The organism is Streptomyces sp. NPDC102283, assembly GCF_044766265.1.
In the GTDB taxonomy this organism is placed as follows: Bacteria; Actinomycetota; Actinomycetes; order Streptomycetales; family Streptomycetaceae; genus Streptomyces.
In genome coordinates, this window is the sequence record NZ_JBIWLQ010000004.1 from 227,239 (window position 1) to 339,721 (window position 112,483).

At 71.1% G+C, this 112,483-nt stretch carries 105 protein-coding genes and 4 pseudogenes (1 of these 109 cut by a window edge); 34 read left to right on the forward strand and 75 right to left on the reverse strand.

All coding sequences use genetic code 11. The annotated features are described in order from the left end of the window. Nucleotides 1-125: 125 nt before the first annotated feature. Nucleotides 126-662, forward strand: a complete 537-nt coding sequence (locus ACIRJT_RS10260) for a pyridoxamine 5'-phosphate oxidase family protein (RefSeq protein WP_403907006.1) — start codon at nt 126-128, stop codon at nt 660-662. Between the two features lie 132 nt (nt 663-794). On the opposite strand, the gene ACIRJT_RS10265 is transcribed toward ACIRJT_RS10260, so the two are convergent. Beyond that, the gene (locus ACIRJT_RS10265) at nt 795-1,139 is read right to left on the reverse strand and encodes a hypothetical protein (RefSeq protein ID WP_403907009.1); all 345 of its coding nucleotides are present in this window, start codon (nt 1,137-1,139) and stop codon (nt 795-797) included. A gap of 580 nt (nt 1,140-1,719) precedes the next feature. Between ACIRJT_RS10265 and ACIRJT_RS10270 the strand changes: the two genes are divergently transcribed. After that, nucleotides 1,720-1,983: a hypothetical protein gene (locus ACIRJT_RS10270; protein WP_403907012.1), complete on the forward strand. Its 264-nt coding sequence runs from the start codon at nt 1,720-1,722 to the stop codon at nt 1,981-1,983. 230 nt (nt 1,984-2,213) lie between these two features. Here ACIRJT_RS10270 and ACIRJT_RS10275 read toward each other — a convergent pair. Continuing rightward, nucleotides 2,214-2,408: pseudogene (locus ACIRJT_RS10275) on the reverse strand (deoxyxylulose-5-phosphate synthase); the annotation flags it as partial. A 177-nt stretch (nt 2,409-2,585) separates the two neighbouring features. On the opposite strand from ACIRJT_RS10275, the gene ACIRJT_RS10280 reads away from it, so the two are divergent. From ACIRJT_RS10280 to ACIRJT_RS10290, 3 genes are all read left to right on the forward strand, one after another. Further along, nucleotides 2,586-3,194: a GPP34 family phosphoprotein gene (locus tag ACIRJT_RS10280; protein ID WP_403907014.1), complete on the forward strand. Its 609-nt coding sequence runs from the start codon at nt 2,586-2,588 to the stop codon at nt 3,192-3,194. An 84-nt stretch (nt 3,195-3,278) separates the two neighbouring features. After that, on the forward strand, nt 3,279-3,986 hold the full coding sequence (locus ACIRJT_RS10285) for a HEAT repeat domain-containing protein (protein ID WP_403907501.1): 708 nt from the start codon (nt 3,279-3,281) through the stop codon (nt 3,984-3,986). 3 nt (nt 3,987-3,989) lie between these two features. After that, on the forward strand, nt 3,990-4,988 hold the full coding sequence (locus tag ACIRJT_RS10290) for a MerR family transcriptional regulator (RefSeq protein ID WP_403907016.1): 999 nt from the start codon (nt 3,990-3,992) through the stop codon (nt 4,986-4,988). Here ACIRJT_RS10290 and ACIRJT_RS10295 read toward each other — a convergent pair. Both ACIRJT_RS10295 and ACIRJT_RS10300 read right to left on the reverse strand, forming a co-directional pair. Continuing rightward, the gene (locus ACIRJT_RS10295; protein ID WP_403907503.1) at nt 4,967-6,325 is read right to left on the reverse strand and encodes a glycosyltransferase family 87 protein; all 1,359 of its coding nucleotides are present in this window, start codon (nt 6,323-6,325) and stop codon (nt 4,967-4,969) included. The genes ACIRJT_RS10290 and ACIRJT_RS10295 overlap by 22 nt on opposite strands. A 219-nt stretch (nt 6,326-6,544) precedes the next feature. Continuing rightward, nucleotides 6,545-7,351 (reverse strand): LysR family transcriptional regulator substrate-binding protein, encoded by an 807-nt coding sequence (locus tag ACIRJT_RS10300; RefSeq protein ID WP_403907018.1) that lies wholly within the window; start codon nt 7,349-7,351, stop codon nt 6,545-6,547. Between the two features lie 58 nt (nt 7,352-7,409). Here ACIRJT_RS10300 and ACIRJT_RS10305 point away from each other — a divergent pair, with 58 nt between their 5' ends. Continuing rightward, nucleotides 7,410-7,808: a DUF5997 family protein gene (locus ACIRJT_RS10305; RefSeq protein WP_371622502.1), complete on the forward strand. Its 399-nt coding sequence runs from the start codon at nt 7,410-7,412 to the stop codon at nt 7,806-7,808. A 273-nt stretch (nt 7,809-8,081) separates the two neighbouring features. Here the strand turns inward: ACIRJT_RS10305 and ACIRJT_RS10310 are convergent, their stop codons facing one another. The 4 genes and pseudogenes from ACIRJT_RS10310 to ACIRJT_RS10325 form a co-directional block, all read right to left on the reverse strand. Continuing rightward, the gene (locus tag ACIRJT_RS10310) at nt 8,082-8,228 is read right to left on the reverse strand and encodes a hypothetical protein (RefSeq protein ID WP_403907020.1); all 147 of its coding nucleotides are present in this window, start codon (nt 8,226-8,228) and stop codon (nt 8,082-8,084) included. 638 nt (nt 8,229-8,866) lie between these two features. Continuing rightward, nucleotides 8,867-9,364, reverse strand: coding sequence for a peptidylprolyl isomerase (locus ACIRJT_RS10315; RefSeq protein WP_403907022.1), 498 nt, complete (start codon nt 9,362-9,364; stop codon nt 8,867-8,869). 97 nt (nt 9,365-9,461) lie between these two features. Further along, a pseudogene (locus ACIRJT_RS10320) lies at nt 9,462-9,701 on the reverse strand (EstA family serine hydrolase); the annotation flags it as partial. A 34-nt stretch (nt 9,702-9,735) separates the two neighbouring features. Beyond that, nucleotides 9,736-10,311 carry a histidine phosphatase family protein gene (locus ACIRJT_RS10325; RefSeq protein ID WP_365541456.1) on the reverse strand — a complete coding sequence of 192 codons (576 nt, stop codon included), beginning with the start codon at nt 10,309-10,311 and terminating at the stop codon, nt 9,736-9,738. Nucleotides 10,312-10,753: 442 nt separating this feature from the next. Here ACIRJT_RS10325 and ACIRJT_RS10330 point away from each other — a divergent pair. Further along, nucleotides 10,754-11,419 (forward strand): annotated as a pseudogene (locus ACIRJT_RS10330) (lantibiotic dehydratase); the annotation flags it as partial. Between the two features lie 82 nt (nt 11,420-11,501). On the opposite strand, the gene ACIRJT_RS10335 reads toward ACIRJT_RS10330, so the two are convergent. Beyond that, the gene (locus tag ACIRJT_RS10335; RefSeq protein WP_403907024.1) at nt 11,502-12,956 is read right to left on the reverse strand and encodes a PLP-dependent aminotransferase family protein; all 1,455 of its coding nucleotides are present in this window, start codon (nt 12,954-12,956) and stop codon (nt 11,502-11,504) included. On the opposite strand from ACIRJT_RS10335, the gene ACIRJT_RS10340 reads away from it, so the two are divergent. Both ACIRJT_RS10340 and ACIRJT_RS10345 read left to right on the forward strand, forming a co-directional pair. After that, nucleotides 12,955-14,001 (forward strand): DMT family transporter, encoded by a 1,047-nt coding sequence (locus tag ACIRJT_RS10340; RefSeq protein WP_403907026.1) that lies wholly within the window; start codon nt 12,955-12,957, stop codon nt 13,999-14,001. The genes ACIRJT_RS10335 and ACIRJT_RS10340 overlap by 2 nt on opposite strands. 47 nt (nt 14,002-14,048) lie before the next feature. After that, entirely contained in the window at nt 14,049-14,252 is a 204-nt protein-coding gene (locus ACIRJT_RS10345) for a DUF1918 domain-containing protein (protein ID WP_403907029.1), read from the forward strand. Nucleotides 14,253-14,309: 57 nt separating this feature from the next. Here the strand turns inward: ACIRJT_RS10345 and ACIRJT_RS10350 are convergent, their stop codons facing one another. Further along, nucleotides 14,310-15,596, reverse strand: a complete 1,287-nt coding sequence (locus ACIRJT_RS10350) for a glycoside hydrolase family 10 protein (protein ID WP_403907031.1) — start codon at nt 15,594-15,596, stop codon at nt 14,310-14,312. Nucleotides 15,597-15,797: 201 nt separating this feature from the next. On the opposite strand from ACIRJT_RS10350, the gene ACIRJT_RS10355 reads away from it, so the two are divergent. Then, a complete protein-coding gene (locus ACIRJT_RS10355) occupies nt 15,798-16,655 on the forward strand; it encodes a 3-hydroxybutyryl-CoA dehydrogenase (protein ID WP_069755867.1) in 858 nt (285 codons plus the stop codon). Nucleotides 16,656-16,793: 138 nt separating this feature from the next. On the opposite strand, the gene asnB is transcribed toward ACIRJT_RS10355, so the two are convergent. Beyond that, complete coding sequence (gene asnB / locus ACIRJT_RS10360; protein WP_403907505.1) at nt 16,794-18,665, reverse strand: asparagine synthase (glutamine-hydrolyzing); 1,872 nt, start codon at nt 18,663-18,665, stop codon at nt 16,794-16,796. A 73-nt stretch (nt 18,666-18,738) separates the two neighbouring features. After that, nucleotides 18,739-20,004, reverse strand: coding sequence for an MFS transporter (locus tag ACIRJT_RS10365; protein ID WP_403907034.1), 1,266 nt, complete (start codon nt 20,002-20,004; stop codon nt 18,739-18,741). An 88-nt stretch (nt 20,005-20,092) separates the two neighbouring features. Between ACIRJT_RS10365 and ACIRJT_RS10370 the strand changes: the two genes are divergently transcribed. Next, a complete protein-coding gene (locus tag ACIRJT_RS10370) occupies nt 20,093-20,632 on the forward strand; it encodes a TetR/AcrR family transcriptional regulator (protein WP_403907037.1) in 540 nt (179 codons plus the stop codon). 221 nt (nt 20,633-20,853) lie between these two features. Here the strand turns inward: ACIRJT_RS10370 and ACIRJT_RS10375 are convergent, their stop codons facing one another. Then, a complete protein-coding gene (locus ACIRJT_RS10375) occupies nt 20,854-21,477 on the reverse strand; it encodes a pyridoxamine 5'-phosphate oxidase family protein (RefSeq protein ID WP_403907039.1) in 624 nt (207 codons plus the stop codon). A gap of 1,063 nt (nt 21,478-22,540) precedes the next feature. Here ACIRJT_RS10375 and ACIRJT_RS10380 point away from each other — a divergent pair. Together ACIRJT_RS10380 and ACIRJT_RS10385 are read left to right on the forward strand one after the other, a co-directional pair. After that, nucleotides 22,541-23,305, forward strand: a complete 765-nt coding sequence (locus tag ACIRJT_RS10380; RefSeq protein WP_403907041.1) for a thioesterase II family protein — start codon at nt 22,541-22,543, stop codon at nt 23,303-23,305. A 127-nt stretch (nt 23,306-23,432) separates the two neighbouring features. Then, on the forward strand, nt 23,433-24,461 hold the full coding sequence (locus ACIRJT_RS10385; protein WP_403907043.1) for a LuxR C-terminal-related transcriptional regulator: 1,029 nt from the start codon (nt 23,433-23,435) through the stop codon (nt 24,459-24,461). A 118-nt stretch (nt 24,462-24,579) separates the two neighbouring features. On the opposite strand, the gene ACIRJT_RS10390 is transcribed toward ACIRJT_RS10385, so the two are convergent. The 21 genes from ACIRJT_RS10390 to infC all read right to left on the reverse strand — a co-directional run bounded on the left by ACIRJT_RS10390 (nt 24,580) and on the right by infC (nt 45,077). Next, nucleotides 24,580-24,975 (reverse strand): holo-ACP synthase, encoded by a 396-nt coding sequence (locus ACIRJT_RS10390; protein ID WP_403907046.1) that lies wholly within the window; start codon nt 24,973-24,975, stop codon nt 24,580-24,582. A gap of 45 nt (nt 24,976-25,020) precedes the next feature. Then, nucleotides 25,021-26,190 carry an acyl-CoA dehydrogenase family protein gene (locus tag ACIRJT_RS10395; protein ID WP_403907048.1) on the reverse strand — a complete coding sequence of 390 codons (1,170 nt, stop codon included), beginning with the start codon at nt 26,188-26,190 and terminating at the stop codon, nt 25,021-25,023. Next, nucleotides 26,177-26,788 (reverse strand): hypothetical protein, encoded by a 612-nt coding sequence (locus ACIRJT_RS10400; protein ID WP_403907051.1) that lies wholly within the window; start codon nt 26,786-26,788, stop codon nt 26,177-26,179. The genes ACIRJT_RS10395 and ACIRJT_RS10400 overlap by 14 nt, the downstream gene beginning before the upstream one ends. Continuing rightward, nucleotides 26,785-27,636: a hypothetical protein gene (locus tag ACIRJT_RS10405; protein ID WP_403907053.1), complete on the reverse strand. Its 852-nt coding sequence runs from the start codon at nt 27,634-27,636 to the stop codon at nt 26,785-26,787. The genes ACIRJT_RS10400 and ACIRJT_RS10405 overlap by 4 nt, the downstream gene beginning before the upstream one ends. An 11-nt stretch (nt 27,637-27,647) precedes the next feature. Beyond that, complete coding sequence (locus ACIRJT_RS10410; protein WP_403907055.1) at nt 27,648-27,905, reverse strand: acyl carrier protein; 258 nt, start codon at nt 27,903-27,905, stop codon at nt 27,648-27,650. An 18-nt stretch (nt 27,906-27,923) separates the two neighbouring features. Further along, on the reverse strand, nt 27,924-29,198 hold the full coding sequence (locus ACIRJT_RS10415) for a diaminopimelate decarboxylase (protein ID WP_403907057.1): 1,275 nt from the start codon (nt 29,196-29,198) through the stop codon (nt 27,924-27,926). Then, nucleotides 29,195-30,565, reverse strand: coding sequence for a hypothetical protein (locus ACIRJT_RS10420; RefSeq protein WP_403907060.1), 1,371 nt, complete (start codon nt 30,563-30,565; stop codon nt 29,195-29,197). Before ACIRJT_RS10420 ends, ACIRJT_RS10415 begins: the two co-directional genes overlap by 4 nt. 5 nt (nt 30,566-30,570) lie before the next feature. Further along, nucleotides 30,571-31,524 (reverse strand): 3-oxoacyl-[acyl-carrier-protein] synthase III C-terminal domain-containing protein, encoded by a 954-nt coding sequence (locus ACIRJT_RS10425; protein WP_403907062.1) that lies wholly within the window; start codon nt 31,522-31,524, stop codon nt 30,571-30,573. An 11-nt stretch (nt 31,525-31,535) separates the two neighbouring features. Next, a complete protein-coding gene (locus ACIRJT_RS10430) occupies nt 31,536-32,363 on the reverse strand; it encodes a class I SAM-dependent methyltransferase (protein WP_403907064.1) in 828 nt (275 codons plus the stop codon). A gap of 29 nt (nt 32,364-32,392) precedes the next feature. Then, nucleotides 32,393-33,067, reverse strand: a complete 675-nt coding sequence (locus tag ACIRJT_RS10435; RefSeq protein WP_403907067.1) for a holo-ACP synthase — start codon at nt 33,065-33,067, stop codon at nt 32,393-32,395. Between the two features lies 1 nt (nt 33,068). Next, the gene (locus tag ACIRJT_RS10440; RefSeq protein WP_403907070.1) at nt 33,069-33,914 is read right to left on the reverse strand and encodes a hypothetical protein; all 846 of its coding nucleotides are present in this window, start codon (nt 33,912-33,914) and stop codon (nt 33,069-33,071) included. Further along, complete coding sequence (locus ACIRJT_RS10445) at nt 33,914-34,780, reverse strand: diiron oxygenase (protein WP_403907073.1); 867 nt, start codon at nt 34,778-34,780, stop codon at nt 33,914-33,916. Before ACIRJT_RS10445 ends, ACIRJT_RS10440 begins: the two co-directional genes overlap by 1 nt. Nucleotides 34,781-35,072: 292 nt before the next feature. After that, nucleotides 35,073-35,603, reverse strand: coding sequence for an NUDIX hydrolase (locus ACIRJT_RS10450; protein WP_403907075.1), 531 nt, complete (start codon nt 35,601-35,603; stop codon nt 35,073-35,075). Between the two features lie 86 nt (nt 35,604-35,689). Further along, nucleotides 35,690-37,039, reverse strand: a complete 1,350-nt coding sequence (locus tag ACIRJT_RS10455) for a transcriptional regulator (RefSeq protein WP_403907078.1) — start codon at nt 37,037-37,039, stop codon at nt 35,690-35,692. A 420-nt stretch (nt 37,040-37,459) separates the two neighbouring features. Further along, nucleotides 37,460-39,973 (reverse strand): phenylalanine--tRNA ligase subunit beta, encoded by a 2,514-nt coding sequence (gene pheT, locus ACIRJT_RS10460; RefSeq protein ID WP_403907080.1) that lies wholly within the window; start codon nt 39,971-39,973, stop codon nt 37,460-37,462. Continuing rightward, a complete protein-coding gene (gene pheS / locus ACIRJT_RS10465; RefSeq protein ID WP_403907083.1) occupies nt 39,973-41,112 on the reverse strand; it encodes a phenylalanine--tRNA ligase subunit alpha in 1,140 nt (379 codons plus the stop codon). The genes pheT and pheS overlap by 1 nt, the downstream gene beginning before the upstream one ends. A gap of 115 nt (nt 41,113-41,227) precedes the next feature. After that, nucleotides 41,228-42,394, reverse strand: coding sequence for an ATP-binding protein (locus ACIRJT_RS10470; protein WP_403907086.1), 1,167 nt, complete (start codon nt 42,392-42,394; stop codon nt 41,228-41,230). Nucleotides 42,395-42,566: 172 nt separating this feature from the next. Next, entirely contained in the window at nt 42,567-43,412 is an 846-nt protein-coding gene (locus ACIRJT_RS10475) for an RNA methyltransferase (protein WP_217230050.1), read from the reverse strand. Between the two features lie 141 nt (nt 43,413-43,553). Then, the gene (gene rplT / locus ACIRJT_RS10480) at nt 43,554-43,937 is read right to left on the reverse strand and encodes a 50S ribosomal protein L20 (protein ID WP_007457565.1); all 384 of its coding nucleotides are present in this window, start codon (nt 43,935-43,937) and stop codon (nt 43,554-43,556) included. 108 nt (nt 43,938-44,045) lie between these two features. Beyond that, on the reverse strand, nt 44,046-44,240 hold the full coding sequence (gene rpmI, locus ACIRJT_RS10485) for a 50S ribosomal protein L35 (protein WP_003970213.1): 195 nt from the start codon (nt 44,238-44,240) through the stop codon (nt 44,046-44,048). Nucleotides 44,241-44,360: 120 nt separating this feature from the next. After that, nucleotides 44,361-45,077, reverse strand: a complete 717-nt coding sequence (gene infC, locus ACIRJT_RS10490; protein ID WP_382159413.1) for a translation initiation factor IF-3 — start codon at nt 45,075-45,077, stop codon at nt 44,361-44,363. A 390-nt stretch (nt 45,078-45,467) separates the two neighbouring features. On the opposite strand from infC, the gene ACIRJT_RS10495 reads away from it, so the two are divergent. After that, a complete protein-coding gene (locus tag ACIRJT_RS10495) occupies nt 45,468-45,830 on the forward strand; it encodes a DUF1844 domain-containing protein (RefSeq protein ID WP_010057174.1) in 363 nt (120 codons plus the stop codon). 87 nt (nt 45,831-45,917) lie between these two features. On the opposite strand, the gene ACIRJT_RS10500 is transcribed toward ACIRJT_RS10495, so the two are convergent. The 3 genes from ACIRJT_RS10500 to ACIRJT_RS10510 form a co-directional block, all read right to left on the reverse strand. Next, nucleotides 45,918-46,631 carry an MIP family channel protein gene (locus tag ACIRJT_RS10500; RefSeq protein WP_403907090.1) on the reverse strand — a complete coding sequence of 238 codons (714 nt, stop codon included), beginning with the start codon at nt 46,629-46,631 and terminating at the stop codon, nt 45,918-45,920. Nucleotides 46,632-46,738: 107 nt separating this feature from the next. Further along, the gene (locus ACIRJT_RS10505) at nt 46,739-47,467 is read right to left on the reverse strand and encodes an SseB family protein (RefSeq protein WP_403907092.1); all 729 of its coding nucleotides are present in this window, start codon (nt 47,465-47,467) and stop codon (nt 46,739-46,741) included. A gap of 82 nt (nt 47,468-47,549) precedes the next feature. Then, nucleotides 47,550-48,155 carry a TetR/AcrR family transcriptional regulator gene (locus ACIRJT_RS10510; protein WP_403907095.1) on the reverse strand — a complete coding sequence of 202 codons (606 nt, stop codon included), beginning with the start codon at nt 48,153-48,155 and terminating at the stop codon, nt 47,550-47,552. 67 nt (nt 48,156-48,222) lie between these two features. Here ACIRJT_RS10510 and ACIRJT_RS10515 point away from each other — a divergent pair, with 67 nt between their 5' ends. Next, on the forward strand, nt 48,223-49,173 hold the full coding sequence (locus ACIRJT_RS10515; RefSeq protein ID WP_403907097.1) for a DMT family transporter: 951 nt from the start codon (nt 48,223-48,225) through the stop codon (nt 49,171-49,173). A 61-nt stretch (nt 49,174-49,234) separates the two neighbouring features. Here ACIRJT_RS10515 and mycP read toward each other — a convergent pair whose 3' ends face one another. Then, the gene (gene mycP / locus ACIRJT_RS10520) at nt 49,235-50,416 is read right to left on the reverse strand and encodes a type VII secretion-associated serine protease mycosin (protein ID WP_403907100.1); all 1,182 of its coding nucleotides are present in this window, start codon (nt 50,414-50,416) and stop codon (nt 49,235-49,237) included. After that, complete coding sequence (locus tag ACIRJT_RS10525) at nt 50,413-51,285, reverse strand: hypothetical protein (protein WP_403907507.1); 873 nt, start codon at nt 51,283-51,285, stop codon at nt 50,413-50,415. Before ACIRJT_RS10525 ends, mycP begins: the two co-directional genes overlap by 4 nt. A gap of 1,043 nt (nt 51,286-52,328) precedes the next feature. Here ACIRJT_RS10525 and ACIRJT_RS10530 point away from each other — a divergent pair. Continuing rightward, the gene (locus tag ACIRJT_RS10530; protein ID WP_403907102.1) at nt 52,329-53,531 is read left to right on the forward strand and encodes an amino acid deaminase/aldolase; all 1,203 of its coding nucleotides are present in this window, start codon (nt 52,329-52,331) and stop codon (nt 53,529-53,531) included. A gap of 28 nt (nt 53,532-53,559) precedes the next feature. Here ACIRJT_RS10530 and ACIRJT_RS10535 read toward each other — a convergent pair whose 3' ends face one another. Further along, nucleotides 53,560-54,522 (reverse strand): DUF2510 domain-containing protein, encoded by a 963-nt coding sequence (locus ACIRJT_RS10535; protein WP_403907104.1) that lies wholly within the window; start codon nt 54,520-54,522, stop codon nt 53,560-53,562. Between the two features lie 58 nt (nt 54,523-54,580). Further along, complete coding sequence (locus ACIRJT_RS10540) at nt 54,581-55,516, reverse strand: LysR family transcriptional regulator (protein WP_403907107.1); 936 nt, start codon at nt 55,514-55,516, stop codon at nt 54,581-54,583. A 70-nt stretch (nt 55,517-55,586) separates the two neighbouring features. On the opposite strand from ACIRJT_RS10540, the gene ACIRJT_RS10545 reads away from it, so the two are divergent. After that, nucleotides 55,587-56,774 (forward strand): TDT family transporter, encoded by a 1,188-nt coding sequence (locus ACIRJT_RS10545; protein ID WP_403907110.1) that lies wholly within the window; start codon nt 55,587-55,589, stop codon nt 56,772-56,774. Here ACIRJT_RS10545 and ACIRJT_RS10550 read toward each other — a convergent pair. From ACIRJT_RS10550 to ACIRJT_RS10565, 4 genes are all read right to left on the reverse strand, one after another. After that, nucleotides 56,713-57,423, reverse strand: coding sequence for a helical backbone metal receptor (locus ACIRJT_RS10550; protein WP_403907112.1), 711 nt, complete (start codon nt 57,421-57,423; stop codon nt 56,713-56,715). The two genes, ACIRJT_RS10545 and ACIRJT_RS10550, sit on opposite strands and share 62 nt — an antisense overlap. A 111-nt stretch (nt 57,424-57,534) precedes the next feature. Further along, entirely contained in the window at nt 57,535-58,080 is a 546-nt protein-coding gene (locus ACIRJT_RS10555; RefSeq protein ID WP_403907115.1) for a helix-turn-helix domain-containing protein, read from the reverse strand. A 164-nt stretch (nt 58,081-58,244) separates the two neighbouring features. Beyond that, a complete protein-coding gene (locus ACIRJT_RS10560) occupies nt 58,245-60,866 on the reverse strand; it encodes an ABC transporter permease/substrate binding protein (RefSeq protein ID WP_403907117.1) in 2,622 nt (873 codons plus the stop codon). After that, entirely contained in the window at nt 60,859-61,995 is a 1,137-nt protein-coding gene (locus ACIRJT_RS10565) for a glycine betaine/L-proline ABC transporter ATP-binding protein (RefSeq protein ID WP_403907120.1), read from the reverse strand. Before ACIRJT_RS10565 ends, ACIRJT_RS10560 begins: the two co-directional genes overlap by 8 nt. Before the next feature lie 260 nt (nt 61,996-62,255). Here ACIRJT_RS10565 and ACIRJT_RS10570 point away from each other — a divergent pair, with 260 nt between their 5' ends. Together ACIRJT_RS10570 and ACIRJT_RS10575 are read left to right on the forward strand one after the other, a co-directional pair. Next, on the forward strand, nt 62,256-63,164 hold the full coding sequence (locus ACIRJT_RS10570; protein ID WP_403907509.1) for a 5'-3' exonuclease H3TH domain-containing protein: 909 nt from the start codon (nt 62,256-62,258) through the stop codon (nt 63,162-63,164). A gap of 52 nt (nt 63,165-63,216) precedes the next feature. Continuing rightward, entirely contained in the window at nt 63,217-64,068 is an 852-nt protein-coding gene (locus ACIRJT_RS10575; RefSeq protein WP_403907124.1) for a siderophore-interacting protein, read from the forward strand. Between the two features lie 359 nt (nt 64,069-64,427). Here ACIRJT_RS10575 and ACIRJT_RS10580 read toward each other — a convergent pair whose 3' ends face one another. Then, nucleotides 64,428-65,141 carry a MerR family transcriptional regulator gene (locus tag ACIRJT_RS10580; protein ID WP_403907127.1) on the reverse strand — a complete coding sequence of 238 codons (714 nt, stop codon included), beginning with the start codon at nt 65,139-65,141 and terminating at the stop codon, nt 64,428-64,430. A 283-nt stretch (nt 65,142-65,424) separates the two neighbouring features. Here ACIRJT_RS10580 and ACIRJT_RS10585 point away from each other — a divergent pair, with 283 nt between their 5' ends. The 5 genes from ACIRJT_RS10585 to ACIRJT_RS10605 all read left to right on the forward strand — a co-directional run bounded on the left by ACIRJT_RS10585 (nt 65,425) and on the right by ACIRJT_RS10605 (nt 69,626). Continuing rightward, entirely contained in the window at nt 65,425-66,339 is a 915-nt protein-coding gene (locus ACIRJT_RS10585; protein WP_403907129.1) for a hypothetical protein, read from the forward strand. Beyond that, nucleotides 66,336-66,773, forward strand: coding sequence for an ABA4-like family protein (locus ACIRJT_RS10590; protein ID WP_403907132.1), 438 nt, complete (start codon nt 66,336-66,338; stop codon nt 66,771-66,773). The genes ACIRJT_RS10585 and ACIRJT_RS10590 overlap by 4 nt, the downstream gene beginning before the upstream one ends. 113 nt (nt 66,774-66,886) lie before the next feature. After that, nucleotides 66,887-67,471, forward strand: coding sequence for a sigma-70 family RNA polymerase sigma factor (locus tag ACIRJT_RS10595; protein ID WP_403907135.1), 585 nt, complete (start codon nt 66,887-66,889; stop codon nt 67,469-67,471). Continuing rightward, a complete protein-coding gene (locus tag ACIRJT_RS10600; RefSeq protein ID WP_403907138.1) occupies nt 67,468-68,220 on the forward strand; it encodes an anti-sigma factor domain-containing protein in 753 nt (250 codons plus the stop codon). The genes ACIRJT_RS10595 and ACIRJT_RS10600 overlap by 4 nt, the downstream gene beginning before the upstream one ends. 38 nt (nt 68,221-68,258) lie before the next feature. Then, complete coding sequence (locus ACIRJT_RS10605) at nt 68,259-69,626, forward strand: cryptochrome/photolyase family protein (protein WP_403907141.1); 1,368 nt, start codon at nt 68,259-68,261, stop codon at nt 69,624-69,626. A 69-nt stretch (nt 69,627-69,695) separates the two neighbouring features. Here ACIRJT_RS10605 and ACIRJT_RS10610 read toward each other — a convergent pair whose 3' ends face one another. The 5 genes from ACIRJT_RS10610 to ACIRJT_RS10630 are packed head-to-tail and all read right to left on the reverse strand — an operon-like array spanning nt 69,696 to nt 75,100. After that, complete coding sequence (locus ACIRJT_RS10610) at nt 69,696-70,499, reverse strand: DUF1295 domain-containing protein (RefSeq protein ID WP_403907143.1); 804 nt, start codon at nt 70,497-70,499, stop codon at nt 69,696-69,698. Beyond that, on the reverse strand, nt 70,496-71,848 hold the full coding sequence (locus ACIRJT_RS10615) for a class I SAM-dependent methyltransferase (RefSeq protein WP_403907146.1): 1,353 nt from the start codon (nt 71,846-71,848) through the stop codon (nt 70,496-70,498). The genes ACIRJT_RS10610 and ACIRJT_RS10615 overlap by 4 nt, the downstream gene beginning before the upstream one ends. After that, nucleotides 71,845-73,110 (reverse strand): class I SAM-dependent methyltransferase, encoded by a 1,266-nt coding sequence (locus ACIRJT_RS10620; protein ID WP_403907149.1) that lies wholly within the window; start codon nt 73,108-73,110, stop codon nt 71,845-71,847. The genes ACIRJT_RS10615 and ACIRJT_RS10620 overlap by 4 nt, the downstream gene beginning before the upstream one ends. Beyond that, nucleotides 73,107-73,832, reverse strand: a complete 726-nt coding sequence (locus tag ACIRJT_RS10625; RefSeq protein WP_403907152.1) for a DUF1365 domain-containing protein — start codon at nt 73,830-73,832, stop codon at nt 73,107-73,109. Before ACIRJT_RS10625 ends, ACIRJT_RS10620 begins: the two co-directional genes overlap by 4 nt. Next, complete coding sequence (locus tag ACIRJT_RS10630; RefSeq protein WP_403907155.1) at nt 73,826-75,100, reverse strand: NAD(P)/FAD-dependent oxidoreductase; 1,275 nt, start codon at nt 75,098-75,100, stop codon at nt 73,826-73,828. The genes ACIRJT_RS10625 and ACIRJT_RS10630 overlap by 7 nt, the downstream gene beginning before the upstream one ends. A gap of 306 nt (nt 75,101-75,406) precedes the next feature. On the opposite strand from ACIRJT_RS10630, the gene ACIRJT_RS10635 reads away from it, so the two are divergent. Together ACIRJT_RS10635 and ACIRJT_RS10640 are read left to right on the forward strand one after the other, a co-directional pair. Continuing rightward, a complete protein-coding gene (locus tag ACIRJT_RS10635; RefSeq protein WP_371622560.1) occupies nt 75,407-76,054 on the forward strand; it encodes a fasciclin domain-containing protein in 648 nt (215 codons plus the stop codon). A 219-nt stretch (nt 76,055-76,273) separates the two neighbouring features. Then, nucleotides 76,274-76,711, forward strand: a complete 438-nt coding sequence (locus ACIRJT_RS10640; RefSeq protein ID WP_403907158.1) for an SPW repeat protein — start codon at nt 76,274-76,276, stop codon at nt 76,709-76,711. A gap of 244 nt (nt 76,712-76,955) precedes the next feature. On the opposite strand, the gene ACIRJT_RS10645 is transcribed toward ACIRJT_RS10640, so the two are convergent. From ACIRJT_RS10645 to ACIRJT_RS10700, 12 genes are all read right to left on the reverse strand, one after another. After that, complete coding sequence (locus tag ACIRJT_RS10645) at nt 76,956-79,796, reverse strand: DEAD/DEAH box helicase (RefSeq protein ID WP_403907161.1); 2,841 nt, start codon at nt 79,794-79,796, stop codon at nt 76,956-76,958. 94 nt (nt 79,797-79,890) lie between these two features. Continuing rightward, complete coding sequence (locus tag ACIRJT_RS10650) at nt 79,891-80,784, reverse strand: diacylglycerol kinase (protein WP_403907165.1); 894 nt, start codon at nt 80,782-80,784, stop codon at nt 79,891-79,893. 19 nt (nt 80,785-80,803) lie between these two features. Next, the gene (tatC, locus tag ACIRJT_RS10655; RefSeq protein WP_403907167.1) at nt 80,804-81,769 is read right to left on the reverse strand and encodes a twin-arginine translocase subunit TatC; all 966 of its coding nucleotides are present in this window, start codon (nt 81,767-81,769) and stop codon (nt 80,804-80,806) included. Nucleotides 81,770-81,818: 49 nt separating this feature from the next. Continuing rightward, nucleotides 81,819-82,115 (reverse strand): Sec-independent protein translocase subunit TatA, encoded by a 297-nt coding sequence (gene tatA, locus ACIRJT_RS10660; protein WP_215102847.1) that lies wholly within the window; start codon nt 82,113-82,115, stop codon nt 81,819-81,821. Nucleotides 82,116-82,332: 217 nt separating this feature from the next. Then, nucleotides 82,333-82,530 carry a hypothetical protein gene (locus ACIRJT_RS10665; RefSeq protein WP_403907170.1) on the reverse strand — a complete coding sequence of 66 codons (198 nt, stop codon included), beginning with the start codon at nt 82,528-82,530 and terminating at the stop codon, nt 82,333-82,335. A gap of 64 nt (nt 82,531-82,594) precedes the next feature. After that, the gene (locus tag ACIRJT_RS10670) at nt 82,595-82,906 is read right to left on the reverse strand and encodes a hypothetical protein (protein ID WP_403907172.1); all 312 of its coding nucleotides are present in this window, start codon (nt 82,904-82,906) and stop codon (nt 82,595-82,597) included. Nucleotides 82,907-82,928: 22 nt separating this feature from the next. Continuing rightward, entirely contained in the window at nt 82,929-83,885 is a 957-nt protein-coding gene (locus tag ACIRJT_RS10675) for a helix-turn-helix transcriptional regulator (protein ID WP_403907174.1), read from the reverse strand. Nucleotides 83,886-83,898: 13 nt separating this feature from the next. After that, nucleotides 83,899-84,852, reverse strand: a complete 954-nt coding sequence (locus tag ACIRJT_RS10680) for a helix-turn-helix transcriptional regulator (protein ID WP_403907176.1) — start codon at nt 84,850-84,852, stop codon at nt 83,899-83,901. A 162-nt stretch (nt 84,853-85,014) separates the two neighbouring features. Further along, the gene (locus ACIRJT_RS10685) at nt 85,015-85,386 is read right to left on the reverse strand and encodes an FKBP-type peptidyl-prolyl cis-trans isomerase (RefSeq protein ID WP_371622569.1); all 372 of its coding nucleotides are present in this window, start codon (nt 85,384-85,386) and stop codon (nt 85,015-85,017) included. Between the two features lie 43 nt (nt 85,387-85,429). Then, nucleotides 85,430-86,368, reverse strand: a complete 939-nt coding sequence (locus tag ACIRJT_RS10690; RefSeq protein ID WP_397922755.1) for an FKBP-type peptidyl-prolyl cis-trans isomerase — start codon at nt 86,366-86,368, stop codon at nt 85,430-85,432. 149 nt (nt 86,369-86,517) lie between these two features. After that, nucleotides 86,518-87,879: a Pup--protein ligase gene (gene pafA, locus ACIRJT_RS10695; RefSeq protein ID WP_398359648.1), complete on the reverse strand. Its 1,362-nt coding sequence runs from the start codon at nt 87,877-87,879 to the stop codon at nt 86,518-86,520. A 9-nt stretch (nt 87,880-87,888) separates the two neighbouring features. Continuing rightward, nucleotides 87,889-89,148 (reverse strand): MFS transporter, encoded by a 1,260-nt coding sequence (locus tag ACIRJT_RS10700; RefSeq protein ID WP_403907180.1) that lies wholly within the window; start codon nt 89,146-89,148, stop codon nt 87,889-87,891. Nucleotides 89,149-89,282: 134 nt separating this feature from the next. On the opposite strand from ACIRJT_RS10700, the gene ACIRJT_RS10705 reads away from it, so the two are divergent. Beyond that, complete coding sequence (locus ACIRJT_RS10705) at nt 89,283-90,317, forward strand: LacI family DNA-binding transcriptional regulator (protein ID WP_403907182.1); 1,035 nt, start codon at nt 89,283-89,285, stop codon at nt 90,315-90,317. 54 nt (nt 90,318-90,371) lie between these two features. On the opposite strand, the gene prcA is transcribed toward ACIRJT_RS10705, so the two are convergent. The 6 genes and pseudogenes from prcA to arc all read right to left on the reverse strand — a co-directional run bounded on the left by prcA (nt 90,372) and on the right by arc (nt 96,238). Beyond that, nucleotides 90,372-91,175, reverse strand: coding sequence for a proteasome subunit alpha (prcA, locus tag ACIRJT_RS10710; protein WP_403907185.1), 804 nt, complete (start codon nt 91,173-91,175; stop codon nt 90,372-90,374). A gap of 49 nt (nt 91,176-91,224) precedes the next feature. Further along, a complete protein-coding gene (gene prcB, locus ACIRJT_RS10715) occupies nt 91,225-92,070 on the reverse strand; it encodes a proteasome subunit beta (RefSeq protein WP_265602519.1) in 846 nt (281 codons plus the stop codon). Beyond that, nucleotides 92,022-92,214 (reverse strand): annotated as a pseudogene (locus tag ACIRJT_RS10720) (endonuclease domain-containing protein); the annotation flags it as partial. The gene prcB and the pseudogene ACIRJT_RS10720, both read right to left, overlap by 49 nt. 161 nt (nt 92,215-92,375) lie before the next feature. Then, nucleotides 92,376-92,594: a ubiquitin-like protein Pup gene (locus ACIRJT_RS10725; protein WP_403907188.1), complete on the reverse strand. Its 219-nt coding sequence runs from the start codon at nt 92,592-92,594 to the stop codon at nt 92,376-92,378. 130 nt (nt 92,595-92,724) lie between these two features. Then, a complete protein-coding gene (dop, locus tag ACIRJT_RS10730) occupies nt 92,725-94,236 on the reverse strand; it encodes a depupylase/deamidase Dop (protein ID WP_403907191.1) in 1,512 nt (503 codons plus the stop codon). A gap of 235 nt (nt 94,237-94,471) precedes the next feature. Next, entirely contained in the window at nt 94,472-96,238 is a 1,767-nt protein-coding gene (arc, locus tag ACIRJT_RS10735; protein WP_403907194.1) for a proteasome ATPase, read from the reverse strand. A 240-nt stretch (nt 96,239-96,478) separates the two neighbouring features. On the opposite strand from arc, the gene ACIRJT_RS10740 reads away from it, so the two are divergent. Then, the gene (locus ACIRJT_RS10740; RefSeq protein WP_403907197.1) at nt 96,479-96,790 is read left to right on the forward strand and encodes a ferredoxin; all 312 of its coding nucleotides are present in this window, start codon (nt 96,479-96,481) and stop codon (nt 96,788-96,790) included. A gap of 51 nt (nt 96,791-96,841) precedes the next feature. On the opposite strand, the gene ACIRJT_RS10745 is transcribed toward ACIRJT_RS10740, so the two are convergent. The 3 genes from ACIRJT_RS10745 to ACIRJT_RS10755 form a co-directional block, all read right to left on the reverse strand. Further along, complete coding sequence (locus tag ACIRJT_RS10745; protein WP_403907200.1) at nt 96,842-97,423, reverse strand: hypothetical protein; 582 nt, start codon at nt 97,421-97,423, stop codon at nt 96,842-96,844. Nucleotides 97,424-97,604: 181 nt separating this feature from the next. Next, nucleotides 97,605-98,522: a tRNA (adenine-N1)-methyltransferase gene (locus ACIRJT_RS10750; RefSeq protein ID WP_265602514.1), complete on the reverse strand. Its 918-nt coding sequence runs from the start codon at nt 98,520-98,522 to the stop codon at nt 97,605-97,607. Between the two features lie 72 nt (nt 98,523-98,594). Continuing rightward, entirely contained in the window at nt 98,595-99,845 is a 1,251-nt protein-coding gene (locus ACIRJT_RS10755) for a site-2 protease family protein (protein WP_403907203.1), read from the reverse strand. Between the two features lie 177 nt (nt 99,846-100,022). Here ACIRJT_RS10755 and ACIRJT_RS10760 point away from each other — a divergent pair, with 177 nt between their 5' ends. After that, nucleotides 100,023-100,868 carry a RecB family exonuclease gene (locus tag ACIRJT_RS10760; RefSeq protein WP_403907205.1) on the forward strand — a complete coding sequence of 282 codons (846 nt, stop codon included), beginning with the start codon at nt 100,023-100,025 and terminating at the stop codon, nt 100,866-100,868. Nucleotides 100,869-100,877: 9 nt separating this feature from the next. Then, entirely contained in the window at nt 100,878-101,549 is a 672-nt protein-coding gene (locus ACIRJT_RS10765; protein ID WP_003970158.1) for a response regulator transcription factor, read from the forward strand. Nucleotides 101,550-101,638: 89 nt separating this feature from the next. Here the strand turns inward: ACIRJT_RS10765 and ACIRJT_RS10770 are convergent, their stop codons facing one another. From ACIRJT_RS10770 to metH, 3 genes are all read right to left on the reverse strand, one after another. Then, entirely contained in the window at nt 101,639-103,237 is a 1,599-nt protein-coding gene (locus ACIRJT_RS10770) for an ABC transporter substrate-binding protein (RefSeq protein ID WP_403907209.1), read from the reverse strand. 322 nt (nt 103,238-103,559) lie between these two features. After that, the gene (locus tag ACIRJT_RS10775; RefSeq protein ID WP_403907212.1) at nt 103,560-104,270 is read right to left on the reverse strand and encodes an HAD family hydrolase; all 711 of its coding nucleotides are present in this window, start codon (nt 104,268-104,270) and stop codon (nt 103,560-103,562) included. Nucleotides 104,271-104,414: 144 nt separating this feature from the next. After that, nucleotides 104,415-107,933, reverse strand: coding sequence for a methionine synthase (gene metH / locus ACIRJT_RS10780; protein WP_403907214.1), 3,519 nt, complete (start codon nt 107,931-107,933; stop codon nt 104,415-104,417). Between the two features lie 239 nt (nt 107,934-108,172). Here metH and ACIRJT_RS10785 point away from each other — a divergent pair, with 239 nt between their 5' ends. The 4 genes from ACIRJT_RS10785 to ACIRJT_RS10800 all read left to right on the forward strand — a co-directional run. Continuing rightward, nucleotides 108,173-108,937: an IclR family transcriptional regulator gene (locus ACIRJT_RS10785; protein ID WP_403907217.1), complete on the forward strand. Its 765-nt coding sequence runs from the start codon at nt 108,173-108,175 to the stop codon at nt 108,935-108,937. A 341-nt stretch (nt 108,938-109,278) separates the two neighbouring features. After that, nucleotides 109,279-110,070 (forward strand): MIP/aquaporin family protein, encoded by a 792-nt coding sequence (locus ACIRJT_RS10790; protein WP_403907219.1) that lies wholly within the window; start codon nt 109,279-109,281, stop codon nt 110,068-110,070. Between the two features lie 53 nt (nt 110,071-110,123). Continuing rightward, nucleotides 110,124-111,668 carry a glycerol kinase GlpK gene (gene glpK, locus ACIRJT_RS10795; RefSeq protein WP_403907221.1) on the forward strand — a complete coding sequence of 515 codons (1,545 nt, stop codon included), beginning with the start codon at nt 110,124-110,126 and terminating at the stop codon, nt 111,666-111,668. Between the two features lie 14 nt (nt 111,669-111,682). Further along, nucleotides 111,683-112,483, forward strand: partial view of an FAD-dependent oxidoreductase gene (locus ACIRJT_RS10800; protein ID WP_403907224.1) — the start only. 810 nt of this gene lie beyond the right edge of the window; only the first 801 of its 1,611 coding nucleotides appear in the window; it begins with the start codon at nt 111,683-111,685; its stop codon lies beyond the right edge, outside the window.

Sequence of the window (112,483 nt, forward strand, 5' to 3'; positions counted from 1 at the left end):
CCGCGTTCTTCATGACCGTCCTGGACGGCACCGCCGCAGGGTCTTCCTGGCCGGAATGAGGAGACCGCGGTGCCTCCCGCGGACCTGGCCGTCCGCATTCCGACCCGACCCCTTGAGGAGCCTCCATGTCCGACCGTGAACCGGTGACCGAGCTCGGCCCGTTCAGCGACTCCGACGCCGACGCGACCCCCTGGCCGACCGCGCTGCGCGAGCTCCGGCGGGCGCGACTGTTCTGGCTGTCCACCGTCCGCCCCGACGGCCGGCCCCACGTGACACCGTTGCTGGCCGTCTGGACCGGCGGCGCCCTGTACTTCGCCACCGGCGACCAGGAACGCAAGGCGCGCAACCTCCACGCCAACGGCCACTGCACCATGACGACCGGCACGAACGTCCTGGAGGGCATCGACATCACCGTCGAAGGACGTGCCGAGCCGGTGCTCGACCCGGCCGAACGCAGCACCACCGCCGACGCCTACGAGAGCAAGTACGGCGACCTCCTGACAAGCCCGGAGGGCACCTGGTACGGCCTCGGTGACACCATCCGCTCCGGCAAGGTCCTGCTGTACCGGATCGACCCGGAAGCCGGATTCGCCTTCGGAAAGGGCACGGCGTACAGCCAGACCCGCTACCGCTTCCAGCACCGGCCTTCTGGACAGCGGTGACGCCCTGACGCCGACTCGACATCGAGGCGAGCGCTCGGTCGGTCGGTCGGTCGGTCGGTGCATGCGTCGCGGCCCGTGGCCCCGCACAAGGCCACGGGCCGCGACGCATGCGGCAGTGTGTGAAGCGGTGTGTCAGTGGAAGACGACCGAACGCACCTTCAGCCGCTCCGAGGCCCCGCCGGTGTGCGGGCGAAGCGGGAAGGAAGCACCCTCGCAGTCCACGTCCGTGAAGACCTCCGCCCAGGCGTCCGTGCGGTTCTTCGGGGAGTGCCCGGGCTCGGGGTTCTCCAGGCCGACACCCGGGAGGTTCACGCACTCACCGCTGGGCGGGCTGTTCAGGAAGCCGGTCGCCCCGTACCCCTCGACGGTCACGTAGTCGTAGCGGAACTGCCCCTCGGCGGCCGACGCGGAAGAGGGAACGGCGGCGAGCAGCAGAGCGGCACCGAGAACGGCGGGAAGGGTGGAGCGGAAGCGCATGGGTGAAATCCTTCTGGACGATGGGGTGTTGCGATGACTACCGCGCCCCTCCCCCGGCAGGCGGGCAGACAGGTCCGGTTCCGGGTGGGGCCACGCGCAGGGAATGCGCACAGGCGCACTGACGCACGGATCACCGAGGCGACGGCTCCGTGACCCTGCGTAGACATGGTGACACACAAAGCGACCGACCATGATCCGGAGCCGCCTCCGGGATCCGGATCGGGATCGGGATCGGCGGGCGATACCTCGTGGCCTCCGGCCGTGACGTCGGGGCGGGGCACGTGGAAGACCCGCGGCGGTTCGCCCGACGTCCTTCCCAGGGACTGGACCGGACTGATCCGGTACGGAACCCAACGGCACGTACAGAAGGCTCACCCCATGCCCGCACCGCACGACCATCCGGCGCCACCGGTGAGCCAGAGCCCTCAACAGGCCCTCGTCGCAGCGACGTTCGCCGTCCTGCGGCGGCAGCGGAGCGTGCTGGCGGGTGCGACGGTCCGCGTCGTCGGCCTCTGCGGACTCGCCGGGCCGCTGGTGACGGACGCGATATTCGCGCTCGCCCAGCCGGGTCTTCACCCGTATGCGGAACCAACGCGTCTGGTACCACCACGCCGAAGACCCCTACCTGCACGACCCCACCGACCTGGTGTTGGTCGCCCTCTGCACGCTCCCGCTCTTCCTGCTCCTCCTCGGCACCGGCAGCGCGGCCCTGCAGGTGGTGTGTTCGCGGGCGGTCGCGGCGGAATCCGCGCAATCCGCCCGGGAAAGCCCCTCATGGGGTCCGGCGCCCGGACGGCTGCGACCGGTGCTCGCCGTGTACACGCTGCGCGGGCTGATCGTCTGAGCCCCGGCCCTGCTCGTCACCGTCGTGGCGGACCGCCTCACCGGCTACCACCTCGACACCCCCGAGCCCCTGGAAAGCGGCTCGTGGCCGCACACGCTCGTCGAGGCCTCCCCCGCGGTCGCCGTGTTCGTCGCGGTGCTGCTGCGCCTCGCCCTCACCCTCGCCCCGGCCGCCGCGGCCGATGGTCTCGGCCCGCGCGCCGCCTCGCGGCGTTCCTGGTCGCTGACGTGGAGGCCCGCGTTCAGCAGCACCGCGAGGGCCCGCCATGCCGCGATGTCCCGCCGCCGCGGTGCCGCGAACGCCGACCCCACGTGGGTCATCGGCTCCGCGCAGCGCGGACAGTGCCGCTGCCTCGCCCGGTCGTGGGGCTGCTTGAAGGAGGCCCGGCAGGGGAGGCAGACGTACGAGGTCTTCGCATGGCTCACCTGCCCAGCCCAGAGATCGCGCCGAAGAACGGCCATCGACTTCTTCGGACCCGATCAGGGCCGGACGGCACGGGCGGAGGCGATACTGGTCGTAGCGGTCGCCCCGCCGCCGAACCGGCTCCTGGCCGGGGCGGCCGGTGGGGCCCGCCTTGCCGATGCCTTCGAGGGGAGCCGTTCATGACCACGGCGAAAGACCTGTTCATCATCGCCATGGACCCGGTGCCGGAACCCGCCGTGGGGCAGGGCGACCTGTCGCTCGCACTCGCGGGAGCCGAACTGCTCGACCTCATCGGCGCGGGAGCCGTCACCGTGGAGGGCGACCTCATCGTGCCGGGCGGGTCGCCGGCGCCCGACGACCGCCTTCTCGGGGAGGCCGCCGCGCGGATCACCGGGGAACCGCCCTACGAGCGGATCGAGGACTGGCTGTGGCGCCGCGGCCGGGACCTCGCGGCCACCTACCAGGACGCACTGGAGAAGGACGGCGAGCTCACACAGAAGAGAAGCGGCCGGCTGCCCTTCGGCCCCAGGCGGGTGGAGCTGGTCGACACACCCGGCCGTCACCGGGCCGTCGCCCGCCAGGACGAGGGAGAACCCGTCCTGGCCGCCCTCGCATCGGCCGTGGGCATCGACGGCGGACGGTCCGGTGACGACGAGCCCCGCCTCGACGACGAGACGGCGACGGCCGTGGTCGCCACCGTCCATGAAGCGGTGATGGAGCTGGAGGCCGTACGCCAGAGGCGGACCATCGAGAACACGGCCTTCGCCAACGTATGGCGCGGGCCGTGAGCCGGATCCCTCGGCCCGGCACACGGCAGGGTTGACCTTGACACGGTGACAAGCTCTTCACTGCTTGCCGAGGAGGTGGTCTCGATGACGGTCACGGGACACGACACGGACAGGGTACGAGCGCTGCGTGGGCTGGAGGACGACCGCGCCTCGGTGCGGCTGCGAGCCGCTCTGGCGGTCGGCTCGCAGCCGGATCCGCGCTTCGTCGGCGCGCTCGTCGAGCGGTGCGCGGTCGAGCCGGAGTTCTTCGTACGCGACATGCTGACCTGGGCGCTCACCCGTCACCCGGTGTCCGTCACGCTTCCCCCGCTGCTCCGCGAGGTCCGCTCCGAGCGGACGCGGGCGCGGAGCCAGGCACTGCACACGCTGTCCAAGATCGGGGACCGGCGGGCGTGGCCGGCGATCACCGGGGCGCTCCTGACCGATGCCGACGACGAGGTGGCGCGGAGTGCCTGGCGGGCGGCGGTCGTACTGGTACCGGAAGCCGAGCAGGTCGCGTTGGCCGCAGTGCTGGCGACGCAGCTCGGGCGCGGCGGGCGGGAGACGCGGCTGAGTCTCAGCCAGGCGCTGGTCGCGCTGGGGGACGCGATGGAGTCGGCGCTGGCCGCCGCGGCGAGGAACCCCGACCCGCTCGTCCGCGCGCACGCGCTCGCCACCCAGCGGCTGCTGCGCGACCCGGACGCCGGATTCACGCTCGCCGTGGAGGAGGCGAAGCGCGTCGTGGCACTCGGCGGCCATGACACCTCCGAAGGCTCCGGCGACCCCAGTGGCTCTGGTGAGGAAGGTCCGTAGGGCGTGTTGATCGGTGAAGTCGCGCGGCGGTCCGGGGTCAGTGCCCGCATGCTCCGGCACTACGAGTCGCTCGGTCTGGTGCGGCCCTCGGGTCGCACCGGGTCCGGCTACCGGGAATACTCCGGGGCGGACATCCAGCGGATCTTCCATGTCGAGAGCCTGCGGGCGGTGGGACTGTCACTGCGGGAGATCGGGCGTGCCCTCGACGATCCCGGCTTCACGCCCTCGGCACTCGTCGACGACCTGATCCGTCGGACGCGCGAACGCATCGCGGTGGAGACCGAGTTGCTCACCCGGCTGCATCGGGTCCACGCCACGGACCCGGCCGGCTGGGAGGACGTCCTCCAAGTCGTCACACTCCTGGGGGCGTTGGGGTCCAAGAGCCCCGCCGCCCGCCAGCGCGCCGCCCTCGCCTCGGTCGACGAGGTTCCGGTGGAGGCCCTGGTCGAGGCGGCGCTCGACGAGGGCGACCCGCATGTGGCCGGGGCTCTTCGCTGGGCACTGGCGCGATCGGGCGGCGGCGGCCCGGCGCTGCTGGCCGAGGGACTCGGCTCACCGGTGGCCGCGGTGCGGGAACGCGCCGTACGGTCCCTCGCCGAGATGCCCGGCGATGAGGCCACCGCGCTGCTGCGGGACGCCCTGACGAGCCCCGATGCCGTGGTCCGCGGCTACGCCGCTCCGGCCCTCGGGGCACGGGGCGAGGCAGCTGCGGTCCCGGCGCTCGTCGACCTGGTCGTGGCGGGGACGAACGACACCGACGCGGCCGACGCGCTGAGTCTGCTGGCCGACGACGACGCGGCGGCCGACCGGATCGCGGCCGTGCTCGCCGAGCGCCTCGCCCGCGACACCACCGGCACGTCGGCGCGCGGGCGGCTGGTCCAGGCGCTGGGTGGCGTCCCGGGGGCGGGTTCCTCACGCGCCCTCCGGGAGCTGCTGCACGACGAGGACCGTGCCGTCGCGCTGACCGCGGCGTACCTGGTTCAGCTGCGCGACGTGGAGTGACGGGCCTCTCCCGGGGCATCGCCCACGGGGGCCGGCGCGACCTGTGCCGTCGTGCCGGCCGACTGCTCCGTCCGCGCCGGGGCGCGTGACGCGTCGTGGGACGTGTCGTGAGGCGGTGACGCGTCGTGGGACGTGTCGTGAGGCGCGGAGACGGTCGGCGGTCGGTCCAGGAGCAGCGGGATCGCCAGGGCGGGCAGCAGCCAGACGAACACGATGAGGCGGTAGCCGAGCAGCTGATCCGGATTCGGGTGGCCTGCCTGGTTGAGGAGGCCCGCCGCCCCTGCCGCGAGGGCGACGGGCAGCACCACGGAGCGCCGTCTCAGCAGCGCCCAGGCCGAGAGCGCGAGCAGGACGGGCAGGACCGGGTACGTGGCCTGGCGCCGGAGCCACGCCGACCAGAAGACCCGCTCCTGGACGAAGAACTCGGGCCAGGGGTCGGGCAGATCGGGGCGCTGGTAGTGGTGGGTCAGCAGGTCCTGGGCGCTGTCCTGGCCCATCGGCCAGGACAGGAGATGCGCCCCGGCGTAGACGAGTGCCGCCAGCGCGCCGCACAGTCCGGCCGCCCGGAGTACAGGGGCGGGATCCCGCCGCTTCAGCCGCAGCCACCCTGCCCGGGCCAGGAAGACGCCCGCGAGAGCGGCCGCCAGCAGCAGGGCCTGCGAGTAGCGGACGAGGAACATCAGGACGAGGCCGCCCGCGACGAGCGCCGCGCCCGTACGGGGCCGGTCCCGCAGCAGCAGGACGCAGCCTAGGACGACCGCCGTGCCGAGCGCCAGTGAGAGCCCGTCGCTCAGGGGGTTCATGGCGACGGTGCCGGTGGGCAGGGCGAGGTACAGGGCCTGCCCGGCCAGACCGGCGCGTCGGGAAGCCCCCGCGGCCCGGAGGGTGAGCAGGACGCAGACGCTCCCGGCCAGCGCGACGACGAGCCCGGCGAGCCAGAGGCCCCAGGTGGTTCCGAAGGCGGCCACGAAGGGGACCAGGAACAGCGGATAGCCGGGCCTGGCCTCGAAGATGGCCATGAAGCGGTGGTTGGCGAACGGCGCGGTCATCCCCGACGTGTTGCCGTGGCCCGACCAGTACGCGACCGAGTCGTTCAGTCGGCGCACGCAACTCTCCCGCGACTCGCCCGCGGCCTTCCTGCTGGTCCAGGGGATGAAGTCCAGGGGCGCTTGCTGCCCGCTGGCACAGGAGTGGTCGATGGCCAGCCGGCCCGCCTCCTGCCGGTCCTCACCGCTGAGGCTCAGGGCGTAGGAGAGGTAGTTCTTCGTGTCGGGCGAGGCACGTCCGGTGACCGCTGTCAGCTGGAGCCCGACGAAGGCCACGGCGATGAGCAGCATCCCGGCGAGGCCGAGGCGGCGGCTTCGGCGGGTGCTCGCCGACGCCCCGCGGGGCCTCGGCGACAGCCCTCGGATGTTCGGCATCGGTATGCGGATGTTCGGCATCGGACGACCCCTCCCCTGCATACGGCGGTTGCTCCACCAACGAGCCAACCGACGCGGGGTGGCGTTCGTGGAGCTAATCCGGATGCGACGGTCGCGGGCCGACGCCTCGGTGCGCTACCGGCCCCGCGGCTTTCCGCGCTTGCCGCTCTGGCCGCCGGCCCGGCCGCCCGACTGGGGCTTCCTGCCCCCCGCGGGCTTGTTCCGGGCGCTGCCCGACCCGCCGCCCGCGCCACCGGCCCGCTTGGTCTTGTCCTTGGCCTTCGCCTTGTCCTTGGCTTTGTCCTTCGCCGGGCGCGGCGGGGTGGCCGCGCGGCCGCGGGTGCTGTTGACGGTGCGCCCCCGGACGATCCCGATGAACTCCTCCACCAGGTCGGGGGTGATCTCCGCCTCGGGCCAGGACAGGGCGACGCGAGACTCGGGGGCTTCCGGGACCGGACGGTAGGTGAGGTCCTTGCGGTGGTGGAGGCGGGCCAGGGACTGCGGGACGAGGAGGACGCCCACGCCAGCCGCCACCAGCTCGATCGCGTCCGCCGTGGTCGCCGGGCGTTCGACGGCGGGGCGGCCGGGCAGTGCCTCCCAGTCGAGGAGGTCGTCCAGTGGATGCAACACGATCTCGTCGGACAGCTCGGCGAGCGACACCTCCTCCGCGGCGGTCGCGGCGTGGTCCTTGGGGATCACGACGACGGTCGTCTCGGTGTAGAGGGGGATCGCGCTCAGGACGCTCCGGTCGACCGGGAGCCGTACGAGACCGGCGTCGGCGCCGCCGCCCGCCAGTAGGCCCTGCGCCTCGGCGGCGGTGGCCTGGACGAGGTCGAGAGAGGTGTGGGGCAGCCGCTCGCGCCAGACCCTCACCCACTTGGTGGGCGTCACGCCGGGGACGTACGCGAGCCTGAAGGATGAGGGGAGGTCCGAGCCTGTCACGGAACCAGGCTACCGGCAGGTGGTCGGAGGTATGTCCCATGGTCGATACCCTGGACCCATGACGTCGCACAAGACCGCCCAGACCATGAAGCCCGCCACGGCGGCGAAGAAGCTGGGTGTGTACCTCCAGGCCACCCCCGCCGAGTTCCAGGAGGGTGCCGTCTCCCGCACCGAGCTCAACGCCCTCCAGACCGACCCGCCCGCCTGGCTGGTGGAGCTGCGCCGCACCGGCCCGCACCCCCGCCCGGTCGTCGCCGCGAAGCTCGGCATCTCCATCGCGGGGCTCGCCCGCGGCGGGGTCACCGAGGCGCTCACCACCGAGCAGATCGACGCGCTGAAGGACGAGACGCCCGAGTGGCTCCAGAAGGAGCGCGCCACGCAGGCCGAGGTGCGCAAGGAGACCGCCCGGATCAAGGAGCGCAACGCCGAGCGGGCCGCGCAGTCCGGCGACCAGTAGTGGGGGGGGCCCCGGGGCCCCCCCCCGGGCGGGGCCGCCCCCGCCCCCCCCCCCCCCCCCCCCCCCCGCCCCCCCCCCCGCCCCCCCCCCCCGCCCCCCCCCCCGCCGGCGGGCGGGGCCCCCCCGCCCCCCCGGCCCCCGGGCCCGCCCCCGGGGGGGGGGCCCCCCCGGCGCCCCCCCCCGCGGCCCCCCCCCCGGGCCCCCCCCACTACTGGATGACCGGCAGTCGAACGGCCGGCGCGCACTCCCGGGTGCCGCACGCCGGTCCGCGCCTCAGGGCGGACGGCCCCGGCCCTGGGGGAGCTGGCCCAGGCTGACCGCACGGTGAATCGTCGCGGCCAGTTCCCGCGCGTCCTCGGGGAACGTGTCGACCCGGATCTTCTCCGCGCTCCGCAGTTCGACGGCGAAACCGAAGCCCATCCCCCGGGCCCCGGGCCCCGGCCATCGGGCGTCCGTCCTCGACCGAGGCGGCCGCGACGCGCACGATGTCCGTCCAGGGGATCAGGGTGGCGGTGCCCGCGATCCGGTGGGTCAGCCCCCGCTCGTGGACGTCGAAGCACTGTTCCCGCGTGCGGATCGCCTGCGTCAGGCGCCACACCCCGAGGCCCAGTCCGACGAGCCCCACCCCGAGCAGCAGGCCCGCCAGCTCGGGCGCTCCGTCGGTGGTGCCGACGGAGGCGATGGCCACCGGCACCCCCAGAGCTGCGCCGACAACACCCGTGACCAGCAGGGCGCCGGCCTGTCGCAGGCGTCTGCTGCCGTCGGGGCGGTGCTCGCGGACGAATCCGCCGAGCTCTCGCGCGGCTTCCGTGCGTCGCATGGCGTCCCCCCGTCGTGGACACCTCAAATTCTGCCCGACTGCGGGGGGCGGCGCCAGGAGAGCTGCCGGATACACGTCACGTCCGGACACACACGCCACGTCCGGAAACGCACGGGCTCGGGCTCCGGCACCGGCACCGGCACCGGAGACACGCCACGGGCCCGCGGCGGGGTCCGCCCCGCCGACGCGTACGTCGGCGGAACGGCCCTGCCACGGGCCCGTCGGGTTACCGGACCGGTCAGAGAACGCCGGACTTGTCGATGGTGACCTTGGCGCGGGTCTTGCCGCTGGAGGAGCCGAGCGCCTCGATCTTGCGGACCAGGGCCATGCTGTCGTCGTCGGCGACCTCGCCGAAGACGACGTGCTTGCCGTCCAGCCACGGGGTGAGCACCGTGGTGATGAAGAACTGCGAACCGTTGGTGTTCTTTCCGGCGTTGGCCATCGAGAGCAGGCCCACACGGTCGTGCTTGAGCGTGAAGTTCTCGTCGGCGAACTTCTCGCCGTAGATGCTCTTGCCGCCGGTGCCGTCACCGCGGGTGAAGTCGCCGCCCTGGAGCATGAAGTCCGTGATGACGCGGTGGAAGGACGAGCCGGCGTAGCCGAAGCCCTTCTCGCCGGTGGCGAGCGCGCGGAAGTTCTCCGCCGTCTTGGGGACGACGTCGTCGAACAGGTTGAACGTGATCCGCCCTGCGGGCGCGCCGTCGATGGTGATGTCGAAGTAGACCTTGGTTGTCATGGTGACATCCTCACATTCCTGGCAACCGCAGGTGAAACCCGGGTTGGGTCACCACGTCGGATGTCCTGTTCCGCTCACCTCCCGGTGGCCTTCCCGGGGCCGCGTGGACGGCGCCCACCAGGGCCGTCCCGCGCGGGCCGTCCGCGAGCCGGGAGCCCATCCGGTCCATGACATACCCGAGGGCGATTCCGTCATCCGGGCCGGCCGGGCCGCAGGAGCCGCCCGCTCCGTCGCGGCCGAACGCCCGCGGACCGGGACCGCGGGAGCGGTTCGCACCGCTCGGCCATGGGCCGAGGGCGATCTCCGTCTCGTGTACGAAGCCGTCGCCGAGGGTGAGGCCGAGGCCCTGGACTCCCCCGGTCCCGCACCGGTCAGCGGATGCCCGCCTCCAGGCTCAGGCTCCAGCGGCCCGGCAGGCCGGTCAGCGTGATGGTGGACAGCGGACGGACGTCGACGTTCCAGTACGCGGAGGGCGGGGCGTTCAGGGCGTAGACGAGGGCAGCCCGGATCACGGCGGGTTCGGCGACCGCGACGACGAGGCCGTCGTCGGCGGGGCGGGTGTCCAGCCAGCCGCCGACCCGCCCGATGAAGCCGAGCATCGACTCGCCGCCGTGCGGCGCACTGCGCGGGTCCGCGAGCCAGTGGTCCACGGCGGCCGGCTCCCGGGCGGTGACCTCGCCCAGCGTCAGCCCACGCCAGCGGCCCATGTCCCAGTCGCGCAGGGCCGGTTGCGCCATCGGCGCGAAGCCGAGGGCGTCCCCGGTGGCGCGACTGCGCGGGGTGGGCGAGCAGTAGCGCAGCTCGGCGGCGCCGAGCGGGACGAGCGTGTGGGCGACGAGCTGTACCTCGTGCCAGCCGGCCTGATCGAGCGGCCGGTCGTCGTCGAAGCGTTCGGCCAGCCGGGAGGAGCTGCGCGCCGCTGCGACCAGGGAGACCCGAAGCGTCATGGCGGGATCGTGAGGCCGAACGCCTGTTTGGTCAAGAGGGCGTGCGAGTCCGGCATGATCGGAACAAGGGGCCCCAGGACATCGACCGGTCGCTCCCACCCCCCTGCCGCGCTGGAGAACCAGGCTCTCCCGCTCGGCGAGGCCGGGGTACCCGGCTGCGCCCTCAGGGCCCCGGGCGCGGCCCGCGGCCCGCGTCACCGGCGACGCCGTCCACGAACGCGTCGCGCTGCGGCAGCCCTTGGCCCATAGGGTCAAGAGCGGACCGGGAGCATGCGCCGAAGGTCGCAGACAGGACTCCTCTGGCCGCCGGCCCCCTGGTCGCCGAAGCTCTGGCCCTTTCGAGCCCTTCCTTGGCCGACCGTGTGGACGGTCTGCTGGACGGCCCGCCACACTGCCTCAACTGCGCCGTTGCTTCCGGGCGGTGCTGCGCTACCGGATCCGGATGGGGGGCCGCTCGACCCCTTTCGGGCTGATGGCAGGGGTGACGCACCTGCGGTTCACCGACACCCTCTCGCTGCGGTTCGCCGCCGCGCACCGCAAAGCCGTACAGCCGGATGCGGCCTGGCTGGCGGAGGCGGCCTCGCGGTGGGAGCGCCGGCCCGCGATCCTGGCGCACCTGCGGCTGTCGGCCAACGGCCTGTGCGTGCGGCGCGGCGAGCGTCTGGTGCTGCCGCACGTCACCGCTGCCGACATCGGCCGGGCGGACGGGCGGCCTGCCGACGAGGTGTCCGTGCGGTGCACCGAAGCGGTCCGTGCGGCGCTGGTCGGCGCGCGCACACCCACCACCCACGCGGAGCTGGCGGCCCGGATGCGCGACAGCCTGCCCGAGCCGCCGGCCGGGGCGGTCGAGGGCGTCATCGCCGAGCTGGTCGCCCATTCCTTCCTGCTCACCGACCTGCCGCCCGCCCCGGACCCACCGGACCCGCTGCGCCACCTGACCGACCGGCTCGCCACCATTCCCGCCGCCGCCGAAGAGACGGCGCGGCCGCGCGAGGTGACCGCCGATCTGGCCGACTACAGCGCCCGCCCTCCGGGGCGTGGGCTGCCCGAGCTTCGCCGGGCCGTGCGCCGGATGCGTGCCCTGCAACCGTGCGAGCGCCCGGTCACGGCGGACCTGGCGCTGGACGCGGACATCGAGCTGCCCCTCGCGGTGGCGCGGGAAGCCGCTGTGCGCCCCAACCGGAGAGGTTCTAGCCGCCCAGGAGCCCGTCGAAGGCGGTACGGAGACGGCGGACGCCCTCCGCGATCTCGCCCTCTCCGGAGACCGCGGCGAAGCTCAGCCGGACGTGTCCGGCCGGGGGTTCGGCGCAGAAGTAGGGGCGTCCGGGGGCGATGGCGACCGAGGCGCGCAGGGCGGCCGCGACGACGGCCGCCTCGTCGGTGGCCGTCCCCGCGCCGCTGCCCGGGAGCCGGAGCCAGAGGCTGCCGCCGCCCGCCGGGAGGTGCGGCAGAGCGAGTTCCGGCAGCTCGTCGGCCAGGGCGGCCGCCATGGCCGTACGGCGGTGTCTCAGCTCGGTGGCGACAGCGGCGAGGTGGCGGCCCCAGGACGGGGAGCCGACGAGTTCCAGCGCGGCCTCCTGGAGCGGCCGGGGTACGAAGAAGCTGTCGACGACCTGGATGGCCCGCAGGCGCTCCAGCACCGGCCCGCGGGCGGCCAGGGCCCCGACCCGCAGACTGGGCGAGGTGACTTTGGTCAGCGAGCAGACGTGGACGACGACGCCGTCGGGATCGTCGGCGGCCAGCGGTGCCGGCAGCGGTCCGGCGTCGTCGTGGACGAGCCGGCGGGCGAAGTCGTCCTCGACCACGAACGCCCCGGCCGCGCGGGCGATGGCCAGGATCTCGGGACGGCGGGCGGGCGCGAGGGTGACCCCTGTGGGGTTCTGGAAGAGCGGCTGGGTGACGAAGACCCGGGCGCCGGTGGCCCGGAACGCGTCGGCGAGCAGCTCGGGGCGCGCCCCGTCGGCGTCCATCGGCACGGGGACGGGGCGCAGCCCGGTGGCGCGCGCGACGGCGAGCATCCCGGGGTAGGTGGGCGACTCCACGAGGACCGGAGCCCCGGGCGGGGCGAGCGCGCGCAGCGCGGTGGCCAGGGCGCTCTGGCCACCCGCGGTGATCAGGACGTCGGTGCCGGAGACGGCGGGGCCGATCTCGCGGGCGAACCAGGACCGCAGTTCGGGCAGTCCGTCCGTCGGTGGGCGGCCCCAGGCGCCGGGCCTGCGGCCCGCGCGGGCCAGGGCCGCGGAGAGCGCCCGCTCGGGCTGGAGGGAGGAGTGGAGGTAGCCGCCGTTGAACTCGATGACGCCCGGCGGTGGTGCGGTGAGGGTGACGAGCACCCCGGAGGCGTCCACGGTGCGCGGCACCACTTCGGGCCCGCCGTCGCCGCTCAGCGACACCTCCTGCCAGGACGTGTCGCCCGGCGCGGACAGTGCGACGCGGGGGTGCGCGCGGAAGGCGCCGGAGCCGGGACGAGTGACGACGAGCCCCTCGGCGGCGAGCTGGGCGATGGCGCGGGAGACCGTGACGGGGCTGACCCGGAACCGTTCGACGAGCGCGCGACTGGACGGCAGCTTTCCACCAGGCGAGTAGCGGTTGAGCTCGGCCAGCAGGGAAGTGACCAGTTCGGCAACGCTGCTACGCTCTTGCATGAGAGCAGACAATAGCGCTACCCCGCCTTCATCGATAGCGGTTGCCCCGCCGGTCGACACCTCGCGGGCCGCCCCGGCCCCGATCGTCGCGACAGCGCCGGCAACGGCCGGGGCCGCGGACGGGCCGGGAAGCCGGCCCGCGCCCGGGCCCTCGACCGGCCGGAGCGGCACCGTGCTCGCCGGGCTCGGCGTGGTGGCGTTCTCGCTCACCTTTCCGGCCACGGCCTGGGGCCTGGAGAGCTTCGGTCCCTGGTCCCTGGTCGCTCTGCGCAGCGTGCTCGCCGCCCTGATCGCGGGCAGCGTGCTGCTGGCCGCGCGCGTCCCGCCGCCCGAACGCAGGCACTGGGCCGGGCTCGCGGTCGTCGGGGGCGGAGTGGTGGTGGGCTTCCCGCTGCTGACGACGCTGGCCCTGCAGACCTCCACCACCTCGCACGCGGCCGTGGTCGTGGGCCTGCTGCCGCTGACGACGGCGGTGCTGGGGTCCTGGCGCACCGGCGAGCGGCCGTCGCGCACGTTCTGGATCGCGGCCCTCGCCGGGGCGGCCGTGGTGATCACCTTCACCGTGCAGCAGAGCGGCGGCGCCCTCGCCTCCGGCGACCTGTATCTGTTCGGCGCGCTGCTCGTGTGCGCGGCCGGATACACCGAGGGCGGCCGGCTGGCCCGGTCGATGCCGGGCTGGCACGTGATCGGCTGGGCCCTGGTCCTGTGCCTGCCGCTCGCGGTGGCGGGCAGCCTGGTGGCCCTGCCGCTCGAACCCGTACGCCTGACCACCCACGGCGTCCTCGGCCTGGTCTGGGTCGCCGCCGGATCGACCTTCCTCGGGCTGTACGTCTGGTACCGGGGCATGGCGGCGATCGGTGTCGCCCGGGCCAGTCAGCTCCAGCTCGCACAGCCGCTGCTGACGCTCGTGTGGTCCTTTCTCCTCCTCGGCGAGGAGATGTCCGCCGCGGCCCCGGTCGCGGCGGTGGCCGTGCTCGTCTGCATCGCCGCCACCCAGCGGGCCGGCCGCGGCGCAGCGGGGGAATCCCGGCGCGTACGGTCATAGACTTGTCGACACGGACACCGTCTCCCCCTGTGAGGAGGTCGCTCCCGATGGAGGCACACACGGGCGACCGGCTGCTGATGCACGGCAGGACCGTGGGACAGCACGACCGGGTCGCCGAGATCATCGAGGTACTCGGCGACGGGGGCGCTCCCCCGTACCGGCTCCGCTTCGAGGACGGCCACGAACACCTGATGTCACCGGGCCCCGACAGCGTCGTCCAGCACAGGGAGGCGCCGAGGGGCGGGCGGTAGCGACCTGGGGCGCGGGTCCGGGGCCCGTACACCCGGGCCCCGGCCACCGGGCGCCCCTCAGCCAGGGCCGCCCCGGCCCCGGTCCGGGTGGAGCCGGACCCGGTCCGTGTAGTGGTCGGCCACCACGCGTCGCATCGCGCCGATCCGGTCCGCCAGCACACTCTTCCCGGAGAAGAAGACGTGGCCGCCCACCTCGGTGTGGTCCCGGGCGAGGGTGAGGTGGCGGGACAGCTCGGCGGGGTCCTGCCAGGCGTCGGCCTGAGCCGGGTCACCCGCCTTGTACAGTGCCTCACCCACGTACAGCTCGACGCCTGTGCCCCGGACGGTCCCGCTCCACCAGGCGAGAACCTTCGCGTAGTCGGCGGCGGGCTGGCCGACATACCAGTAGATCTGCGGGCAGATGTAGTCGATCCACCCTTCCTTGACCCACTTACGGGTGTCGGCGTACAGGTCGTCGTACGTCTCCACGCCGGCCCGGGTGTCCGAGCCGAGCGGATCGGTCGCCGCGTTGCGCCAGACGGCGAAGGGGCTGATGCCGAAGCGGACGTGGGGCTTGATCTGCCGGATCCGCTCCCTCGTCTCGCGTACGAGCCGGTCGATGTTGTCGCGCCGCCAGGCCGCCCGGTCGGCGAAGCCGCCGCCGTACCGCTCGAACTCCGCGTCGTCGTCGAAGGTCTGACCGGCCACCGGATACGGGTAGAAGTAGTCGTCCCAGTGCACCGCGTCGATGTCGTAGCGCCGCACGGCGTCCAGCATCGCGTCCTGGACGAAGCGGCGGACCTCCGGCAGCCCGGGGTTGTAGTAGAGCTTCCCGCCGTACGGCACGACCCAGCTCGGGTGCTGCCGGGCCGGATGGGAGGCGATGAGGCGGGTGGGGTCGGTGTGGTTCGCCACCCGGTAGGGGTTGAACCAGGCGTGCAGCTCCAGGCTCCGGTCGTGCGCAGCGCGCACCGCCGTGCCGAGCGGGTCCCAGCCCGGGTCCTTTCCCTGGGTCCCGGTGAGGCAGGCGGCCCACGGCTCGTGGGGCGAGGGCCACAGGGCGTCGGCGGTCGGCCGGACCTGGAACACCACCGTGTTGAGCCGCAGCTCGACCGCCCGGTCCAGATAGGCGAACAGCTCGGCTTCCTGTCGCGCCGCCGTGAGCCCCGGCTTGGACGGCCAGTCGATGTTGGCGACCGTCGCGATCCACATGCCGCGCACCTGACCGGGCGCGGCCCCGGGCCGCCCGCCGCCCTTCCGCCTCCCCGCCGGGGAGGCGACCGCGTCACCGGCCGACGTCATCGCCGCCAGCAGTCCGGCCGCGCCCAGCACGAACGCTCTTCTCGCCATTCCCGTTCGCCGCATCCCGGCCCGCCTCTCTCCGCCACGTCCCGCATCCGACTCCACTAGCTCTACGTAACCGCATCATGCCCATCCGTGGCCGCCGCGACCCGCGGGACGCCCCCGTCGGCATTCGGAGTAACGTCGTGGGGTCGAGGCGGGCACCGGAACCACACGGGACCCTGCGATACGGAGAACGGCGAAAGGCACGAGGTGACGGACTCTATGGCCGACATTGCACGCGTCGGAGTGGTGGGCTGTGGCCAGATGGGCGCAGGTATCGCGGAGGTGTGCGCGCGCAGCGGCCTCGAAGTGAAGGTCGCCGAGACCACGGGCGAAGCGCTGGAGATCGGCCGCACCCGGCTGCACAACTCCCTCTCGAAGGCCGCCGAGCGCGGCAAGATCAGCGCGGAGGAACGGGACGAGACCCTCGGCCGCCTGAGCTTCACGACCGACCTCGGGGAGTTCGCCGACCGCGATCTCGTCATCGAGGCCGTCGTGGAGAACGAGCAGGTCAAGACCGAGATCTTCCAGGTGCTCGACCAGGTGGTGACCCGGCAGGACGCGATTTTGGCCTCCAACACCTCCTCGATCCCGCTGGTGAAGCTGGCCGTCGCCACCTCGCGCCCGGACCGGGTCATCGGCATCCACTTCTTCAACCCGGCCCCGGTGCAGAAGCTCGTCGAGCTGATCCCGGCGCTGACCACCTCGGACGAGACGATCGCCCGCGCCGAGGCCGTCGTGCAGGACGTGCTCGGCAAGCACCCGATCCGCGCCCAGGACCGGTCCGGTTTCGTCGTGAACGCGCTGCTGATCCCGTATCTGCTCTCCGCGATCCGGATGTTCGAGTCGGGCATCGCCAGCCGCGAGGACATCGACAACGGCATGGAGATGGGCTGCGCCCACCCGATGGGTCCGCTCAAACTGGCCGACCTGATCGGCCTGGACACCGTGGCCTCGGTCGCGGACTCGATGTACGCCGAGTACAAGGAGCCGCTGTACGCCGCTCCCCCGCTGCTCCAGCGCATGGTCGACGCGGGCCGCCTCGGCCGCAAGACGGGGTCGGGCTTCTACGCCTACTGAGTGTCCTACCGGCGGGCCCGGCGCTGACACCGCCGGGCCCGCCGGGCCCGCGATCCGGGCCCACCGCGCGCCGAGCCGGAACGCCGGACATGCGGCGCCACTGGATGTCGTGGCGCCGCATGTCATCGAGGTGTTCGATCAGAACTGGACGCCGTCGAGCTTGACGTCGTGGAGTGTCAGCCAGGCGTTGAGCCGTACCGGGGTCTCGCTGTACACGGACCGCTGCATCATCGTGAAGGGGGCGGAGAGCGGCGAGGAGAGGTGGGAGCGGACCGCGTCCAGGTCGAGCAGGGGCAGGACCGGCGACCGCTTGTCGGCGACGATCCCGGTCAGCTCCCGGTTGATCGCCTGGTCGTAACCGAGGTCCTGGGTCGACGGGTACGGAGCCTTGCGCCGTTGCAGGATCGACTCCGGCAGCAAGTCCTTGGTCGCGTGGCGCAGCAGGCTCTTCTCCCGTCCGTCGAATGTCTTCATCGCCCAGGGCGCGTTGTAGACGTACTCGACCAGCCGGTGATCGCAGAACGGGACGCGAACCTCCAGGCCCGTCGCCATGCTCATGCGGTCCTTGCGGTCCAGCATCATCCGTAGGAAGCGCGTGATGTTGAGGTAACTGGCCAGCCGCATCCGCCGTTCGGTCTCGCTGTCCCCGGGAAGATGGACGACCTCGGCCGCCGCGGCACTGTACTGATCGGCGACGTACTCGGCCAGGTTGAGCTGCTTGGCCAGACCCGGGGCGAGGAAGGCCGTCGCCTGTTCGCTCACCGGTACCTCGTTGATCGCGTGCCAGGGGTAGGTCTGCGCACGCGAGGCGACGGCGTCGTGGAACCAGAGGTAGCCGCCGAAGACCTCGTCGGCCGACTCACCGGACAGTGCCACCGTCGAGTCCTCGCGGACCGCCTTGAACAGGAGGTACAGGGAGGGGTCGTGGTCCCCGATGCCGTAGGGCAGGTCCCAGGCGCGCAGCACGGTGTCGCGTACACCCGGGTCGGTGAGGTTGCGTGTGTCCAGGAGTATCTCCTGGTGTTCGGTGCCGAGATGGCGGACCATTTCGGCGGCGAACGGGGCGTCCGGCGCCTCCCGGAACTTCTCCGGCTTGAAGCTGTCGGTGAGGCCGGCGAAGTCGACGGAGAACGTGCGGACCTTGCCCCCGCCCGCCGAGTCGAGTGAGCGCTGGGCGAGGGCGGTGAGAGCGCTGGAGTCGAGGCCGCCCGAGAGAAGCGAACACAGCGGCACGTCCGAGATCATCTGGTGGGTGACGGCGTCCTCAAGGATCTCCCGCACGGTCGCGACGGTGGTGTCGAGGTCGTCGGTGTGCGGGCGGGTCTCCAGCGACCAGTAAGTCTCCTCGCGCAGACCGCCGCGTCCGACCCGGACAATATGGCCGGGCCGTACCTCGTAGAGGTTCTTCAGCGGCGTCCTGCCCGGCACCCGGGCGAGAGCCAGCGCGTCGCGGAGCCCGTCCAGGTCCAGTGCGGCGGTGCTGAGCGGGTTGGCCAGGATCGCCTTGGGTTCCGAACCGAAGAGCACCCCCCCGTCGATGGGGTAGTAGAAGAGAGGCTTGACGCCGAGCCGGTCCCTGACGAGAAGGAGTTCGTCGGTCCGTGAGTCCCAGATCGCGAAGCCGAACATCCCGTTGAAACGATGGACGAAGTCGGTGCCCCACTCCAGGTAGGAGCGCAACACCACCTCGGTGTCGCTCCTGGTCCGAAACCGGTGCCCGAGGAGGACCAGTTCCTCTCGGATCTCCTTGAAGTTGTAGACCTCACCGCTGTAGCTGAGGACCACGAGGGGATCGCCGTCCGGGCCCGTCTCGGGCGAGCGCATGGGCTGGCTGCCGCCCTCGATGTCGATCACCGCCAGTCGGCGGTGGCCGAGCATCGCGTGCCGGGCGGTCCAGATGCCCTCGTCGTCCGGCCCTCGGCAGGCCATGGTGGCAGTCATGGCCTGCGCGGCGGCACCTTCTCCCGTCAGATCACGGCCGAAGTCCACCCATCCAGCGATCCCACACATGGACATGCCTTTCATCGGAGGATTCATGGCATTGCGGTTTGTGGCTCAGGTTCTGTGACTCAGGTTGTGCGGCTCAGTTGGTGCTGATCTCCGCCGGAGCCGCCGGCTGCCGCTTGGTCAGCCGGTGGCCCAACTCGGACAGTGCGAGGGCCAGTACGGCCACACCCGCGCCGATGAAGCTGATCCTGTCGGCCCCGATGGCGCCGATACCCACCGCGCCGATGACTCCGGAGAAGGCGATGGCCAGGTAGAGGAAGGCCGCGTTGAGCGAGATCAGCAAGGGCGCCGACTCCGGCTTCAGGCCGATCAGGCGGGACTGCTGGGGCGCGGTGATGGCCCACGCCGCAATGCCGTAGACGACCATGATCACCATCGCCGTGGCGAATGAGTCGGTGGCCAGGGGGAGCACCACGAGGCTGACCGCGAGCAGCGCGATGGCGCCGCCCACCACCAGCCGGGCACCGACCCGGTCGGCCAGCGCTCCGGCGCAGAAGTTGCCCACGGTCCCGGTCAGACCGAAGGCGAACATGAGAACGGCCAGGCGCGTGCCGCTCCCGTCGGTGGCACCGTGGAACACCTCGGCCATGTACGTGTAGACGATGTAGGCGGCGGTGAAGGAGACCAGGGTCGTCGCGAGGACCGCGACCACCCGGCGGTCACCGAGTGGCGCGAGGCGCTGGCGAAGCCCGCCGGGCGCCGAGACCGTGACCCGGGGCACCAGGGTCAGGACGCCCACGAGGCTGAGGCCGGTGAGTACCGTGATGAACCACATCGTCGACCGCCAGCCCAGGGCGCTGCCGACCACGGTGCCGATCGGAGCCCCCAGCGCGGTGGCCGCGGTCAGTCCCGTGGTCACGGTGGCGATGGCCCGGCCTCGGCGTTCGGGGCCGACGAGGGCGGCGGCCGTGACCGTGGCCGCCGGAATGTACAGCGCCGCGCCGGCCGCGGCGACCGCCTGCGCCACGAGGACGAGAGCGAACGTCGGGGCCAGGCCCGTACAGACGATGCCCAGCAGATAGAGCGCGAAGGCGAGCTTGATCACCCCGTGGCGCGGCCAGGCGGCGGTCAGGGTGCTCAAGGTGGGCGACATCAGCGCGCAGGTCAGCGCGAACACCGTCACCACCTGCCCGGCTGTGGTGACCGGGACGTCGAGCGACTGACTGAACTCGGGCAGCACACCGGCCAGCACGAATTCGTCCGTGCCGATCGCGAACGTGCCGAATCCGAGCATGACGACGCCTCGCCAGGCCTTCTTGGGCGACACCGCGTCAGTCGAAGCAGCCCGGTCGGGCACGTCGGCTGATAGCGCTCCCTGGTCGGGGGCGGACGGACGAGCCATGAACTCTCCCCACGTTGGTACCGATCGGTTCCGTATTGGATGGTACCGATCATCACCGTTTGACGTCAAGATCAGCTACTCTGGAGAAATGCCGACCCGTGCGCGTGACCGGTTGCTGCAAGCCGCCGAGGACCTCTTCTACGCCGAAGGAATCCAATCCGTCGGCGTGGAACGCCTTCTGGCCGTCTCCGGTGTGGGGCGCGCCTCGTTCTACCGGCACTTCGCCGGCAAGGATTCCCTGGTGACCGCGGTACTCGAACGCCGCGACGAACACTGGCGGGCATGGCTGGAGGGCGCCGTGACCGCCCACGGGGGCGGACCACTGGCTGTGTTCGACGCCCTGGCCGACGGCGCGGACGACCCCGGATTCCGGGGCTGCGCCTTCATCAACGCGATGGCCGAGTCGGCTTCCCCCCAGAGCGACGTCCACCGGCTCGCCACGGAACACAAGAGCAGAGTCACCGACTTCCTCGACCACCTGATCGAAGAGACCGGCCACCCCCGGCACCACGAACTCGCCGAACAGTTCGCGCTGCTCATGGACGGTGCGATTGTCACAGCGATGCGTGAACAGACCGGCGAACCGGCCCGACGGGCCCGGAGGATCGCGGAGAAACTGCTCGCCTGACGGGTTGTCGACCCGGCGTGCAGCCACCTCTGGCGGTAGCGGCCTCCCGGGCCCACCCAGACACTAGGGAAGACACCGCGGGGGGTGCAACGCCCGGAACCGGCCTGGCCGTAGACGGCCAGACGGCCGGACGGGCCGCACCACGCACCGCGCGGCAACACATCGCCCCCGCCGCTCCCCCCGCACGGCGGGAGCCGGCCGGCGGGGGTTCCCGGTCCTCCTCAGCGGCGCGCAGCGGCCTCGGCCAGCAGGGTCGCGTTCTCCGCCTCCAGTTCCGCGATGCGGTCGCGGATGGGCTGGAGCGCCTCCGCCAGCTCGGCCTCGGAGAACCGGGGCGTGATGTGCTGCGAGCAGTTCCAGTTGATACCCTCGACACGGATGGTCATCAGCCGTTCGACCCGCCCATCGGTCCGCTGGAGGTCGAGCCGCTCGGCCAGCTCCGGGTGCTCCTCGGGCTCCTTCACCTCCGCATGCCCGAAGATCTTCAGGCGGGCCTGTCGCGCGTAGTCCATGAGGAACAGCGCCACCCGCCCCCCGGCACGGACGTTACCGGTGGTGATGTACTGCCGGTTGCCCCGGACGTCCGCGTACGCCAGGGTTCGCTCGTCCAGCACATGGAGGAAGCCGGGAGGACCTCCTCTGTACTGCACGTACGGCCACCCGGTCTCGCCCACGCTGGCCAGATAGAAGCCGTCCCTGGATTCGATGAACCCCGCCTCGGCCGTCCCCATGAGGTCAGGTGCGTCCCCCTGGGAGAGTTGGCGGATGCCGGACAGCGCGCTGCCCTGCTCCCTCTGTACCTGTTGCACACTCTCGGTGTAGGCCACCTGCGCGTAGCGGCTCATTCAACGCCCTTCTTCGTAGCGTCTCGACGTGGGTGGGTACGGCGGTCAACGCCGACGTGAACCACTGGTGGACGGGTGCCGGCGAGCCAGGTCTCCCTCAGCCCGCTCGCCTCGGACAGCGGGAGACGGCGAGGGGCGGTCGGGCGGGACGGAGGCGGGGCGATCCGACCGCCCCGGCGTCCGGCCCTCACGTACCGTCGCTTATGGCCCCTTTGGAACGTGTCATGTCACTGCTACGATGCCCATCGAGGATAATGGTACTCATCGGTTCCGAAAGGTATCCCGAAAATGGCAGAGACGCCTGAGTCCTTCACCGATACGCGTCGGCGCGGACATGCGTACTGTCCGGCTCCTCCCCCGCACTGTCCGGCCCGGAGTCTCCGCGGCCCGCGTCGACCGGCCGCCCGGTCGCATCCGGCTCGCGCTTCGTGTCCGTCGTCACGACGGACCGGGTGAGGTGCGTTCGCACAGCCGGAACGCCGTCGCCCCACACACTCCCCCCGTACCTCCGACTCACCGGAGGTACGGATCGCGGGCACCGCAAGGTATAAGCAAAGGGTTTTCCTATACCGGATAGCCGGATTGCGGAGCGCCGTCCTTCCGGACTCCTCGATGCACCGACGGGAAGATGTCAGGTCCGCGCTCGCGCATCGCTTTCGCCGCTTCTTTTCGACCGTGCGACGCCCAGTGGCTCAAATGTACGGTCACGAACAGGCGATGCGACCCGCAGCGAACCGGCCGACAACCTCCGTGCCCTCGACGCCGCACCGCTGCCCCGTGCACCGATGTCACCGATGCCACCGACCTCAATGCACCGATGACAATGGCAGTTGACATGGACCTGTATTCGGTGGGTAGGATCGTTCAGTTGAATTGGCTCGATGGGCACCACTTCTCCTTCGACTGCCGATGTGCGCAGCGCCGACGGCTCACGTGATTCATGCACGAATCGGCAGCACAGAAGATTCAGGCGAGTCAGCTCGCATCACCAGTAATGGCGAGCTCCATAGTCCACCGCATTGTGCGCTCCCCTCGTATCGCCCTGTCGACGGATGGATGCTCCATGGACAACACCACTGCCACAGCCGCGAACGGTTGGCTGAAGAGTTATCACCCCTCACCCGATGCGGCGCTGACCCTCGTCTGCTGTCCGTACGCGGGCGCCTCCGCCAGCGTCTTCACCTCTCTGTCCGCAGCCCTGCCCGCGTCGGTCGAAGCGCTGTCGGTCCAGTACCCGGGCCGCTCAGGGCTGCGCAGCGAGCCCGCGATCAGCGACATCGGACAGCTGGCCGACCGTATCCGCGCCGAGCTGCTCCCCCGGATTCGCAACGGCCGCCCCCTCGCGCTCTTCGGCCACAGCATGGGGTCGGTGATCGCGTACGAGGTGGCCCGACGGCTGGAGGCGGAGGGGACATCGCCCGCGCACCTCTTCGTTTCGGGCCGGCGCTCCCCTTCCGACGGGCTCGGCCCGCACACTCCGCAGAACGACGAAGAGATAGTGGCGGAGCTCAAGGACATGGGGGCCATACCCTCCAGGCTCCTGAACAAGCCAAAGCTGCTTCAGGCCATCCTGACGGTGGTGAAGAACGACTATCAGGCGAATTACACCTACCGGGCGCCCGAAGAATCGACCATAGAGTGTCCCATTACCTTCCTCCTGGCCGACGACGATCCTTACCTGGACCCGGACTCCGCCCCCGGTTGGCGGAAGCACACGACCGGCGAATTCAGGACGGCACACTTTCCGGGCGGCCACTTCTTTCTGAAAGATCAGATTTCGGCCGTGATCGACGAGTTCCTCAGGGACTTAAAGATCATATCGGATTGAAGATCCGATCTCACCGATGGGAGTAAGCACCGTGGAACACATGCAGATAGTGGTCACACCTGAAGAACAGCAGCCTCCCGGCCGCCAAGAAGTTCACCCGCCGTCTTCATTCTCCTACCCGGCGATTTTGGGCGAGGAAACCGTCGGGACCACGGGCGCGGGCGCGTTCGACGCGTTGATGGTCCACGTGTACGAGCGCGCGTTGGCACACCACTCGGTCTTCGCCTCGGAGATCGCCGTGTGGCTTCGGCTGCCGACCGAAGCGGTCGAACGAGCCATCGACGCCCTGCGGGAACTGCGACTCGTCAAATACTGCGGGACACGGAATGCCTACATCGCGGTGAGTCCGGAAGCGGCCCAGTTGGAGCTGGTGTTCCCGCTGGAGCAGGCCATACATGACAAACGCCGCGAGCTGTCGGACATCAACCGCCAACTCCAGCCGTTCACCGAGACTTTCGGAAACGTACAGCGCAAGCGGCTGCAGAGCGGCACCGTCGTCGTCTCCAGCGACCAGGACGAGATCCTGCTGCGGCTCGCCGATGCCATCCGGCGCTGCACGCACGAGATCCTGGCCGTCTGGCCGGACGGCATCCCCATGAACACGCTGTTCACGAGGACCATGGTGCTGGCGAACGAGGCGTTGCAGCGCGGTGTGAACGTGCGTCTGCTGTACCCCCATACCGCCAGGTCCCACATGCGCATCCGCTCCGACATGGAGCAGTACGTGAGCGGTGGGGCGCTGGTGCGGACCTCCGACGAGTTCTCCGACTTCGTGGTCATCGCCGACCACCAGGCGGCGTTCATCCAGGATCACACCGCCAGTCAGGACACCTTCGCGGTCAGCGCTCTGTACGAGTCGTCCGTCGTGAACCACCTGCGCCGCACCTACGAGAACGGCTGGCAGTCCGCCAAACGGTTCGACGGCCATGTCACCTCCCCCTACGGAGACACGCTCGACGAACTGAAGATCACGATCCTGCGGATGCTCGCGTCAGGGCTGAAGGACGACGTGATAGCCCGTCGGGTAGGCATCGCCCCCCGCACCCTGCGACGCCATATCTCCGTCATCATGAAGGAACTGCGTGTCGACAGCCGCTTCCAGGCGGGTGTGGCCGCGGCGGAGGCCGGCTTTCTGCAGGGAGCGGCACTCGTCTGAGCCGCGCCGGCCGGGGGCTCGACCGTGTGCCCCGGTATGTCGGGCGCCGCACCGCGCCCGGCTCGCGCGCCAGCCACCGGGGGGCGTCTCCCACCGACCGCCTGGCCCCGGGGATGGATCACGCCCCGGTTTGCTCGACAAACCGGGGCACACCCATGGCCGCAGCGACGACCATTCCCTTCTTGTGCGTGATGGAGAGGTGGATGCCCGCCATGCCCGCCTCTGCGGCGACCTGTTGTGCTCTCCCCGACAGCCGGACCACCGGGGCTCCACCGCCGGTGCGCAGGATGGCGATCTGGCGAGGGGTCACTCCCGATCCGAAGCCGGTTCCGATCACCTTGAGCGCGGCCTCCTTGCCGGCGAACCGGCCGGTGAGGAACTCCCGGGCCCGGTCCTCCCCGAAGGACGCCGCGACAGCCAGTTCCTCGGGGGCGTACACATACGCGCGGAACCAGTCGCGGCGCAGAAGCCGGTCGAGTTCGCCCGCCTGGAGCACATCCACACCGATCCACACAGCACACCACCTCACCTCGTCACGGAAGCGTGCGGTCCTCGGGACTCAGTCCTTGAGGAACGTCCCCTTGAACACGCCCTGGAATACGGCCAGTCGCTGGATGTGTCCGGTGCCCTCCATGAACTCGAAGGCGCGCGCGTCCCGGTACGCCTTGTTCAGCCAGGGGTCCGTGACGAGGGAGCCGGGACCCAGCAGGTCGGCCGCCAGCAGTGTGCAGCCCTCGGCCAGCTCCGCGGCCCTCGTCTTGACTCCGGCGATGTGGTCGGCCCGTACCCGGCCCGCGTCGATGGCGGAGGCCACCTGGTAGTTCCGCTGCCGGACGGCGGCGACCCGGTCCCGCAGCTCCTCCAGACGCAGGCGGTCCGTTCCCGTGATGCCCGGGCGCTGTTCCTGGACATGGTCGAGGACCGCGCGGGCGAGACCCAGCGCCGTGCCCGTGAGCACCGGCCGGAACCGCTGGAGGGTCCGGATGGCGCCCACCAGCCCGCGCCGCGTGGACTTGAGGGTCTTGAACCCGAGGATCTGCTCGGGCTCGACCCGGACGTCGTCCAGGGTGATGTGGGAGATGCGCGCTCCGCGCAGTCCCACGGTGGGGATCGGCTCCGCGTTGAACCCGGGCTCGTCCGTGTCGACGAGCACCGCCTCGATCCCCAGCGGGCCCGGCGCCCGCCGGCAGAACACCACGCCCAGCTGGGCGAACGCGGCGTTGCCCACATAGCGCTTCGTCCCACTGAGCCGGAATCCGTCACCCTCCGGAACGAGCGTCGCCTCCAGCTCGGTGGCGGCCGAGCCCTTGCGCGGTTCCGTGAGTCCGAAGAACGTCCAGGTCGGCTCCCGGCCAGCGACCCGCTCGTAGTAGCCCTTGCGCTGTGAGGGGTCGCCCAGCGCGCCCACCGTCACACCGGACATCAGCGGGCCGGGACAGGCCAGCATGAAGCCGGTGTCTCCGTAGCTCAGCTCTTCTATGGTCACCACGTGTTCGAGGCATGAGGTCATGTCGTACGTGTAGGGGCCGGCCACGATGGGCTCGTCGACGTACTCCAACGGAATGGTGCACGACCGCATCAACTCCACGGCCCTGAGGCCCAGCCACCGGTCGATCGCCGTGGGATCCCGGTCGAGCTCCAGGCCCAGGCCGCGCACTCGCAACTCCGCGGCGGCTTCCCCGACATGGCCCCGCAGTACCGTTGTGCGGTCGCTCTCAGCTGCTGCCATCTCCTGTGTCCCCCCACTCGCTTCCCAGATGCAGATAGGTGTTGCCCAGCAGCTCGGCGACGTAGAGAACCGGTCCGGGGCCCTCACTCGTCAGGCTGTGGGCGCCGTACAGCTTGAGCACCGTGCGCCCCGCGCGAACCAGGTCCGCGTGTGCGCGCCGGAGCCCGGCCGCGCTGAGGGAGGGCAGCGCGAGCAGGTCCTGGGTCTCGGACAGGGCCAGGGCCACATCGGCCACCGAGCCCTGCACGAGCTGCCGGTTGAGCAGGCTGGTGCCCTCGGAGGTGCGTTCGCCGAGCCGGGTGACGGCCTCGTCGAGCACCGCGTGTACGGCCGCTCGGTGCAGCCGTACCAACCGATCGGCGAACGCCGCCAGTTCATGGCCGGCCGAGGGTGGTCCGCCGCTCGTCACCGCCAGAGTCCCGGAGCTGCCCGGAACCGGTACGCCGGTGCCCAGCCGCCGGACGGACGCGACCGTGTGTCCGCCCCGGGAGACCACGAGAGCACCGGGCACGGCCGCCTCGTGACAGCCGTCCAGCAGGGCGGCGAACTCCGGCAGGCCGGTGGTCGCGGTAGGAGCGGGGGACTTCGGCGTCGTCATGTGCCCGCTCCCGTCCCGGCCGCGCCGGTTCGGCCGGGAGTCTCCCGGTCCGAGCGCAGTACGGCGAGGTGGGTGCCGCCGGACCGGGGATCGGTGTCGCACAGCACGACCGCCGCGTACTCCTGCCGCCAGGTGCGCCAGTGGCGTGCCAGCGCCAGCCAGACACTGGTGGCGTACGTGCCGGTAGCAAGCCGTTGGCGGCGCACGGCCGGATCGAGCCCCGACTGGTCGAACCACGGTCCGAGGACCAGCAGGGTGCCCTGCGGGTCCTCGGCGACCAGCTCCGTCAGCCTCTCCACCGCGGCTTGCGGCGTGTCGATGGCCGACACATCCGTCACCCGGGGCCCGCCGTCGACACCGAGGACCAGCAGGGCCCCGGAGTCCGTGAGGGGAGTGTCGTGGGCCAGGGGGAAGCGGGTGGGCAGGGTGGTCTGCTCCAGGATCGCCAGCACGGCCGTCCGGCTGCGTCCGGACCGCTGGAACGCGGAGATGATGCGCAGCGCGGTGAACGGCGCTGCCAGTCCTTGTTGGGAGATACCGAAACTGGTGGCCTTGTCGCCGAGGAGCCAGTTGAGATGCGGTGCTATCGCGGCGAAGGGGGTGACGTCGGGCAGGGCGTGCGTCACGATCACCAGGTCGGGGTCGCACCGCCGGATGTCCTCCGGCGCGCCCAGACGGTCGATCAGCTCACGGTGGGTGACGTGGGACCCGGAGCGCAGCAGCTCCTCGTCCACCGTCATCCCGAAGGGTTCCACCAGGTCGCGGTAGTAGGAAAGGGTGGCGGGGGACTCGTCATAAGGCTTGCCCGGCGGGGAGAGCACCGCGCTGGCGGCTCGTAGTGTGGACATCGTGGTAGGCCTCACACCTCACTGGTCTGCTGGGCGAGGACGTAGTCGGTGAGGGTCCCGACGGACTTGAAGTCGTCCATGTCGAGATCCTCCGGGTCGACCACGATCCCGATGCCGTCCTCCAGCGCCATCAGCATCTCCAGCACCGAGGTCGAGTCCAGGTGGAGATCTTCGAACAGCCGGACGTCCCTGGTGAGGCCGTCGACCTCACGCTCCAGGACCTCGCTGAGGGCGGCCTCGATGGCGGTCACCACGTTCTGAGGTTCCATGGCATGTGCTCCTCTGGGTCATTTGAAGTCGACAAGGCGCTGCTTGACCAGCAGTTCCTCGACCCGGTCCCGCTCGCGGACCAGGTGCGGCATCCCGTCGTGGACGAGGACCTCGGCCGGGAAGCCGTGGCTGAGGAAGAGGCCGGGTGAGGCGGTCGGACCGTACGCGCCGGACCGCTCGACCCCCAGCAGGTCACCGGGCTCGACGGCGGGGAGGGCCACCTTCTTGCCGATCACGTCGTTGGGTGTGCACAACGGGCCGGTGAGGGTGTAGGTCCCGACCGGTTCGTCGGCGTACCGGGTCAGGGACCGAATGGGGAAGTTCCGCTTGACGAAGCTGCCGATACCGACCGCGGCCATGTGGTGGTTGGTGCCTCCGTCGGCGACCACGAACTGCTCGCCCTGGGACTCCTTGACGTACAGCGCGCGTACGACGTACGTACCGCACCAGGCCGTCAGGTACCTCCCCAGTTCGTTGATCAGCCGGCAGCCGGGGTGGGCCTCCGCGAAGGGGGCGACGACCTCGTTGATGCCGGCGGCCGTCCGTTCGATGTCGAGATCGCTCTCGTTGTCGAAGTAGCCGACACCGAAACCGCCGCCGAAGTCGACGGTCTCCAGGGGGATGCCGAGCTGCCCCGACAGGTCCTGGGCGGTCGCGAGGATCTGCCGGGTGTTGTGCACCAGGTCGTCCGCGTTGAGGAAGCGGGTGCCCATGTAGACGTGGATGCCCCGCACATGGACACGGTCCAGCCCGTCGAGCACCTCACGGGACCGGCGCAGCAGCTCCACGTCCATCCCGAACTGCCGGGGCTTGCCGCCCATCGACAACCCGGAGCCCTTGGTGTGGAAGTCCGGGTTGATCCTGAGCAGGACCGGGACCTGGGCCCTGCCCGTCTCGACGGCGATCCTTTCCAGCTGGAGCACTTCCTCCAGCGATTCGCACACGATGGCGTGGATGCCGGCGGCGACGCACGCCTCCAACTCGGCGGGGGTCTTGCCCGGGCCGAGGAAGATGATGTCCTCGGGGGCGATGCCCGCACGTTGCGCGGTCAGCAGCTCGACCATGGAGGAGATCTCCGCCCCCGCGCCGAGCGACCCGAGGTAGGAGCAGACGCTCACGTTCGGGTTGGCCTTGAGGGACAGGAATATGTCCACGGCCGGGTGCAGCAGATCCCGCAGGCGCTGGTAGACGGAACGCAGCACATCGGCGTCGTAGATGTACAGCGGGGTGCCGAACTCTTCAGCGATCTCGGAGACCGGTACACCCTGCACATGCAATTCCTTGGTCTTCACGGTGTCCTCTCGTCGATACCGAAGCGATGGAGCGCTCCCTCCACCCGTCGGTCGAGTTCTGTCAGGTGCCGCGCGTCGTGGGCGAAGAGCACGCTGTACAGCCGACCGCCGAACGGCGGTGGGGAGTCGGCCTGCGCGTTGACGGTGCCGAAGCAGGTGATGAGCAGTCCGGTGCCGTCCTCCGGGGGATCGGCCAGAGGACCGAGGGCCTCGGCCACCTCTTCGAACGGGACCGGTGCCCGCAGGCGCAGCGGATAGTGCTTGGCCAGTGCGACCCCGCCGGGCCGCAGGAAGAGCTCGGTGACCCGTCCCTGGTAACTCGACATGTTCAGACGGGCGTTGATCTCCAGGACCGGGTAGACCAGATCATCGGCGCCCAGGAGGGCGTCCACGCCGACGACTCCGAAGAACCCGTCGGCGTAGAGCCTCGCGCCGAGGAGCTGGGCGGCCTCGGCCAGCGTCGCGTGCTGCTCGGCGGTCAGGTTGGCGGGCATCACATGGCCGAGGTGCACGCCGCCTGCGGTGAGCGCCTCTTTGACGAAGTCGAGGCGTGTGCGGCCCGTGCGGTCGATGGTGAACTGGTAGTTGAGGTCGAACCGCTTGGGCAGGAACGACTCGACGACGACGTGGATACGGTCGTCCCCGGTGGAGCGCGCCCTGCGGTCGATCAGCCGGAGCAGCCGGTCGGCCTTGCGGCCGCTGTCGACCACCACGAGGCCCCTGCCGGAGACACCGAAGGCGTCCTTGACGATGACGGATCCCGCGTTGTCGCCCCAATCCCGGTCCAGAGCCCGGTGCAGCTCTCCCACCGTCTCGCAGCAGAAGCCGGGAATCGCCCGCAGCCGGAGTTCTTCGACCAGCCGTCGGCTGTAGATCTTGCTGTTGACACGCTCGTACACACCGGCGTCGGGCACGGCCGGCCGCAGCCCCGTCAGCTCCGAGATCCGCTGCTCCTGGGCGGAGTTCCCCATGGGCATCAGGTAGGCCCCTCCCTGGGCGAGGGTGCGCAGGCGGTCCATCAGCTCCGGGGAGTCGAGCACGGCCCGGCTGGTACCCCCGGCGCCCGCGGGGGCCCGGGTGAGCAGCTCCGTGGGCGCACCGAGTCCGGTCTTGTCGACGTAGTGGCGGTAGCCGCCCGACAGCGGCCGGTCCAGCAGGAGATAGTCGGCCGGCTCGGCGAGGAGGGCCCCCAGTTCCTCCATCCGCTGGACGGTCGCGGTGGTGTTCGAGACGCGGGGCGCCGGGAGACCGACGTAGTCGAGGGCCCACTCCCTCTCCACCTCGAAATTGCACAGCCAGACGAACCGGGCCTCGCGGTCACCGGTGAGCGCCTGCTTGAGGTCGCTCGTGTACACGGGATCGGCCACGGTGATCACCGCTTCCGATGGGTGATGACCATCGCGCCGAAGGTGGCTCCCAGTCCTACGGAGACCAGCACGTAGTTCGCCCCGTCGACGAGACGGTCCTCCTCGTCCCGGAGCGTCGTGTAGTTGACGAAGACGTCGGACGCGTAGCAGTGGCTGTAGCGCGGGATGTTGCTCAGGAAGAACTTCTCGGGGTCCGCGCCCATCTCCTTGATCGTCTGGCGCCAGGAGACCATGTTCACGTTGTGCGGGATCACGAGCTCGATGTCGGAGAACGCCAGTCCCGCCCGGTCCACGGCCTGCTCGATGACCTCGCCGAGTACGGAGCCGTAGGCCCGGCCGAAGTCCTGGGTCTCCTCCCTGCTGAGGTCGAGGCCCGCGGCGAACCGGCCGAGTGTGCGCGTCACGTAGGAGCGCACCACGTCACCGGGTCCGTCCACGGTGACCAGGCAGGCCGCCGCCGCGTCCGCCATGATCGCGCTGTTGGGGATCAGCTGCACCTTGGGTGAGTAGGCGCGTTCACCGGTGACCATCAGGGCGTAGGACGTCCCCTGGCCCTCGGCCCGCAGCAGTTCGCCCGCTACGTCGATAGCCCCGAGGCTGCTCACACACGCCTGGTGGCTGAGGGCGAAGGCCTCGGCGTCGTGCAGCCCCAGGTTGTCCCTGATCACCTGGGCCGCGTCGATCTGCGGCGGGGTGAGCGTCTGCATGGTGTGCGCGAAGATGACGTAGTCGACGGTGCGGCCCGCGGGCAGGGCCTTCAGGGCCCGCTGCGCGGCCGGCAGCACCAGGTCGAACAGACCCATGTCCGGAGCGAAGCGCAGCCGGTCGAGTCCGTAGATCTTCCGGAACACACCGACCTCGGGCCGCCTGAGGCCCAGGCTGCCGGCGACCTCGTCGATCGTCACGCTGGGTTCGGGGAGGAACGATTCGATCCTCTCCAGTGTCGTGGCCCCGCTCATCGGGTGTCCTCTCATCGACCGGCGAATTCGGAACGCACGAGCCAGCTCCGGGAGATGCCGCGACGGTCCCGGGACTGCACGTCGTAGGGCCAGCGCCCCGCTCCCGCTCCGGGCTGCCCGGGCTCCTTGACGTCCCGTACCTTCCAGCCCGCGGCACCGAGGAACTCCTCCGGCTCGTCGGTGCCGAAGAGCCACGGCGTGTCGTCGTCCTTCAGCGCCTTGAGGAACTCGCGGGAGAACGGGCTGCGCAGCAGCGCCTTGTTCACGAGGTCGACCGCCAGCCGGCTTCCCGGCGCCGAGACCGATCCCAGGGTTGCCAGGAGCGTCTCGGCCTGCTGCTTCTCAAGGAAGAACAGCAGACCCTCCGCGACCCAGAGAGTGGGCGCGGCCGGGTCGAAGCCGGCGCGCTTCAGCTCGGGCAGCCACTCTCCGGCGAGGTCGGCGGAGACCTCCCTGCGCTCGGTCCTGGGCTCCGCGCCCAGCCGTGCGAGGCGCCCACGCTTCTCCTCGATGAGGGCCGCGTGGTCGACCTCGTACACGACCGTGCCGTCGGGCCACTCCAGGCGGAAGGCCCGTGTGTCCATTCCGGCGGCGACGAGGACGACTTGCCTGATATCGCTTTCGCGCAGGCTTTCCTGGACGCTTTCATCCATGTATGCCGTGCGGATGGCAATGAACGGAAGGAGTCCGGCGCCTCCGTATTTTTTGAGCAACTCGAATCCGCGCGGCGCCGCGAGCGCTCGGGCATAGGGGTCCTGGAACAGGGCGTCACTGTCACGCTCAGATTCGAGCGCGCGAGCGGCCGCCGTCCATTGGGCGGTGTACGAAACGGCTTCCATGGTTCGTGTGCCCTCCGTGATCCGGGTGTTCAGACGACGGTGAAGAACGCCTTTTCGATTGCCGAAAGGGTCTGGAAGTCCTGGAGCTCGATGTTGTCGAAGTCGATCTCGGCGCCGCTCGCACCCTCGATCGCATAGACGAGCTCGACGAAAGAGAGCGAGTCGACGAGTCGGCTCTCGATGAGATTTTCGTCGGCTGCTATGGTCTGGCGTTCGGGGTGGCGGCTCAGGATCCACTCGCGTACTTCGCCGATGTCGGCAGAAGGCATGTCAGTCTCCTCGATCGCTCGGAGTGATGTGGGTTTCTCTTTTCCTCGGTCGCTCACGCAGGTCGAGTAGGCGACTGCGATGGCACAGGGGGAATCGTGCGCGATACTCACTTCGATATGTCCGATACCGACTGTGGCGGCCAGCTCGCTCGCCCGGCCGCTGAGCCGGACCTCCGGCCAGCCACCGGCCCCCCGAAGGATTTCGATACCGCGCCAGGGCAGCGCCTGTCCCGGTAGGTGAAACAGCTTGAAGACTGCTTCTTTCGCGGCCAGCCGGCCCGCGATGCCTTCGACGTCGGGGTCGTCCGGCAGGCGCAGTATCCCGATTTCTTCGGCGGTGAGCAGCCGGTACAGAGCCCGTTCCGACCCCGGGGCCAGCAATTTCCGTACGCGGCTGAAGGGGACCAGATCGATTCCGACCCGCCCGTCCCACATATCAGTCGACCTGTTGCGCGGCGGCCCGTACCGAGTCGAGCGCCTTTCGCGCGTCGCCGCCGTACAGGTCGTCGAGCACAAAGAGCCAGCGTTCGAGACCGAACGCGACACAGCCGGTATAGGCGTGTTCGCCGCCGTGGCGCAGCCGGATGTCGCAGCGCTCCCCGAAGAAATTCCGGTGGGTGTTCACGGAAGCGATGGCCAGGTCACCCCGGCAGAATTCGTACTTGACGGGGCTCAGCCGCTGCAGAAGAGCGCGGGCGCCGTCGTTCTCGAAGAACGGGTCGGACGCGGCGACCTTCTTGAGATCCAGTGTGAGCGCTCGGGCGAATCGATCGATGCGGCCGGTGAACTCGGCGATGACGTTCTGCGTGTGCTCGAACGTCCCCAGGGCGACGATCTCCCGCATCTGGAAGCTCACGAGCCGCCGGAGGCGGCTGTAGCGGTCCTCGTTCCTGAAACAGCGGTTCACCAGTGTGACCAGCGTGTTGTCGTCGACGCGCGTGCCTTCGTAGTAGAGGTACGCGCCGTAGCAGGTCGCGTGCGGCAGCCCGAACCGGGCAGCCCCCAGATCGCCGGCGGCGAAGCGTCCGTCGGCGGGCCTGCCGCGGCCGCCCTCCAGATCGAGCGGCGCCGCCACCAGGTTCAGGTGGGGGAAGTTCACATAGACGTCGAACTTCTCCAGATCGGAAACCGGGTACATGGGCGGCGGCAGGATCTCTCGCGCGCCGGCCGACCTTCCCCATCCGGTGAACGTCGAGTCGAGTTCCCTCAGCAGATCGGTCTGGTCAGGGTCCAGAATGACCAGCGCGTCGGAGAGGCTCGCCTCCTCCTGTGACGCCGGCATCAGATGATCCCCGTCTTCTCCAGGTACTTGGCGGTCTTACGGAAGACAGCCTTCTCCAGCTCGATTCGCTGGGGCGAGTCGAGCAACTCGCGCCTCAGCTGCTGCGGGTTCTCCATTCCGGCGTCGCGGTACACCTGGGGGTTGTACAGCGACTCGAAGCTGAAGGTCAGGTAGCGCCTGATGTACGTGGAGATGTCCTTCAGCTCTTCTTCGGACGCGCCCTTCCGGACGTCGGCAAAAAGAACCGTTACCAGTTCTCGGCCGAAGGCGATGTGCCGGGATTCATCCTGGTGGTGAATGCGGTTGATGGCACGGATCGTGTCGTCGAGACGATCGTCCAGTGCCATCTTGGAGTTGAAGTGGTCGACCAACTCCTCGAAGATCAGAATCCGGACGAAAACCAGGAGGCTTTCGATGTTCGACCGGGGTATCTCGATGTTGACACCGCCCGGCTGCCGATAGATCTTGTTCCCGTACCGCAGGCAGAACTCCGCGAAGAACCACATGTGCTCGTTCTCCTCACCGATGAAGTGGTGGAAGAACTCGGAAGGCGTCTCGAAGCCGGACGTGTGAATCCGCTTGGTCACCTCGATGAGCAGTTCGCGAATACCGTGCACGTTCAGGCTGTAGAAGTTGATGCTTTCGTGGCGCGAAAGCGCGAAGAGCTGGTTCTCGGTGAGCCGCTTTGCCGCTTCCGTTCCGTACGTAGTGGTGAGTTCCGGACTCATCCACCACATGTTCTCGGGAAGGCTGTCCGGCCATTCGAAAAGCTGGTACGGGTTGTAGTAGTCGTCAATCGATTTCGAGGTCAGACGATTCAGAATACCGAGGAAGCGCTCGTCCTGATCGATCAGGTTACTGACCATGTGCGATTGGCCTCCAACTCATCTCGAACCTGCACGCGTGCCCATTGGCGATTTCGTCGACCGCCCACATAATCGGCGACGTCATGACAGTAGAGACGGCCGATCGGCCGACGCAAGGACCAAAAGCGGCCTGGCCCGGAACGGCCAACACGACGCGGACCGCCTCGGCCACAGGACCGGCTCGGGCTTCCACCCGTACGCCTGAGCCACCCCTCGTTTCGCAGTCAGGAGCCGGCCCCGGTCACCCCGGGGCCGGCTCCTCGCCCGTACGGGACGCCTCTTCGCTGCCGGGTCAGCCCAGGCGCAGGTGGTGCAGCATCAGCAGGGCCGCCGCCATGTTCGCGGCGGGCACCTCGCCCCGGGCGATCATGTCCGGGACGACCTTCAGCGGTATCCACTCGCGGCGCGAGGACTCGAAGGCGTCCTGCGGGGGGCCGGTCCAGTGCGCCTCGTCGGACCAGTACAGGTGGTGGCGGGCGTCGGTGAGGCCGTTCGACGGTTCCACGGTGAGCAGCGGGCGCAGCGGGCCGGGGCGCCAGCCGGTCTCCTCCTCCATCTCGCGGGCCGCTGCCGACGCGATGTCCTCGCCGTCCTCGACGACGCCCGCGGCCAGTTCCCACCCCCAGCTGTCGGTGATGAACCGGTGCCGCCAGAGCAGCAGCACCTCGTTCGCCTCGTTGACCACGGTGGCGGCCGCGACGGGTCGCAACCGGATGACGAAGTGGTCGAGATGGCTGCCGTCGGGGAGCTGGACGTCCGCCAGATTCACCCGGAACCACGGGTTCTGATACACATTCTGTTCGCTTAAGTTCGTCCACTGCACGGTTCTGCCGCCTTTCGACATGTTGGGGTCAACATGTCAGCAGGCTCGACTGCCGGAGGGAGCGAACGACGGGGCGTCGGCAGAGCTCACAGAGGCACGCGGAGCGCCTCGTCGATGAGGTCGGTGGTCCCCACCGCGTCGGAGCAGCCGCTCGCGGCCAGTTCGCGCCGGACCTGCCGCAGCCGGTCGCGCAGCCGCTGGGACTCCATCCCCCGGGCCCTCATCGCCATTTCGGCCGCTGTACCGGCCGCGCGGTCGGGCTCGCCCTGAAGCAGCTCGATATGACTCAACATCGCGAGACGGTGCACGCGCCCCCGGTCGTGCGCCGGGGCGCGCACGGCGGAGGCCGCGTGCTCCCGGGCGGCGGGCAGGTCCCCGAGACCGAGCAGCGCCTCCGCCACCTGGACGTCGACCAGACCCGGCTGGACGTACCCGGTCTCCTCCGGCTCCCGGCCGGTGTGGATCCGGCCCGCCTGCGCCTCCGCCCGCCCGATGCAGGCCCGGGCGCTCGACGCGTCTCCCAGCCGGGCGTACGCCTTGGCCTGCATGGCGTGCAGATCGGCGGCGAGGGCGGGGGTGATGTGACCGCCGGCGGCCCGCAGCGCGGCCTCGGCGAAGGCGATGGAGCGGCGATGGTCGCCGAGGAACAGCGACTGGGTGACCAGCAGGGCGATCACATAGCCGCCGAGCCCCCGGTCCCCGCTGGACTTCGCGAGCCGCAGCGCCTGGTGGAAGTAGCGTTGGGCCAGTCCGTGGGCGTCGGAGTCGTAGGCGCAGATGCCCGCCACCGCCACCAGTCCCGCCGTCGCCCGGTGCAGGCTCCGGCCCAGGGCGTCGCCGTAGCCGCCGCGCAGCAGCGGCGCGGCCTCCGCGTTGAGGAAGCGGACGATCCGGGACCTGGTCGCGATGCCGCCCGTCTTGCGGTACATCTGCTCGTAGTGGTCGCGGGCCGACTTGAGCATCGCTATGTCGGCCGCACCGACCCGGCCCGGCCCCGGCCGTGAGACGTCGATGTCCTCCGGGGGGTTCTCCCACTCCCAGACCGGCATCACCGCCGGGGTGCCGGTGACGGCGGGCACGGTGGCCAGGTGCGGGCGGCGCTGCTCGTCGGAGCGCCACAGGGCGGTGGCCCGCTCGACGAAGCCGGAGAGGGAGGCGCCCTCGGAGCCGACGTCCGCCCCCGACCCGGCGAAGGCGCCCATCCCGACGTCGTCGAGCCCGACGGGCCGGCCCAGCCGGCCGGCCAGCACCTCGCAGATCAGGTCGGGAACCTGCCCGCGCGGACGCTGGCCCTTGAGCCAGCGGGAGACCGCCGTGTGTTCGTACCGCAGGCTCAGCCCGCGGGTCAGGCCCGCCCGGTTGACGTGACCGGCGAGGCCCGCACGGGACACACCGGCCTCCTCGATCAGGGCTTCGAGCAGGACATTGGGCTCCATCGTCCCCCCAGGTGCGTGTCGCAATAGCCTAGTGGAGCACGATTCACACGGGGTGTGAACGGAATGCCCGAACCCTCCCTCCGTGTGCTCTGCCGCGCGGATCCCGGGCTCGGTTGAATGAGCTCCCTCGCAAGAGGCGGCCGGGTCGTCGGCTCCCCCTCGTAACGGCCTACGACCCGCACCCGCGCCGTCCGCGCTGCTGACCTGCCCGACACTCCGAGGCAGCGCGGACGGCGCCCGGACCGCACGGCCCACTGACCGACGACGAAGGAGGGTGGCTGCGGAACGGACGGCGGAACCGCGTTCCTCCCGGTTCCGGCTCCGGCTCCGGCGTGTGGTCCCACCGTCGCTCGGCGGGATGGAGAAGGGGCGTATCCGGTGGCCGGATACGCCCCTTCTCAACGCCTCGGCGCGTGAGGACTACGCCCCGCGCAGCACCGCGCCCGTGCGCTCGGCGGCCAGGGCCACCGCGCTGTCGCGGGCTGCCGAGGCCTCCTCGACGGTCAGGGTGCGGTCGGCGGCGCGGAAGCGCAGCGCGTACGCCAGGGACTTGTTGCCCCCGCCGATCTGCTCACCGGTGAAGACGTCGAACAGCCGGAGCGATTCGAGCAGTTCACCCGCGCCCTCGCGCAGCGCCCGCTCCACGTCGGCGGCCGGGACGTCTCCGGCGACGATGAGCGCGACGTCCTGGGTCGCCACCGGGAAGGTGGAGATCCGGGGTGCCTGGAGTGCTCCGTCGACGGCCTTCTCCAGGACGTCCAGCTCGACCTCGGCGGCGCAGGTCCGCTCGGGCAGGTGGAGTGCCTTGATCACGCGCGGGTGCAGTTCGCCCGCGTGTCCGAAGAGGGTTTCCTCGCCGTCCACGGTGACGTACAGCGCGGCGCAGCGGCCCGGGTGCCACGGGGCGTGCTGGTCGGCGCGGACGACGACCTCCACACCGGCCTCCGCGGCGATGGACCGGGCGGCCTCGACGGCGTCCGCCCAGGTAGCCGGGGTGCCCTTGCCCCACCAGCCGGACCGCTCACGGGCGCCCGCGAGGACGACGGCGGCGCGGCGCGGCTGACGCGGCAGGGCCGCGTCCAGGGAGGCGATCTCCTCGTCCGTGGGGCGGCGGTCGACGGGCAGCCGGGCTGCGGCCGTCTCCTCGCCGGTCGGCCTGAAGACCAGGCCGGTCTCGAAGAGCGCCAGGTCGTGGCTGCCGCGGCCGTCGTTGCGCCGCAGCGCGCCGAGGAGGCCCGGCAGCAGCGTGGTGCGCAGCGCCGGCTCCTCGTCGGAGATCGGGTTGACGAGCTTGACCGTGCGGCGGCGGGCGTCGTCCGCCCCCAGGCCGAGCTGGTCCAGGACCGCGTCGCCGATGAACGGGTAGTTCAGCGCCTCGACGTACCCGGCTCCGGCCAGCACCCGGCCGACGCGGCGGTGCAGCCGCTGGCGGTCGGTGAGGCCGCGGCCGGAGGGGGGCGTCGGCAGGGTGGAGGGCAGGTTCTCGTAGCCCTCCAGCCGGATGACCTCCTCAACGAGGTCGTTCGGCTCGTTCAGGTCGGGCCGCCAGGACGGGACGGTGACGATCAGCTCGTCCTGCCCGTAGACGTCGCAGCCGACCTCCTGGAGGCGGCGGACGACGGTCTCGCGGCCGTACTCCACACCGGCCACCCTGTCCGGGTGGTTCGCCGGCATCGCGATGGTGCGCGGCGCGGACGGGGCGGTGATCTCGGTGACCCCGGCCTCGGCGATGCCGCCCGCGAGGAGGACCAGCAGGTCGACCGTACGCTGGGCGGCAGCGGCGGCGGCCTGCGGGTCCACGCCGCGCTCGAAGCGCTTGGACGCCTCGGAGGACAGCTTGTGGCGGCGCGCGGTGCGGGCGATCGAGATCGCGTCGAAGTGCGCGGCCTCGATGACGACCTCGGTGGTGAGGGCGTGCTCGCCGCCCGCGTCGGCGATCTCGGTGTTGGCACCGCCCATGACGCCCGCGAGGCCGATCGGCCCGCGGTCGTCGGTGATGACGAGGTCCTCGGCGTCCAGCACGCGCACGGTGCCGTCCAGCGTGGTGAGCTTCTCGCCCTGCGCGGCGCGGCGCACGCCGATCGGCCCCTCGACCCGGGTGCGGTCGTAGGCGTGCAGGGGCTGGCCGAGCTCCAGCATCACGTAGTTGGTGATGTCGACGGCCAGCGAGATGGGCCGCATCCCGGCCTTCTGGAGACGGCGCCGCATCCAGATCGGGGAGCGGGCCTCCGGCTGGAGACCGGTGACGGTGCGCGCGGTGAAGCGGTCGCAGCCGATCGGGTCACTGATCTTGACCGGGTAGCCGTACGCGTTCGGCGCGGGCACGTCCAGCAGCGCCGGGTCGCGCAGCGGCAGCCCGTACGCGATGGCGGTCTCCCGGGCGACGCCGCGCATCGAGAGGCAGTAGCCGCGGTCCGGGGTGACCGCGATGTCGAGGACCTCGTCGACGAGCTGGAGCAGCTCGATCGCGTCGGTGCCGACCTCGTGCTCCGGCGGCAGCACGATGATGCCGTGCGTGCCGTCGTCGCCCATGCCGAGCTCGTCGGTGGAGCAGATCATGCCGTGCGAGGTCTTGCCGTACGTCTTGCGGGCGGCGATCGCGAAGTCGCCGGGCAGGACCGCGCCCGGGAGGACCACGACGACCTTGTCGCCGACCGAGAAGTTACGGGCGCCGCAGACGATCTCCTGCGGTTCGCCGGTGCCGTTGGCGGTGCCGACGTCGACCGTGCAGAAACGGATGGGCTTCTTGAACCCCTCCAGCTCCTCGATGGTCAGGACCTTGCCGACGACCAGGGGGCCCTTGAGGCCCGCGCCGATCTGCTCGACGGTCTCGACCTCCAGGCCGACGGAGACGAGCTTGGCCTGTACGTCACGGCCGGTCTCCGTCGCCGGCAGGTCGACGTACTCCCGCAGCCAGGAAAGCGGGACGCGCATCAGATCTCCATCCCGAACGGCCGGGTGAACCGGACGTCACCCTCGACCATGTCTCGCATGTCTTCGACGTTGTGGCGGAACATGAGCATCCGTTCGATGCCGAACCCGAAGGCGAATCCGCTGTACTTCCGGGGGTCGACGCCACAGGCGACGAGCACCTTGGGGTTGACCATGCCGCAGCCGCCGAGCTCGATCCAGCCCTCGCTGCCGCAGGTGCGGCAGGGGCGGTCCGGGTTGCCGACGGACTCGCCGCGGCAGACGTAGCAGACCATGTCCATCTCGGCGGACGGCTCGGTGAACGGGAAGTAGTTCGGCCGCAGCCGGGTCTTCATGTCCGGTCCGAAGAGCGCCTGGACCATGTGGTCGAGGGTGCCCTTGAGGTCGGCCATGGTGAGCCCCTCGTCGACCGCGAGCAGCTCGATCTGGTGGAAGACCGGGGTGTGCGTGGCGTCCAGCTCGTCGGTGCGGTAGACCCGGCCGGGGCAGACCACGTAGACGGGGGGCTTGCGCTCCAGGAGCGTGCGGGCCTGCACCGGCGAGGTGTGCGTACGCAGCACGACGCCGGACTCGTCGCCCTCGGTCGCCTTCCCGACGGGCGTGGTGCCCCGCACGAAGAAGGTGTCCTGCATCTGCCGGGCCGGGTGGTCGGGCACGAAGTTCAGGGCGTCGAAGTTGAACCACTCCGCCTCGACCTCGGGGCCCTCGGCGATCTCGTAGCCCATGGCCACGAAGACGTCCGCGACGCGCTCCATGATGGTCGTCAGGGGGTGGCGGGCGCCGGCCGGAGTGCGGTCGTAGGGCAGCGTGACGTCCACGGCCTCCTCGACGAGCACCCGGGCGTCCCGCTCGGCCTCCAGCTCCGCCTGGCGGGCGGCGAGGGCCTTGGAGACGGCGCCGCGGGCCTGGCCCACGCGCTTGCCCGCCTCGGCCTTGGCCTTCGGGGGCAGGGCGCCGATCTCGCGGTTGGCGAGGGACAGCGGCGAGGTACCTCCGGTGTGCGCGGTCTTCGCCTGGGCGAGCGCGTCGAGGTCGCCGGCGGCGGCGAAGGCGGCGAACGCCTCGTCCCGCAGGCGCTCGATCTCTTCCGGTTTCAGTGCCTCGACCTCGACTGGGTCGTACGACTTGTTCGGTGCCGACATCTCTTCCCGTGCTTCCGATTGGCTGGTGGCGCGACCCGGCTGGAGACCGCTGGACGCAAAGGTGCCAAAGGTCGAGTCTAAAGGCCGCAGGACGGTCGGGGCGCCCGCGGGCTGCTCACACCAGGTAGGCGGGCATGCTCACGGGCAGAACAAAGCGGAACTCGGCTCCGCCGCCGGGCCCCCGGTCGACGGTGATGGTGCCGCCGTGGGCCTCGACGATGCCCTTGACGATGTAGAGGCCCAGCCCCGTGCCGCCGCGCTTGCTCCCCCGCCAGAAGCGGGTGAAGACACGACCCATCGACTCCTCGGGGATGCCGGGGCCTTCGTCGCTCACGGTGACAGCCGTTCCCGTCTCGTCGTTCGCGCCCGGCGCGGGTGCCGGGGCGATCTCAATGGTGACGGTTCCCTCACCGTGGCGCACCGCGTTTTCCAGCAGGTTGCCGAGGACCTGGTCGACCTTGTCGGGATCGGCCCACAGCGCGGGCAGGGGCCCGCGGGCCCGGACCCGGAAGCGGTCGGGCTCCTGGCCGCCGGTGATGAGCGCCTGGATGTGCCGGGCCACGGCGGCGGAGACGTCGACGGGCTGGCGGCGCAGCTCCAGGCGGCCGGAGTCGATGCGGGAGATGTCGAGCAGTTCGGCGATGAGCCGGGTGACCCGGCCGGCGTCCGCGTCGACGGTCTCCAGCATCAGCCGCTTCTGGTCGTCGGTGAAACGTTCCCACTTGGCGAGCAGCGTGGCGGTGAACCCCTTGACGGAGGTCAGCGGGGAGCGCAGTTCGTGGGCGACGGTGGCGATCAGCTCGGCGTGGCTGCGTTCGGTACGCCGACGGGCCTCGGTTCCCCGCAGCGAGACGATGACCCGGCGCACCGGGCCGAGCGGGTGCTCGCGGACGTAACGGGCGGAGACCAGCACCTCACGGCCGCCGGGCAGCAGCAGGTTGCGCTCGGGCTGGCCCTTGCGGGTGGCGAGACCGCCGTACGGGTCGGTCAGGGGCCACCAGCGCTTCCCCTTGAGGTCCTCCAGCGGGAGGGCGACGTCCAGGGGACGTCCGATGGCGTCGGCGCGGGGGGTGGAGGTGATGCGGGCGGCGGCGGCGTTGAAGCAGACGACGTGCCCGCTCGCGTCGGCGACGACGAGACCGTCGGGAAGGTCGTCCGGGTCGATGGCCGGGACGTCCTGGCCGAGGCCGTCCGGACCGGCCGCAGACCCGTCCGGCTTCTCTTCCGCTGCCCGCGGTGCGGTGGTGTGCGCCGGTCGCGGCGAGCTCATGCCGACAGCCATCTTCCCGTATCCCCACCTCTCGAACCGGTGCAGTGGGCCCCCGAGTTCGTCACCCTACTAGTCGTCGGTGAACCGGCGACACCCTGTGGGGGCGCGGAGGGGAGTGCGCCGGTGGGAGGGGCGCGGGAATGGCCGGGATCGTGTGCCGACGGGCCCCCGGAACGGCGCTGGGTTACGCGTCGGGGGCGCGCCGGGGGCGCTGTGCGCGGGCGGAGGCGTACAGGCAGACGGCGGCGGCGGTGGCGAGGTTGAGGCTCTCCGCCTTCCCGTGGATGGGGACGCGGACGACGGCGTCGGCGAGCGCGCGGGTCTCCTCGGGGAGCCCCCAGGCCTCGTTGCCGAAGACCCAGGCGGTGGGGGTGCCCATGGTGCCCGCGTCCAGCTCGTCGTCCAGGTCGTCGGCACCGGCCCCGTCGGCGGCGAGGATGCGCACCCCGGCGTCCCGGAGGCCCTGAACGGCCTGTTCGACGGGAACGCCGACGGCGACGGGCAGGTGGTAGAGCGAACCGACGGAGGCCCGTACGGACTTGGGGTTGTAGAGGTCGACCGAGGCGTCGGTCAGGATCACCGCGTCCGCGCCCGCCGCGTCGGCGCAGCGCAGGACCGTCCCGGCGTTCCCGGGGTCACGCACGTTGGCCAGAACGGCCACCAGGGTGGGCTTCGCGGCGAGGATCTCCTCGAACGGGGTGTCCAGGAAGCGGCAGACGCCGATGAGGCCCTGTGGGGTGACGGTCTGCGAGACGTCGGCGAGGACGTCGTCGTCGGCGAGGTGCACCCGGGCGCCCGCGGTGTGGGCGGCCTCGACGATGTCGGCGTACCGGTCGGCGGCCTCGGGGGTGGCGAACAGCTCGATGAGGGTCGGCTCGCCGTCGCCGCCCCGGTGGGCGGCGGCCTCGCGTACGGCCTGGGGCCCCTCGGCGATGAACCTGCGCTCCTTGCCGCGGAAGTTGCGGCGGGCCAGCCGGCGGGCGGCGGCGACACGGGGGGAACGCGGGGAGATCAGTTCGGGGGTGCCCATGGTCGGCGGCGAGCCTCTCTGCGTACGGCTGTGGCGGTGTGGGGTGTCGTCGGCGGGATGGGTCGGCGGGTCAACGCACCGGACCCGCAGGCGGCGTGCGCCTGCGGGTCCGGTTCGCGTACCTGGAAGGGGGTGCCTGGATCAGGCGGCCTTCGGGGCGTTGACGTCGCTCGGGAGGGCCTTCTGAGCGACCTCGACGAGGGCGGCGAACGCGTTGGCGTCGTTGACCGCGAGCTCGGCCAGGATCTTGCGGTCCACCTCGATGTTGGCGGCCTTCAGACCCTGGATGAGGCGGTTGTACGTCATGCCGTTCTGGCGGGCAGCGGCGTTGATGCGCTGGATCCACAGCTGACGGAAGTCGCCCTTGCGCTTCTTGCGGTCGTTGTAGTTGTAGACCAGGGAGTGGGTGACCTGCTCCTTGGCCTTGCGGTACAGACGCGAACGCTGCCCGCGGTAGCCCTTGGCCGCCTCGAGAATTGCCCGGCGCTTCTTGTGGGCGTTGACTGCCCGCTTGACGCGTGCCACTTGTTAACTCCTTGTAGCGGGGCCGTGGGTGTCTTCACACGGCCCGGAAACGAATTGGTCCCGGTGTGATCGAGGTCGTGCCTCCGGGACGAGCCCGGAGGCCGAACCTCACTTGCCGAGAAGCTTCTTGATCTTCTTGGCGTCGGCCGGAGCCACGACGACCGTGCCGGTCAGCGAGCGGGTCTTCTTGGACGACTTGTGCTCGAGCAGGTGGCGCTTGCCGGCCCTCTCGCGGAGCACCTTGCCGGAGCCGGTGATCTTGAAGCGCTTGCTGGCACCGCTGTGCGTCTTGTTCTTCGGCATCGCGCCGTTCTCTCCTCGTCAGTGGCGCCCCTCACGGTGCGGGGCACCGGACTGCAGGGGCGTCAGATCTCTATGGGATTCCGGGGGGACCCGGGGCCGCCTGGATGGCAGCCCCTGAGGTCACGCCTCGGACGGTGTCTCGGCCGGAGCCTCGACCGCTTCGGCCGGAGCCTCGGCGGTGTCGCCCTCGGACGGAGCGTCGGTCGGGCCCTGACGCTCGGCCTTGCGGGCGGCCTGGGCCTCACGGGCCTCGGCCATGGCTTCGGTCTTCTTCTTGTGCGGGCCCAGAACCATGATCATGTTCCGGCCGTCCTGCTTCGGGTTGGACTCGATGAAGCCCAGGTCCTCCACGTCCGAAGCGAGACGCTGGAGCAGTCGGAAGCCCAGCTCGGGGCGGGACTGCTCACGACCACGGAACATGATCGTGATCTTGACCTTGTCGCCCTGCTTGAGGAACCGGACGACGTGACCCTTCTTGGTGTCATAGTCGTGCGGGTCGATCTTCGGCCGGAGCTTCATCTCCTTGATGACCGTGTGCGCCTGGTTCTTGCGCGCTTCACGGGCCTTCATGGCCGACTCGTACTTGAACTTCCCGTAGTCCATGAGCTTGCACACGGGCGGACGGGCTGTCGCCGCCACCTCGACCAGGTCGAGGTCATACTCCTGTGCGAGTTCCAGGGCCTTGGCAAGCGGAACAATCCCGACCTGCTCACCGCTGGGACCGACAAGTCGGACCTCGGGAACGCGAATCCGGTCGTTGATGCGGGGCTCGGCGCTGATGGATCCTCCTCGGTAGCACCACGCGACCGCCTGGCGGACAGCCGCGTAACGTCTTATAACGTCAAGACCAACCGACCGGAAGCGCAAAAATGCCCCGGACGGGACACAGGCGGGGCTCCAGGAACTACCGGAACACCGCCGCGGTCAACCGCGGGGCGCATCGGACGGCTCCATCGTCCGTACGGAACGATGGGGACCGTCTGACCGGTGACCCGCCGTCCGGTGAGGACAGTCAGGTGGGAGATCGGAGCCTCCACTTGTGGGCCGGGCACATAGATGTCCGGCCGGTCGTTACACAAGGTTAGCAGCCCGGCCCCGGGTGCGCTAATCCTGCGCCTCCCCCGGCATCGCCCCGGCATGGCACCACGATCGCCCCAGCTCTCCACCGGCGGCCTCGAAGCGGCTCCCGCGCGCGGGAGGGCGGTGGCCTGGCCTTATCGTGTGGGCATGAGTGACGCGACCCCCAGCAGTGAGAACCCCGGCTTCGACGACATGGCCCGCGACATCGCGGAGGTCCCCGCGGTCGAGGTGATCGTGACGGTCGCCGTCAACCTGATGAGCGCAGCCGCCGTGAAGCTCGGCCTCACGGAGGAGGGCGAGCAGCACAAGGACCTCGACGAGGCCCGCAAGCTGGTCCAGGCACTGGCCGGACTGCTGGACGCGAGCGCCACCGAGATCAGCACCTTCCACGCCTCGCCGCTGCGCGACGGCCTGAAGTCCCTCCAGCTCGCCTTCCGCGAGGCCTCGCTGGTGCCGGACGAGCCCGGCCACGGCCCGGGCGAGAAGTACACCGGCCCCGTCTACGGCTAGCCGCCGCCCCTTCCCGTACGCCAGGAAGCCCGCCGTCCCCCCGTGGGGCGGCGGGCTTCCGCGTGTGCGGCCGGCCGGAGCGGTTCCTCAGATGGCGTCCTCGGTCTCCGCGGGCATGACGTTGGGGTAGGGGTGGGTGAGCCGGTGGGCGTAGGCGGCGATCGCTCCGCCGACCAGCGGCGCGACGATGAACAGCCAGAGCTGGGAGAGGGCCGCGCCGCCCGCGAAGAGCGCTGGACCGAAGCTGCGCGCGGGGTTGACCGACGTGCCGGTCAGCGGGATGCCCACCAGGTGGATCGCGGCGAGCGCCAGGCCGATGGGCAGCCCGTCGAAACCGGTGACCGCCACCTTGTGGGTGACCGCGAGGACCACATAGACGAGCAGGAACGTCAGGACCACCTCGGCGAGGAACGCGCCGCCGATGTTGATGCCGACGGCCGACCGGTCGTCGTAGCCGTTGGTGCCGAACTCGCCGCTGGTCTCCAGGCCCGGGATCTGCTTCGCCAGCAGGAACAGCAGGGCAGAGCCGACGATCGCGCCGAGGAACTGGGCCACCCAGCGTTCGACGGCCGTACGGATGTCGATCCGGCCCGCCAGATACATGCCCAGCGTCACCGCGGGATTGACATGGCAGCCGGAGATCGGACCCAGCGCGTAGGCCAGCGCGAGGAGGGTGAAACCGAAGGTGAGGGCGATGCCCACCGTGCCGAGGTACTCGACGGCGACCACCGCGGACCCCACGGCGAAGAACACCAGCAACAGGGTGCCGAGGAACTCGGACGCCACGATCCGCTTCTGCATGGAACCACCTCGCGCGCTTGATCGGTCGGTCGGATTTCTCCGCAATCCCGACAATTCTCACGGCGGTGGGCGCTTGGCGCGCGTCGGCCCGGAATCAACCCGCGGCGTCAGCGGGCGAAGAGGGGCTCCCCCGGCGTGGCCGTGCCGGCCGGGAGAACGGCCAGATCCAGGCCGCTCACCAGCCGGGCCCGCAGTACCTCGCTGGCCGACAGCGCGCGGGCGATGCGCCGGGCCGCCTCGGCGGGCACGGCGTCCGGGGCGAGGACGAGCGCGAGGGTGCCGTCCGCGCTGCCGGGCCCGAGGTGGGCCCGGACCACGGCGGGATCGGCCGCCACGGTCTCCCGTACGGCCTCGATGACGGCGGGGTCCTGGAGCGGGTCGGTGCTGGTGCGGTTCTCGGCGAGGGCCAGGAGCGCCTGCCCGCTCAGCTCGAAGGCGACGGGCCCGGCGAGGTCCAGCACGACGGTGTCCGCCTTCTCGTGGGCGGCGGCCCGGAGGGCCTGGTGCAGTGGCACGGCGACGGGGCGCGCTTGCGGGTCCCAGAGCGCCAGCGACGCGGTCGAGGTGAAGGCGGGGAGCGCGCGCCGGTCGCCGGCCCGGAGGGTGGGCACGGCCATGTCGCTGGTCTTCTCGCGCCGGAGCCCGTCCTCGCCCTCCTCGACCTCGCCGAGTACGGCGACGACGGGAACCAGGAGCCGGGCGTCGCGCAGGGCCGTGAGGACCGGGCCGACGGCACCGCGGTCGCGGGACCAGGCGTCCAGGGCACGGGTCAGGGCGGGGGACGCCGAGCCGTCGTCGTCGGAGAAACCGGGGTCCGGGATGTTCTTGAGCTCCACGGGACGAGGGTAGTGCCTGGGGTCCCGCCGCTCGCCCGCAGGTGGGACTGCGGGCGAGCGGCGGGACGACGGGGGCCGGGTCTCAGCTTCCGGTCGCCCCGGCCAGCAGGGCGTCGGCCTCCTCACGGGCGTGGGCGACGGGGTCGGGGAAGACCTTCAGGCCGTGCGCGACCAGGGCCCCTTCGTGCAGCAGCATGAGCGTCCGCCCCAGCCGGTCGGCGGCGTCGGGGCCGGGGCCCTCGACGTCCCGGGCGAGCCGGGTGAACAGGTCCAGCATCCACTGCTTCTGGCCGGTGATGACCGCGTGCGCCGGGTGGGACGGGTCGCTGATCTCCGCGTGGGCGTTGACCATGCTGCATCCCTTGGAACCGTGGTCCGACATCCAGTCGCGCGAGGCGTCGAAGACGGTCAGGATCCGGGCGCGCGGCACGGGGGGTGCGGCGTCCAGACGCTCGGCGAGAAAGGCGCGCCAGCGTTCGTCCCGGTCGGCCAGGTACTCCACGACGACCTGCTCCTTGGAGCCGAAGCGGTCGTAGAGGGTCTTCTTGGTCACCCCGGCCTCGGCGGCGATCAGGTCCACCCCGACGGCGTGGATGCCCCGGTCGTAGAAGAGCCGCCCGGCGGCCGCCAGGGCCCGTCGCGCGGCAGGCGTCATCGTGATCCGTCGCAGCTCCTCGGAAGTACCCATGGCATCGAGTATACCGATCTGTATAGTCGAGAGGGTAGGTATACAGATCTGTATAGCGAGGTGCGCCATGAACGTCCTTCTCCCGGTCGCCTTCGTGCTGTGCTGGAGTTCCGGGTTCATCGGGGCCAAGCTCGGGGCCGGCGGCGCGTCCGCCCTCACGATCCTGATGTGGCGGTTCCTGCCGCTGACGGTCGTCCTGGCCGTGGTCGCGGTGACCGTCGCGCGCGCCTCCTGGCGGGGCCTGGGCGTACGGGACGTGGTCCGGCAGGCCGTGATCGGCGTGTTGTCGCAGAGCGGCTATCTGCTGACCGTCTATTACGCGATCCAGCTCGGGGTATCCACGGGCACCACGGCCCTGATCGACGGGGTCCAGCCCCTGGTGGCGGGGGCGCTGGCCGGACCGCTGCTGCGCAGCCACGTGACAGCCCGGCAGTGGCTCGGTCTGTGTCTGGGGGTGGCCGGGGTCGTCGTGGTCACGACGGCCGACGCCTCGGCCGCCGCCGGGGTGGCCGGGTGGGCCTACGCCCTGCCGTTCGTCGGCATGCTGTCGCTGGTGGCGGCCACCTTCCTGGAGAGCCGTTCCGCCATCCGGGTGGCCCCTTCGGTGTCGCTGACCGTCCACTGCGCCGCCAGCACCGTGGTCTTCACCGCGCTCGCCGTCGGCACGGGAACCGCGCTGCCGCCCGCCGAGCTCGCGTTCTGGGGCGCGGTCGGCTGGCTGGTGGTGCTGTCCACCTTCGGCGGGTACGGGCTGTACTGGCTGATCCTGAGGCGTTCGGGCGTCACGGCGGTCAACACGCTCATGTTCCTGATGGCCCCCGTCACGGCGGTCTGGGGAGCCCTGATGTTCGGGGAGCCGTTCGGCCCCCGGACCGCGCTCGGCCTGGCGCTGGGGCTGGTGGCGGTGGTCGTGGTGCACCGCGGGGCCGCCCCGCGCGCCGACGGGCACACCGGTGATCGGGCTCGCGGTCAGGCCGCGCGCGACCGGTCGGACGCGGTGTCCGGGGCGCCCCGGTGAGGCGCGGGCCGGTCCCGGGCGAATCGGTGAAGCGGCACGGGCCGGTCCGGGCGCGGTGCGCTCAGCGGCGGCCGGGGGCGTTCCGGCCGCGCCACAGGACGACGGCCGCGGCCAGCAGCGCCGCGCCGAGGCCGCCGGCGAGCGGGGCGGCCCAGTTGGCCGTCGCGTCGGCGGTGCGGGCCGGGGCCGGGCCGTCGCCGAAGTAACGCCCCCGGTGTCCCGCCGGGGCGGCCTTGGCGTCCAGGTCGGCCGGACGCAGTCGGGAACCCGCCTCGATGGCCTCCGCCGGGTCGACGATCCCGTAGCCGCGGGCGTCGTCGCGGCCCTGGGCGGGGGCGTCGCGGGCGGTGTCGGCGAGGAGCTTCTTGATCTGGGCCGGGTCGAGGCCGGGGTGGGCGGAACGGACCAGAGCGACCGCGCCGGAGACGAACGCGGCGGCGGCCGAGGTGCCCCACTCGATGTAGTAGTGCCCGTCCGGGTTGGCGACCACGATGTCGACGCCGGGAGCGCTGACCGTGGCATACCAGCGGCGGGTGGAGAACGAGGCGTGCGTACCGTACTCGTCGACCGCGGCGACCGCGATCACCCCCGGATAGGCGGCGGGGTAGGAGATCCGGTCCCCCTTCTCGCCGCCGTTGCCCGCCGACGCGACGACGGGGACGCCCTTGGACAGGGCGTACTGGATGGCCGCGTCCTCGCCGGGGTCGGGGTGGGCGGACTTGCTGTCGTCGCCCAGGGAGAGGTTGATGACGTCGGCGCCGTTGTCCGCGGCCCAGCGGATGCCGTCGGCGAGGGCGGCCCCGCGGGACTTGCGGGCCTTGGCCCGGGCGGTGTCCTTGGACTCCAGAATGACTCGGACCGGCAGGATCCGGGCCTCGGGAGCTATGCCGAGGACGCCGTCGGAGCGGCCTGGGCCGTTGCCGCGTCCGGCGATGATGCCGGCCATCGCGGTGCCGTGCAGGGCCCAGGAGGAGTCGCCGCGGGTGGCGCCGAAGCCGACGAGGTCCTTTCCGGGGAGCACCTGGCCCGTCAGGTCGGGGTGGGCGTCGTCGACCCCGGTGTCCAGGACGGCGACGGTGACGCCCCGGCCCCGGGTGGTCTCCCAGGCCCGGTCCGTGTGCAGGGCGTCCAGCGCCCACTGCTGGTCGCGGATGGCGTCCGCGTGGGCGGGCGCGGCGGAGGTGAGCGCGAGGACGGCGGCCGCGCAGACCGCGGCGAGGACGCGGTGGGGTCGTCGGGTCATCCGGGCTGCTCCGTGAGTTCGGCGACGTGCGTGCGCAGCCCGCGCTCCACCCGGTCCGCGATGCCCTTCGCCTCGTGGCCGAGCCCGGCCTGGGCGATGTCCGTCGTGGCGCCCGAGGCCATGGCGTCGGGCGCGGGCTGCGGGTCGGCGACGGTGCGCCCGTCCGCGAAGCCGGAGACGGCGAGGACGACGACCGGGATCTCGGTGAGCGGGTTGACCGTCCAGCTGGCGCGCTGCCGGTCGCCGAAGGAAGCCGCGGGCGTGCCCTCGGGAGCGTACGTACGGGGCATGAGGTCCTTGCGCGCGCCGAGCTTCTGCTCGGTGAACCGGGCGCGCAGTGCCTGCATGCTCGGGGCGTCGGCCTCGGTGAAGACCAGGCCGACGGTGGTGACGGCGGAGCGGGTCGCGTCGGTGTAGGTGGCGCGCACCAGCCGTTCGCAGCCGACGGACCGGAGCGTGGTCAGGAGCAGCGGGTCGAGCCCGTCCTTGCAGGTGCCGTCGGCGGCGACGGCGATCCGCGTCCAGGTGCGGTGGGTGCCACCGGGGCCCGCGCCCTTGCCCTGGAGGGTGCGTGGGAACAGGGTGTCGACGGGGACGCTGTGCCAGGCGCCGCGTGCGGCGGTGTAGGGGTTCCCGGTGGTCTCGGCCGAGGAGTCGCCGGTCAGCCATGCCCCGGTGACCGCCCCGCCGATCAGCCCGAGGCCGAGCACGACACAGGCGGCGGCGGTCGCGGTACGCCACCGCTGCCGGGGCCGGACCGGCCGCAGCCGGGTCGTGGTCTCGGCCGGTGTCTCCGGGAAGCCGCCGTAGCGGACCGGCGTCCGGTAGCCGCCGGGGGGTGGCGGAACGGCTCCCGGCGCGGGCGTCAGGTCGACGGCTCCGACGGGTCTGCGCCGGGTGACGGGCGGCGGGCCGGCGGGCGGTGCGGGACGCGGAGCGTGAAGCGAAGGGCTCGCGGAACCCGCGGAGGGCGGGGCCGGGTGCCCGGGCCTCGTGGAGGCAGGCGCGGGCGCGTACGTCCTGGCAGGCGCGGGCGGCTGGGCCTGTGGGACAGGAGGGGCCTGCGGGACAGGAGGGGCCTGCGGGGCCGACGGGGCCGACGGGGCCGGTGCGGCCTGCTGGACGTGAGTTGATGGCGGGGCAGAAGCTCCCGGTCGGGCCGAGGGGCCCGCTGGTGCTGCCTGCGGGGCCGGAGCGGAAGCGGCCGGTGTGGCTTGCGAGGCTGCGGCGGCCGGACGGGGGGAAGTTGCCGGGGCGGCCTGAGGGGCGGAAGCCGCCGCCCGGGCTGCGGCTCCCGGACGGGCCTGCGGGACCGGTGCAGCCGGACGGGCCTGCGGGGCGGCGTTGGCCGCCAGAGTAAAGCGGGTCGGCGGGGCCTTCGGGTCCAACGGAACCGGTGCAGCCGGTGGTACCTGTGCAGCCGGTGGTACCGGCGGGGCCGGTGCGGACAGGTGCGGCGCAGAGGCCTGCTGGGCCGGAGCCGGGGCCGGGGCTGCGGACGCTCCCTGCGGGACCGGTGCGGACGGGCGGGCCGGGGCCTCCGGAGCATCCTGCGCAGTGGCCTCCGGACGAACCTGCTGAGGCGGTGCGGTCCGTGGGGTCCGCGGAGTCTGCGGGGTCGCGGAAGCGGGTGCCGAGGGTGTGGGGGCGGACGCCGCGGGAGGGGTGGTCGGGCGGGGCGGCACAGGGGCGCGCTGCGCTTCGGTACTCATCCGGCCCCCCGCATACACGTCCTCGTACCGACCACGGATCACCGCCGCTGACAGGCCCGTTGGTGCTCGCGTGCACGTCACTCTACGGGCTGCGGGAGGGCGGCGGGGAACGGGACGCCCCGGTCGGCAGACGATCGGCGGACGATCTGTCCTGATCGTCCCCCTACCCAGCCGTAGCGGCTCTCTGGCAAGCTGCGGCCATGACTGCCCGCGCCGCTGACCGGACCCGCTACAACCGGGCCACCGCCCATCTCGACGCCCCGATCGCGATCGTCGATCTTGAGGCGTTCGACGCCAACGCCGACGATCTGGTGCGGCGGGCGGCCGGGAAGCCGGTCCGGGTGGCGAGCAAGTCGGTGCGGTGCCGGGCCCTGCTGGAGCGGGTGCTCACGCGTCCCGGGTTCGCCGGGATCATGTCGTACACGCTGGCGGAGTCGCTGTGGCTGGCGCGGGCCGGATTCGACGACGTCCTGCTGGCCTACCCGTCGGCCGACCGGTCCGCGTTCGCCGAGCTGGCCGCCGATCCGAAACTGGCCGCAGCCGTGACCGTGATGGTCGACGACCACGCCCAGCTGGAGCTGATCGACGCCTCCAGGGCCGGCGGCCGGGAGGAGATCCGGGTCTGCCTGGAGCTGGACACCTCGCTGCGGATGCTGGGCGGCCGGGTCCGGATCGGGGCGCTGCGCTCGCCTCTGCGCTCCCCCGCGCAGCTCGCCGAGCTGGCCCGCTCGGTGGCCCGCAGGCCGGGCTTCCGACTGGTGGGGCTGATGGCGTACGAGGGGCATGTCGCCGGGGTCGGCGACGCGCTGGCGGGGCGGCCGCTGCGGTCCCGGGCGATCCGGCTGATGCAGTCGGCCGCCCGCAAGGAGCTGGCGGTCCGCCGGGCCGAGGTGGTGCGGGCGGTCCGCGCGGTCGCGCCGGAGCTGGAGTTCGTCAACGGCGGCGGGACCGGCAGTGTGCAGCACACGGCGGCCGAGGACGCGGTCACGGAGATCGCGGCCGGTTCGGGGCTGTACGTGCCCCGGCTGTTCGACAACTACACGTCGTTCACCGGCCGGCCCGCGGCCCTGTTCGCGCAGCCCGTGGTGCGGCGGCCCGGCGTGGGCGTGGTGACGGTGCTCGGGGGCGGCTATCCCGCGTCCGGCGCGGCCGGCGCCGACCGCTCGCCGGTGCCGTATCTGCCGGAGGGGCTGCGCTACGACGCGCAGGAGGGCGCGGGCGAGGTGCAGACGCCGCTGCTGGGCTCCCCCGCCGACGACCTGCTGATCGGCGACAAGGTCTGGTTCCGGCACGCCAAGGCCGGGGAGCTGTGCGAGCGCTTCGACGCGCTGCACCTGATCGAGGGCGACCGGGTCACGGCGAGCGTTCCGACCTACCGGGGCGAGGGCCGGACCTTCCTCTGACACCTGGGGCCCGTGGGCGATCCGGGCTTCAGGGGCCGATGGACGCGCCCACGCCGGCGCTCGTCGCGCTGTCGCCGAGCGGGCGGATGCCCCGGGTGATCGTGTCCATCAGGGACAGCGGCAGGCCGGAGACCCCGACGTCGAAGGCGAACCTGACGATCACCGGTGTCCCGGCGCCCACCGAGGAGGGGAAGGCGAGGGACTGCACGTATCCGCCGGGCCCCTTGCCGGTGGTGACCTGCCAGCGCACCAGGTAGCCGGTGCGGCCGGCGACGGTCAGTTCCTGGGCCCTGAGCACCCTGTGGGACGTGATGCCGCCGTGGGTGCGCCGGCCGAGGCCGTCCTCCTCGTAGGCCTTGTCGGCCGCGGTGACGATGTCGGCCTCGGCCAGGGCTCGGACATCGGTCTCGCCGCCCCGGGCTGTGCGGGTGGTGACCGTGCCGTGGTAGCAGAACGCCGCGCCTCCGGGGCAGTCGTAGGACTGCTCGGTGCGGATGGTGGCGGCGTCGTCGGAGGTGTTCTCCGGCTTCTCCCAGCCCTTGGGCACCGGCAGGGTGACCCCGTTGAGCTGGTCGACGAGGACAGTGGGGTCCTCGTCCGGGTCGGGGTCGGCGGAGGAGGCGGTGGCCGTGGGGGCGGTGACGGGGGCCGCGGACGAGGTGGTCGCCGTCGGGGCAGCGGGCGTACCGCCCTCGTCGCGGCCCAGCAGCACGGACCCGGCTACGGCCGCGCCCAGGACCAGCACCCCGGAGAGCGTGATCGCCAGGACCTTCGTCCGGCTGCCGCCGCCGGATCCGTCGATCGGACCGCGCCGGTGCGGGAGCGGAGGCGACGGCGGGCCGAACCCCGCGGGTGCGGGCGGCTGTTCCGGTGCCGCGTGGGCGGCGGCGGGCGTGCGGGTGTACCCGGTCCAGGCCGTGCCGTCCCACCAGCGCTCAAGGCCGGATGCGCCCGTGTCCGGATACCAGCCGGGCGGCGTCGCGTAGCTCATGCCCTCACTCTAGGGTCCGGCTCCGACACGGCGGCCGGGGTTCGACGGGTTCGCCGGGTCAGGTGTCGCGGCCGGTCAGGGACAGCAGATCGCGGGCGGGGCCGGTGGGGCGGTGGCCCGCGGGCCAGACCGCGCGCAGTTGGCGGCGCAGCCGTACACCCGCGATGGGGACCTTGACGAGGCGGCGGGACGACAGCTCCTCGCCGAGGGCGAGTTCACTCAGGACGCAGGGGCCCGCGCCGCTCTCCGCCGCGCCCTTGACCGCCGTGGTGGAGGAGAGTTCCAGCAGCGGCTGGGCCAGCCCGCCGTGCACGGCGAGCGCGGCGTCCAGGACCTGGCGGGTGCCGGAACCGTGTTCGCGCAGGATCAGCGGGGTGACGGCGAGCTCGCCGGGCAGCAGCGGGGTGCGGCGGCGGGCCCAGGGGTGGCTCGGGGCGACCACGACGACGAGGCGGTCGTGGGCGATGACGGTGCCGTCGAGGCCCTCCGGTATCGACAGGCCCTCGACGAAGCCGAGGTCGGCCTCGCCGGTGACCAGGCGGCGGGCGACGGCCGCGGAGTTGCCGACGAGGAGCGAGACCGCGGTGTCCGGCCGCTCGCCGCGCAGGGCGATCAGCCAGCCCGGCAGCAGGTATTCGGCGATCGTCATGCTGGCGGCGACCCGCAGCCGGGAGTCGCGGCGGTCGCGCAGCGCCTGGGCGCCGGCGTCGAAGGCCTCCGCCGCCTCGACGACCCGGCGCGCCCAGTCGGTGACCAGCGCGCCCGCGTCGGTGAGCCGGGAGCCGCGCGGGGAGCGGTCCAGGAGGGCGACGCCGAGCCGGCGCTCCATGGACCGGACGCGGCTGGAGGCGGCGGGCTGGGTGATGCCGACGTCCCGGGCGGCCCGCCCGAGGCTGCCGTGCCGGGCGACGGCGAGGAGCAGTTCCAGCGCCCCGAGGTCGGGGACCCGGTGGGAGAGGGAAACGTGGGGTGCGTGTGCGTCGTCGCCGGTCATAAAGCCAGCTTATGACCTCATAGCAACGAGGTCCCTGGTGGGCGGGGGCCCGGCCGCGAAGAATCGTGGCATGACCATCTTTCCGGTGACCCGGACCGTTGTACCGTCGCCCCCCGCCGCGCTTTCGACCGGCCCGGCGGAGGCGCCCGGCGACGGGACGCGGCTGCCGTTCCTGCGGCACATCGGCCCCAACTGGTACGCGAGCGTCATGGGCACCGCGATCGTCGCGAGCGCCGGCGCGATGCTTCCGGTGGACGTTCCCGGGCTGCGCGCCGCGTGCACCGTGGTGTGGGCGCTGTCGGCCGTACTGCTGCTGGCCGTCCTCGCCGCCCGTACCGGGCACTGGCTCTGCCACCGCGACCAGGCCCGCACCCATCTGCTGGACCCGGCCGTCGCCCCGTTCTACGGCTGTCTGTCGATGGCGCTGATGGCGGTGGGCGGGGCCACGCTGACGGTGGGCCAGGACGTGGTGGGCGCGCGGGCGGCGCTCGCGGTGGACGTGGTGCTGTTCGTGGCGGGTACGGCGATCGGTCTGGTGGCCGCGGTCGTGGTGCCGTATCTGATGGTCGTGCGCCACCGTCCCGCGCCCGGGACCGCGTCTCCGGTCTGGCTGCTGCCGCTGGTCGCCCCGATGGTGTCGGCCTCGCAGGGCGCGCTGCTGGTGCCGCACGTCTCGGCCGGGCAGGGCCGCGAGGCGCTGCTGCTGGCCTGCTACGCGATGTTCGGCCTGTCGCTGCTGGCCACGCTGGTGGTGCTGCCGCTGGTCTTCTCCCGGCTGGTCCACCAGGGCCCGCTGCCGCTGGCGCTTACCCCGACGCTCTTTCTGGTCCTGGGGCCGCTCGGGCAGTCGACGACCGCCGTCAACCAGCTGGCCGACGTCGCCCCGGGCGCGGTCGGCGCTCCCTACGCCTCCGCGTTCGGCGCGTTCGCCGTGCTGTACGGGGTGCCGGTGATGGGCTTCGCGCTGCTGTGGCTGGCCCTGGCGACCGCGATGGTGGTGCGGGCCGCCCGGAACGGGATGGGCTTCGCGATGACGTGGTGGGCGTTCACCTTCCCCGTCGGCACGTGTGTGACGGGCGCGGCGGGTCTGGCGGGGCACACCGGTCTCGACGCGCTGACCTGGCTGGCGGTGGCGCTGTACGTGGCCCTGGTGGCGGCCTGGGCGGCGGCCGGGACGCGGACGGCGCTCGGGGTGCTCAACGGAGCGCTGACGGCAGCGCCCGTGCCGCCTCGGCCAGCGACGGCCCGTACCACGTGAGCAGCCGCCCGTCGACGAGTGCGGCGGGCAGGGCGGGGAACGCCTCGGGCCCGTCGTCCGCGGTGAAGCGGTAGGGCTCGTCGGGCAGCACGACCAGCTCGGCCCCGGAGGCGTTCAGCTCGTCGAGCGGGACGCGCGGGTAGCGCTCGGGGTGGTCGGCGTACACGTTGCGGACGCCGAGGCGGGCGAGGAGGTCGCCGGCGAAGGTGTCATGGGCGAGCACCATCCAGGGCCTGCGCCAGATCGGTACGACGGCGAGGCGGGGGCTCCCGGAGGGAGCGGGCAGGGCCGCCCAGGCGGCCCCCGCCTCGTCCAGCCAGCGGGGCCGGGCGAGCCCGCAGCCGTCGACGAGGACGCGGTGCAGTTCGGCGAGGGCCTGGTCCAGGGTGCGGACCTCGGTGACCAGGACGTCGAGCCCGGCCGCCCGGAGCGCTGCGAGGTCGGGGGCCCGGTTCTCCTCCTCGTTGGCGATCACGAGATCGGGGGCGAGGGCGGCGATCGCGGCCACGTCCGGGTTCTTCGTGCCGCCGATGCGGGCGGCGCTGAGATCCGCGGGGTGCGTGCACCAGTCGGTGACCCCGACGAGCAGCCCGGGTGCGGTGTGGGCGACGGCCTCGGTGAGCGAGGGGACCAGGGAGACGACGCGCACGGACGGGCCTTTCACGGGTGGAGGGAGAGTCGACAGCGCCCCCGTACGGACTCGACCCGTACGGACACGCCCCGTACGGACTCGGCACCGCACCGGGCGAACTCGTACGGGTCAGCGGCGCGAGTCGAACGTGGCGTCGATGTGTTCGGCCACCGCGACGACCAGGAGCCGGGTGGCGGGCACGGTGGCGCGCCAGCGGTGGCGGACCCCGCCGGAGAGGAACAGGGTGTCGCCGCGCTCCAGGCGGTGGACCTGGCCCTCGGCCTCGACGTCGACGGCGCCCTCGACGACGTACATCAGTTCGTCGTTGCGGTGCTGGAACTCGCGGCCGAGGTCCGGTTCGCCGGTGAACTCCAGGGCGCTGAGCTGATGCCGGCCGCGCACCAGGCGGCGTACGCCCTCGCCCTCCTCGGCCCGGACGACGTCGACGGCGCGCGCGGAGTCGGCGGCGGCCCGCAGACGCCCGGTGGTGGTCTCCAGCGCTTCGGCGACCCGGTCGAGGGAACGGGCGCTGGGGCGGGCGCGCTCGTTCTCGATCTGGCTGAGGAAGGGCACGGAGAGGCCGCTGCGCGAGGCGACCGCGGCCAGCGTGAGTCCCAGGGTTCTGCGCCGTCGGCGGACGGCGGCGCCCACCCGTGGTGTGTCCTTGTCGTCCATGTCCCGGCTCCCTCCCGCCTCCGCCATCCTCCCGGTTGCCAGCACCTTACGCACATGGTTGCGCACGACGTCCGGTAAACGACCCCGGGCAGCCGGAAGGGGTGGCCCCCGCCCGAAGGCGGGGGCCACCCCTTTCGACCTGCTGCTTTCGTGCCCGTGGGCCCCTACTGGGGCGCCATGGTGTCCGCGATGCCCGGGTTGTCGTCCATCCAGGCCTTCACGGCTTCCTCCTCGTGGCCCACGCCGCGCTTCTGGATCTCGTTCTCCAGGCCGGCGAGCTGCTTCTCGGTGAGCTTGAAGTCCTTGAACCACTTCGTCAGCTGCGGGTACTGCTTCGGGAACTCCTTGGAGGCGATGGTGTGCAGGCGGTCGCCCTCACCGAACGCCTTCTTCGGGTCCTTCAGCTTGGTCATGCCGTACTCGTTGTACGCCCAGTGCGGGGTCCACAGCAGGACCGCGATGGGCTCCTTCTTGGCGTACGCGCGCTTCAGCTCGGCCAGCATGCCGGGCGTGGAGGAGTCGAGGACCTCGTACTCCTTGTCCAGGCCGTAACTCGGCAGGACGTTCTTCTTGAGGTTCTCCATGGTGGCGGTGCCGGGCTCGATGCCGACGATCCGGCCCTTGAAGTCGGAGCCCTTGCCCTTGAGGTCGTCGAGGGTCTTGACGTCCTTGACGTAGTCGGGGACGGCCACCTCGATGGAGGTCGGCCCGTACCAGGAGCCGATGTCGGTCAGCTTGTCGCCGTACTTGTCCCAGTAGTTCTTCTGGGTGTACGGCAGCCAGCCGTCGAACTGCACGTCGATCTGGCCGCGTGACATCGCGGCGTACATCGGGCCGACCTCGAACTGCTTGAGGTTGATCTTGTAGCCGCGCTCCTCCAGGACCGCCTTCCACAGGTACGTGGCGGCGATGTCCTCCTCCCAGGGGAACCAGGCGACCTCGACGGCACGGTCACGCTCGTCCTTGCCGCCGTCGGCCTTGGCGTCCTTCGGGACCGGGGTCCACTTGTCGGCGACGCCCGGGTTGTCCTCCAGCCAGGTGCGGACGGCGTCCTGCTCCTTGCCGGAGCCGGACTTCTGGATCTGGGCCTCAAGGCTGGTGAGCTGCGTCTCGCTCATCTTGAAGTCCTTGATCCACTTGCTGACCACCGGGTTCTCGGCGGAGAAGCCCTTGCGCGCCAGACTGTGGACGCCGTCACCCTTGCCCCAGAGGCCCTTGGGGTCCTTCAGCTTGGTGAGGTCGTACTCGTTGTACGCCCAGTGCGGCGACCAGAGCGGAACCACGATCGGCTCCTTCTTGGCGTACGCGCGCTTCAGCTCGGCCAGCATGGACGGCGTGGAGCCGTCGATGAGCTTGTACTCCTTGTCCAGGCCGTAGCCCGGCAGCAGCTTGTCCTTGAGCAGGCCCATCTCACCGGCGCTCGGTTCGATGCCGACGATCCGGCCCTTGAACTCGGAGGCCCGGCCCTTGAGGTCGTCCATCGTCCGGACGCCCTTCATGTACGCGGGGACGGCGAGCTCCAGCGAGGTCGGGGCATACCACGCGCCGAGGTCCTCCAGGCGGTCCTTGTACTTCGCCCAGTAGCTGGCGTGGGTGACCGGCAGCCAGGAATCGGTCTGGAAGTCGATCTGCCCGTTGGCCATGCCGGTGTACAGCGCGCCGGCCTCGTACTGCTTGACGTCGACCTCGAAGCCGCGCTGCTCCAGCATCTCCTTCCAGAGGAACGTGGAGGCGATGCCCTCGTCCCACGGGATGTAGCCGATGCTGACCTTCTTGCCGTCGCCGATCCGCGCGGTCTTGCCGGCGGTGTCGTCCTTGGAGCCGCCGAAGACGCTCATGCTGCCCGCGACGAGCGCGAGGACGACGATGCCGACGGCCGCGATACGGGGCTGCGGGCGGTAGGTCCAGATCTTCCAGCCCTCGGCCATGGCCTGGGCCTTGGCGACCGCGCGGCGGCCCAGCGGGGAGACCTCGGTGCCGAGCGCGCCGGTCATCCGGTCCAGGTACATGGCGAGGATGACGATGGAGATGCCCGCCTCGAAGCCGAGGCCGACGTCGACGTTGCCGATGGCGCGGTAGACGGAGCCGCCGAGGCCGCCGCCGCCGACCATGCCCGCGATGACCACCATGGAGAGGCCGAGCATGATGACCTGGTTGATTCCGGCCATGATCGTGGGCAGGGCGAGCGGCAGCTGGACGCGCAGCAGGGTGTTGCGCGAGGTGGTGCCGAAGGCCTCGGCCGCCTCGACGAGTTCGCCGTCGACCTGGCGGATGCCGAGCTCGGTCATCCGGACGCCCGGGGGCAGCGCGAAGATGATGGTGGCGATGATGCCGGGGACCACGCCGACGCCGAAGAAGATGACGCCGGGGATCAGGTAGACCATGGCGGGCATGGTCTGCATGAAGTCCAGGACCGGCCGGGTGATCGCGCTGACCGTCCTGGACCGGGAGGCCCAGATGCCCAGGGGCACGGCGATCACCAGGGTGACGAGCGTCGCGACGAGCACCAGGGTGAGGGTGTCCATCGCTTCGTCCCACAGTTCGACGGAGTCGATGAGGGCGAACCCGACGAAGGTGAGCAGCGCCGCGGGCAGACCGCGCAGCCACCAGGCGATGACGGCGACGATGCCCGCGAAGAGCAGCGGCGCGGGGGCGGACAGGACGGCGGCTATGCCGTCGAACATGCCGCTGACGAGGGAGCTGATGGCGTCGAAGAGCCAGGCGAGGTGGGTCTGCAGCCAGTCGACCGCGGAGTCGACCCATTCGCCGAGGGGGAGCCTAAACACTGGCCACCTTCTTCACGCCGTCCGCTGCCGCGGGTTCGGTGTCGCGGGGGGCCTCGGCCGGGGTCATCGGCTCGCCGAGGACGGCGAGCAGCCGGGCGCTGGGGACGACGCCGACGAGCTTGCCCTCGGCGTCGGTCACGGCGACCGGGTTCGAGCTCTGCGAGCAGGGCGTGAACAGGTCGATGATCGGCGTGGACTCCGGGACCGTGGCGGGGGCCGCGGCCAGCACGTCCTGCGGGGTGCGCAGTTCCTTGCCGTCCGCCGCCTTGGTGCCCATCACGGTGTGCGCCTCGGCCATGATCGCGCCCGCGGTGAGCACCCGGGAGCGGTCCACGTCCTGGGTGAAGGAGGCGACGTAGTCGTTGGCCGGGGTGACGAGGATGTCCTCGGCGGTGCCGAGCTGGACGATCTCCCCGTCGCGCATGACGGCGATCCGGTCGCCCAGGCGCATGGCCTCGTTGAGGTCGTGGGTGATGAAGACGATGGTCTTCTTCAGGCGCTTCTGGAGCTCCAGCAGCTGGTCCTGCATGTCACGGCGGATCAGCGGGTCGAGCGCGCTGAAGGACTCGTCCATGAGCAGCAGGTCGGCGTCGGTGGCCAGCGCGCGGGCGAGGCCCACGCGCTGCTGCATACCGCCGGACAGCTCGTCGGGCCAGGACTTCTCCCAGCCTTCGAGACCGGTCAGCCGCAGCGCCTCGGTGGCGCGCACCTCGCGCTCCTCGCGCGACACGCCCTGGACCTCCAGGCCGTACGCGGCGTTCTCCAGGACGCTCCGGTGGGGGAAGAGCGCGAAGTGCTGGAACACCATGCTGATCTTGGTGGAGCGGACGTTCCGCAGCTCGCGGGGGCTCAGGGCGGTCAGGTCCTGACCATCGAAGAGCACCCGGCCCGCGGTCGGGTCGAGCAGACCGTTGAGCATCCGCAGCAGGGTGGACTTGCCCGAGCCGGACAACCCCATGACGACGAAGATCTGACCCGGCTCCACGGTGAACGAGGCGTCGATCACCGCTGCGGTCGTTCCCTCGGCGCGCAACTCGTCGCGGTCGGAGCCGCTCTCGAGCTTCCGCACGGCTTCATCGGGTCGTCTGCCGAAGACTTTGTACAAGTGCTCGGCTTGCAGCCTGGACACATACACCTCACGCGTTGAACCGAAAAACGGTCTGCCACCCCCTCCGGCAGACCGTGGAGCGGTGCGGGTTCTGTCCGCGTGGCACATGCACTAGTTGAAAATGCGACGTGGTTCGCTCCGATGGCGTGCCTGCCCTCGCTTACACAGCCCAAACACAACAGTGACCCAGGTCACTGACCTGCGACGGAGCGACAGTAAGCGGTTACCCGGAGCGACCGTGGGAGCGGTGGGGCATCATCGGGTCTGTGACGCGACGCCTGATGCTCCTCGACACCGCCTCCCTCTACTTCCGCGCCTACTTCGGGGTGCCCGATTCGGTGCGCGCGCCGGACGGTACGCCGGTGAACGCCGTGCGCGGCCTCCTCGACTTCATCGGCCGCCTGGTGCAGGACCACCGGCCGGACGATCTGGTCGCCTGCTGGGACAACGACTGGCGCCCGCAGTGGCGGGTCGACCTGATCCCGACGTACAAGGCGCACCGGGTCGCCGAGGAGACACCCGCCGGACAGACGGACGAGGAGGAGATCCCCGACACGCTGTCCCCGCAGGTCCCGATCATCGAGGACGTGCTGGCGGCCCTCGGCATCGCCCGGGTCGGCGTCACGCCGTACGAGGCGGACGACGTCATCGGCACCCTCACGGGGCGGGCGACCGGGCCGGTGGACATCGTCACGGGCGACCGCGATCTGTATCAGCTGGTCGACGACGCCCGCCAGGTACGCGTGCTCTACCCGCTCAAGGGCGTCGGCACCCTCCAGATGACCGACGAGGCCTGGCTGCGCGAGAAGTACGGCGTGGACGGCGCGGGCTACGTCGACCTGGCGCTGCTCCGCGGCGACCCGAGCGACGGACTCCCCGGCGTCCCCGGTATCGGCGAGAAGACGGCGGCGAAGCTGCTGGACGCGTACGGCGATCTGGACGGGATCATGGCAGCGGTCGACGACCCGAAGGCGAAGCTGACCCCGTCGCAGCGCAGGCGGCTGGACGAGTCGCGCGCCTATGTGGCCGTCGCGCCGAAGGTGGTCCGGGTGGCCGGGGACGTCCCCCTGCCCGACTTCGACCCGGCGCTGCCCCGCGAGCCGCGCAACCCTGCCGCCCTGGACGCGCTGGCGGAGCGGTGGGGGCTGGGCGGAGCGCTTCAGCGGCTCCTGAGCTCCCTTCAGCACTGAGGTGTTAACTTAGGCATACCTAAGCTCACGTTTTCGATCCAGGGAGTACCTCGTGGCAGAGCGGCCGGCCCGGCAGGGACCCACGGCTCAGGGTGCGCAGGTCGTGCGCACCGAGCAGATCACCCCGCACATGGTCCGGGTGGTCCTCGGCGGCGAAGGACTTGCTGACTTCACCCTCTCCGGCTTCACCGACCACTACATCAAGCTGTGCTTCGCACCCGAGGGCGCCGACTACGCGCACCCGTTCGACATGGCCGCGATCCGGGAGCGGTACCCGCGCGAGCTGTGGCCCACCACCCGTACGTACACGGTGCGCTCGTGGGACCCGGTCGCCCGCGAGATGGCCGTCGACTTCGTCGTGCACGGAGACGCGGGCCTCGCGGGACCCTGGGCGCAGCGGGCCCGGGTGGGCGAGCAGGTGACCTTCCTCGGCCCCGGCGGCGGCTACGGCCCCGAGGCGTCGGCGGACTGGCATCTGCTGGTCGGCGACGAGAGCGCGCTGCCGGCGATCGCGGCGGCCCTGGAGCAGATGCCGTCGGGTGCGCTGGTGCACGCCTTCGTAGAGGTGTCGGACGCCGCGGAGGAGCAGAAGATCGTGACGCCCGACGGGGTGGCCGTGACCTGGCTGCACCGCGGCGACCGGCCCGTCGGTGAGCTGCTGACCGCCGCCGTGAAGGGGCTGGACTTCCCGGAGGGCGAGATCCAGGCCTTCGTGCACGGGGAGGCCGGCTTCGTGAAGGAGATCCGCCGGTATCTGCGCGTGGAGCGGCAGATCCCGCTGCCTCGGCTGTCGATCTCGGGCTACTGGCGTCTCGGCAAGGACGACGACGCCTGGCGCGCCGTCAAGCGCGAATGGAACGAGCAGGTGGAGCGCGAGCAGGAGAGCGGCACGACCGCCCCGTAGCAACCGCGCCGACGTCGGCCGCACCCCGATTCACCCGGCGGGCCGCACCCGGGCGGCCCGGCCGAGCGGACCACAGGACCCCGTCCACCGCACTCGCGGCGGGCGGGGTCCACGTGCAGGGGTACGAAGCAGGAGCCCCGGCCCCACGGCAACCGCACCCGGGACCACCGCGCCGGGGCCGGCGCACCAGGTACGCGAGGGCCGCGACGGACGAGCCCGGCGTCACGGCAAGCGCGCCCGTGCACGACCGGATACGCGACGCCGGCCCGCGCCGCCGGGGCCGCACTCGGGCCAACCTGGCCGACGGGTGCCGCCCCGCCGCCTCTCGGCCCTCGACCCTCGGCCCTCGCCCCTCGGCTTCAGGCGTCCGTAGGGCCGGCCTCCGCACGGCGCACACCAGCCCCGCCGCCACGCACCCCGCCTCCGCCCTCCTCCGCGGTGCGGAAGCCCTCCCGCTCGACCGGCCCCGAGAGGTACCCCGGGGACTCGAAGCGCCGGAAGGACACATCGATGTGCGCCAGTCTCCGCAGCGCGCCGAACATCGCCTCGCCGAGGACGGTCCCCACGACCACGCTCTCGACCAGGTCCTCGCGGGCTACCCGCCGCTGTACGTAGTCGAGGTCGGCGCGGGCGACCGGCTCGGCGGCAGCCGCGTAGACGTCCAGCAGGTCGATGTACCCGCCGTGCCCGGCCCGGCGCAGCGCGGCCAGGACCCTCGCGAGTGATTCGGCGGCGGGACCCCGCTCGTCGGCGTGCCAGCCCCTCCGCAGCAGCAGCCCGGCCACCTCCTCCCGTGCCTCCTCCAGGTCGGCCCCCGCCTCCTCCTCGTCCTCACCGGCCGGTGTGACGCCGTCCGCCGCGATGCCGAGCACCTTGTGCACCGGCTGTTCGGGGTCGTCCATGGCCTCCAGAACCTCGCCGATGTCGGCGAGCGAGAGACCGCCCACGTCCAGCAGCGCCCGGATCAGGCGGAGTCGGCGCTCGTGTCCGGGGCCGTAGTGCGCCTGATTCGGGCTGGTCAACTCCCCTGCCGGCAGCAGCCCTTCCCGTAGGTAGTACTTGATCGTCGGCACCGGGACCCCGGACCTGCGACTCAATTCGCCGATGCGCACCGCGTGTTCGCCCTTTCACCCTTGCCAGAAACCGCACTCATCATAGATAGTCCTCCTATCGGATAGCAGACAGCGCGACTATCCATACTGATCACATCATCACTCATATCACCGTCATCGAACGCACCCTCAGTGAAGTAACCGTCACTGGGCGCACCGTCACCGCACCCATCGTCACAGGAGGTCTCTCATGTCGTCGTCATGGCGTTCCTGGCATCGCCCCTTAGTCGTCTGCTCCGCCGCGATGGTCATTCTGGCGCTCGTTTCCGCCGTCGGCCTCGTGGTCGACGACCGGGCACTGGTCGGCGCACCGATCTGGGCGAAGCCGTTCAAGTTCGCCGTGTCCTTCGCCGCGTACTGCCTGACCCTGGCCTGGATGCTGACCCTGTCCACACGCGGGCGGCGCGTCGGCCGGTGGGCGGGGAACGCCGTCGTGCTGACGAGCCTGGGCGAGATGGTACTGATCACGGTCCAGGTCGTCCGGGGCCGACGCAGCCACTTCAACTCCGCGACCCCGCTCGACGCGGCTCTGTGGGACGCGATGGGGCAGACCGTAGTCGTCCTGTGGGGGGCCAGCCTGGTGATCGCCGTCCTGCTGCTGCGCACCCGCATCGCCGACCGGGCGACGGCCCTGGCGGTCCGGGGCGGGCTGCTGATCGCTCTGGCCGGCGCGGCCCTCGGCTTCCTGATGGGACAGCCGAGCGAGAGCCAGCGGGCGTCGGGGAACCTCGACACCGCCGACATCGTCGGCGCGCACTCCGTGGGCGTGCCGGACGGCGGCCCCGCCATGCCGCTGACCGGCTGGTCGACGACCGGCGGCGATCTGCGGGCCCCGCACTTCGTGGGCATGCACGCCCTCCAACTGCTGCCGCTCCTCCTGATCGCCCTGGTGCTCCTCGCGCCCCGCTTCGCGACGCTGCGCGACGCCGGGGTGCGGCTGCGCCTCGTACGGGTCGCCGTGGCCGGCTACGCGGCGCTCGTCGCGCTCATCACCTGGCAGGCGCTCCGGGGCCAGCCGCTGATCCACCCGGACGGGGCCACGCTGGCCGCCGCCGGGGCCCTCCTCGCGGCGGTGGCGTGCGGAACATGGAGCGCGCTGCGCCCCGCCGCCCCCACCCGCCCGTCCCGCACCACCGACGACAAGGAGACCGTCGCATGACCGGCGCACTGTTCGAGATCACGTTCTATCTGGCCGCCCCGTTCTGGCTTCTGATGATCTTCGCTCCCACCTGGTCCGGCACCGCCCGCGCCGTCGCCTCGCCACTGACCGTGCTGCCCGTGCTCGTCGTCTACGCCGTCATGGCCGTCCCGGTGTTCCCGGAGCTCTGGGCGGCGGTGAGCAGTCCGGACATCGACGCCTTCCGTGATCTCACGGCGCTGGCCGGCGGAGCGGGGGCCATCTGGGCGCAGGTGATCGCCTGGGACCTGCTGCTCGGGCAGTGGATGTACCTCCAGGGCCGGAAGCTGGGGCTTTCGCCGCTGCTGATGGGCCCGCTGCTGGTCCTGACGATCCTGCTGTCGCCGTTCGGGCTGCTGATCTTCCTCGCCGTCCGCGCCGTCCGGCTGCGACGGCGCGCGACGCTCGCCGGCTGAGTCGCGCCCTCGCGGGGCCCCGTCTGGAAAGATCGCGGGCATCCGACCAATCCGCATGGCCCTCGGCTTCGAATCACTGCCGGAAGCGACGATCGTCCCGGGAGGAAACCCGCGTGAAGGAAGCCGTACACATCAGTGGGGCGCCCTCGCCCGGTCCCGATCTCCAGGAGCTCCTGGTGCGGGTCGCGCGGGGCGACCAGGACGCGTTCGCCGCGGTGTACGACGCGGTGAGCGGGCCCGTGCTCGGCCTGGTGCGCAGCGTGCTCCGCGACCCGGCCCAGTCGGAGGAGGTGGCACAGGAGGTGCTGGTGGAGGTATGGCGCACCGCGCCGCGCTTCCGGGCCTCCCGGGGGAGCGCGATGAACTGGGTGCTGACCGTGGCCCACCACCGGGCCGTCGACCGGGTCCGCTCGGCCGAGTCCGCTGCCGCCCGGGAGCACAAGGCGGCGCTGCTGGACCGGACACCCGCCTTCGACGAGGTGTCCGAGCAGGTCGAGACCCGGCTGGAGAGAGAACAGGTACGGCGCTGTATGCGCACCCTGTCCGAGCTGCAACGGGAGTCGGTGACCCTGGCCTACTACCGGGGCCTGACCTACCGTGAGGTCTCCGAGCTGCTCGCCGTGCCGCTGGGCACCATCAAGACACGACTCCGCGACGGCCTCATCCGCCTCCGCGACTGCCTGGGGGTGAGTGCATGAACACGGCCGAACTGCACACGCTGACCGGGGCCTATGCCCTGCATGCGCTGCCGGAGCCCGAACGGCAGGCGTTCGAGCGGCATCTGGAGGACTGCGATGCCTGCGCCCAGGAGGTGCGGGAGCTGTCGGCCACCGCCGCCCGGCTCGGCCTCGCCGTCGCCGAGACCCCGCCGCGCGAGCTGCGCGAGAGGGTGCTGCGGGAGATCACGACCGTACGCCAGGAGGCTCCGGCGCACGGCGGAAGGGCGCGGACCGGCGGAGGCGGACGCACCGGTCGGTGGTACGCCTACGCGCTCGCCGCCTGTGTCGCCGCGGCCGCCTCGTTCGGCGGGGTCGCGGTCTGGCAGAACCAGGTGGCGCAGGACGCACGGCAGGAGGCGGACCGGGCTCAGCAGCAGAACGAGCAGCTGGCCCAGGTCATCTCCGCCCCGGACGCCAAGACCTCCTCGGGCGAACTGACCGGCGGCGCGCACGGCACCGTCGTCGTCTCGCAGAGCCAGAACCGCGCGGTGTTCCTGGCCTCGGGGATGGAACGGCCGCCGAGCGGCAAGGTCTACCAGCTCTGGTTCAACGACGAGGGCACGATGCGCTCGGCCGGACTGATGGACCCGAAGGCGAGCGACGACGCGGTCCTGCTGGACGGGCCGGTGGACCGGGCGTCCGGAATAGGCATCACGGTCGAACCCGCCGGAGGCTCGGACGAGCCGACCTCGTCCCCGGTGGCGCTGATGGACTTCCCGACCGCCTGACCCTTCACCCACGAACCATGCGAAGGAGCGCCTGTTCCATGAGTGTCGCGGTGGTGCTGTTCACCTCCGACCTGCGGCTGCACGACAACCCGGTGCTGCGTGCCGCCCTGCGGGACGCGGACGAGGTCGTCCCGTTGTTCGTCCGGGACGACGCCGTCCACCGCGCCGGGTTCGCCGCGCCCAACCGGCTGGCGTTCCTCGCGGACTGCCTGGCGGACCTGGACGCCGGACTCCGCCACCGGGGCGGCAGGCTGATCGTCCGGCAGGGCGAGATCGCCGCCGAGGTGAAACGGGTCGTCGAGCGGACCGGGGCCGCCTCCGTGCACATCGCCGCCGGAGTCAGCGCGTACGCGGCGCGGCGCGAGGAACGGATCCGGGAGGCCCTCGCGGGCGCCGGGTGCGAGCTGCGCATCCATGACGCGGTGGTCACCGCGCTCGCTCCGGGCCGGGTGGTCCCGACCGGAGGCAAGGACCACTTCGCGGTGTTCACCCCGTACTTCCGCCGTTGGGAGGCGGAGGGGGTACGGGGCACACTGACCGCTCCCCGCACGGTGCGGATGCCGGACGGCGTGGCCGGCGATCCGCTCCCGGACCGGGACACCGTGAAGAACCTCTCCCCCGGCCTCGCCCGGGGCGGCGAGGAGGCGGGCCGGAAACTGGTCACGTCCTGGCTGAACGGACCGATGGCCGACTACGAGGACGGCCACGACGACCTGGCCGGCGACGCGACGTCCCGGCTCTCCCCCCATCTGCACTTCGGTACGGTGTCCGCCGCCGAGCTGGTGCACCGCGCCCGGGAGAAGGGCGGGGCCGGCGGCGAGGCGTTCGTGCGGCAACTGGCCTGGCGCGACTTCCACCACCAGGTCCTCGCGGACCGACCGGACGCCTCCTGGTCCGACTACCGGCCGCGCCACGACCGCTGGCGCTCCGACGAGGACGAGATCGCCGCCTGGAAGGCCGGACGGACGGGCTATCCGCTGGTGGACGCGGCGATGCGGCAGCTCGCGCACGAGGGCTGGATGCACAACCGGGGCCGGATGCTGGCCGCGAGCTTCCTCACCAAGACGCTCTACGTGGACTGGCGGGTGGGCGCCCGGCACTTCCTGGACCTGCTGGTCGACGGCGACGTGGCGAACAACCAGCTCAACTGGCAGTGGGTGGCGGGCACCGGCACGGACACCCGGCCCAACCGGGTGCTCAACCCGGTGATCCAGGGCAAGCGCTTCGACCCGCGCGGTGACTACGTACGGCGCTGGGTGCCGGAGCTGGCGGAGCTGGAGAAGGCCGCGATCCACGAGCCGTGGAAGCTTCAGGGCCTGGACCGGGCGGCTCTGGACTACCCGGACCCGGTGGTGGACCTGGCCGAGGCCCGGTCCCGCTTCGAGCGCGCCCGAGGCCTGGACTGACCCGTACGACGACACGCCATCGAGGAGGGCCCCGTACCGCGGCAGCGGTACGGGGCCCTCCTCGTGTGCTCAGGTCCGGCGCGGCGGCCGGGGGAAGAAGCCGCTCGTCCGCGCCACGTACGCGTCGTACCCGGGCCGGTCGGCCATATGACGCTCCAGCAGGGCCGCGCCGCTGCCCTTGGTCAGCAGGAAGGTCATCACCAGCGGGGCGACGACGGTGGCGGCAGCGGCGGCCGGGGCCTGGCAGACGAAGAGGAAGAGGCCCCACCAGACGCAGAAGTCGCCGAAATAGTTCGGATGGCGGGTCCAGGACCACAGCCCCCGGTCCATGATCTTCCCCTTGTTGGCGGGGTCGGCCTTGAACCGGGCGAGCTGCGCGTCGCCGATCGCCTCGAAGGCGAGACCGACCGCCCACAGGAGTGCCCCCGCCCAGGCCCACCAGGCGAGCGGAGCGGTGAGGTACTGCGCGGCCTGCACCGGGAGCGAGACCAGCCAGACCAGCGCCCCCTGGAGCAGATACACCTTGCGCAGGGCGTAGAGATTCGGGTTGCCGGGGGCCTTGGCCAGCATCTTCGCGTAGCGCGGGTCTTCCCCGTGGCCCCGGCCGCGCCGCCCGATGTGGATCGCCAGGCGCAGCCCCCAGATCACGGTCAGCGTGGTCACCAGGAGGCGGCGGGCGTCGTCGCCGACGCCCGCCGACAAGCCGAAGGAGACCAGGGCGACGGCGGCGAACCCGACACCCCAGGCGATGTCGACGATCCGGTGCACACCCTTGCTCAGGGCGACGGCGAACGTGACGAGCATGACGCCGAGCGCGGCTACGGCCGCGCCCGCGAGCCCGCTCGCGAACGCGGGCCAGACGAAGCCGCTCACCGGTCCGCTCCCGGGTTCCCCGGTCCGTACCACTCACGCCGGGTGGCGGGCATGGCCGCGGAGCCGACCGGATCGGGCCGTACGGAGAGGATCTGGTCGACACCCATCCGTCGCTCCTCGAACGCGAGCGCGCCGCCGACGAGGTAGAGCCGCCACACCCGCGCGGTCTCCTCCCCCACCAGCGCGACGAACTCCGCCCAGCGCTCCTCGAGGGTGCGCCGCCAGGCCTCCACCGTCCACACGTAGTGCTCGCGCAACGATTCGACGTCACGCACCTCCAACCCGGCGCCCTCCAGCAGGGCGACGGTCTCGCCGAGCGGCCGCATGTGCATGTCGGGGGCGATGTACGACTCGATGAACGCGCCGCCGCCCGGGGCGGTCGTCCCCCGGGACATCTGCTGGACCAGGGCCCTGCCCTTCGGCCGCAGCGCGTCGTGCAGGATCGCGGTGAACGCCGGGTACTCGGCGTCCCCGACGTGCTCGCCCATCTCGATGGTGGACACGGCGTCGTACGCGCCCCGGGTCTCCGGCCGCCCCGCGATGTCCCGGTAGTCGATGTTCAGCACCTCGACACGATCGTCGAGGCCGCGCGCGGTGACCTGCTCCCGTACGTACGCGGCCTGTTCGGCGGCGAGGGTGACGGCCGTGACGTGGACTCCGTGGCGCTCGGCCGCGTACAGGGTCAGCGAGCCCCAGCCACAGCCGATGTCCAGCAGCCGTGCGCCGGGGCGCAGTCCGAGCTTGCGGCAGATCAGCTCCAGCTTGTCGCGCTGCGCGTCGGCCGCGCCGTAGTCGGGCGCGTCGCTGGTCCAGTAGCCACAGGAGTACGCCATCGTCTCGTCGAGGAGCAGCGCGTAGAAGGCGTTGGACAGGTCGTAGTGGTGGCTGATCGCCGCCCGGTCGCGGGCCTTGCTGTGCAGGGCCCCGCGCAGTCCGGCGCGGGCGGCGGGGGCCGGCGGCCGGGGACCGACCGCACCGAGGCGCAGAGCGAGGCCCGCCGCCCTGAGCCGGTCGGCGAGGGCGGGAGCGGGCGCGGTCAGGCCGCGGTCGCGCGCGGCGCGGCGCATGGCCCGCAGCCCGTCGCCCAGGTCGGTGTCGAGGTCGATGTCGCCGGTGATGTAGGCCTCGGCGAGCCCGAGTTCGCCCGGCTCCCACAGCAGCCGGCGCAGCGCTCTGCGGGTCCGCACATGGACGGTGGGGGCGTCCCTGGGCCCGGTCTCGCTGCCGTCCCACATCCGCACCCGGACCGGCGGCGGGCCGCCGAGGAACCGTTCGATCAGCGGTTCGACGCGCTGAGCGGCCCCGGTCGGGGTGCGCCGGGCGGGGGGCTTGGGTGCGGTCGTGGTCACGCGGTCTCCTCGCGGGTCAGAAGCAGTTGCTGCACATCGAGATAGCCGGAGCGGAAGCCCGCTTCGGAGTAGGCGAGGTAGAAGGTCCACATCCGGCGGAAGACCGCGTCGAAGCCGAGGGCGTCGACCTCGGCCGCGCGCTCGGTGAACCTCTCCCGCCAGAGCCGGAGCGTCTCGGCGTAGTGCGTGCCGAAGCGGATGCGCCGCGTGGTGCGCAGGCGGGTGTGGCCGGTGGTGATCCGCTCCACGGCTTCGGTGGAGGGCAGGAGTCCGCCGGGGAAGATGTACTTCTGGATCCAGGTGTACGTGGAGCGGCTGGCGCGCAGCCGGTCGTCGGGCATGGTGATGGCCTGGAGGGCGATCCGGCCGCCGGGGGCGAGCAGCCGGTCCAGGGTCTCGAAGTAGACCGGCCAGAACTCCTCGCCGACCGCCTCGACCATCTCGACGCTGACGATGGCGTCGTAGTCGCCGGTGACCTGGCGGTAGTCGCTCAGCCGCACCTCGACCTGGTCCGCGTACCCGGCCTCGCGGATCCGGGCGCGGGCCAGTTCGCGCTGTTCGGCGGAGAGGGTGACGGTGACGACCCGGGCGCCGCGGGCGGCCGCGCGGATGGCCAGCTCGCCCCAGCCGGTGCCGATCTCCAGGAGGCGCGTGCCCTCGGTGACCCCGGCGGCGTCCAGCAGCCGGTCGATCTTGCGGTGCTGGGCGGCGGGCAGCAGGGCGTGCTCGGCCGGGAAGCCGCGGAAGACGGCGGAGGAGTAGGAGAGCGTCTCGTCGAGGAAGAGGGCGAACAGCTCGTTGGACAGGTCGTAGTGGTGGCTGATGTTGTCCCGGGAGCCTTCGGGGGTGTTCAGCTGCGCGGCGGGCCTGCGCGGCGCCCAGATGCCGCGCAGGCGTTGCAGCGGCCGGGGGACGAGGTCGGCGGCGTTGTCGGCCAGCACGGTCAGCACGCCGACCAGGTCGGGCGCGTCCCACTCCCCCGCCATGTAGGACTCGCCGAAGCCGATGAGTCCGCTCGCGCCGATCCGGCGGAAGAAGGCGTCGGGGTCGCGGATGTCCATGAGGGGCCCGCCGAGGCCTATGTCGTCCCTGCCCGTGAGCCGGGCGCGCAGGGGGAGGCGGGCGAGCGCGTGGCGGACGACGCGCTCGGCGACGGCGCCCCGGGCGCGGGAGGCCCGGGGCGGCGCGATGATGTCGGGCCAGCGTTCCGGGTCGGTCCCGGGGGTGTGTTCTGCCGGCAGCGCGGAGGTGGGCGCGGTCACTGCATGCCTTCCTGTGGGCGGTGCGGGGGACGGGGTTGCACGGGGAGCCCGCGCAGGTAGAGCCGGATGCCGTGCAGGCGGATCGCGGCGGAGACGAGGACGGTGGAGAGGGGGTGGCGCAGAGCGAGCCGCACCAGCTCCCGAGGTCCGGCGGGCCGGCGGTCGCCCCGAACGGTCGCCGTGAACGGACGGGCCCCGTCGCGCTCCAGATGGATGCTCAGGTCGAGCCGGGACCCGGGCTCGGGCAGCCGCATCCGGTAGCCGCCGTCCACGGGGAAGAACGGCGAGACGTAGAACTCCTTGTCGGCCGAGGACCGGTCATTCCCGTCGGGGCGCAGAAGGTAGCCGTGCCGTCCGCCGTACGTGTTGTGCACCTCGGCGACGACGCAGAGAAGGCTCCCGTCGGCGCGGTGGCACCAGTAGACGGTGATCGGGTTGAAGACGTGTCCGAACACCCGGGCCTGGGTGAGCATGGTGACGGTGCCCTCGCCGAGCTCCACGTCCCGCGCCCGCAGGAAGCGCTCCAGGGCTGCCCGGATGGTGGGGGCGGTGCCGCCGAAGTGGTCGCGGGGGTCGAACCGGGCCAGCGGTCGCAGCAGGCGTGGCAGCCGGGGCGGCCGGTCGGGGTCGATGAGCCACAGATACGTACGGTGCCGGAACGCGTACCTCGTCGGCCGGTTCCGCACGTGCGTGATCGTGCACGGATAGAGGGCGCTCACCACCTCACCCCCAGGGCCGCCGCGGCCCCGACCCCCGAACGGCAGCCGTCCTCGTGGAACCCCCAGCCGTGGTACGCCCCCGCGTAGGCGGTGACGGGACCGGACAGGTCGGGCAGGCGGTCCTGGGCGGCGACGGATTCCGGGGTGTAGACGGGATGCTCGTAGACCATGCGGGCGCGTACGGAGGCGGGGTCGACGCGGTCGGAGCCGTTCAGCGTGACCACGAAGGTCTCCGGCGCGTCGAGCCGCTGGAGCCGGTTCATGTCGTAGCTGACGGTGACGCGGTCGGCGTCGGCGGCACACGAGGGCATCAGGTAGTTCCAGGAGGCCCTGGCACCCCGGGCGCGCGGCAGCAGAGCGGTGTCCGTGTGCAGCAGGGTCGGGTTGCGGGAGTAGCGGAACGCGCCGAGCGTGTCGCGCTCGGCGTCGGTCGGGTCGGCGAGCAGCCGCAGCGCCTGGTCGGGATGGGTGGCGATGACGACGGAGTCGTACGGGGTCGTCGTGCCGTCCTCGGTGGTGACCTCGACGCCGTCCGCGTGCCGGGTGATCGCGCGCACCGGGGTCGCGGTGCGCACGACGGTGAGCTGCTTGACGAGGAGGTCGACGTAAGCGCGCGACCCGCCGGTGACGGTGCGCCAGACCGGGGAGTCACCGATGGTGAGCATGCCGTGGTGGGCGAGGAAGCGGAAGAGATAGCGGGCCGGGTAGCGCAGGGCGGTGACCGGGTCGCAGGACCAGACGGCGGAGACCATGGGCGTGAGAAAGTGCGCGTGGAAGTAGGGCGAGAAGCGCCCGCGCCGGGCGAACTCCCCCAGCGTCATCCCGCTCGTCCCGCTCTCCGGCAGTTCCAGGAGGGCCCGCGCCGCGCGGTGAAAGCGCGGCACCTCGGCGAGCATCCGCAGGTAGGGGCCGCGCACGGCGGAGCGCGGCTGCGCGAAGAGCCCGGCCGGGCCGCGCGCCCCGGCGTATTCGAGGCCACACCCCTCGCACCGCACGGACATCGACATCTCGGACTCCTGGGTGGCGACGCCCAGTTCGTCGAAGAGCCGCAGCAGGTGGGGGTAGGTCCGCTCGTTGTGCACGATGAACCCGGAGTCGACGCGGTGCACCCGGCCGTCGGACGCGCCCAGGTCGTGCGTGTGGGCGTGGCCTCCGACGCGGTCCTCCGCCTCGTACAGCGTCACCTCGTGGGCGTCCCGGAGAACGTGGGCGGCGGTCAGGCCCGCCACTCCGGATCCGACCACGGCCGTCCGCCGTCGTTCCCCTGCCATTCCGGCTCCCTCCGGTCCTTCCGCGCGAGTCGGAGCGCTGCTGGAGTGCTCCTCACCCTGCATTCGTTGCAGGTGGCCGGATGGATTGGTCGATCAGCGCATCTACTCCAAACGAGTGAATGAGGGCCTGGGACCAATCCGCCGACCGACCGGCGTCGAACCCCTTGTGTGAGAGCAGGCCGGAACAACGCGTGGATGGACGGGGCACTTCCGCCCCGACGGTCCCGCCCGCCGCATGCCTCGCTCCCCTCTTCTTTCTCTTCCCTTCCTCTCTTCGCAAACGACCCACGATCCAGGAGAAACGCCATGAACACGCTCCTCTTCCGCCGTGCAGCCGTCGCCGTGTCCGCAGCGGCCGTGCTGCCGCTCGCCCTCACCGCCTGCTCGTCGGACGACTCCTCCAAGGACTCGGCGGCAGGTTCGACCCCCAGCTCGTCCGCGCCGGCGAGCCCCTCGGCCGATGACTCGGCGACCATGGACGAGCCGTTCGGTCCGGCCTGTTCGTCGGTGCCGAAGGAAGGCGCGGGCTCGTTCGACGGCATGGCTAAGGACCCGGTCGCCACGGCCGCCTCGAACAACGAGGAGCTGTCGACGCTGGTGGCCGCCGTGAAGCAGGCAGGCCTGGTCGACACGCTCAACAACGCCGAGAACATCACGGTGTTCGCCCCGACCAACGACGCCTTCGCCAAGATCCCGAAGGCCGACCTGGACGCACTGCTGGCGAACAAGGCCGAGCTCACCAAGGTCCTCACCTACCACGTGGTGGGCGAGAAGCTGACGCCGCAGCAGCTGGAGAAGGGCTCCTTCGACACGCTGGAGAAGAGCAAGCTGACGACGGCCGGCTCGGGTGTCGAGTACACCGTGAACGACTCCTCGAAGGTCGTCTGCGGCAACGTCCCGACCGCCAACGCGACGGTCTACATCGTCGACTCGGTCCTGATGCCCCCGAAGTAACCCCCCACCGACCCCCACGGACGAGGGGCGGGGAGCAGCGGTACGCCGCGGCTCCCCGCCCCTCGTCGTGCGTGGGCGCTACCCGTCTGATGATCCCCGCCAACAACATCGCCCGAAAAGTACACATAAGCGCCAGATAAGAGCATGATGGGGATAAGGGTGCCTGCCGCATCCGTCCGCACGCCGGCGGGGCCCGCATGACGAAGGAGACGAGATCTCATGAGCAACGTCTCACACGCGAGGAGTGACATATCGGGCCACCCCGATGCCTCCGAAATGCGTGCGCGGTACGACAGGGTGATGGGCGGTCGTGATGTGGCGCTGGTGGACGCGCCGGTGTTCCTCCTCGGCCTCTACTGCGCCGTTTCCCCGTGGGTGCTCCATTTCACGGTCAGCCAGCCGGCCCTCGTCACGCACAACCTGGTGATGGGCATCGCCATCGCGGTACTGGCTCTCGGCTTCACCGCGATGCCGGAGCGCATGTACGGCCTGAGCTGGGCGATCTGCGCGATGGGTGCGTGGATCATCGTGTCGAGCTGGGTGGTGGGCAGCAGCCCGGACCCCGGGATCGTGATCAACAACATCATCGTCGGCGGCTTGACCGTACTGCTGGGCATGGTCTGCGCGGGAGCAGCGGCAAGAACCCGCAGCACCTGACCCCGACCGACCCCCGACAGCCTCGCCCCTCTTGGAGCCCCTGGACCAATCAAGCCCTTCCGGCGCTTGAGAAGCGGAGCCCGGGCCCCTTCCAGCCCTTCCGGCGCTTGAGAAGCGGAGCCCGGGCCCCTTCCAGCCCCTCCGGCGCTTGAGGAGCGGGGCCCGGGGCCGAGCCCCGGTTTCGGGAAGGGGCGGGTAGGGGAACAAGCACGCCGCAGGCGCACCCGCACCACCTCCGTCGGCGTCAGCCGACAGAGCTGTACGCCACCACCCCCCGCAACACCGCCTCCACCGCCTTGCGCGCATTCTTCGCCACAGAGCTCGCCCCCTCCCCCGCATCCCGGGGAGCCGCCGCGGCCACCTGCCCCAGCACATCGATCACCTGCTTGCACCACCGTACGAAGTCCCCCGCCGGCATCTCCGCCTCGCGCAGCACCTCGTCCAGCGTCCGGCCGGAGGCCCACATGTAGACCGCCCAGGCGAAGCCGAGATCGGGCTCGCGCTGCCCGACCCCTTCCGTCTGGTTGATCTTGAAGTCCTCCTCCACGGCATCCAGCCGCCCCCAGATCCGCACCATCTCGCCCATGGCGACCTTGGCGGGACCGGACGGCAGCTTCGGCGCGACCGCGTCATCGGCCTGCCGCGCCTCGTACACCAGCGCCGAGACGCAAGCGGCCAGTTCAGCGGGGTTGAGCCCCTCCCAGACCCCCTCGCGCAGGCACTCGCTGGCGAGCAGGTCCAGCTCCCCGTACAGCCGGGCCAGCCGCCGCCCGTTCGCGGTGACCTCGTTGCCCCGGAGGTAGTCCAGCTCGGTCAGGAGCGCGACGATCCGGTCGAAGGTCCGGGCGATCGTGTTCGTCCGCCCCTCGATCCGCTTCTCCAGCTGCCGGGTGTCCCGCTGCAGCCGGTGGTAGCGCTCGGCCCACCGCGCGTGGTCCTCCCGCTCGTCGCACCCGTGGCACGGGTGGGCGCGCAGCTCGGTCCGCAGCCGGCTGATCTCACGGTCGTCGGCGGCCGGCGCCCGCCCCTTGCGGTGCCGGTCGGGCACGATGTGTCCGGCCTTCGTCCGCAGCGCCGAGGCCAGATCGCGCCGGGACTGCGGCGAGCGCGGGTTGAACGACTTCGGGACGCGTATCCGGTCCAGCGCCTCCACCGGCACCGGGAAGTCCATCGAGGCCAGCCGCTTGACCTGCCGCTCTGCGGTCAGCACCAGCGGACGCGGCCCGTCATGGTGGTCGAATCCGCGGTGCCCGTTGGCCCGCCCGGCGGGCAGCCCCGGGTCCAGCACCAGCGCCAGCCCCGCGAACTTCCCCGTCGGCACATGGATGACATCCCCGGGCTTCAGCTTCTCCAGCGAGGAGGCCGCCGCCGCCCGCCGCTGCGCCACGCCCTGCTTGGCCAGCTCCGTCTCGCGGTCCTTGAGGTCGCGCCGCAGGCGCGCGTACTCCTCGAAGTCGCCGAGGTGGCAGGTCATGCCCTCCTGGTAGCCCTCCAGGCCCTCCTCGTTGCGCTGGACCTGACGGGAGATCCCGACGACGGACTTGTCCGCCTGGAACTGGGCGAACGAGGTCTCCAGCAGTTCCCGCGAGCGGTGCCGCCCGAACTGCTGCACCAGGTTGACCGCCATGTTGTACGAGGGGCGGAAGCTGGAGCGCAGCGGATACGTACGCGTGCCCGCGAGGCCGGCCAGCGCCGTCGGGTCCATGCCGCGCTGCCACAGGACCACCGCGTGGCCCTCGACGTCGATGCCGCGGCGTCCGGCCCGGCCGGTGAGCTGGGTGTACTCGCCGGGGGTGATGTCGGCGTGCTGCTCGCCGTTCCACTTGACAAGCTTCTCCAGCACCACGGAACGCGCGGGCATGTTGATGCCGAGCGCCAGTGTCTCGGTGGCGAAGACGGCCTTCACCAGGCCGCGGACGAACAGCTCCTCGACGACTTCCTTGAACGTCGGCAGCATGCCCGCATGGTGCGCGGCGATGCCCCGCTCCAGGCCTTCGAGCCACTCGTAGTAGCCCAGGACGTGCAGGTCCTCGCCGGGGATGGACGCGGTCCGCTCCTCGACGATCTCCCGGACCAGCCGGCGCTTGTCCTCGTCGTTGAGCCGCAGTCCGGCGTACAGGCACTGCTGGACGGCGGCCTCGCAGCCGGCCCGGCTGAAGATGAAGGTGATGGCGGGCAGCAGTCCCTCGTTGTCCAGCCGGTCGATGACCTCGGGCCGGCCGGGCGTCCAGATCCGGCCGCGCTGTCGCCTCTCGCGCTCGCGGTCGGCCTCGCGCACCATCTTGCCCCGGCGGCGGTCACGGGGGTTGTAGACGTTCTGGCTCTCCTGCCGGGCCAGACGGACCAGGTCCGGATTGACCTCGCGCCGTCCGGCGCCGCGCCCCCCGTGATCGGTCGCCTCCTCGAAGAGGTCGTACATCTTGCGGCCGGCCATCACGTGCTGCCAGAGCGGCACCGGACGGTGCTCGGAGACGATCACCTCGGTGTCGCCGCGCACGGTGTCCAGCCAGTCGCCGAACTCCTCCGCGTTGGAGACGGTCGCCGACAGGGAGACCAGCGTCACCGACTCCGGAAGGTGAATGATCACTTCCTCCCACACCGCGCCCCGGAAGCGGTCGGAGAGGTAGTGCACCTCGTCCATGACCACATAACCGAGGCCGGAGAGCGACTGGGAGCCCGCGTACAGCATGTTCCGCAGGACCTCGGTGGTCATCACGACCACCGGCGCCTCGGAGTTGACGCTGTTGTCACCGGTCAGCAGGCCGACCTTGTCGGCGCCGTACCGCTTGACCAGATCGGCGAACTTCTGGTTGGAGAGCGCCTTGATCGGTGTCGTGTAGAAGCACTTGCGACCCTGTTCCAGGGCCAGATGCACGGCGAACTCGCCGACGATCGTCTTGCCCGACCCGGTGGGCGCCGCGACCAGCACCCCCTTGCCCGCCTCCAGGGCCTGGCAGGCCTCGATCTGGAACGGGTCCAGTCCGAACTCGTACATCTCGCGGAAGGGCCCGAGGGCCGTCGCCATCTCGGCCGCACGGTCCCGAGAAGCCTGGTATCGCTCAGCTGGTGAGAGGTCCTCTGTCATCTTGGTTACGAGCCTACCCGTCACCTCCGACACTCAGCGCGATCTTTAAATGCCCTTGGCCTTCCGCCTTTCCCGGGGCCCGGTCAGCGCCTGCTCAGCGCCCGGTGAGCACCCGCACGGCACCCGGTACGCAGGTGGCGGTGAGCGGCAGCGCGCCCAGCGGTTCACCGTCCGCGTACGCCGTGACCCCGTCCGCCGCCAGCTCGATCGAGGAGACCCGGCGCACGGTGACGGCGGGGTGGCCCAGGTGCGTGCCCCGGTAGACCTTGGGGAAGACCTTGAGGAGCGTGGTACGGGTGCACCGCCCCACCACGGTCACGTCGAAGAGCCCGTCGTCCATCTCGGCGCCGGCGCAGATCCGCATGCCCCCGCCGTACGTGGTTCCGTTGCCGACCGCGATGAGGGTGGCCTCGATCTCGGTGGTCTCTCCCCCGTCGAGCCGGATCCGGTACGGGATAGGCCGGAAGGCGGCCAGTTCGGCGAGGATCGCGAGGTCGTACTTGAACCGGCCGCCGACGAAGCGCATCCGGTTGCCCCGGTCGTTGACCCGGGAGTCGAAGCCGGAGGCGAGGACCGAGCCGAACCAGCGGTCACCGACCCGTCCGAGGTCGATGTCGCGGTGACCGCCCTCCTTGAGTGCCCGCGCGGCCAGCCGTCCGGCGGCGGCCGGGTCACGTATCGGCAGCCCCAGCGCGCGGGCGAAGTCGTTGCCGGTGCCGACGGCGACGACGCCGAGCGGGGTGGCGGTCCCGGCGACGGCCTGGAGGGCGAGGGACATCAGCCCGTCCCCGCCCACGGCTATCAGCGCCCCGGTCCCCGCCGCGACGACCCGGCGAGCCCGGCACAGGGCGTCGTCGGCGTCCTCGCCGAGCACCGTACGGACGGAGAATCCGGCGTCCCGCAACGCGGAAGCGGCCGGCTGCGCGGCATGCGCGCCCCGGCCGCGTCCTGCGGTGGGATTGACGAAGAGGGTGATCTCGCTGGTCACCCTTGCGGACCCTACAAGGTCAGGTGATGTCGTCGTAACCGTTCAGCCGGTGCGGTGCGCGACCGTCCGTCTCGCCGGACGCCTGCCCCGGAAGTGCGGCGCGGGAGCCGGAGACGCTCTCGATGCCGCCGACGGGCTCGGGCGTCAGATCGAGATCCGAGGCCTCGTCGTCGCTGAGCTCGGCGTCGGGGTTCTTGCGGTTGCGCCGCTTGTCGTTGAGCAGGGAGAAGCCGACGGCGATGAAGTAGAGGACCGCGAGCGGACCGGCGAGAAGCAGCATGGAGACCGGTTCGCCGCCGGGGGTCGCGATGGCCGCGAAAGCGGTGAGGCCCACGATCATCCCGCGCCACCAGCCGAGCATGCGCTTGCCGGAGACGACACCGGTCATGTTCAGCGCGATGAGGAGCAGCGGCAGTTCGAAGGCGAGGCCGAAGACGATCACCATGCGGACCAGCAGATCCAGATAGCTGTCGAGCTCGATCTGGTTCTGCACGTTCTCGGGGCTGAACCCGAGCATGATCTCGGCGGTCTGCGGCAGGATCGCGTACGCGAGGTAGGCGCCGGAGAGGAACAGGGGCGCGCCCACGACGGCGAAGGCGTAGGCGTAGCGCTTCTCGCCCTGGTGCAGTCCGGGGGCCACGAAGGCCCACAGCTGGTAGAGCCAGACCGGGGTGGCCAGCAGGACGCCGGACATCAGGGCGACTTTGAGGGCGTTGGTGAACGGGGCCAGCAGGGTGTTGGTCTTCAGCAACGCGCAGGGCTTGCCGTTGACGGCGACGACGACGCCGTCCTTGCACCCGACGGATTCGAGGAGGGGGCGCAGAAGGAAGTCGTAGATCTCCTTCTGGAAGAACGCTGCCACGATCGTCACCACGACGATCGCGAGCACGGCTTTCAGCAGCCGGTTACGCAGCTCACGCAGGTGATCGAGGAGGGGCATCCGCCCCTCGTCGTCCTTCTCCTGCTTGCGGGCAGACTTGAGCAACCCACTTCCCTCGTCTCGTGCGGCGGCTGTCGGCGGAGCGCGTCGGCTGTCAGCTCTGGGTGGTGGGCTTGGCCTCGCTGACCGGGCGGGAGCTGGTGACGTCTCCCGGAGCGGCCTGGATGGTGCGCGCGGTGGTGGACTGCGGGGGCGTCGGGTCCTCGACGGTCTCCGTCGTGGGCGCCGCGGTCGTCGCGTCGTCCTTCTTCATGGCCTTGGCCTCGCTCTTGAGGATGCGGGCCGACTTGCCGAGCGAGCGCGCCATGTCGGGAAGCTTCTTGGCACCGAAGAGCAGCAGGATGACAGCGATGATCAGAACGATCTCGAGGGGCTTCAGATTGCCGATCATGTGCGACTTCCTTCTCACTGAGGCGGCTGGAGGTGGGCTCACTATCCGTTCGACCGGGCGTATGTCCGATCGTTGCGCTTGGCAGCGATCGTAACCCGCAGGGGTAAACGCGAGGCAATGCGCGTGCGTACTCCCGATTGCGACCCGCACCTCCCTGCCTGGGCCGACCCATGCAGCGTACCCTCCGGTGCTGTCGAACATCAGGCCCCCGGGTCCGCTATCGCAGGCCTTCGCCCGTGGTCGCGAGGCGGGTCGCCGCCCGTTCGAGGTCCTCCGAGGCCTGGTTGATCCGCTCCGTGGTGACCGTGACCTGACGGCCGAGGCGCTGGGCCTCGACGAAGACCTTGACGCCGAGCACACCGAGCACGGCGATGCCCAGGAATCCCAGGGCGATGGCGAGCATGGGCCAGAACATACGGCGGTGCCTCTTCCTACGGGCTTCCTACGGGGCTGTCCGACGGGCGGCTGCGGTCGGGGCGCTACAGGGCGGTGTGCAGGCGCAACGTCCGTACGCCGCCGCCGGTGAGCAGTTCGATGATGCGCTCCCCGGCGGGCTTGCGGACCGAGGCGCCGCACTCGGGGCAGGTGAAGGTGTAGAAGGTGGTGCGGCTGGTGGCGCCGATGGCCAGGCGCAGCGCCGCGGCGGCCAGCTCGAATCGCCCGCGGCAGTCGGGGCAGGCGGCCCGGAAGCGTACGGCGGCGGGCACGGGCACCGGGACGGGTCCGGCGCCGGGCAGGGACACCGGGCGGATTCCGGTGGCGGCGGCCGGAAACAGGTGCGTCCGGTTCATCGTTGTCTCCCCTCCTCGGGTCTCAGACAGTGTCCTCGTAGGCGGCGAGCGCCTCGCGGGCGGCCTCGCGGGCGCTGTCCGCGAGTTCCGGCGGGGCGACGATGCGGCCCTCGCCGCCGAGGCGCAGGGCGAGCCGGCGCAGGGAGGCCGGGTCCGGGGTGCGCAGGGTGATCCGCAGGCCGCCGTCGGGAAGCTCCTCGGCGGAGTCGTGCGGGTAGTACTCGGCGACCCAGCGGCCGCCGGTGCCGACCTCGACGACGACTTCCGGGTCCTCGGCGGCGGGCTGGACCAGCCCCGCGGACAGGTCGCGCAGCTCCAGCTCGGGCGGGGCGGCGGGCGCGTCGAGGAGGCGGATCTCGGCGACCCGGTCCAGCCGGAAGGTCCGGCGGGCCTCGGAGAGCCGGCACCAGCCCTCCATGTAGGTGTGGCCGACGGCGAACAGCCGGATCGGGTCGACCTCGCGCTCGGTGAGTTCGTCGCGGGCGGGCGAGTAGTAGCGCAGCCAGAGCCGGCGGCGCTCCGAGATGGCCCGGTCGACGTCGGCGAAGACACCGCCCTCCGCCTCGAAGGTCACCGAGAGCCGGGAGCTGGCCGCCCCCGACTCGCCGGCGGCCGTCTCCAGCTTGGCGGTGGCGCGGACGAGGGCGAGCCGGTCGCTCTCGCGCAGTCCGGGCAGGGTGGCGACGGCGCGGGCGGCGACGAGCAGCGCGGTGGCCTCGTCGGCGGCGAGGCGGAGCGGCTCGGCGACGTCGTCCGGGTTGTGCCACCAGATCCGGTCGCCGTCGGTGTCGATGTCCAGGAGGTCGCCGCCGCGGAAGCTGGTGCCGCACATGGGCAGGACATCGAGGTCCGAGATCAGCTCGTCCTCGGTGATCCCGAAGGCCCGCGCCACGTCCTGGACGTGGGCGCCGGGGCGCTCGCGCAGATACGTCACCAGGGACAGCATCCGGCGGGTCTGGTCGATCGCGTTCGTGGCCATCGTTTCCCTGCCCCTAGTCCTTGGCCACGGCGCGGAGCCGGTCCACCACATCGGCCCGCAGATCGGCGGGTTCCTCCACGACGACGTCCGGGCCGAACTCGACGAGCCAGGCGTCGAGACCGTGCCCGTACGGGATCTCCAGCTCGTCCCAGCCGTCGCCGCGATCCCTCACTGTTATCGCGCGCGACCGCAGCGGGTAGCCGGCTCCGGCGCGCAGCGTGATCCGGGCGGTACGGGTCGCGGTCTCGCCGGCCCAGCTCTCGACGGTCTCGCGGACGGTGACGACGTCGGGCACCTCTGCGCTGAAGGCCCCGGCGCGGGAGCGGACCTTACCGGTGATGCGGGAGAGCCGGAAGACGCGTTCGGCGCCGCGCTCGCGGTCCCAGCCCGCCAGATACCAGTGGCCGCGCCAGCATTCGAGGGTCCAGGGTTCGACCTGGCGGTGCTCGGGGCGGGCGGAGTTGGCCTTGCGGTAGTCGAAGGTGACGGGTCGGCGGTCGCGGCACGCCAGCATGAGGGGCTCGAAGGCGGCCTCGTGGACGGGGATGCGGGGTTCGAGGGCGCTGTGGACCTCGTAGGCGTCCTCGGCCTCCGGCATTCCGGCGGCCCGCAGTTTCTGGAGGGCGCCGCTGGCGGCTCCGGCGAGGCGGGCCTGCTGCCAGACCTTGGCGGCGAGGCCGAGGGCCGCGGCCTCCTCGGCGTCCAGGGTGATGGGGGGCAGCCGGTTGCTGTCGCGGCGGGCGAGGTATCCGGTGTCGCCGTCGAGGTTCTCGACGGTCTCGATGACGAGGCCGAGCTCGCGCAGATCGTCCTTGTCGCGCTCGAACATCCGGTTGAAGGAGTCGTCGGAGCCCGCTTCGAGGTAGGCCTCGATGGATCCGCGGAGTTCGCGCTTGCTGAGCGGGCGCCGGGTCCCCAGCAGGCACAGCGCGAGGTTCATCAACCGCTCGGCCTTGGCAATCGCCATCGACGCCCTTTCTCTTGTTGCTCTACGACCGTCGACCGTACCGCCCCGGGGTGTGGGGACCAAAAGGCGGTCCGCCTACCGGAGAGCGATGACAGGCCCGCCGGAGAACGGTGAGGGCCCCCGCCGTGCGGCGGGGGCCCTCATTCGTACGACCGGAACCGATCAGACCGCGACGAGGTCGCAGACGAAGATCAGCGTCTCGCCCGGGGCGATCTTGCCGCCGGCGCCGCGGTCGCCGTAGGCGAGGTGCGCGGGGATGATCAGCTCGCGGCGACCGCCGACCTTCATGCCCTGCACGCCCTGGTCCCAGCCGGAGATGACCTGACCGGCACCGAGCTGGAACTGCAGCGGGGTGCCGCGGTTCCAGGAGGCGTCGAACTCCTCGCCGGTGGAGAAGGCCACGCCCACGTAGTGGACGGAGACGGTCTGACCCGCCTGGGCCACCGCGCCGTCGCCCTCCCAGATGTCCTTGATCTGCAGGTCGGCCGGCGGCTCGCCACCCGGGAAGTCGACCTCGGGCTTCTCGATGCTCACTGAACTGCTCCTCTAAATGATGAACTGGACAACCGGGACAGTGTTACACCTTGGCGAGGATGTCCACGGCGAAGACCAGGGTGGAGTTCTTCGGGATGGCCTGCTGCTGCTGGTCCCCGAAGGCCTGGTCCGGCGGGATGACGAGCAGTACCCGGCTGCCGACCTTCTTGTCGACCAGGCCGTTCTTCAGGCCCTTGAGGGTGACCTGGGACAGCGGGAAGGTCTGGGTCTTGCCCGTGGTGTACGTGTTGTCGAACTCCTTGGCGCCCTTCCAGATCATGCCGACGTAGTTCACGACGACACTGTCGGACTCCTTGACGACCTCGCCGTCGGACTCCAGGACGTAGTTGGAGACGAGCTTCTTCGGCGGGTCGCCCTTGGGGATGGTGACCGTGGGGGCCTTGCCGTCGGTCTTCACGCCGACCTTGGGCAGGTCGACGTTGTCCTGGGCGACCTCGGTGCCCTTGGCGGAGGCCGGGATCTGGGTGGCCTTCAGGATGTCGACGACGAACACGAGCGTGGCGTTGGGCTTGATGTCGCCCTGGCCCTGCTCGCCGTAGCCGAGCTCCGGCGGGATGACCAGCTCGACGCGGCTGCCGACCTTCTGGCCGACCAGGCCCTTGTCCCAGCCCTGGATGACCATTCCGGCGCCGAGCGTCAGATCGAAGGGCTGCTTGCGGTCGAAGCTGTTGTCGAAGGGCTTGGTGGAGTCCCACGCCTGACCGAGGTAGTTCACCTGGATCGCGTCGCCGTTCTTGAGCTTCGCGCCGTCCCCCTCGCTGAGGACCTCGGTCTTCAGCTCCTTGGGCGGGTCACCCTCCCCCTTGGAGAGGGTGGGCTTCTCGCCGAACTTGGCGCCCGCGGTGATCGCGGGGACGCCGTTCTTGGACGAGGCGGAGTCGGAGGCCTTGTCGTCGCTGCCGCACGCCACTGCCGACAGCAGCAGGAGGGGGGCGAGAAGAAGGCCGGCAATTCGGCGCACTGGTTCCTCAGATCTCAGGGGGCACGGTCAATGGGTCCCGCAACACTCTAGGCCCTTCGATCCGGTTGGGGCCGGACACCGCACGGACGGCCCCGGCCCCCAGGACCGGTGGGTCCTGGGGGCCGGGGCCGTGGCGCGGTGACGCCGGCTCACATGCCGGCGATCAGCTTCTCCACCCGCTCGTCGACGGAGCGGAACGGGTCCTTGCACAACACCGTGCGCTGCGCCTGGTCGTTGAGCTTGAGGTGGACCCAGTCGACGGTGAAGTCCCGCCGCTGCTCCTGGGCCCTGCGGATGAAGTCGCCACGCAGCCTCGCCCGGGTGGTCTGCGGGGGCACCGACTTGCCCTCGAAGATCTTCAGGTCATTGCAGATGCGGGCGGTCTGCCCCTTGCGCTCCAGGAGGTAGAAGAGGCCTCGGCGACGGTGGATGTCGTGGTAGGCGAGGTCTATCTGGGCGACCCGCGGATTCGACATGGTCATGTTGTGCTTGGCCCGGTACCGCTCGATGAGCTTGTACTTCATGACCCAGTCGATCTCGGTGCCGATCCGGTCGAGGTCCTCGGCCTCGATCGCGTCCAGGGTGCGGCCCCACAGCTCCAGGACCTGGTCGACGGTGCCGGTGCGGATGCCCCGGCGCTCGACGAAGTCCACGGCCTTCTCGTAGTACTCCCGCTGGACCTCGATGGCCGAGGCCTCCCGGCCGCTGGCCAGGCGCACCTTGCGCTGCCCCGTGAGGTCGTGGCTGACCTCGCGGATCGCCCGGATCGGGTTCTCCAGGGTCAGGTCGCGCATCACCGTGCCCGCCTCGATCATGCGGAGCACCAGATCGGTGGCGCCGACCTTGAGCAGCATGGTCGTCTCGGACATGTTCGAGTCGCCGACGATGACGTGGAGGCGGCGGTACCGCTCGGCGTCGGCGTGGGGTTCGTCGCGGGTGTTGATGATCGGCCGGGAGCGGGTGGTCGCGGAGCTGACGCCCTCCCAGATGTGCTCGGCACGCTGGCTGACGCAGTAGACCGCGCCACGCGGGGTCTGGAGCACCTTGCCCGCACCGCAGATCAGCTGCCTGGTGACGAGGAACGGAATGAGGATGTCCGCGAGCCGGGAGAATTCTCCGTGGCGGGCGACGAGGTAGTTCTCGTGGCAGCCGTAGGAGTTTCCCGCCGAGTCGGTGTTGTTCTTGAAGAGATAGACGTCGCCCGCGATTCCCTCCTCGTGCAGGCGGCGTTCGGCGTCGACGAGCAGGCCTTCGAGAATGCGCTCGCCCGCCTTGTCGTGCGTGACCAGTTCGGTCACGTTGTCGCATTCGGGGGTTGCATATTCCGGATGCGATCCCACGTCGAGGTAGAGGCGGGCGCCGTTCCGCAGAAAGACATTGCTGCTGCGGCCCCATGACACAACACGGCGGAAGAGGTAGCGCGCCACTTCGTCAGGTGACAGTCGGCGCTGTCCCCTGAACGTGCACGTGACGCCGTACTCGTTCTCCAGCCCGAAAATGCGGCGGTCCATGACTGAACATTACGCCTTATGGCCTGAGCTGAAACCGGGTTCGACGGCTCCGTTTCGATCATTTTCCGATCCCGTCACGACGGCGGGCGTACGGGAGACACTCCCGAGGACCCTCCCGGTGGCCAGCAGGACGATCAGGGCCGCCACTCCACCGGCCCCCGCGACGGCGAAGCTCCAGGCGGTCGAGCCGAGTTCGACGGCCGGTCCGGCGACGGCCGTACCGGCCGCCGCGCCTACGCCGAACGTGGTGACGAGCCAGGAGAACGCCTCGGTCACCGTGCCGCGCGGGGCGTGCCGGTCGACCACGATGAAGGAGCAGGCGATGGCCGGCGCGAGGAACACCCCGGCGAGGGCGGCGAGGGCGGACATGACGGGCACCGAGGGGGTGAGCGTCAACGGCAGATAGCCCAGAGCCAGCAGCCCGACGATGACCCGCAGCCGCTTCTCGGGCGCACCGGCCCACTCCCGCGCCCCGTAGGCGAGGCCGCCGATCAGCGCGCCGAGGCCGAGTGCGGCCATCAGCCACCCGTACACCGATTCCCTGCCGTGGTCGTCTGCGTACGCCACCCCTGCCACCGTGATGGAGCCGAGGGCGAGCCCGACGAAGAAGAACGCCCCGAGCAGGGCGAGGAGTCCGGGCGAGCGCAGGGCGCCGAGCCAGTGCGCCTCGCGGGGTGCGGAGCGCCAGGTGCGCGAGGGCTCGGACAGGACGACCGAGAGGGCGCCGAGCACTCCGATGGCGTTGATGACGAGCAGCGCGGCGGCCGGTGACCAGAGCGAGACGAGCAGGGTCACCAGGAGCGGGCCGACGGTGAACATGATCTCCTGCGCCACGGCGTCCATGGCGTAGGCCCGGTGCACCTGGCCCTCGCCCTTCAGGACGCTGGGCCACAGGGCCCGCAGGCCGCCCTCCAGCGGCGGTGTGGCCACCCCGGCGATGACGACGGCGAGGTAGGCCAGCGGGAGTGAGGAGAGCCCGGTGAAGGCCAGCAGGGACATGCCGAGCGCGGAGAGAACGGCGGCCGGGGGCTGGACGCGCGGTTGCCCGTGGAGGTCGACCGCCCGGCCGAGCAGCGGTTGCCCGACGGCGGTGGCCAGTCCGTAGGCGGCGGCGAGCGCGCCGGCCAGCGTGTAGCTGCCGCCCTCCGCCCGGGTGAACAGCACGATCGCGATGTGCGCGGTGCCGTTGGGCAGCCGCCCCACCAGGGTGCCCGTCAGCAGCCGGGCGGCATGCCGCGCCCGGAGGATGTCCAGATATCCCGCGGCCATGTCCGCCCCTCTCCGCCCCGACCGGCTGCGCCGCCCTGAGGTGTTACGTATAACGTCGAGGTTCATACGTACCATGTGCGCAGTTCGCGGGTCCACCTCGCGGCGTTACGGAAACATCTCGCACGGAGGCACGAGTGACCAGCGCGCAGCAGCCCGTCCCCGCCCGGCCCACCAGCCGCGACGTGGCCCGTGCGGCGGGCGTCTCACAGGCGACGGTCTCCCTGGTGCTCGGCGAGAAGTGGCCGGGCAGGGTGTCGGAGACGACGGCCCAGCGGGTCCGGGACGCCGCGGCGGAGATCGGCTACCGGCCCAATCTGGCGGCCCGCAGTCTGCGGCTCGGCCGCACCAGGACCGCACTGCTGGTGGTGCCCGCGCTCACCAACGAGTTCTTCGCGCGGGTGTACGCCGGGGCGGCGGCGCTCGCCGCCGAGCACGACTTCGGCGTGGTGCTCTACCCCTCGCCCGACGGCACGGGCCCGGCCCGCGACCCGTTCGCCTCGGCCCGCGCGGCGCTCGACGGGGTCATCGCGTCCTCGATGGCCGCCGACGCGCTCGGTGCGCTGCACGGGGCGGATCTGCCGCTGGTGATGCTGGACAGCGATCCCTCGGACACCGGGCCCGCCGCCCATGTGAACCTCGACATCGCGGACGGGATGCGGCAGGTGACGGACCATCTGCTGCGACTCGGCCACCGCCGCTTCCTGCATCTGGCGTCCGCCGTGGACACCTGGACGTTCGCGGTGCGCGCCGAGGCGCTGCACGAGGCGCTGGGGGCGGCGGGAGACGCGACGGTGCGCACGGTGCGCGCCCCGCTGGACGTGGGGGCGGGGCGCGCGGTGGCCGAACAGGCCCTGTCGGCCGGCGGAGGCCGGCCCACCGCGATCGTCTGCGACGACGACGTCCTGGCCGCCGGCGCCTGCAAGGCGGCCCGCAGGCTCGGGCTGCGAGTGCCGGACGAGCTGTCGGTCACCGGATTCGACGACCTGGCGCTGGCCACGGCGCTGGAGCCGGAGCTGACGACGGTGCGGCTGCCGGCGGAGCGGGTCGGACAGCGGGGCATGGAGGCGCTGCTCGCGGTGCTGGACGGCCGTCCCGTCGAGCGGGGCGGTCTGCCGGTCCGGCTCGTCGTACGCGGCTCCACGGCGCCGCCGCCCGCCGCCCGGACATGACGGCGCCCCCGGGCCAAGACCCGGGGGCACGACGCCCCTGGGGGCGCCGCTCGTCTACTTCTCCGTCTCCTCCGTGGAGTCGGGGCTGCTGTCGGTGGCGTCCGTGCTGTCGCCGTCCTCGGTGTCGGACGGGGCGTCCGTCGGCGTGCTGCCGGCGGTCTCCGTGTCCAGCAGCCGGGCCAGCTGGCGGCCGACGATCCGCTTGAACTTGCGCTGCTGGGGGCGGGTGCGGTCCAGGACCGCCACCTCCAGCCGCTCCGCTGGGATCTCCCGCTCGCCGCCGCCCGGCTCCCGCGAGAGCGCCTGGACCGCCAGCTTGAGCGCCTCGGCCAGCGTCATGCCGTCGCGGTGGCGCTGGTCGAGGAAGGTGCTGATCTGCTCGGAGTTGCCGCCGACCGCGACCGAGCCGTGCTCGTCCACGATGGAACCGTCGTGCGGCAGCCGGTAGATCTGGTCGCCCTCGGCCGCGCTGCCGACCTCGGCCACCACCAGCTCCACCTCGTACGGCTTCTCGGCCGCACTGGAGAAGATGGTGCCGAGCGTCTGGGCGTAGACGTTGGCCAGTCCACGGGCCGTCACATCGTCCCGGTCGTAGGTGTATCCGCGCAGATCGGCGTAGCGCACGCCGCCGATGCGGAGGTTCTCGTACTCGTTGTACTTGCCGGCGGCCGCGAAGCCGATCCGGTCATAGATCTCGCTGAACTTGTGCAGTGCACGGGACGGGTTCTCGCCGACGAACACAATGCCGTCGGCATACTGCAGCACAACGAGGCTGCGACCACGGGCGATGCCCTTGCGGGCGTATTCCGCCCGGTCGGCCATGGCCTGCTGGGGTGAGACATAGAACGGCGTCGACACCGGCTATCCGTCCCTTTCTGTCAGTGACGAGTGCGTCGGGAGGCTGGGGTCAGAGCAGCGCGGCGCGCGGGCCGTCGGGCTGCTCGAGTCGGCGTTCCAGGATGGAGCGCGCGATCTCGGAGGACTCCTGGTCGGTCAGCCTCCGGAAGCCTTCGTCGGTGATGACGGTGACGATCGGGTAGATGCGGCGGGCCACGTCGGGGCCGCCGGTCGCCGAGTCGTCGTCCGCTGCGTCGTACAGCGCCTGCACGACCAGGGTGAGGGCCTGCTCCTCCGTCAGGTCCTCGCGGTAGAGCTTCTTCATCGCGTTGCGGGCGAAGATCGACCCGGAGCCGGTGGCCGCGTAGCCGCTCTCCTCGCTGCGGCCGCCGGTGACGTCGTAGGAGAAGATGCGGCCCTTCTCGCGGTCGACGTCGTAACCGGCGAAGAGGGGCACCACGGCGAGGCCCTGCATGGCCATGGCGAGGTTGCTGCGGATCATGGTGGAGAGGCGGTTGGCCTTGCCCTCCAAGGAGAGCTGGGCGCCCTCGACCTTCTCGAAGTGCTCCAGCTCCAGTTGGAAGAGCTTGACCATCTCCACGGCCAGTCCGGCGGTGCCGGCGATGCCGACCGCGGAGTACTCGTCGGCCGGGAAGACCTTCTGCATGTCGCGCGAGGCGATCATGTTGCCCATGGTGGCGCGCCGGTCGCCGGCCAGGACCACGCCACCGGGGAAGGACGCCGAGACGATGGTCGTCCCGTGCGGCGCCTCGATGGCCCCCTGGAGCGGCGGCAGGCTCCGGTTGCCCGGGAGCATCTCGGGCGACTGGTCGGACAGGAAGTCCATGAACGAGGACGAACCCGGCGTCAGGAAGGCAGCTGGTAGACGCCCGGTGCTACGAGTGTTGGCTTCCACGCGTTTCCCTCCAGGTATGCGATGGCCCTGCGCGAGAGAGTCAGGATCATCCCCCGACTTGCCGATGGCCGAATTGCCGTTGAAGCAAGTACGTACGCCACGGACCCTACCCGCCCGGCGGGAGTGATCCACATGTTCGGAGGGGGTTATCCGCACCGATCCGGCGGGACCGGAAACCGGCCCCCGGAGCGGCGGGCGGGGTGACGACGCACGCCGTGGCGAACGCCGTCACCCCCACTCCCCCGTTGTCCGCGCGCGTGTCCGCGTGAGCACCCGGAGCACATCCGGGCGTTCACACCGATGAACTACTGTCCACCCTTTTGAACGAAGGACCGAACGAAGTCCTCGGCGTTCTCTTCGAGCACGTCGTCGATCTCGTCCAGGACCGAGTCGACGTCGTCGCTCAGCTTCTCCTGGCGCTCCGCGAGGTCCTCGGACGCCTGCGCGTCCTGCGCCTGCTCCTCGACCTCCTCGGTGGGACGTGTCGCCTTCTGCTGTCCGCCGCCGGTGTCCTTGGTCGCCATGTAGCTCACCCCGCTCGGTTCGAAGCAATCGAAGCTCTTGATCAGACCCTACCCACGGGGTCCGACATTTGACCCGGTAGTTGATGCAACGCCCGCGCCTCAGGTGATTGATTCCCAGCCCGGAGGCCTTTCAGCCGCCCGACAGGGCCCGGACCAGCTCCTCCGCCGTCCGGCAGCGGTCCAGCAGGTCCTTGACGTGCTCCTTCGTGCCGCGCAGCGGTTCCAGGGTAGGCACCCGCTGGAGGGAGTCGCGGTCCGGCAGGTCGAAGATCACCGAGTCCCACGAGGCCGCCGCCACGTCGTCGGCGTACTGCTCCAGACAGCGCCCGCGGAAGTAGGCCCTGGTGTCCTCCGGGGGCTTCGCACGGGCCCTGGTGACCTCGTCCTCGTCCAGAAGGCGCTTCATCTTCCCGCGGGCCGCCAGGCGGTTGTAGAGGCCCTTGTCGGGCCGTACGTCCGCGTACTGGAGGTCCACCAGATGCAGCCGGGGCGCGTCCCAGTCCAGCGCGTCACGGCGGCGGTAGCCCTCCATGAGCTCCCGCTTGGCGATCCAGTCCAGCTCGCCCGCCAGGCTCATCGGATCGGTCTCCAGCCGGTTGAGGGTGTCCTCCCAACGGGCCAGGATGTCTTTGGTCTGCTCGTCGGCGTCCGCGCCGTACCGCTCGTCGACGTACTTGCGGGCCAGCTCGAAGTACTCCATCTGGAGCTGGACCGCGGTGAGCGTCCGGCCGTTGCGGAGCGTGATCAGCTGGCGCAGGTCCGGGTCGTGGGAGACCTTATGCAGGGTGCGCACGGGCTGGTCGACCGCGAGGTCGACGTTGATGAAGGCGTCCTCGATCATGGACAGCACCAGGGACGTGGTGCCGAGCTTGAGATAGGTGGAGATCTCCGAGAGGTTGGCGTCGCCGATGATCACATGGAGCCGGCGGTACTTCTCGGCGTCGGAGTGCGGCTCGTCCCGGGTGTTGATGATGGGGCGCTTGAGCGTGGTCTCCAGCCCGACCTCGACCTCGAAGTAGTCGGCGCGCTGGCTGATCTGGAAACCGTGCTCGTTGCCGTCCTGACCGATGCCGACCCGGCCCGCGCCCGTGACGACCTGGCGCGAGACGAAGAACGGCGTCAGATGGCGCACGATGTCCGAGAACGGCGTCTCCCGCTGCATGAGGTAGTTCTCGTGCGTGCCGTAGGAGGCGCCCTTGTTGTCGGTGTTGTTCTTGTAGAGGTGGATCGGCTGCGCGCCGGGGATCGCGGCCGCCCGCTCGGCCGCCTCCGCCATGATCCGCTCGCCGGCCTTGTCCCAGAGCACCGCGTCGCGCGGATTGGTGATCTCCGGGGAGCTGTATTCGGGGTGCGCGTGGTCGACGTACAGCCGGGCGCCGTTGGTGAGGATGACATTGGCCAGGCCGATGTCCTCGTCGGTCAGCTGACTGGAGTCGGCGGTCTCCCGGGCGAGGTCGAAGCCTCGCGCGTCACGCAGCGGGTTCTCCTCCTCGAAGTCCCAGCGGGCTCGGCGCGCCCGGTGCATCGCCGCCGCGTAGGCGTTGACGATCTGGGACGAGGTGAGCATGGCATTGGCGTTGGGGTGGCCGGGGACGGAGATCCCGTACTCCGTCTCGATGCCCATTACTCGCCGTACGGTCATGCGGCCCTCCTTGCCCGGCGTCGGCCCCTTCCGGGGACGACGCTCAAGTACCGCTGCTGTGTCCGGTGCGTGTGCGGTGCCCGTCACCGCACTGCGCGACTCGGCGGTACCGCAGAGCCTAGAGCGCCTCCGCGCCGGTGGGGAGCTCCATTACGACATTGCTCCGGCACGGCCGGAACGGGGGAATGAAACCGGCTGCGGAGGCCCCTGGGGGCTTCCGCAGCCGGTCCGCGTATTACAGGTACTGGCCGGTATTGGCCACCGTATCGATGGAGCGCCCGGTGTCCGCGCCCTGCTTTCCGGTGACGAGTGTGCGGATGAAGACGATCCGCTCACCCTTCTTGCCGGAAATCCTGGCCCAGTCGTCCGGGTTGGTCGTGTTCGGAAGGTCCTCGTTCTCCTTGAACTCGTCCACGCAGGCCTGCAGGAGATGAGCGACCCGCAGTCCCTTCTGGCCCTGTTCCAGGAATGCCTTGATGGCCATTTTCTTTGCCCGGTCGACGATGTTCTGAATCATCGCGCCGGAGTTGAAGTCCTTGAAGTAGAGGACTTCCTTGTCGCCGTTGGCGTAGGTGACCTCCAGGAAGCGGTTCTCCTCGGACTCCGTGTACATCCGCTCCACGACGGACTGGATCATGGCGTGGGCGGCGGCCGGCCGGGAGCCGGTGTGCTCGGCCAGGTCGTCCGCGTGCAGCGGGAGCCCCGGGGTGAGGTACTTCGCGAAGATGTCCTTCGCCGCCTCGGCGTCCGGACGCTCGATCTTGATCTTCACATCGAGACGGCCGGGGCGCAGGATGGCGGGGTCGATCATGTCCTCGCGGTTGGAGGCGCCGATGACGATGACGTTCTCCAGGCCCTCCACACCGTCGATCTCGGCGAGCAGCTGCGGGACGATGGTGTTCTCCACGTCCGAGCTGACGCCGCTGCCGCGGGTGCGGAAGAGGGACTCCATCTCGTCGAAGAAGACGATGACGGGGGTGCCCTCGCTCGCCTTCTCCCTCGCACGCTGGAAGACCAGGCGGATGTGCCGTTCGGTCTCGCCGACGTACTTGTTGAGGAGTTCGGGGCCCTTGATATTGAGGAAGTAGCTCTTCCCCGTGGGCTGCCCGGTGACCTCGGCGACCTTCTTGGCGAGCGAATTGGCGACGGCCTTGGCGATGAGGGTCTTGCCGCAGCCGGGCGGGCCGTAGAGCAGGATGCCCTTCGGCGGGCGGAGTTCGTGCTCCTTGAAGAGGTCGGGGTGCAGGTACGGAAGCTCGACCGCGTCGCGGATCAGCTCGATCTGGTCGCCCAGGCCGCCGATCTTGTCGTAGTCGATGTCCGGGACCTCTTCGAGGACGAGCTCCTCGACCTCGCTCTTGGGGACCACCTCGTAGACGTAACCCGACCTGGAGTCCAGGAGCAGGGCGTCGCCGGAGCGGATGGTGATGTCCAGCAGCGGCTCGGCGAGCCGCACCACCCTCTCCTCGTCGGTGTGCCCGACCACCAGGGCGCGCTCGCCGTCCTCAAGGATCTCCTTGAGGGTGACGATGTCCCCGGCGCGCTCGAACTGCATGGCCTCGACCACGTTGAGCGCTTCGTTGAGCATGACCTCCTGGCCACGCCGGAGCTCCTCGAGCTCGACACTGGGGCTGACGTTCACCCGGAGCTTGCGGCCCCCGGTGAAGATGTCGCACGTGCCGTCCTCGTTGGCCTGCAGGAAGACGCCGAAGCCGGCTGGCGGCTGCGCGAGCCGGTCGACCTCCTCCTTGAGGGCCACGATCTGGTCACGCGCCTCGCGGAGCGTGTTGGCGAGCCGCTCGTTCTGCGCGGACACGCCTGCCAGGTTCGTCTGCAACTCGACGATCCGCTCTTCGAGAATCCTCGAGTGACGCGGAGAGTCGGCGAGCTTACGTCGCAGGACGGCGATCTCCTGCTCGAGATAGGCAACCTGGCCGGCTGGGTCCTCTGACCCTCGCGCGGGCCGGATGCCGCGGTTGATGTCGTCGTCGTGGGCTGCCACGGTCCTCACCTCCTCCATGGGGAGCTGGACGCTTCCTGACCCTACCTGGGTGGGTGGTGATTGAAACCCCTAGATCACAAAGACTGCGGGGCGTGTCCGATCTTCACCCTTGCGCTCTCCCTCACGTCAAGGGAATACCCACCCTTCGGCACCGGAAAGCCGCCGGTTGTATCGTCGAACTGTTCAACACCCGTCAGGGCTCGCTCCAATTGGTTCAGATACGCAGGAACGGCAGGACACATGACCGTGCAGCAGGACTCGCCGGGCGACAGTGACACCCAGGACCTGGAGGTCTGGATCGACCAGGACCTCTGTACGGGCGACGGCATCTGTGTGCAGTACGCCCCCGACGTCTTCGAGCTGGACATCGACGGCCTGGCCTATGTGAAGAGCGGCGACGACGAGCTCCTGCAGAGCCCGGGGGCGACCACTCCGGTGCCGCTGCCGCTGCTCAGGGACGTCGTCGATTCGGCCAAGGAGTGCCCCGGGGACTGCATCCACGTGCGGCGCGTCAAGGACAGCGTCGAGGTGTACGGACCCGACGCCGACTAGCCGGTACGGGGGCTCGTGCCCCGGCCTCGGCCGGAGCCCCGCGGAGCGCGCTCAGACGCTGCGCGCGAGGTCCCCGGAGGTGCGGACGAACGCCTTCCCCTTCCATCGCCAGGATGCCTGTTCCTCCTGGTCGGGGCAGCAGCGGGGCACGTCGAGCGAGGAGTAGCCGAGCAGGGTCGCCGAGACGAGGCCGTCGCGTACGGCGAAGTCCCCGACGGTCTTCCTGTCAGCGGGGTCCACCAGGGTCGCCACGACCCGGGGTGCGGCCCCGCCGCTCCGTGTCAGGACGTAGATGCCGCCGGGCGGGGTCCCCGATCCGGCGGCGCAGTGCACCACGGCGACGGTTTCCGGCCGCCCGTCGCCGTCGAGGTCCCCGGAGGCCTTCTTCGCGACGGTCGTCCCCGCGCCGCCGCACTCCAGCGGGAACTCCACGCCGGCCGGGTCCGGGGCGGGCACCGGGGCGCCGTGCTGTGTGGTGGTCCGCTGCTCGGGGGCCGTGGCGGTCGCGGTGGCCGTACGGGGCTGGAGCAGCCCGGCCAGCGCCACGACTCCGGCCATCGCCGCGGCCGTGGCGAGCCAGTGCACCGGCTTGGTGGCGGTGTGGGCGAGATCCGGGAGCGCGGGGGTCTGCACGCGGTACGTCTCCTGATGGTTCCTGGAAGCCCGGTGAGGGGGTGGGGGCACCTCCGAGGGGTTGCCGGCATCGTGCCACACCTCACATCCGGGCGGAACGGCGGGGGCAACGAAAAGGCGCCGCCGCGCAGTTCCCCGGTCGGTCGGGGAAGTGCGCGGCGGCGCCGGTGCGTTGGACGGCTCAGCCGCGGTCGGCGGCGGGGCCGCCACGGCTCTGGCTGCCGGGTCCGTCGTAGTCGTCGCCGTAGGCGCCCTTGGACGGGCGGCGGCGGCGGAGCGGCGGCTCGACGCCGTCCGCGAGGCGGCGGGCGGTGACCAGGAAACCGGTGTGGCCGATCATCCGGTGGTCGGGGCGGACGGCGAGGCCCTCCACGTGCCAGTTGCGGATCATCGACTCCCAGGGCTGCGGTTCGGCGAAGCAGCCGATCTCGCGGATGGACTCGACGGTGCGCGAGAGCTGGGTGGTGGTGGCGACGTAGGCGCAGAGGATGCCGCCGGGCACCAGGGCCTTGGAGACGGCCTCCAGGCACTCCCAGGGGGCGAGCATGTCGAGCACGACGCGGTCGACGTCGGTGTCGGAGAGGTTGTCCTGGAGGTCGCCGACGGTCAGCTGCCAGGCCGGGTGCGGGGAGCCGAAGTAGCGCTCGACGTTCTGCTGGGCGATCTCGGCGAAGTCCTCGCGGCGCTCGTAGGAGTGCAGCATGCCCTGCTCGCCGATGGCGCGCAGCAGGAAGGTGCTGAGCGAACCGGATCCGACCCCGGCCTCCACGACGCGGGCGCCGGGGAAGATGTCGGCGAAGGCCAGGATCTGCCCCGCGTCCTTGGGGTAGACCACGGCGGCGCCGCGGGGCATGGACAGGACGTAGTCGGGGAGCAGGGGGCGCAGCGCGAGATAGGCGACGTTTCCCGTGGTGCGGACAACACTGCCCTCGGGAGCACCGATCAGCTCGTCGTGCGGGAAAGAACCCTTGTGGGTGTGGAAGTTCTTTCCGGCTTCGAGCGTGAAGGTGTAGTGGCGGCCCTTGGGGTCGGTGAGCTGTACCTGGTCCCCGACCTTGAAGGGCCCACGTCGGCGGGCGGCACCGGTCGGTTCAGACATGTGACCAGCCTACCGGTGATTCCCGGGCCGCCGACCGCCCGGGCCGCACCGGCCGACGGCCCGGGAGCGCTGTCAGGCGCCGGGGCGGGCCATGGCCTTGACGAAGGCGCGCTCGACGTCGGAGGTGGAGAGGACTCCGTAGATCTCGCCGGTCTCCTCGACGACCAGGTATTCGGTGGCGGGAGTGGCCTTGAGCCGGTCCAGGAGGGCCTCGCCAGCCAGTTCCGCGGGGACCTTCATGCCGTCGGTGAGGTCCTGGGCGAGGCCGCTGACGGCGACCCAGGGGCGGCGGTGCTCGGGGACGCCGACGATGGCGGCCTCGCGGACGACGCCCTTGGGGTTGCCCTGTCCGTCGACGACGACCAGGGCGCGGGCGCCCGCCTCGTTGGCCCGGCGGAGCGCTTCGGAGAGCGGGGTGGCGGACTCGACGGGGACGGCCCGGCGGGTCAGGGTGCGGGCCCGGAGGTCGGGCAGGTGCTCGCGGAGGCGGGCCATGCGCAGGCTGTTCCCGGCACCGGTCCAGATGATGCCCGCGAGGATCGCGGCGAGGAGCGCGTCCATGACGGTCTCGACCCCGCCGATGTCCTGGGCGGTGCCTCCCAGCGCTCCGGTGTGGGTGAGCAGCGGCAGTCCGACGAGGACGACGACGGCGAGGCCGCGGCCGACCCAGGCGGCGGCGATGGTGCCGCTCATGGGCTTGCCGGTGATCTTCCAGACGACGGCGCGGAGCATCCGGCCGCCGTCCAGCGGCAGGCCCGGCAGCAGGTTGAAGGCGGCCACGATGAGGTTGGAGATCATCAGGCCGGCGACCAGGACGCCGGGGACCGTGCCGGGCTCGACGAACTGCATCGCGCCGTAGAAGACGCCGCCGAGGACCAGGGACAGGAGCGGTCCGACGAAGGCGAGGACGAACTCGCGTCCGGGTGTCTCGCTCTCCTTCTCGATCTCCGAGACGCCGCCGAAGAACTGGAGCTGGATACGGCGGACCGGGAGCTTGTAGCGCAGCGCGGCGACCGTGTGGGCCAGTTCGTGGACGAGCACGGAGGCGTAGAAGGCGATGGCGAAGAACAGGGCGACGAGATAGCGTGCGGCGCCCAGCTCGGGCAGCACGCGGTCGAGCTGGCCGCCGAACACCCAGGTGATCAGGGCGGCGACGACGAACCAGCTGGGGGCGACGTAGACGGGCACGCCGAAGGGCCGGCCCATGAGCAGGCCGCCGCCCGGCTCCGCGGGGCGTTTCGGCTTGTCGTTGTCGGGATCGGTGCCGGGGGCCGTTCCCCCTGCGCCGGGCTGCGGCCGCCCGCTGTCGCCGCTGTCGTCCACGGGGTCCCTTCGGTTCGGTGAGTGGCGTTGGCCACGATCATGCAGTGTGCGAGGGTCTGCCGTCGATGGTATGCCGCTCGCTGTCAGTGGCGGGCCGTAGGGTCTTCAGACATGACTTCCGTGCCGCGGCCGCCCCGGCCGCCTTCGTCCCTGTCGCCGTCGCGGGCGAGCGATTTCATGCAGTGTCCCTTGCTCTACCGCTTCCGCGTCATCGACAGGCTGCCGGAGAAGCCCAGCGAGGCGGCTACCCGCGGCACGCTGGTCCATGCGGTGCTGGAGCGGCTCTTCGACGCCCCTGCGGCCGACCGGACGGCGCCGCGGGCGCGGGCGTTGATTCCCGGCCAGTGGGACCGGCTGCTGGAGTCGAAGCCGGAGCTGACCGGGCTGTTCGCCGGGGACACCGAGGGCGAGCGCCTGACGCGCTGGCTGGGTGAGGCGGAGCGGCTGGTGGACCGGTGGTTCTCGCTGGAGGACCCGACGCGGCTGGAGCCGGCGGAGCGTGAGCTGTTCGTCGAGACGGAGCTGGAGTCGGGGCTGCGGCTGCGCGGGGTGATCGATCGGGTGGACGTCGCGCCGAGCGGTGAGGTCCGGATCGTCGACTACAAGACGGGGAAGGCGCCGCGGCCGGAGTATTCCGAGGGTCCGCTGTTCCAGATGACGTTCTACGCGCTGGTGATCTGGCGGCTGAAGGGCGTGGTGCCGCGCCGCCTCCAGCTGGTGTATCTGGGCAGCGGGGACGTGCTGACGTACGACCCGGTGGTGGCGGACCTGGAGCGGGTGGAGCGCAAGCTGCTGGCGCTGTGGGACGCGATTTCGCTGGCGACGGAGACCGGGGACTGGCGGCCCCGGCCGACGAAGCTGTGCGGCTGGTGCGACCACCAGGCGGTGTGTCCGGAATTCGGCGGGACTCCCCCGGTATACCCGCTGTCGGTCCGCCCTGCGGATTCGGGTGAGGATGGTCAGGGCAGAATGGGACCGGTCCAGGCCGAGGCCGGCCGTGCCGTGGCCCTTGAGGGCCCTTAAGGAGTTCCTGTGGCGATCCGCGTCCTTCTGGTCGATGACCAGCCTCTGCTGCGCACCGGTTTCCGGATGATCCTGGAGGCCGAAGGCGATCTGGCGGTGGTCGGTGAGGCCGGAGACGGTCTGCAGGCCATCGATCAGGTGCGGGCACTGCAGCCCGATGTGGTGCTGATGGACATCCGGATGCCGCGGATGGACGGGGTGGAGGCGACCCGTCAGATCACCGGCCCCGGGAAGGACGGCCCGGCGAAGGTGCTGGTGCTGACCACCTTCGATCTCGACGAGTACGTGGTGGAGGCGCTGCGCGCCGGGGCGAGCGGCTTCCTGCTGAAGGACGCTCCGGCGGCCGAGCTGGTGCAGGCGATCCGGGTGGTGGCGGCGGGCGAGGCGATGCTCGCGCCGAGCATCACGCGTCGGCTGCTGGACAAGTACGCCGATCACCTGCCGTCCGGTGAGGACCCGGTGCCGGACGCCCTGCACACGCTGACGGACCGTGAGGTCGAGGTGCTGAAGCTGGTGGCGCGGGGCCTGTCGAACGCGGAGATCGCGGCGGATCTGTTCGTCAGCGAGACGACGGTCAAGACGCATGTGGGTCATGTGCTCACGAAGCTGGGCCTGCGGGACCGGGTGCAGGCCGCGGTGTACGCGTACGAGAGCGGGCTGGTGCGTCCCGGCGCGCAGTAGCCCGTCTCGTACACACACGACGAAGCCGTCCGGCCCGTGCCCGTCCTGGGAGCAGGAGGGGACGGGCCGGACGGCTTTCCGGTCAGGTCTCAGACGCTGGGCCGGTTGAGCTCCCAGAGCTGGAGCTCGGAGGTGGCGCTGACGGACCGCTCCACCCCGGCGATCCCGTCGCGGGAGGCCACGTACTGCTTGCCCTGCCAGATCGGCAGCACCGGCACATCGGTGGCGACGATGTCCTGGAGCTTCTCGTAGGTGGCGGCCGCGGCGGTGCGGTCGGTCTCGCGGCGGGACTGCGGGATGAGGACCTTCTGCGCCTCGCGCGACCGGTAGGGCGAGTTGAGGAAGTTGTTCTCGTCCAGGAAGGGCGCGGTGTAGTTGTCCGGGTCCGGGAAGTCGGGGAACCAGCCCATGCCGTAGGCCGCGTAGTCGCCGCGCTTCTGCTCGGGGCGGTACTGCGACCACTCCTTGCCCTGGACGGAGACGTCGAAGAGGCCCGAGCTGTTCAGCTGCTGCTGGATCGCCTTGAACTCCTCGGCGGTGGCCGGGCCGTAGTGGTCGCTGGTGTAGTGCAGGGTGAACTTCACCGGCTTCTTGATCCCTGCCTCGCGGAGGATCGCCGCGGCCTTGGCGGTGCTGGGCTCGCCGTACTTGTTGAAGAAGGCGTTGGTGTGCCCGGCGATGCTGGACGGGATCAGTGAGTAGAGCGGTTCCGCGGTGGTGCCGTACACCTTGCCCGCGATCTCGCCCCGGTCGACGATCTGCGCCATGGCCTGCCGGACGGGCTTGTTGACCACGGGGTCCTCGGTGTTGAACCCGACGTAGCTGATGGCCAGGCCGGGCAGCTCGGTGAGCTCGATGCCCTCCTCCGGCTCCACGAGCATGTCGCCGGCCTGCTGGGGCGACATCGCCCGGGTCATCATGTGGATCTTCTCCTCGTCGAGCGCCCTGCCCATGGCCTCGGCGTCGGGGAAGAGGTCCATCTCGACCTTGTCGTTGAGGACCTTCAGCTCGCCCTTGTACGAGGGGTTCTTGGTGAAGGCGATCTCGACGACCCGGCCGTCCTCGACCCGCGGCTTCATGGTGTACGGGCCGGAGCCGTTCACCTGGAAGCCGGTGCGGCCCGCCTTCGCCGGGTACTGCGCCTTCGGGACGATGCCGGCGGCGGGGGTGGCGAGCTTGTACGGGAAGGTCGCGTCGGGCGTGTTCAGGTGGAAGATCACCTGGTCGTCGCCCTTGGTCTCGATCATGTCGATGTTGGCGAGCAGTCCGACCGGGCCGCTGTCCGCGTCGATGTCGATGACGCGCTGGATGGAGTGCTTCACGTCCTCGGCGGTGACGGGCGTCCCGTCGGCGAACGTGAGGCCGGCCCGCAGGGTGCAGCGGTAACTCTCGTTCGCGGTGTCGGTGAAGGCGCAGCTGCGGGCGGCCTCGGGCACCGGCTCGCCGCCGCCGCCCGGAACCGTGGTCAGGGTCTGCACGGTCTGCCGCAGGACGTTCCAGACGCCCGCCTCGTAGCCGATGGCCGGGTCGAGCGGCGCGGGGTTCTCCTTGGAGGCCACGAGCTGATCCGTGGTGCCGACGACGATGGCTCCCTCGCCACCGGCGCCGCTGTCCGTGCTGCCGCAGGCGGCGAGCACGGGGGCGAGCAGGCCGACGACGGCCGGCAGCACCAGGGTCTTGCGGTTCATCTGGACGTTCTCCCTCATCCCGGCAGGTGAGGAATCAAAGCTAGTAGCCGCGCGGGACCCCTCCGACCGTCCGGCGGGCGGCTCCCGCTCCCCCGATGCCCGAAGGGAGCGGCATACGGCCACCATTACGGACAGCTCACCCGATCCCGGCGACCCATCGGAGGCCTGCGGGTGAGGAAGGTCACCCGTCAGGCCTCTTCACAGATCACTCTGCAACTGATCCACATCCACGGAACGTTGCCGGAACGCACACGGCCCTGACCAGAAAATCCGCTGTTCGTTCACAAGTGGGCGACCGGTTCGGGCGCACGCCGGGCTCGGGTCAGCCCGTTCCGCCCGCCTGGGTGATGAGCTTGCGCAGGAAGGCGAGGTCGACCTCTTCCAGCGAGCCGACGACCACGCGTCCGGCCGCCGGCGCGATGGAGGCGACGGACGGCACGGCGACGACCCGGCAGCCGGCGGCCTCGGCGGCGGCCACGCCGGTCGCGGTGTCCTCGATGACGGCGCAGCGCCAGGGGTCGGCGCCGAAGCCGGCGGCCGCGGTGAGGTAGGGCTCGGGGTGGGGCTTGGTCCGGGTGACCTCGTCCCCGGCGACGGTGAGCGCGAAGTGGTGACGGCCCACCGATTCCAGCACCTTGTCGATGATCCGGCGGTGGGAGGCGGAGACGAGCGCGGTGGGCACCTCGTACGCGGCCAGCTCGGCGAGCAGCCGCTCGGCGCCCGGCATCAGCTGCACGCCGCGCTCGATGCGCTTCTCGAATCCGTCGTTGAGCAGCACGGACAGTTCGTCCAGCCGGACGTCGGCGCCGGTGACGTCGATGAGGTAGCCGGCGCTGCGGGTCATGGGACCGCCGACGACCACGTCCCGCCAGGACTCGTCCAGCCGGTGCCCGAGGCCGGCGAAGACCTCCTTCTCGACGTCCCACCAGAAGCCCTCGGTATCGACCAGGGTTCCGTCCATGTCGAGAAGGACCGCCTGCAGGGCGGCGCCTTCGGCCGTGCGGGTCAAGGACGCGGGGACCGTACTGGTCATCCGGCACACCTTCCGTAAGGGACGAGAAGGCCGGCCGCCCTTCCCGGAATACGGGAGGGCGACCGGCCTGCACTGGACCGACCAGTGTACGACGTCTCCGGCCGCGGCGCGCGAAGGGCGCGAGGCCGCGAGGGGAACACCGCGTTACCGGGCGTTGAAGTACTTCGCCTCGGGGTGGTGGATGACGATGGCGTCGGTGGACTGCTCCGGGTGGAGCTGGAACTCCTCGGAGAGGTGCACGCCGATGCGTTCCGGCTGGAGGAGGTCGGCGATCTTGGCCCGGTCCTCCAGGTCCGGGCACGCCCCGTAACCGAGCGAGAACCGCGCGCCGCGGTACTTCAGCGCGAACATGTCCTCGACGTCCGCGGGGTCCTCGCCCGCGAAGCCCAGCTCACTGCGGACCCGGGCGTGCCAGTACTCGGCGAGCGCCTCGGCGAGCTGGACGGAGAGGCCGTGCAGCTCCAGGTAGTCGCGGTAGGAGTTGGCGGCGAACAGCTCGGCGGTGGCCTCGCCGATCCGGGAGCCGACGGTGACGATCTGGAGGCCGATGACGTCCCTCTCGCCGGACTCCTCGGGGCGGAAGAAGTCGGCGAGGCAGAGGCGGCGGCCGCGGCGCTGGCGCGGGAAGGTGAAGCGGGTGCGCTCGGAGCCGTCCTCGTGGAGGAGGATCACGTCCTCGCCCTTGGAGACGCAGGGGAAGTAGCCGTAGACGACGGCCGCCTCCAGGAGGTTGTTGGACTGGAGGTGGTCGAGCCAGCCGCGCAGGTGCGGACGCCCCTCGGTCTCCACCAGCTCCTCGTACGTCGGTCCGTCGCCGGTCCGGGCCTGCTTGAGGCCCCACTGGCCCTTGAACAGGGCGCCCTCGTCGAGCCAGGAGGCGTAGTCCTTGAGCGGGATGCCCTTGATGACGCGGGTGCCCCGGAACGGCGGCTCGGGGATGGGGTTGGTGGTGGAGACGTCCGAGCGCACCGAGCCCTCGGGCTCCTCGACCTCCAGCACCGCGGTGTCGGTGTTCTTCTTGGGCACCCTGCGCTGCTTGAGCTCGGGCAGGGCCGCGCCGGGCACACCGCGCTTGACGCCGATGAGCGCGTCCATGAGGCGCAGGCCCTCGAAGGCGTCCCGGGCGTAGCGGACCTCGCCCTCGTAGATCTCGTGCAGGTCCTGCTCGACGTAGGCCCGGGTCAGCGCGGCGCCGCCGAGGATGACGGGGAAGTCGGCCGCCATCTTGCGCTGGTTGAGCTCCTGGAGGTTCTCCTTCATGATCACCGTCGACTTCACCAGGAGGCCGGACATGCCGATCACATCCGCGCGGTGCTCCTCGGCGGCTTCCAGGATCGCGGAGACGGGCTGCTTGATGCCGAGGTTGACGACGGTGTAGCCGTTGTTGGAGAGGATGATGTCGACGAGGTTCTTGCCGATGTCGTGGACGTCTCCGCGGACGGTGGCGAGCACGATGGTGCCCTTGCCGTCGTCGTCGGTCTTCTCCATGTGCGGCTCCAGATGGGCCACCGCGCTCTTCATGACCTCGGCGGACTGGAGGACGAACGGCAGCTGCATCTGGCCGGAGCCGAACAGCTCGCCCACCACCTTCATGCCTTCCAGCAGCGTGTTGTTGACGATGTCCAGGGCCGGGGTGTCCTGGAGGGCCTCGTCGAGGTCGGCCTCCAGGCCGTTCTTCTCGCCGTCGATGATGCGGCGCTGGAGCCGCTCGTCCAGCGGGAGGGCCATCAGCTCCTCGGCCCGGCCCGCCTTCATCGACTTCATGTTGACGCCCTCGAACAGCTCCATGAGCTTCTGGAGGGGGTCGTAGCCCTCGCTGCGGCGGTCGTAGATCAGGTCGAGGGCGACCTTGACCTGCTCCTCCTCCAGCCGGGCGATCGGCAGGATCTTCGAGGCGTGCACGATCGCGGAGTCCAGGCCGGCCTTGACGCACTCGTCGAGGAAGACGGAGTTCAGGGTGGTCCGGGCAGCCGGGTTCAGGCCGAAGGAGATGTTGGAGAGGCCCAGCGTGGTCTGGACGTCCGGGTGGCGCTTCTTCAGCTCGCGGATCGCCCCGATGGTGGCGATGCCGTCGCCGCGGGACTCCTCCTGGCCGGTGCAGATGGTGAACGTCAGGGTGTCGATGAGGATGTCCGACTCGTGGATGCCCCAGTTGGTGGTGAGGTCCTCGATCAGCCGCTCGGCGATGGCGACCTTGTGCTCGACCGTACGGGCCTGGCCCTCCTCGTCGATCGTCAGGGCGATCAGCGCGGCCCCGTGCTCGGAGGCCAGGGCGCTGACCTGCGCGAAACGGGACTCCGGGCCGTCGCCGTCCTCGTAGTTCACCGAGTTCAGCACGGCCCGGCCGCCGAGCTTCTCCAGGCCGGCGCGCAGCACGGGCAGCTCGGTGGAGTCCAGCACGATCGGGAGGGTGGAGGCGGTCGCGAAGCGGCCGGCCAGCTCCGCCATGTCGGCGACGCCGTCGCGGCCCACGTAGTCGACGCAGAGGTCGAGCATGTGCGCGCCCTCGCGGATCTGGTCGCGGGCCATCTCCACGCAGTCGTCCCAGCGGGCCTCCAGCATGGCCTCGCGGAACTTCTTGGAGCCGTTGGCGTTGGTGCGCTCCCCGATCGCCAGGTAGGCGGTGTCCTGGCGGAAGGGGATGGTCTGGTAGAGGGAGGCCGCGCCGGGCTCGGGGCGCGGGTCACGCTCGGTCGGCGTGAGCCCCCGGGCGCGCTCGACGACGGCCCGCAGGTGCTCCGGCGTCGTACCGCAGCAGCCGCCGATCAGGGAGAGGCCGTAGTCCCGGACGAAGGTCTCCTGGGAGTCGGCGAGACCGTCGGGGCCGAGCGGGAAGTGCGCGCCGTCCTTGGTGAGGACGGGCAGGCCGGCGTTGGGCATGCACATCAGGGGCGTACGGGAGTGGCGGGCGAGGTAGCGCAGGTGCTCGCTCATCTCGTCCGGGCCGGTCGAGCAGTTCAGGCCGATCAGGTCGATGCCCAGCGGCTCCAGGGCGGTCAGGGCGGCGCCGATCTCGGAGCCCAGCAGCATGACGCCGGTCGTCTCGAAGGCGAGGGAGCAGATCAGCGGCACGTGGACGCCGAGGGCGTCCATCGCCCGGCGCGCGCCGATGATGCTGGACTTGGTCTGCAGCAGGTCCTGGGTGGTCTCGACGATCAGGGCGTCGGAGCCGCCCGTGAGGAGGCCCTCGGCGTTCTTCTGGTAACCGTCGCGCAGGACGTCGTAGGTGATGTGGCCGAGCGAGGGCAGCTTGGTGCCGGGGCCGATCGAGCCGAGGACCCAGCGCTGGCGTCCGTCCTTCCGCGCGAACTCGTCGGCGACCTCGCGGGCGATCCGGGCGCCGGACTCGGAGAGCTCGACGATCCGGTCGGCGATCTCGTACTCGTTCGCGGCGGAGTGGTTCGCGCCGAAGGTGTTGGTCTCGACGCAGTCGACGCCGACCGCGAAGTACTCCTCGTGGACCGAGCGCACGATGTCGGGCCGGGTGATGTTGAGGATCTCGTTGCAGCCTTCGAGGTTCTCGAAGTCCTCCAGCGTGGGGTCCTGTGCCTGGAGCATGGTGCCCATCGCCCCGTCGGCCACCACCACACGGGTGGCGAGTGCTTCTCGGAGTGCGTCGGCGCGGGTCCGGCTGTCGGCGGCGGATGTCGGCAACGAGGCCATGGATGATCTCCCAGGGATGCGACGGCTGTCGGCTTTGCGTCCTTCTCGGGGAAGGCGCACCTCGCCAGCCTAGCCGGACGCCGCCCCGGACCGTAGGGGCGTCCATGGGACGGACTGCATGCTGTGCGGGGGCGACGCGCGCGGCGCGGTGGCGGAGACTTTCCCCCGGAGTCCGGCGCAGGTCGGCATCGACCGATAGTGTTCAGCATTGTCGAACCGAGGTGGAGGAGTACGGCGCGATGGCCAAGAACATCCAGTCGCTGGAGCGGGCGGCCGCGATGCTGCGTCTGCTGGCGGGCGGCGAGCGCCGGCTCGGGCTGTCCGACATCGCCTCCTCGCTGGGGCTGGCCAAGGGCACCGCGCACGGCATTCTGCGCACGCTCCAGCTGGAGGGCTTCGTCGAGCAGGACGCGGCGTCGGGGCGCTACCAGCTGGGCGCGGAGCTGCTGCGGCTGGGAAACAGCTATCTGGACGTCCACGAGCTACGGGCGCGCGCCCTGGTCTGGACCGACGACCTGGCCCGCTCCAGCGGCGAGAGCGTCCACCTCGGGGTGCTGCACCAGCACGGCGTGCTGATCGTCCACCACGTCTTCCGGCCCGACGACAGCCGCCAGGTGCTGGAGGTTGGGGCCATGCAGCCGCTGCACTCCACGGCGCTGGGCAAGGTGCTGTCCGCGTACGACCCCGTCGCCCACAGCGAGGTCATGGAGGCGGAGCGCCGCCCCTTCACCGGGCGGACCGTCACCGCCGCCGACGCCTTCGAGTCGATGCTCGACCTGATCCGGGCCCAGGGCTGGGCCGCCGACGCCGAGGAGACCTGGGAGGGCGTGGCCGCGGTGGCCGCCCCGATCCACGACCGGCGCAGGATGCCCGTCGGGGCGGTCGCCGTGACCGGCGCGGTGGAGCGGGTGGCCCCGGGCGGGACGCTGCGCCCCGAGCTGATCGCGGCCGTGCGCGACTGCGCCCGCGCGGTCTCCCGGGACCTGGGCGCCGGCCGCTTCTGAGCGCCCGCGCGGCCCGCCCCACCCTTCTTCGCGCTCCGTACCGAGCCGCACCCGCCCAGGCCCGGGGGCGCCCGGGCCCTTCGCGATAACGATCGCGTCGCGCACCGAGTCGTGGACCACAGAACCCTTGACGCTTCCTTCACTCGGGAGAAACACTGCCGTTCAACGGTCGGCATTGTCGAACGCCTAACGGCAATACGCGTTAGGGTGTGTCGATGCCAAGGGCCGGTCAAGCCCTTACAGGTGGGCTGCCCACGCTTCGTGGATACCCATCTGGGGCGCGGATCACCGGCGGGACCGGTGCTCCGCTCTCCCCTGGACGAAGGACAAAGGAGTCGCGGGTGTCCAGCTCCGACATTTTCATCGGCGAGACCATAGGTACCGCCGTACTCATCCTGCTCGGCGGCGGTGTCTGTGCCGCCGTCACGCTGAAGAGCTCGAAGGCCCGGAACGCGGGCTGGCTGGCCGTCACCTTCGGGTGGGGTTTCGCCGTGCTGACCGGCGCCTATCTCGCCGGCGGCGTATCGGGCGCCCACCTCAATCCCGCGGTCACGGTCGGCCTCGCCATCGAGGGCGGCACCGCGTGGGGCGACGTCCCCCTGTACCTCGGCTCGCAGCTGCTCGGCGCGATGATCGGCGCCCTGCTGGTCTGGGCGGTCTACTACGGGCAGTTCCACGCCCACCTCACCGACCCCGAGATCGTCGGGACCAAGTCCGCCGACGAGGGCATGGTCGACCAGACCGCCGCCCCGAAGGCCGGCCCGGTGCTCGGGGTCTTCACCACCGGCCCCGAGATCCGCAACGGCGCCCAGAACGTCATCACCGAGATCATCGCCACCGCCGTGCTGGTCCTGGCGATCCTGACCCAGGGCCTCAACGACGAGGGCAACGGCCTCGGCACGCTCGGCGCGCTGATCACCGCCCTCGTCGTCGTCTCCATCGGCCTCTCGCTCGGCGGCCCGACCGGCTACGCCATCAACCCGGTCCGCGACCTCGGTCCGCGCATCGTGCACTCCCTGCTGCCGCTGCCGAACAAGGGTGGTTCGGACTGGGGCTACGCGTGGGTACCCATCGTGGGTCCGCTCGTCGGCGGCGCACTCGCCGGCGGGCTCTACAACCTCGCCTTCGCGTAGGACCCCCAGCCCGAGCCGCACCTCTTCACTTCACAGACTTCCGGGAGCACACCGTGACCGACGCACACACCACCGGCACCCACGGCACCGGGCCGTTCATCGCGGCCATCGACCAGGGCACCACCTCCAGCCGCTGCATCGTCTTCGACAAGGACGGCCGGATCGTCTCCGTCGACCAGAAGGAGCACGAGCAGATCTTCCCGAAGCCGGGCTGGGTCGAGCACGACGCGACCGAGATCTGGGAGAACGTCCAGGAGGTCGTCGCCGGCGCCATCGTCAAGGCCGGCATCACCTCCGCCGACGTCAAGGCGATCGGCATCACCAACCAGCGCGAGACCACACTGATGTGGGACAAGAACACCGGTGAGCCGGTGCACAACGCGCTGGTCTGGCAGGACACCCGCACCGACGCGCTCTGCAAGGAGCTCGGCCGCAACGTGGGCCAGGACCGGTTCCGCCGCGAGACCGGGCTGCCGCTCGCCTCGTACTTCGCCGGGCCCAAGGTCCGCTGGCTGCTCGACAACGTCGAGGGGCTGCGCGAGCGCGCCGAGGCCGGCGACATCCTCTTCGGCACCATGGACTCCTGGGTCATCTGGAACCTGACCGGCGGCACCGACGGCGGGGTGCACGTCACCGACGTCACCAACGCCTCCCGCACCCTCCTGATGAACCTGCACACCATGGCGTGGGACGAGAAGATCCTCCACTCCATCGGCATCCCTGCCGCGGTACTCCCCGAGATCCGCTCCTCCGCCGAGGTGTACGGCCACGCCAAGGGCGGCATCCTCGACGGCATCCCGGTCGCCTCCGCGCTCGGCGACCAGCAGGCGGCGCTCTTCGGCCAGACCTGTTTCGCCGAGGGCGAGGCCAAGTCCACGTACGGCACCGGCACCTTCATGCTGATGAACACCGGGTCCACCCCGGTGAACTCGTACAACGGGCTGCTCACCACCGTCGGCTACCAGATCGGCGACAAGCCCCCGGTGTACGCGCTGGAGGGCTCCATCGCGGTCACCGGGTCGCTGGTGCAGTGGATGCGCGACCAGATGGGCCTGATCAAGTCGGCCGCCGAGATCGAGACCCTTGCCTCCTCGGTCGAGGACAACGGCGGCGCGTACTTCGTGCCGGCCTTCTCCGGACTGTTCGCCCCCTACTGGCGTCCCGACGCCCGCGGGGTGATCACCGGTCTCACCCGCTACGTCACCAAGGCGCACATCGCCCGTGCCGTCCTGGAGGCCACCGCCTGGCAGACCCGCGAGATCAGCGACGCCATGACGAAGGACTCCGGCGTCGAGCTGACCGCGCTCAAGGTCGACGGCGGCATGACGTCCAACAACCTGCTGATGCAGACGCTCGCCGACTTCCTGGACGCGCCCGTGGTGCGCCCCATGGTCGCCGAGACCACCTGCCTCGGCGCCGCCTACGCCGCCGGCCTGGCCGTCGGCTTCTGGCCGGACACCGACGCGCTGCGCGCCAACTGGCGCCGGGCCGCCGAGTGGACACCCCGCATGGACGCGGACACCCGTGCCCGCGAGTACAAGAGCTGGCTCAAGGCCGTCGAACGGACCATGGGCTGGATCGAGGACGAAGAAAGCTGACGAGGAGCATCACCATGACCACCCTGCAGAGCGTTCCCGCCCTCGGAACGCACCCGGCCTCCGGCTCGCTGCCGAGTCGCGCCGAGACCCGGGAACAGCTGTCCCGGGCCACGTACGACCTCCTGGTCATCGGCGGCGGCATCCTGGGCATCTCCACCGCCTGGCATGCCGCGCAGTCCGGGCTGCGGGTGGCTCTGGTGGACGCCGGCGACTTCGCCGGCGCCACCTCCTCCGCCTCCTCCAAACTCCTCCACGGCGGTCTGCGCTACCTCCAGACCGGTGCGGTCAAGCTGGTCGCGGAGAACCACTTCGAGCGCCGCGCGGTCTCCCGCGAGGTGGCCCCGCACCTGGCCAACCCGCTCACCTTCTACCTGCCGGTCTACAAGGGCGGCCCGCACGGCGCGGCCAAGCTCGGCGCGGGCGTCTTCGCCTACTCCGCGCTCTCCGCGTTCGGCGACGGCGTCGGCCATGTCATCTCCCCGGCCAAGGCGCAGCGCGACGTCCCCGAGCTGCGCACCGACAATCTCAAGGCCGTCGCGGTCTACGGCGACGACCAGATGAACGACGCCCGCATGGCCCTGATGACGGTCCGCGCGGCCGTCGACGCGGGCGCGGTCGTCCTGAACCACGCGGCGGTCACCGGGCTGCGCTTCACCCGGGGCCGGGTCACGGGCGCCGACCTGAAGGACAGCGCGGACGGCACCGAGTTCGGCGTCACCGCCCGGCTCGTGCTGAACGCCACCGGCCCCTGGGTCGACCACCTGCGGAAGATGGAGGACCCGAACGCGGCCCCCTCCATCCGGCTGTCCAAGGGC

Coding starts and splice junctions, on each gene's coding strand:
- ACIRJT_RS10260 (WP_403907006.1), top strand. CDS start 126: ATGTCCGACCGTGAACCGGTGACCGAGCTCGGCCCGTTCAGCGACTCC.
- ACIRJT_RS10265 (WP_403907009.1), bottom strand. CDS start 1,139: ATGCGCTTCCGCTCCACCCTTCCCGCCGTTCTCGGTGCCGCTCTGCTG.
- ACIRJT_RS10270 (WP_403907012.1), top strand. CDS start 1,720: ATGCGGAACCAACGCGTCTGGTACCACCACGCCGAAGACCCCTACCTG.
- ACIRJT_RS10280 (WP_403907014.1), top strand. CDS start 2,586: ATGACCACGGCGAAAGACCTGTTCATCATCGCCATGGACCCGGTGCCG.
- ACIRJT_RS10285 (WP_403907501.1), top strand. CDS start 3,279: ATGACGGTCACGGGACACGACACGGACAGGGTACGAGCGCTGCGTGGG.
- ACIRJT_RS10295 (WP_403907503.1), bottom strand. CDS start 6,325: ATGCTGCTCATCGCCGTGGCCTTCGTCGGGCTCCAGCTGACAGCGGTC.
- ACIRJT_RS10305 (WP_371622502.1), top strand. CDS start 7,410: ATGACGTCGCACAAGACCGCCCAGACCATGAAGCCCGCCACGGCGGCG.
- ACIRJT_RS10310 (WP_403907020.1), bottom strand. CDS start 8,228: ATGGGCTTCGGTTTCGCCGTCGAACTGCGGAGCGCGGAGAAGATCCGG.
- ACIRJT_RS10315 (WP_403907022.1), bottom strand. CDS start 9,364: ATGACAACCAAGGTCTACTTCGACATCACCATCGACGGCGCGCCCGCA.
- ACIRJT_RS10325 (WP_365541456.1), bottom strand. CDS start 10,311: ATGACGCTTCGGGTCTCCCTGGTCGCAGCGGCGCGCAGCTCCTCCCGG.
- ACIRJT_RS10340 (WP_403907026.1), top strand. CDS start 12,955: ATGAGAGCAGACAATAGCGCTACCCCGCCTTCATCGATAGCGGTTGCC.
- ACIRJT_RS10335 (WP_403907024.1), bottom strand. CDS start 12,956: ATGCAAGAGCGTAGCAGCGTTGCCGAACTGGTCACTTCCCTGCTGGCC.
- ACIRJT_RS10345 (WP_403907029.1), top strand. CDS start 14,049: ATGGAGGCACACACGGGCGACCGGCTGCTGATGCACGGCAGGACCGTG.
- ACIRJT_RS10350 (WP_403907031.1), bottom strand. CDS start 15,596: ATGCGGCGAACGGGAATGGCGAGAAGAGCGTTCGTGCTGGGCGCGGCC.
- ACIRJT_RS10355 (WP_069755867.1), top strand. CDS start 15,798: ATGGCCGACATTGCACGCGTCGGAGTGGTGGGCTGTGGCCAGATGGGC.
- asnB (WP_403907505.1), bottom strand. CDS start 18,665: ATGTGTGGGATCGCTGGATGGGTGGACTTCGGCCGTGATCTGACGGGA.
- ACIRJT_RS10365 (WP_403907034.1), bottom strand. CDS start 20,004: ATGGCTCGTCCGTCCGCCCCCGACCAGGGAGCGCTATCAGCCGACGTG.
- ACIRJT_RS10370 (WP_403907037.1), top strand. CDS start 20,093: ATGCCGACCCGTGCGCGTGACCGGTTGCTGCAAGCCGCCGAGGACCTC.
- ACIRJT_RS10375 (WP_403907039.1), bottom strand. CDS start 21,477: ATGAGCCGCTACGCGCAGGTGGCCTACACCGAGAGTGTGCAACAGGTA.
- ACIRJT_RS10380 (WP_403907041.1), top strand. CDS start 22,541: ATGGACAACACCACTGCCACAGCCGCGAACGGTTGGCTGAAGAGTTAT.
- ACIRJT_RS10395 (WP_403907048.1), bottom strand. CDS start 26,190: ATGGCAGCAGCTGAGAGCGACCGCACAACGGTACTGCGGGGCCATGTC.
- ACIRJT_RS10400 (WP_403907051.1), bottom strand. CDS start 26,788: ATGACGACGCCGAAGTCCCCCGCTCCTACCGCGACCACCGGCCTGCCG.
- ACIRJT_RS10405 (WP_403907053.1), bottom strand. CDS start 27,636: ATGTCCACACTACGAGCCGCCAGCGCGGTGCTCTCCCCGCCGGGCAAG.
- ACIRJT_RS10410 (WP_403907055.1), bottom strand. CDS start 27,905: ATGGAACCTCAGAACGTGGTGACCGCCATCGAGGCCGCCCTCAGCGAG.
- ACIRJT_RS10425 (WP_403907062.1), bottom strand. CDS start 31,524: ATGAGCGGGGCCACGACACTGGAGAGGATCGAATCGTTCCTCCCCGAA.
- ACIRJT_RS10430 (WP_403907064.1), bottom strand. CDS start 32,363: ATGGAAGCCGTTTCGTACACCGCCCAATGGACGGCGGCCGCTCGCGCG.
- ACIRJT_RS10435 (WP_403907067.1), bottom strand. CDS start 33,067: ATGTGGGACGGGCGGGTCGGAATCGATCTGGTCCCCTTCAGCCGCGTA.
- ACIRJT_RS10440 (WP_403907070.1), bottom strand. CDS start 33,914: ATGCCGGCGTCACAGGAGGAGGCGAGCCTCTCCGACGCGCTGGTCATT.
- ACIRJT_RS10445 (WP_403907073.1), bottom strand. CDS start 34,780: ATGGTCAGTAACCTGATCGATCAGGACGAGCGCTTCCTCGGTATTCTG.
- ACIRJT_RS10455 (WP_403907078.1), bottom strand. CDS start 37,039: ATGGAGCCCAATGTCCTGCTCGAAGCCCTGATCGAGGAGGCCGGTGTG.
- pheT (WP_403907080.1), bottom strand. CDS start 39,973: ATGCGCGTCCCGCTTTCCTGGCTGCGGGAGTACGTCGACCTGCCGGCG.
- pheS (WP_403907083.1), bottom strand. CDS start 41,112: ATGTCGGCACCGAACAAGTCGTACGACCCAGTCGAGGTCGAGGCACTG.
- ACIRJT_RS10470 (WP_403907086.1), bottom strand. CDS start 42,394: ATGGCTGTCGGCATGAGCTCGCCGCGACCGGCGCACACCACCGCACCG.
- ACIRJT_RS10475 (WP_217230050.1), bottom strand. CDS start 43,412: ATGGGCACCCCCGAACTGATCTCCCCGCGTTCCCCCCGTGTCGCCGCC.
- rpmI (WP_003970213.1), bottom strand. CDS start 44,240: ATGCCGAAGAACAAGACGCACAGCGGTGCCAGCAAGCGCTTCAAGATC.
- ACIRJT_RS10495 (WP_010057174.1), top strand. CDS start 45,468: ATGAGTGACGCGACCCCCAGCAGTGAGAACCCCGGCTTCGACGACATG.
- ACIRJT_RS10500 (WP_403907090.1), bottom strand. CDS start 46,631: ATGCAGAAGCGGATCGTGGCGTCCGAGTTCCTCGGCACCCTGTTGCTG.
- ACIRJT_RS10510 (WP_403907095.1), bottom strand. CDS start 48,155: ATGGGTACTTCCGAGGAGCTGCGACGGATCACGATGACGCCTGCCGCG.
- ACIRJT_RS10515 (WP_403907097.1), top strand. CDS start 48,223: ATGAACGTCCTTCTCCCGGTCGCCTTCGTGCTGTGCTGGAGTTCCGGG.
- mycP (WP_403907100.1), bottom strand. CDS start 50,416: ATGACCCGACGACCCCACCGCGTCCTCGCCGCGGTCTGCGCGGCCGCC.
- ACIRJT_RS10530 (WP_403907102.1), top strand. CDS start 52,329: ATGACTGCCCGCGCCGCTGACCGGACCCGCTACAACCGGGCCACCGCC.
- ACIRJT_RS10535 (WP_403907104.1), bottom strand. CDS start 54,522: ATGAGCTACGCGACGCCGCCCGGCTGGTATCCGGACACGGGCGCATCC.
- ACIRJT_RS10540 (WP_403907107.1), bottom strand. CDS start 55,516: ATGACCGGCGACGACGCACACGCACCCCACGTTTCCCTCTCCCACCGG.
- ACIRJT_RS10545 (WP_403907110.1), top strand. CDS start 55,587: ATGACCATCTTTCCGGTGACCCGGACCGTTGTACCGTCGCCCCCCGCC.
- ACIRJT_RS10555 (WP_403907115.1), bottom strand. CDS start 58,080: ATGGACGACAAGGACACACCACGGGTGGGCGCCGCCGTCCGCCGACGG.
- ACIRJT_RS10570 (WP_403907509.1), top strand. CDS start 62,256: ATGCTCCTCGACACCGCCTCCCTCTACTTCCGCGCCTACTTCGGGGTG.
- ACIRJT_RS10585 (WP_403907129.1), top strand. CDS start 65,425: ATGGTCATTCTGGCGCTCGTTTCCGCCGTCGGCCTCGTGGTCGACGAC.
- ACIRJT_RS10590 (WP_403907132.1), top strand. CDS start 66,336: ATGACCGGCGCACTGTTCGAGATCACGTTCTATCTGGCCGCCCCGTTC.
- ACIRJT_RS10600 (WP_403907138.1), top strand. CDS start 67,468: ATGAACACGGCCGAACTGCACACGCTGACCGGGGCCTATGCCCTGCAT.
- ACIRJT_RS10605 (WP_403907141.1), top strand. CDS start 68,259: ATGAGTGTCGCGGTGGTGCTGTTCACCTCCGACCTGCGGCTGCACGAC.
- ACIRJT_RS10630 (WP_403907155.1), bottom strand. CDS start 75,100: ATGGCAGGGGAACGACGGCGGACGGCCGTGGTCGGATCCGGAGTGGCG.
- ACIRJT_RS10635 (WP_371622560.1), top strand. CDS start 75,407: ATGAACACGCTCCTCTTCCGCCGTGCAGCCGTCGCCGTGTCCGCAGCG.
- ACIRJT_RS10640 (WP_403907158.1), top strand. CDS start 76,274: ATGAGCAACGTCTCACACGCGAGGAGTGACATATCGGGCCACCCCGAT.
- ACIRJT_RS10645 (WP_403907161.1), bottom strand. CDS start 79,796: ATGACAGAGGACCTCTCACCAGCTGAGCGATACCAGGCTTCTCGGGAC.
- tatA (WP_215102847.1), bottom strand. CDS start 82,115: ATGATCGGCAATCTGAAGCCCCTCGAGATCGTTCTGATCATCGCTGTC.
- ACIRJT_RS10665 (WP_403907170.1), bottom strand. CDS start 82,530: ATGTTCTGGCCCATGCTCGCCATCGCCCTGGGATTCCTGGGCATCGCC.
- ACIRJT_RS10670 (WP_403907172.1), bottom strand. CDS start 82,906: ATGAACCGGACGCACCTGTTTCCGGCCGCCGCCACCGGAATCCGCCCG.
- ACIRJT_RS10675 (WP_403907174.1), bottom strand. CDS start 83,885: ATGGCCACGAACGCGATCGACCAGACCCGCCGGATGCTGTCCCTGGTG.
- ACIRJT_RS10680 (WP_403907176.1), bottom strand. CDS start 84,852: ATGGCGATTGCCAAGGCCGAGCGGTTGATGAACCTCGCGCTGTGCCTG.
- pafA (WP_398359648.1), bottom strand. CDS start 87,879: ATGGACCGCCGCATTTTCGGGCTGGAGAACGAGTACGGCGTCACGTGC.
- ACIRJT_RS10700 (WP_403907180.1), bottom strand. CDS start 89,148: ATGGCCGCGGGATATCTGGACATCCTCCGGGCGCGGCATGCCGCCCGG.
- ACIRJT_RS10725 (WP_403907188.1), bottom strand. CDS start 92,594: ATGGCGACCAAGGACACCGGCGGCGGACAGCAGAAGGCGACACGTCCC.
- dop (WP_403907191.1), bottom strand. CDS start 94,236: ATGACCGTACGGCGAGTAATGGGCATCGAGACGGAGTACGGGATCTCC.
- ACIRJT_RS10740 (WP_403907197.1), top strand. CDS start 96,479: ATGACCGTGCAGCAGGACTCGCCGGGCGACAGTGACACCCAGGACCTG.
- ACIRJT_RS10750 (WP_265602514.1), bottom strand. CDS start 98,522: ATGTCTGAACCGACCGGTGCCGCCCGCCGACGTGGGCCCTTCAAGGTC.
- ACIRJT_RS10760 (WP_403907205.1), top strand. CDS start 100,023: ATGCAGTGTCCCTTGCTCTACCGCTTCCGCGTCATCGACAGGCTGCCG.
- ACIRJT_RS10770 (WP_403907209.1), bottom strand. CDS start 103,237: ATGAACCGCAAGACCCTGGTGCTGCCGGCCGTCGTCGGCCTGCTCGCC.
- ACIRJT_RS10775 (WP_403907212.1), bottom strand. CDS start 104,270: ATGACCAGTACGGTCCCCGCGTCCTTGACCCGCACGGCCGAAGGCGCC.
- metH (WP_403907214.1), bottom strand. CDS start 107,933: ATGGCCTCGTTGCCGACATCCGCCGCCGACAGCCGGACCCGCGCCGAC.
- ACIRJT_RS10785 (WP_403907217.1), top strand. CDS start 108,173: ATGGCCAAGAACATCCAGTCGCTGGAGCGGGCGGCCGCGATGCTGCGT.